Genomic DNA, 115,343 nt, shown 5'->3' on the forward strand with positions numbered 1-115,343 from the left:
TCTCGGCGTTCTTGTCGGGGATGTTTCCCTGTTTGCGTCTCGTCAGACAGTCAGTCTGACCGCTCATCTGTCCCTGTCCAACCTGTCAGGCTGGCATGGGCTGGAATCTTCCACATACCGCTGGACAGATGGCGATGCGACGTTGCCGCTGCAAAGCGGAAATAGCAGCAGGGAACCGGGTATTCTTTCCATTCAGGTCGTGTCCAGCGGACCCTATCTGATGGAGGATCGCTCTGCTCTGTCCGAACTCCGTCAGGTCGGATAACAGCCTCTGGGTACTGATGGGGAAGCCTCGGCTTCCCCATCAGTCTTGAAGAAGACCATCAAGCCCTTAATGGCTCTCAAATGATGTTCGAACGCTTCAAACGACAGGCTGATTTGTTCTTGCGTTAGAGAGTAAAGGGCACTTCGGAAAGAGACATCAATCTGTTTGAACCACTCGTGGTTGGCCGGGTTGTGTAACTTTTACGGAAGTGTTCAAGTCATACGCGGTAGGTGAGCCAGATGCTTGTCTAACGTGACGGGGTAATCACGGACACGGACCCCTGTTGCATTATACACGGCATTGGCAATCGCTGCTGCCACGCCACAAAGCCCCAGTTCCCCGACCCCTTTTGCTTTCATGGGAGAGGACAGGGGGTCGACTTCATCAAGAAAAATCACGTCCTGATGAGGAATATCAGCGTGTACGGGGACTTCGTAACCGGCCAGATCGTGATTGACGAAGAAGCCACGTCGAGTATCGACTGCCAGTTCTTCCATGAGGGCTGCGCCAGCGCCCATGGTCATGGCACCGATGACCTGGCTTCGGGCGGTTTTGGGGTTCAGAATGCGGCCTGCGGAGCAGACGGCCAGCATCCGCCGGATACGGACTTCGCCGGTAAATCCATTGACACCGACTTCGACGAAATGGCTTGCAAAGGTGGACTGCTGGTATCGTTTGTCTACGTCAGCATATTCAATGGTGTCCTCGGCAACCAGTTCACTCTCATGTGCAGCCTGTCCAAGGGGGAAAACACTGTTACCGACATGGACATTTCCGCCTGAGAACTGCGCTTCGGCTGGTGGTAATCCCAGTTTCTCCGCAACATTTTCTCGCAGTTTGACGCATGCGGCATATACGCCCGCAGCCGAATTGTTGGCCCCCCACTGGCCTCCGGATCCTGCCGATACAGGGAAATCCGAATCACCAAGAATGACCCGGACCTGATCGATGCAAACTCCCATCATTTCCGCCGCTGTCTGGGCAAGAATGGTATAGGTGCCTGTGCCAATATCGGTCATGTCGGTCTCGACCGTCACGATCCCCTGCGAATCAAGACGCACGCGTGCCCCGGATTTTGTCAGGAGATTGTTGCGGAAGCCTGCCGCGACGCCCATGCCGATGAGCCATTCTCCCTCCCGCACGGATGCGGGGCGGGGGTTCCGACGGCTCCAGCCAAATTTCTCGGCTCCATGTTCCAGGCACTCGACGAGATGCCGCTGAGAAAACGGCCGTCCTAGTTTTTCAGGATCGACCTGCGTGTCATTCAGAATTCGGAAACGCACAGGATCCATGCGCAGCCGTTCCGCCATCTCGTCCATGGCAATTTCAAGTGCCATCAGGCCTGACGCTTCGCCAGGCGCCCGCATCGCATTCCCTTCAGGCAGATCCAAAACAGCCAGTCGCATCGCCGTCAGTCGATTGGCACCCGCATACAGCAGCTTGGTTTGATCTATCGCGGCTTCCGGACGCCCGTGAGGAAGATTGCCCGACGTGCTTTCATGGGCAATAGCCGTGATCCTGCCGTCACGATCCGTACCGATTCGGATGCGCTGGATCGTCGCAGACCGATGCGTTGTATTGTTCATGATAAAGGGGCGGGTGAGCGCAACCTTGACGGGACGTCCTGCAGCTTTGGCGCCGAGAGCCGCCAGCACGGCGTCAGAGCGCAAAAATAGCTTCCCGCCGAAACCGCCCCCGATATAAGGGGAATCAACCCGGACATTTTCCTTCGACAGGCCAAGGGCGGTCGCAATATCGCGCCGGTTCCAGGCAATCATCTGGTTTGACGTCCAGAGTGTCAGTTTTTCGCCTTCCCATGCGGCAAGTGTTGCATGGGGCTCCATCATGGCATGCGTCTGATCGGGGGTGGTGTACGTCTCATCCAAGCGCGTTGCAGAAGCCGAAAACGCCCTTTCAAAGTCTCCAACACGGTCCGCACGAGATCCATTGGCACCCTGCACCGGGCGAGCGGCATGTTGCGCCTGTTTCAAATCGAACTGACCCTCATCGTGGTCATATTCTGTTTCGATCAGAGCTGCTGCCGCGCGTGCCTGTTCGAAGGTTTCGGCCACCACAATCGCAGTGGCCTGATGGTAATGTGTTATGTCGGGTCCACCAAAGAGCTTTGCCGTATTCATGGGGCCATTTTTCAAGGCGGGCATGTCAAGCGTTGTGACAATTGCCAGAACGCCCGGTGCGGCTTTTGCATGGGCGACATCCATGCGGGTGATCCGCCCTTTGGCGAAAGCGCTCCCGATAATATAGCCGTAGGCCTGATGAGGGACGACGTCATGCCGTTCATAGGCATAAGGTGCGGTGCCTGTTGTCTTTAAACGTCCGTCAATGCGATCCAGGGGATGGCCGACAACATGTAACTGATCAATGGGGTTTTGACCTGCGGCTCTATCGAACTTCATGATGCCTTGGCCTCCTGAATGACGGCTGCCAGAGTGCGCTCCACCAGCGAAACCTTGAACGCATTCTCCGCAGTGGGGGAGGCACCTGCCAGAAGCTTTGCTGCAACAGCCTCCGACCCCTTTGGTATTTCTGAATCCGCAGCCTCGATACGCCACGGTTTCGGCGCGATGCCGCCGACAGCGACCCTGCCTGTACCATCTTCCTGGATGATGGCTGCAACCGAGACGAGGGCAAAGGCATATGAAGCCCGGTCACGGACTTTGCGATAGAACTGACGTCCTCCCACTGGGGGCGGGAGGGTTACGGAGGTGATCAGTTCATCCTGGTTCAGAGACGTTTCGATATGCGGACTTTTTCCCGGCAGATGGTGAAAATCGGCAATGGGAATACGACGCGATTGCCCATGGACGTTTATGGTCTCAACAGTGGCGTCAAGAAGACGCATGGCGACGGCCATGTCACTGGGATGCGTCGCAATACAGGCCTCGCTTGTCCCGATAATACCCAGCTGTCGGGTGACGCCCCCAATGGCCGCGCATCCTGCTCCAGGCTGGCGTTTGTTACAGGGCTGGTTCGGATCATAAAAATAGGAGCACCGTGTGCGCTGTAGCAGGTTGCCGGATGTCGTTGCCTTGTTCCGTAGCTGTCCTGAAGCACCTGCAACAAGGGCACGGCTCAAGACGCCGTAATGGCGACGAACCCGCATATCCGTTGCAAGATCCGTATTCCGGACAAGCGCACCAATACGGAGCCCCCCGTCTGGGGTGTCATCAATGGTGTCCAGACCAATCCGGCCGATATCGATCAGGTGTTCCGGCGTTTCGATCTGCAGTTTCATCAGATCAACGAGGTTGGTCCCTCCTGCAATGAAACGCGCTCCCGGTGTCCGGGCGAGGGCAGTGACCGCTTCGTGAGGTGTCCGGGCACGCTCATAAGTAAATACTTTCATGGTTGCGCTCCCGCGACTTCAGCCATGGCTTCTGCGATGTTCGAATACGCACCGCAGCGGCAGATATTGCCGCTCATCCGCTCCCGCATTTCCAGACCGCTATGCTCCATCGGTCCGAGCAGATCCTTCGTCACATGACTGGGAATGCCGCTCTTGATTTCATCAAGAACGGCAACGGCGGAGCATATCTGGCCGGGCGTGCAGTATCCGCACTGATAACCATCATGCTGAATAAAGGCGGCCTGCATCGGATGAAGATGCTCCGGGTCCCCGAGACCCTCGATCGTTGTAATGCTGTCTCCCTCGTGCATGACCGCAAGGCTTAGGCAGGAATTGATGCGCTGACCGTCCACAATGACCGTGCAGGCCCCGCATTGCCCATGATCGCATCCCTTTTTGGTGCCGGTCAGAAGCAGGTGCTCGCGGAGGGCATCCAGAAGTGTGGTTCTTGGATCCAGGCGAAGGCTGTGAGCGCGTCCGTTGACTTCGAATGTAACGTCCATGCCTTCGCTCACCTGTGTTTGAGCCTCAGCAAATGGTACGCCAGAGGCCATGATGGTTGCAGTGCTGCCTGCCAGAACCGTGCGACGGGGAAAGCGCGCTCTCTTAATCGTCTGAGAGGTCATGATCGGGTTCCTCGCTCGCCATTAAAAGCAGGTGGCACCAGCGTCATTCAGTGCTGACTTGGTGATTGGGGCATTCTATCGCCTGCTAAGCTAACGTATCCAGACCGCAGAGGTTCTGTTCAGATTGTTCGTTCATTCCGCATAAGCTTATAGACTTTATCATTAATCATTCTTGATTGTGGGCATTGCCTGTGAGGCGTTTCCAATAATCGTCGGCACGTTTTTCAAACGTTGCGGCATCGCGGGCATCACTTTGATAAAATGTCCCTTTAGGTATTGGAGAATAAACTTGCTCTACCCAGCCTCTGGGATCGTCATGTGGTAGGCGATACCCGATATGGCCGAGTGCTGCGGCTCCCTTGTAATGGGCGTCGCGTAAATGCAGGGGGACTGCCGCCGGAGGCTGAGTTGCGACATACTGTAGCGCACTTGAAATGCCTCGGCATGCCGACATTGATTTCGGGGCCCGTGCGATATGTAACGCTGCATGGGCCAGAACAATCTGCGCTTCTGGATAACCGATTTTCTCAACGGCTTGCGCTGCGGCAATCGCGGTTTGCAGAGCGGTGTTATCGGCAAGTCCTACATCTTCAGAGGCATGGATCATGATCCGTCGTGCAATATAGCGTGGATCCTCGCCTCCGTCGATCAGGCATGCCAGCCAGTAAAGCGTTGCGTCCGGGTCTGAACCTCGCATGGATTTAATGAAGGCCGAGACAATGTCATAATGCGCGTCTCCCGAACGGTCATGGTTGATGGGAGCCGCGGCATAGACTTCCTCAAGCATGGCATCAGTGACAGTCACTATCGCTTGGGTATGTCCTACTGCAAGGCTTTCAAGTGTTGTCAGAGCACGTCGCGCATCGCCGCCGGAACGTCCGGCGATCAGTCGGATCTGAGGAGGGGTTAGCGCAATCTTTACACTGTTGTTTTGCAGATGGGTTATTCCGCGTTGGATAACCAGTTCCATCTCCTCAATGTTCAGAGGCTCCAGTTTCAGAATTGTTGAACGAGAGACGAGAGCAGGGGTAAGGACGTGGTAGGGGTTGCCAGTTGTTGCGCCGATAAAATCCGCCGTGCCTTCTTCACAGATGGCAAGAAGGTCATCGGTCTGGGTTGCTGAAAATCTCTGGACTTTGTCAACGAAGATCAGAAGGGGAACCATACGGGCTTCATCAGCCAGCTTGCGGATATCCGAGACCCCGGCACGTGTAGCGTTAAGGGCCCGGAAATTCTTGCCAAGCATGTTGCCGACAGTGCGTGCGATTGATGTTTCGGCTACCGCCTCGATGGCTATAACCGGGGCACCGACAGTCACGACCGGCCGGGCGCAGGCATGGTGGCTGCTCTGCGGAGAGCTATACTAAACCGAATTTTGTACCCGTAAGACCGATTTCGTCACGTAAGTATTGGAGCAGGGACGTGTCAGGATTACCGTTCAGGTGGCCAGTTAAGGTTCGGGTACCAGCTAAGGGTACCCGGGCGGGATTACCACGGTCTTTTGTGAAAAAGTGGCCTTTTTACAGGCCAGTCATTTTTAGGACGGCTTCAGGCAGCCGGTCGCCCTGCACGATGATCCTTGCGGTTGCCGCGTCGATTTCCTGAAGATCAGATGGAGTAAGCACAAGATCGACGGCGCCAAGGTTCTCTTCCAAGCGTGACAGCTTTGTCGTTCCGGGAATAGGGGCAATCCACGGTTTCTGAGCCAGAAGCCACGTCAGTGCGACCTGAGCTGACGTGGCTCCTTTACGTTTGGCCACATCTTTTACAATACTCACAAGAGCCAGGTTGGCCTTACGTGCTTCTGGAGAGAAGCGCGGCACCAGATTGCGAAAGTCACCCGGCGGGAATTTGGTGTCCATGGTGATCTGGCCCGTCAGAAAGCCTGCACCGAGTGGACTGAAGGGCACGAAACCGATCCCAAGTTCCTCAAGGGCGGGGAGGAGTTCTTTTTCTGGTGCACGCCAAAACAGGGAGTATTCGCTCTGTACAGCCGTGACGGGTTGTACGGCATGAGCCTTCCGAATTGTTTTTACACTGGCTTCAGAGAGGCCGAAATGCTTGACCTTGCCCTCCCAGATTAGTTCTTTAACCGTATCAGCGACCTCTTCGATCGGCACGTCGGGATCGACACGGTGCTGATAGAACAGATCAATCCGGTCGGTCTTCAGGCGCATTAGAGCTGCTTCCGCTACAGCTCGGATATGCTCGGGGCGACTATTAACGCCACCAGAGCGCTGACCGGTTTTCAGGTTAATATCGAAGCCAAACTTGGTGGCGATAACCACCTTGTCCCGAATAGGGACAAGGGCTTCGCCTACCAACTCCTCGTTGACAAACGGTCCATAGGCTTCGGCGGTATCAAAGAACGTGACGCCATGTTCGAACGCATTGTGGATCAGTTTGATCATAGAGGCACGGTCAGTGGCTTCGCCATAAACCCCCGTCATCCCCATGCAGCCGAGGCCAAGTGTGGAGACTTTGAGATCCTTGCCCAATGTACGATATTTCATAGTAATCTGTCTCAATTGCTACTTAGGGAATACAAAGCGTAATCACGCAAAATCCGTGCTTGTGCTGACGGCTTTCCAATCATCGATTTCCTGAAGCTCGGTTTTGATGGCTTCCATGGCCCAGGTCACGGCATCGCTTCCAAGAAGAAGACTGTCAGGTAGCTTTGCTTTCATGACGACATCCACGAGAACATGAACGGCCTTGGCCGGGTCTCCCAATTCCTTACCGCTGGTTGTATCAGCGGCTTTGCGCCGGGGACCAACAGTTTCATCATAATCGGCAATGGTGTTTGCTGAGCCCTGCAGGGAACGACCCGCAAAATTCGTACGAAAGGCTCCCGGTTGCACAACCATAACCTTGAGGCCCAGAGGTGCTATTTCCTTGCGCAGAGTTGCGGAAATCCCTTCGAGCGCCAGCTTCGTTGCGGAGTAATAACCTGATCCAGGGCTAGCGATGCGAGGTGCTACCGATGAGACGTTTACAATTATTCCGGACCGGCGTTTACGCATACCGGGGAGGGCAGCTTTTATGATGTAAACCGGCCCGAAGACATTAGTGGCAAACAGAGCCGTTACGTCCGCTTCCTCGCCTTCTTCGATCGCTGCGCGATAACCGTATCCCGCATTGTTGACCAGTACATCTATGCTGCCGAACCGCCTCTCGGCAGCCTGTACGGCTTGTGCAATCTGGTCTTGGTTTCTCACATCAAGCGCCTGAGCCAGAGCATTGTTAGGATAGGCCTCAACGAGTTCTTTCAGGCTATCCGGGTGTCGGGCGGTGATGACGGCGTTATGACCGCGTTCCAGCACAGCCTGTGCCAGATCGCGCCCTAATCCGCTGGAACATCCTGTAATGAGCCATGTGGCCATTATATTTCTCCATCGAGCTCGAGCGTATCAGGGCGCTTGTGCTCTGTTTGTTTGCTGTTAGGGCAGGACTACGAGAGCAAAAGATGCCTGTTCTTTCGTAGTGTGAGTTCATGCCCAACGGGGTATGGCAGATAGATTATCCCGCATTATGTTTTGTGATTAGGCACCATAAAGCGGATGATATTATTAGTGTGTCTAATTAATAGCGCATAAAAATTTTAATGGTCTGACTCTGCGGATAAAATCTGTGCTCGATGGCTCAGCCATGGACGATACTAATTTTGTGTCTATAAAAATCTCTTGTTCTTTCTGGGCGGAGAGAGCCGATAGTTCGGGTTTTGGTTCTTCCTGTGTCGGGAACAATCAGTGAAAGATACTTGGGCGCGCATTTTACAAATCAATTGTCGCGCCAGATAACAGGCGCTGTAGGTGTCGGTTTCGATGAGTTTACGACCGACCTTGAGATTACAATTCAGGTTGAGGTTCTTGCGAACAGGGGAGGCATAGCGGGCATCTATGCAACCCATAACTGGGCGGCTCTGGTTCAGACCGCTAACTGCGCGTTGCTTTCAAAGATGCAGCTTTTTGGGAAGGTCTCGAAGATCTAGCTCCAGACAGCCAGTAAGGTCAAAGGATCGAGACGAGACGCCCTGCTGGACGTGCGTAATCTGGTGATAGGGTAGAGTCGGTCTACGAGGGCGGGTCGGCGGGGGAAGTGATTATCAGTCATGCCAGCTTTAGCGTTTTTAAAAGAGGCGTGCTGGGTATGAATGGAAAGTTAAGGCGTGGGAGAGTACGCTTGTTTGTGCATCGTGAAGTTTCAACCTTGGGGCGCAAAGGAGATTCTTAATGAAGCGTTGTTCTCCGGGAATCGTGGAGCGCGCACGCCAGAACGGCAGTGTTACTGACAGCTTGTCGTTCACGATGCGCACAGCGTCTGAGTTCTTCGAAGTTGACTGAGAAAACCCTCGAATGGGTTATCCGTTTTTATGGCGGTTAGCAGGGCGAGGCTATGGTGTGGCGTTTGACCGAATTTTTGAGTCTGCCGCGGCTTTGGCTCATTTGCGGATCCCGATTGCCCTCGGAGTTTCTTCTTGGTCAGAAAAAGAGGATTAGCTTGGCCTTCGCACGAACTGCAGATCCGGAACTATGCTGCTTTCTTGAGCGGTGCCCTGATCGTGTGAGCGGCCTCTGCGACAGGGTTCCACCTCCTGTTCGTCCTGTTCCAGCAGGCCCCAGAGTTCTTTGTCATTTGCCTGCGTCAATCTGTTCGGAGTTTTCGACATGACATTTTCCTTGAATGATCCAGATCTTTTCCGTCAGACCGTTTTTCTCGGAGGAGACTGGAAAGCATCCACGAGCGGTAAGACCCTGACGGTCGATAACCCTTCAACAGGTGAGATCATCGGCAGTATCCCAGCCTGCACGGCTGAAGAAACCCGCGCTGCCATTGAAAGCGCGCGGATTGCGCAGGGCAAGTGGCGTCGGAGCTCAGCCGCAGATCGTGCGGGTCTGCTGATGGCATGGTACCAGCTGATGCTGGACCATGCTGATGACCTGGCCAAGATCATGACACTTGAGCAAGGCAAGCCTCTAACAGAAGCCAAAGGAGAGGTTGCTTATGCTGCATCTTTCCTCAAATGGTTCGCGGCTGAAGCCGAGCACGTACAGGGCAGTGCACTGGTGCCGACAGCCGACCGCCGGGTCATCATCCTGAAAGAGCCAGTGGGAGTGACAGCGGCTATTACGCCCTGGAATTTCCCTCTTGCCATGATTACCCGCAAATGTGCCCCGGCTCTTGCCGCAGGGTGCAGCATGGTGATCAAACCGTCCGAACTCACACCGTATTCTGCTTTGGCTCTAGCCGTTTTGGCAGAACGCGCAGGCCTTCCAAAAGGGCTTCTGTCTGTTGTGACGGGCTATGCGCAAGAGATTGGCCCGCAACTGACTTCAAGTCCCGTTGTGCGCAAGCTGTCTTTCACGGGCTCTACGAAAGTCGGGTCGTTGCTGATGCGTCAGTCCGCGGACACGATCAAAAAACTCAGTCTTGAACTAGGCGGAAACGCTCCTCTCATTGTCTTTGATGACGCCGATCTTTCTGTTGCGGTGTCCGGAACAATGCTGAGTAAATTCCGGAACGCCGGGCAGACCTGTGTCTGCGCGAACCGCGTTTACGTTCAATCCGGGATTCATGATGCGTTTCTGGAAAAACTCGCAGCAGAGGTGATGACTTTGAAGACCGGCGACGGATTTGATCCGCAAACGCAGATTGGACCGCTGATTAATGAAGCTGCCGTTGCCAAGGTAAAGGAACATGTGGAAGACGCTTTGGCCAAGGGCGCTCGTATTGTTGGTAAACCACTGGACATTAACGGTCGGTTCGCCTCTCCCGTGCTGCTGGCGGATGTGACGTCCGAGATGCGGATTGCACAGGAAGAAACGTTTGGTCCGATCCTACCCGTGTTCCGCTTCGATAACGAGCAGGATGCAGTTCAGCAGGCCAATGCTACTCCTTTCGGTCTGGCGAGCTATTTCTTCACGAATGACATCGCGAGAGGTTGGCGGGTTGGCGAGGCTCTCGATTTTGGCATGGTAGGACTGAACACCGGTTCCATCTCCCTTGTGTCAGCACCTTTCGGGGGCGTGAAGAAGTCCGGGCTCGGGCGGGAAGGGGGCGCACTGGGCCTCGAAGAATTCTTGGAAGTGAAGAGCTTTCACATTGGACTGGCGACTGCACAATGACCGTCGTTGAAGAGAAAATGGCCTGACTTATGGCAATCGCGCCCAAGCTTGATCGTATTGATCTTAAAATCCTTGCTCAGCTGCAGAAGAACGGCCGGCTGACCAATGTGGAACTGGCAAACCGCGTTGGTTCTGTCTGCCAGTCCATGTCTGATCCGCGTCAAGCGGCTGGAAGCAGCCGGTTACATTGTGGGATATGGGGCGCAGATTGCCCTGCAAAAAATCTCGAGCGTCATGACTGTCTTTACAGAGGTCACACTGTCAGATCACAGAAGGGATGATTTTTTCGCTTTGAGACTGCAATGCAGAAAGTGGAATCTCTGGTGGAGGCGCATCTTATCAGTGGTGGGTACGATTACCTTCTGAAATTCATGGTCAGAAACATTGATCATTATCATGAAACAATCGAAGCTCTTCTGGATCAGAATATCGGTATCGAGAAGTACTTTAGTTATATTGTTATAAAATCTCCCATTCTGAAGCCTGCATTTCTGATCGAAAGTCTTACCAGAAACACGGAGCGTTCGTTATGAGCCTGGAAAATGCGAATGTACGTGAACAGACGGCCATTAACCTCCGGAGTATGACCGAGGAAGATCTGGGGGCTGCATCGGGTCTTTCAAAGGTATTGGGGTGGCCACACCGTCTTGAAGACTGGTATTTCATGCTGCGTCTTGGTCATGGGTTAGTGGCGACACTGGAAAGTGGAGAAATCATTGGCACCATTATGTGGTGGTCATTTGGGGAACGTCACGCCACAGTTGGGCTGATTATCGTCAATGGTGCATGGCAAGGGCACTGCATCGGCACAAACATGCTGACAACGGTGCGCAGGCTTCTTCCTGGCCGTTCAATATCCCTTAACGCGACGCCTGCTGGGCAGCCGCTCTATGAAAAACTGGGTTTTGTTCCGACGGGGATTGTGGAGCAGCATCAGGGTAATGGTGTGTCTTCTCCCATTATCGCTCTTGAGGCGGGCCAGCGGCTGCGGCCGGTTGTTCAGTATGATCTTCAGGATCTCATAACGTTCGACAGGGCCGCTACTGGGATGGATCGATCTGCACTTGTTGAAGAACTGGTGCAGAGCGCCAAAGGTGTGGTGATCGATACGGAAGAGGGGATCCGGGGATACTCGTTCTGCCGTCGGTTCGGGTGGGGATGGTTGATTGGTCCTGTTGCAGCGGAAACGACAGAGCAGGCTAAGGCGCTCATTTCTCATTGGATTGGTACGTATGGTGGAGAATTTATCAGAATTGATACGCCGACTTCATCTGGTCTCTCAGGCTGGCTGGATGAAATGGGGCTAATCCGCGTGGACGTCGTCAACACAATGTCGACCGAGCCTGTGGTGATCTCTGACAGTGCTCCGCAATATTTTGCTCTGACCAGTCAGGCTCTTGGTTAAGGATTATTGAAGTGTCTTTTGTGCTGAAATCTACTGAAGAGCGTGCACGTCTGTGGAGGCCAATGTTCGCTAGCGAACTGCCTGAGCTTGCGTTTCATGTTTGGCCAGAACCGGAGATCCGCAGAAGGTTCGCTATCTGGCCGCGTGGCAGCCACCGGAAAATCTGGCAGAGGTTTTTCCCAATCTTGAAGTGCTCTTTTCTGTTGGTTCAGGTGTGGATCAACTGGATGATTTTCGGGCTGACACAGATGTTTTTGCGTGCCTATTCCGGCAGAGAGGGGCGGTGTCTCATATAGAATCTGAACGCTGGATGCAGGGCAACTGAGCTAGGTTCTTTTTGGATGTGGCAGCCTTTGCTCTCGACTTGAGGTACATTCTTCTATCGTATCGGACAAATTTTTTGAGATCAGCGTTGTGTTATGAGATCCGAATTAAAAAATAGCGAAAATGATCTATAAATTCCTCCGGTAGTTTCCGATTGCCATGGCGAGCGTCATGATCATCACAACTGAAGCAGCATTGGAGCGGAATCCATGGAAATCGGCTTCAGTTACTTGAATCCATACTCCTGATTTCGGTATAATCGGGCTATTTTTATTGTCAGTCATAGAAACGATAGGCACTTTTCGCTCTTCGAATTTGGTGAACAGCTCTACTGTTTTTTGGGCATACGCTGCGTAGCTGATAATAAGTGCTGCATCTGACGGTGTTGCGGAAAGAAGTGCCTCGTCTTCCATGCCACTCTCCGTGCCAATAACCTGATGGGAAATGCCCATTTTTGTCAGTAGATAAGCGAAATAGCGCGCGACTGGCATAGAGCGTCTGAGGCCAAGAATATGAATGCATCGGGCATTCGCCAGAATATCGACTGCCTTATCAAGAAGGGCTGGGTTTGTCTTTTCCTGGAGGCTGTTCAGGGACGTAACTGCTGCGCGGTGGAAGCCGGTTAACAAATTAATTGTGGAATGTGCAGTATCGTCAGGGCTCTGCAGTGCCTGCAGGCGCTCAGGGTAGGATGAAGCTAATCCGCGAAGCCTTTCCCTAAAAATTGCCTGGAAATCTGAATACCCTTGAAAACCGAAAGTCCTTGAGAAGCGGACGACCGTAGAGGGCTGAACATTGGCATGATGCGCAAGAATGCTGACGGTCCAGTGTGCAATGTCGTCAGGATTGCTGGAAACCACATCAGCAAGCTGTTTTAGGCGCGGGGGGAGCGAAGTATAGCGTTTTCCCAGTTCATCGGAGAAAGTTTGATACCGGTCAGTCATGGTCATTTAGTCAAGCCTTCCTTGCCATCTTATGTGCATTGTTAAGGCGATGGTTTTTCCGCTGGGAAATCTTAGACGAAAGCTATGAAAACGTCTGCATTTCCAAAGAGAACATATATTCCATACTTACTGAAGATTGGGCTCTCAATCTCACAAAAAGACGGAACAATGAGATATATAACATGATACGTATGACATATATCATCATAAAGTGATATATTTAACTGAGAATCAGATTGCAGGCTCATCACAGAGTGTGGGAATAGAACAAATATTCCGCATGTCGGGGAATGTTCAGACACGATGAAGGTGGATCCTGCGATGTCTACAGATCTTGATGTTATCACCATTGGTCGCGCGTCCGTGGACCTTTACGGACAGCAGATAGGTAGTCGGCTTGAAGACATGGCCAGTTTTAGCAAGGCGGTCGGGGGGTGTCCGGCCAATATTGCAATCGGAACGGCGCGTCTTGGATTGAAATCCGGCATCATTACCCGCGTCGGGAACGAGCATTTTGGACGCTTTATTCAGGAGCAGATGAAGCGTGAAGGTGTGGCGATTGAAGGAATTCATACAGATCCGGACCGGTTTACTGCTTTAGCGATTCTGGGCGTCAAAAATAGGGAAAGTTTTCCGCTACTATTCTATCGGACAGATTGCGCAGATGCTGCATTGAATGAAGACGATATTGATCCGGCCTTTATCCAGCGCGCGCGGGCAATTGTCGTAACCGGAACACATTTTGCCCAATCTGGGTCTGCCGCAGCACAACGTAAGGCAATGCGTCTGATCCGACAGGCCGGTGGTCGTATTGCTTTCGATGTGGATTATCGGCCGAACCTCTGGGGACTGGCTGGGATCGGGGACGGCGAAGCCCGCTACGTTCGTTCTGAGAATGTGACATCTCATTTGCAGGACATTCTTCCGGATTGCGATCTGATTGTTGGCACGGAAGAAGAGCTTCATATTGCGGGTGGTAGCGAAGAGACGTTGGAGGCCATCCGGAATATCCGTTCGGTGTCAGACGCCACGATTGTTTGCAAGCGTGGGCCTATGGGATGTGTCGTTTTTGACGGCGAAATACCTGGCAGTCTTGAGGAAGGTATCAGCGGCCCTGGTTTTCCTGTGGAAGTCTATAATACGCTTGGCGCGGGGGACGCATTCATGTCCGGCTTCCTACGTGGCTGGCTGAAAGATGAGCCCCTATCGGAATGCTGCCGATATGCAAATGCCTGTGGTGCTTTTGCTGTTTCGCGTCTGCTCTGCTCGTCTGAAATCCCAAGCTGGAAAGAGCTCGAATATTTCCTTTCACACGGATCGACTTACAGGGCCCTGAGATATGATAAAGCTCTGAACCATCTTCATTGGGTTACAACCCGCACAGAGCAAGCCTTTCCGGTCATGGCCTTGGCCTGTGATCATAGGGTTCAGCTTGAAGAGATGGCCACCGCAGCCGGAGCACCATCCAGTAGGATTGCCCGTTTCAAGATCCTGGCTGTCGAAGCAGCGGCGAAGGTCGCGAAGGGGCGGGAAGGTTTCGGGGTCTTCATGGACGGTCGGTATGGTCAGGATGCTTTGTTCCAAGCGGCGGAAAATGGCCTCTGGACAGCACGTCCTATTGAAAAAACCGGCTCAAGGCCGCTGGATTTTGAAGGGCAGGGCAGCTTGGGTACGTCGCTCATCGAATGGCCGAAGGATCAGATCATCAAATGTCTCTGTTTTTACCATCCGGACGACAGCGACGATCTGAAACTCCGGCAGGAACGTGAACTCCGCCGCGCTTATGAGGCATGTCGTTTGCAAGGGCGGGAGTTGTTGCTGGAAATTATTGCTGGAAGGCACGGTGAACTCAAGACGGATACTGTCTCTCGCGTGCTTGAGCGGCTCTATGACATCGGCATTCAGCCAGACTGGTGGAAACTGGAGTCACAGCCCTCCGAAGCTGCGTGGAAAAAGATCGGCGAGGTTATTGAACAGCGTGATCCGTTCTGCCGGGGCATTTTGCTTCTCGGACTGGACGCTCCGGTCTCGGAACTTGAAGAGTCATTCCACAAGACGACAGCAACACCCTGGGTCAAGGGTTTTGCAATCGGGCGGACCATTTTCAGTGACACGGCCCGGGCGTGGTTGGCTGGCCAGATGTCGGACAATGAGGCTCGTGACGAGTTGGCGCGTCGTTTCGAGCATTTTGTAGTGGCTTGGCAAAGCAGGGGGCGTCCTCTGCCTCATCAGAGTGCAGCCTGAGCGAATGCCCGGAAGGATATCCCCATGAAAACGATACGCCTGACTATGGCTCAGGCATTAGTGCGCGCCATGGCCGCACAGAAGACTGAAATAGATGGCCGAATAGAGCCGTTTTTTGCCGGAGTATGGGCAATTTTCGGGCATGGCAATGTGGCGGGCCTCGGAGAGGCATTACACGAGGCCAAGAATGACCTGGTTACCTGGCGTGCCCATAATGAGCAGGGTATGACGCATATTGCGACGGCCTTTGCCAAAGCATCTCGTCGGCGCCGTGCGATGGCCTGCACGAGTTCTATTGGGCCTGGTGCCTTGAATATGGTGACGGGGGCGGCTGTGGCTCATGTCAATCGCTTGCCGCTGCTGCTTTTACCAGGCGATGTGTTTGCCAATCGTATTCCGGATCCTGTGCTTCAGCAGATCGAGGATTTTAGCGACGGTACAGTCAGTGCAAATGATGCGTTCCGGTCAGTGTCGAGCTATTTTGACCGTATAACACGGCCAGAGCAGATCATCCCGGCGTTCAATCGTGCCATGACGGTTCTGACTGATCCTGCCGAATGCGGTCCAGTCACACTATCTCTTTGTCAGGATGTTCAGGCAGAAGCCTTCGATTATCCGGAAAGCTTCTTCGTCGAGCGTATTCACCGTATTCGTCGGGTTCAACCTGATGAACGTGAGTTGATGGAAGCGGCGGAGCTCATCCGTGCATCCAGTAAACCGCTGGTGATTGCAGGTGGGGGAACCCTTTATTCTGGCGCGGAGCAGGCGTTAGCGGAGTTCTGTACCCGACATGGGGTTCCGTCTGGCGAAACTCAGGCGGGGAAATCCTCTCTGTCTCCTGATCATCCGTTGAATATGGGAGGTCTTGGTGTGGCTGGTACATCTGCAGCCAACGACCTTGCGGAAGAAGCGGATCTTATTATTGCTGTCGGGACCCGTCTTCAGGATTTTACTACGGGGTCCTGGGGGATGTTCCGTAATCCATCCGTAAAGATCGTGACTTTAAACGTGCAGGTAGCCGATGCGACCAAGCATCTCGCAACCCCACTTGTGGCGGATGCCCGCGTAGGATTGCGGGCGCTGGAAAGTTATCTTGCAGAATGGAAAGCTGACCCTGACTGGATGCAGAAGGCCAGAAACGCTCTTGCAACATGGTCTGAGAGCTCTCTGGGCTATCAGGCCGAGCCCTCTGTCAGGCAGGAAACCCTACCCAGTGATGCACAAGTGGTGGGGGCGGTGCAGCGCATGGCCCAGCCGAGCGATATTGTTGTGTGTGCTGCCGGAGGATTGCCAGCGGAGCTCCAGAAGCACTGGCGTCCCGGGATGCCAGGTGGATACCACATGGAATACGGCTTTTCCTGCATGGGGTATGAGCTGGCAGGTGCGATTGGCGTGAAGATGGCGGAGCCTGACAGGCATGTGACTGTTATGCTCGGTGATGGTTCTTACCTCATGCTAAATTCCGAAATCGCAACTTCCGTGATGCTGGGCCAGAAGCTGACGGTCGTTCTCCTTAATAATCAGGGTTATGGCTGCATCAATAGGCTTCAGCAGGCAGTCGGCGGTGCGCCGTTCAATAACCTTCTGGAAAATTGTACACAGGTCGTGACGCCGGAAATTGATTTTATCCAGCTGGCGCAGGGGCTTGGTGCCCGCGCAGAAAAAGTCTCGGGAACTGCGGAGCTTTCGGAAGCCGTGCAGCGGGCAAGAACTGCAGATCGTACAACAGTGATCGTTATTGATACTGACCCCAAGGCAATCACTGATGACGGTGGAACATGGTGGGACGTTGCGGTCCCGGAAGTGTCATCGCGTGAATCGGTTCGGGATGCGCGTGCAACCTATGAACGCTTGCGCATGGGACAGCGCATCGGAAACTAAAACTGCACAGGATGTGTGGCCTTCAGGGAAGGCCGGGAGTCTTCAATGTCTGTTAGAATTGGTGCCAACCCGATCATCTGGAGTAACGACGACATGCCGTTTCTGGGTGGAAAAATTTCTCTGGAAACCTGTCTTTCCGAAGCGCGAGAGGCAGGTATTGAAGGAATGGAACTAGGGAACAAGTTTCCCAGAACGGCGTCTGAACTGGAGACAGTGCTCACGTCCTATGGCTTGAAGCTGGTTTCCGGATGGTATTCGACAGAGCTTCTGATCCGGAGTGCCGAAGAAGAAATTGAGCGCATGCAGCCGCATCTTCAGGTTCTTAAGGCGCTGGGTGCTCCCGTTTTTATCGCCGCGGAAACATCTAATGCCATTCACTCGGATGTCAGCATTCCGCTTTCCCGTCGGCCTGTTCTGGAAAATGAGGCGTGGCTGGAATTCGGACGCCGCATGACGCTCATGGCGGATGCTGTCGCTGCTGAAGGCCTGGATTTCGTTTATCATCATCACATGGGCACTGTTGTGCAGTCCCGGCAGGATATCGATGACTTGATGCGTTTGACAGGGCCGTCCGTAAAATTGCTTCTTGATACCGGGCACGCTCTGTGGGGAGGTTCAGATCCTGCAGAACTGGCGAAAGTTTATCGTAATCGTATCCGGCACGTGCATGTGAAGGATCTGCGACCAGAAAAGCGAGCCAAGGCGGATAGGGAAGACTGGAGTTTTCTGCAGGCAGTCATGGGAGACGTTTTTACCGTTCCCGGAGATGGTTGTATCGACTACGCCAAGGTATTTTCGGAAATCCCTGAATATTACGGCTGGGTCGTTCTTGAAGCCGAACAGTATTCGGAAGAAATCAGCCCTCTGACTTACGCTCGGATGGGCCGGAATCATCTGGTGAATATCCTCTCACAGACGGGGCACATGTCATGTCTTCGCGCCTCCTGATTCACGCTCACCCTCGCGATGAAAACTGCCGGATCATCAATCTGACGCCGGAGAAAGCGGGTTGGGACTACATTGGTTTTGAAGTGATGTCACTCAAGGCTGGTGAAACGGTTTCTGAACCTACGGATCGTACTGAGGTCTGTCTTGTTCTCGTGAGCGGTCGTGCACGTATCGAAGGTGCGGAGCAGGATTTCGGTTTGATTGGAGAACGGATGAGTCCATTTGATGGGCTTCCATGGTCCGTATATCTTCCTCCGGGGACAATCTGGCGGGCGGAAGCCGAGACGGATGTTGAATTGGCAGTTTGCCGCTCACCCGCGTCCGGCAAATACCCTGCACGGCTTATTCCTCCCGATGAGGCTGGCGAAGTTGCTCGCGGAACCGGGACAAACGAGCGGTTTATCCGGAATATCCTGCCGGATACTGCACCAGCGGAAACGCTTCTGGTCGTAGAGGTAATTACCCCTGGTGGCCACTGGTCCAGCTATCCACCACACAAGCATGATACAGACGATTTCCCCAATGAGACCTATCTTGAGGAAACGTATTATCATCGCTTGAAACGGGGAAGTGGCTTCGCTTTACAGCGTGTTTATACCAAAGACGGATCGCTGGATGAGGCCATGGCCATATCCAATCGCGATACGGTTATGGTTCCGAAAGGGTATCATCCTGTCGGGGCGCCGCATGGTTTTGACCTTTACTATCTCAATGTGATGGCCGGCCCGCGTCGGGCATGGAAATTCTCCATGGATCCAGACCAGGCACACCTTCCATATTGAACGATAAAGAAAGCCTGCAAGGCAGGTTTTCAACCAGGAACGATAAAGCCAACCAGTCACCAAGAGAGAAATGCTTCTTAGTGATGGAGTAGAAATCATGGCAAGTATCAAGGATGTCGTGTTCGTTCAGTCTGAGCGGCATGACGTGAAATATGTGCTTCGTATCTGTGCCGTTGCAGCGCTTGGGGGTATCCTCTTCGGATATGATACTTCCGTCATATCCGGCGCCATTGACTCACTTCGCGACTATTTCCATCTGTCTCCGGCAGAGACAGGGTGGGCGGTCTCGAATGTGGTTGTTGGATGCATCATCGGTGCAGCCCTGTCTGGCTGGATGGCGCACAGGCTGGGTCGGCGCGTAACGCTTTTTGTGTGCGCCATTCTGTTTACGATTTCGGCGCTGGGTGCCGCGCTCGTTGATAGCTTCATGTGGTTTGTTATTTACCGCATGATTGGTGGCATTGCAGTGGGTGTGGCTTCGGCAGTCTCTCCGATGTACATGTCGGAAGTCTCACCGAAAGACATGCGCGGTCGTGCTCTGACAATGGAGCAGTTCGCTATTGTTTTTGGGCAGGTTGTGGTCTTCATCGTGAACTATCTGATCGCGAGAAGTGCGTCGACCGAGTGGTTGAGAGACGTTGGCTGGCGCTGGATGATCGCCTCGGAAATCGTACCCTGCGTTATTTTCTGCGCTACGATTTTCCTGATCCCGGAATCTCCCCGTTGGCATGTTCTGCGTGGCCGTGACGAAGAGGCACTCAAGACCCTGAAGCGGATTTCCAATGAGCAGCATGCTCAGTCTCTGCTGGGTGAAATTCGTGAATCTGTTGCCAATATCGAAATGGATGCCCGAAATAGCGTCTCTGTATTGAAACGCGACGGAGCCAAGTGGATCATTTTCGTAGGCGCCATGATTGCTCTGCTGCAGCAGCTCACAGGCGTTAATGTCATCATGTATTATGCTCCTATGGTTTTGAAGACAACCAGCGGTGGCATTCAGGCGGCACTCTTCCAGACGATCTGGATTGGTGTGGTCTCAGTCTGCGGTGCGATACTTGGCGCGTGGATTATTGACCGAAAGGGGCGTCTACCCTTGATCCGTGTAGGATCGGTTGTCATGTGCATTGGCCTGCTGACAGTTTCCTGGGCTCTCTATACCCAGACGACAGGGTTGCTGGCGCTGGTTGGTATGCTGGTTTTCATGTTTGCTTTCGGCATGTCTTGGGGGCCGGTAACATGGGTTTTGGTCGCCGAAATTTTCCCAAATGCTATTCGCTCCATTGGTATGAGTATTGCCGTTTCATGCCAATGGACCATGAATTTTGTTGTCAGCCAGACATTTCCGATGCTGAGTGAAAACAAGTTCCTGAACGAGCATTTTCACGGAGCATTCTCCATGTGGCTCTTCGCCGGATTGTGTCTCGTATGCATGTGGTTCGTGCTTAAATTTGTTCCGGAAACCAAAGGCGTTTCTCTGGAAAAAATCGAATCTGTCATGCTTAGTCGTCGTCCGGGTGGTGCACCAGTAACTGTGCCGGTAAGTGCGCCGATTGCTCCTGCCGTATCTGGTCAGGAGTAAAGGTTGTGAATACATTGAGGATTGGCCTGATTGGCACGGGTTTCATGGGAAAAGCCCATGCCCTTGCTTATCAGGCGGCTGGAAACGTTTTTGACGACATTTCCCGGCCCGTTCTTCATAAGATCGCCGATATTGATGGAGAACGCGCACGCCTTTTCCAGCGTCAGTTCGGTTTTGCGTCCTATACCCAGGATTGGCAGGAGCTCATTGATGATCCATTGATTGACATCATCTCCATTACGACTCCGACACTTTTACATCGTCAGATGGCACTGCCTGCTATTGCTGCGGGCAAACACGTTCACTGCGAAAAGCCATTGTCTCCTACCGCGTCAGAGGCGTGGGAGATTGTTCTGGCGGCTGAAAAAGCAGGTGTGAGGACACAGAGTGGTTTTAATTATCTTAAAAACCCGCTGCTGAAATACGCACGTGATTTCATCGAGTCAGGGGAGTTGGGAGAAATTTACGCTTTTAATGGCATCCACGCAGAAGATTTCATGTCGGATCCCTTGTCCCCCTATAGCTGGCGATGCGATCCTGCGGGAGGGACGGGGGCGCTGGCAGACGTGGGAAGTCACATTATTTCCGTTGCACGGTTTCTGTTAGGACCCATAACGTCGGTCTTTGCCCAGTTGGACACGGTAGTGAAGAAACGGCCTGCCTTTGCCGGGGCGTCAGAGCTCAGAGACATTAATATTGATGACGTGGCTAGAATGATTGTCACGTTTGAGCGTGGATGTTCCGGAACTCTTCAGGCCAACTGGCTTGCGACAGGACGGAAAATGCAGCTGGAATTTGAAATTTCCGGCAGTAAGGGAGCATTGTCATTCACTCAGGAACGCATGAATGAACTGCTCTATTATAAGGCTGGTGAGGATAGCCGGACAAACGGTTTCCGGCTGATCGAAACTGGCCCACAACATCCGCCTTACGGCGCATTCTGCGTCGCGCAAGGCCACCACCTTGGCTTCAACGATATCAAGACGATCGAAATGGCAGAATTTATTCGCGCCATTGATCGTGGCGAACCCAGCACTCCAGATTTCCGGGAGGCATGGGAAATTCAGAAGATCATCGATGCTGCTGTTTGCTCACATCAGCAAAGGCAGTGGCAGACGATTTCCTGATCCGTTTCAATTAAAACTGGAGAAAATACCATGCCATTACTTCACTTTCATATGCTTGAAGGCCGCACGGATGCGGAGATCAAGACGCTTCTGGATGCTGCCCATGAAGCGATGCTGGAAGCCTTTGAGGTCCCGCGTGGAGACCGCTATCAATTGGTTTCTGAGTACAAGCCTTCACGCATGATCGTGGAAGATACGGGTCTTGGAATTCCGCGGACTGAAAAAGTTGTGGTTGTTCAGATGTTCAGCCGGCCACGCGGCGAAGAAAAGACGGCATTATTCTACAAACTGCTAACAGAACATCTTGAACGGGAGTGCGGAATTTCTTCGTCGGACGTTATGGTGTCCGTGGTTGAAAATCAGGATGCGCACTGGTCCTTTGGGCTGGGAAGAGCACAGTTTCTGACGGGGGAACTCGGAGGGAAATAGTCTTCACCTCCCATAGCTCTAACCAAACCTTGATCAGAGGACAGGCTGCATCAGTGTTGAGAAATATTCTGTGCAGTCTGTCTCTTCTGAACGTGGTTCATAGATGTGGAAAAGTGCAGTATAAGTGCCAGAGCCTTTCAAGCGTGCCGAACCTTGAGAAATTGTCCGGCTCCTGGCATGGCGACAAGCTTTCCTTCTTCCATGGCAAGAGTTCCACGTAGAAAAACTTTTGTCGGCCAACCGCGCACAGTCAGGCCCTCATAAGGGGTGTAGTCAATATTGCTCTGGAAGAGGTCATTGGTGATCGTGACTACGCGGTTCGGGTCCCATAGAACCAGATCGGCGTCAGAACCGGGGGCGATCGTGCCTTTTTCGGGATAGAGACCATAGCGTTTTGCTGGGGTCGTAGCGGTGAGGCGCACGAAGTCGGTCAGGTCCAGCTTCCCGCTGTTGATGGCGGCATCATAAAAGACTGGCAGGCGTGTGCCGAGACCGGGCATGCCATTGGGAATAAGGGAGAAATCGGCATCCCGACCATGACGACCTTTCCCGACGGCGCCATCAAATGTGTAACCACAATGATCGGACGAAATGATACTGATGACACCGCTTCGAAGGTAAGACCACATACCCTCCTGCTGTGCTTGGGTGCGCAGCGGTGGGCTACAGATGTATTTTGTACCTTCGAAATTGTCGCGTTTGAGGGCGTCTTCGGTCAGAGTAAGATAATGGGGGCAGGTTTCAGCCACAACCTTGACGCCCCGTGACTGGGCCCGGCTGATTTCCTCAGCGACTTCGGGGCAGGAAACATGGAAAATCTGAATTTCCTGGTTCACGAGTTCACTCAGTGTCATCGCGCGGTAAGTGGCCTCACGTTCTACACTGGGGGGACGCGAGGTTGCATGACCATGAGGTTCGGTCCGACCCTCATCCAGGTGACGCAGGATCAGGTGACGGATGGCATCGTAGTTCTCACAATGGACGGAAACAATGATCCTGCTTTTACGGGCGGCTTCCAGAACCTGAAGAAACTGCCCGTCGGCAAGATGAAAGTCGTCATAGGTCATGAAGACCTTCAGGCCGGCCGCTCCCCGTTCGGCTACAATGGGAATCTCGTCATGGATTGTCTGGTCATCGGTACGGGTGATGATCTGGTGAATAGCAAAATCGATCCGGGAATTTGCGCCTTTCTCACGATAAGCCTCAAATTGCTCCACGAGACCTCGTCCGGGAACATGCGAGGCAAAGCAAACCGCTGTCGTGGTGCCTCCAAGCAGGGCCGACCCGGTAGCTGAGACGAAATCGTCTTCATGAATTGTGCCGTCAGCCTCTTCCTGCTCGATATGGCAATGGCCGTCGATCCCGCCTGGCATGACCAGAAGACCGGTCGCATCGACCGTTTCATGTCCTTGGAGATTGGAACCGATCTCAACGATTTTTGAGCCGTTGATCCCGAGGTCGGCGATATATTTGTCTGTCGCGGTCACGATCATACCGTTCCGGATCACGAGGTCAAAAGTCGTCATGATGGTGTCTCCTGTAAGATGGGGCGTTTTAGCCGCCCCTGAGAATGTCCATGCAGTCGGCCGCGACATTGCGCAGATGTGTAACCATGGCTGCGCGTGCGGCCTCGCGATCGCCTGCAAGCAGGGCATCTACGATGGCCAGATGTTCAGATGTGGAAGAGGGGACGCGACCGAGGGGGTAGGTGACTTCGCACAGCCGGGTAAGGGTACGGAGTTCGTCGATCGTACGGAGAAGAACACTGTTTCCTGAAACTGTCGGGAACATGCGGTGAAGCCGGTCATCGAGCTGCCATTGGGCGGCTGTCTGGTCGGGAGTTTTTCCCAGTTCCACAATGTCGCGACGCAGTTCCTCGAGCGTGGCGCGGTCGAGTTTGTCGAACGAGAGGGCGATGGCTTCGCTCTCTAGAATTTCACGGATATGAATGGCCTGAAAAAACTCAATAGCCGAGACATTACGGACGGCAAAAGAGCGCGATCCCTGTTTGATCAGGAGGTCTTCGGCAGCAAGGCGCATCAGGGCTTCGCGCACAGGTGTGCGGGAAATTTCGAGATGGTCCGCAAGACGGCCTTCCACGACTGACATGCCGCTGGGTAGCTTTTTCTCAAGGATCATACGTTTAATCTGCGTGTAAGCCAGTTCTGCGAGATTCTGCTCGCGATCGGCCACCATGTAATCGCTCATTACGGTCCTTCCACTGTCATGGCAGTTTTCAATGCAGTTGACAGTTCCTGCCATTCTTCTGGAGCGATGATATCAGAAGCCTTGCGCGTGCGGCAGGAGGGCCATTTATCCTGCATGACCAGGCAGGCTTTCAAGCGTAGGGTGGCTCGTCCCCCTGGGGCACGGCCGTAGATCAGGTTGGCGAGGGGCTGGACAGCTTCATGGATCTTTTGCGCGGCAGGCAGATCGTTTGCACGTATGGCGCTGAACAGACCTGCCATGGCCTTTGGCAGAATAGCGGCCAGGCTGACGAGACTACCGGTGGTGCCGATAGCAAAACAGGCAAGGAGATGTTCGTCTCCCGATGCCATAACGTCTACGTGTGGCGCAATGCGTGCGGCTAGTCTGCGGTGTCGGTCATAGGCATTGGCTTCCCAACTGCCTTCCTTGACGGCAACGACCCCCGGAAGCCTTAACAAAGTTTCGAGAATTGGTAGGGAATAGGCCATACCCCCGCTGCTGATCGAGGACTGATAGAGCATGATTGGGACGTCAACCGCTTCACAGATCGCGGTGTGATGGGCGATAATGGCATCGGCGTCCTGTGAGACGGCCCAGGAAAAGGGTGGAAACACAAGGAGTGCGTCAGCGCCGGCAGCTACGGCGTCCCGTGCGTGCTCGCAGGCTTCATCAAGGTCTTCGGAAAGAACACCGGAGACAATGATCCGTGTTTTTCCGATGGTTTCCGCAGCCAGCTCCACCACCCGGCGCTTTTCGGCTCGGGTCAGAAGATGGTTTTCGCCAGCATGACCGTTGCAGAGAATACCGACGATGCCTTGGGGAGCAGTGCACTCTGCAAGATGCTGACTGAAAAGGGCTTCATCCAGCGTGCCATCAGCCAGAAAAGGCACAAGCGTGGCGGCGTAAACGCCCCGGAACGGCGTAGGAGACGCGGGAATCATAGCTGAGCTCTGGTGGCTGAAGAGGGGGAGAAACGAGAGGGATTAAAGGCGCTTAAGTCGGGATCGGCGCCGAGAATGCGCTCGGCAAGGAGACGACCCATGTAGGGGCCACTGGTAAAGCCCGAGTGGACGCAGCCAACAACAAAGGCATCATCATCAGGTGTAAGAGCGCCTATCAGCGGCATGGCATCTGGAGTTTCAGATTCCAGTCCAAGCCATACCCGGAGGATCTGTGCCTCGTTCAGACGAGGGACGACATGCTGGGCGAGGCGGACGTTACCCTGAAGATTTTCAGGAATGACGCGGGTGCCACCGTCACGAATGTTGCCTTCACCCTGCCAGCCTCCGCCAATCAGGACACTGCCATTGGCGAACTGTTTGAGTGACAGCAGACCGTTGGCGATGCTCAGTACGCTTCCCATGACAGGTGGCAGAGTTTCTGTAACGACGAGCTGGTTGATAAGGCAGCGGATTGAAATGTCATGTCCAAACCAGCCAAGCATCTTTTCCAGCCAGGCACCGGTACTAAGAACCACACGGCGTCCGTGTATGGCGCGCGCGTGACCAGTAAGGCGGATTTCATGACCTTGTCCCCTTACGGAGGAGATACTCTCGACGGGAGCATTCTCGATGAGAGTGATACCAGCTTCTTTTAATGCGCGGGCATAGGCTCCTCCGACGCGATAGGTCGGGATATGACCATCCAGCGCACAATAGGCGGCGGCACGCAGACGGGGATTTACGCCTGGTTCAATGCTGACGGCTTTTTCTGCTGAAATAATCTCAATAGGTGCACCCATATTTTGACGGACGCTCGCGCGCTGTCGAAGAAGATCTTCTTCTGCTTCGGTAAAAGCCATGGACAGCCCTGGCGTGGCTAGGGCACCGACATCCTCGCCCAGCCATTCTGCGCTGTTGAGCCACATTTCCCGCCCGCGAATGGCGTGAGGAATGAGTTGCGCACGTGTCATGTGCAAAGTCAGTGTTCCAGCGTTAACACCTGAAGCAGCACGAAACATGTCTTGCCGGTCAACTAAAGCGACTTTCAGGCCTGCGCGAGCCAGAAATAGGGCAGTAGTAGCCCCCATGACACCCGCCCCGATGATGATGGCATCATAGATCACGGGTGATTCATGAAATGCGACGGTCATAGCGGAGCCGCCTTTGGTAAAGGGATATCGGAATAACTGAAGTCTCCGGTTACGGAGGTCAGGGGCAGTGGAAAGAAAGGTATGCGGGCCGTGAAACTGCCTGCCTCTTCGGGAGTGCTGTTGCAGGCAGTCGTAAGAAGAGCACGCGCACTGTCTTCACACATACGTCCTTGACAGGGCCCCATGCCGCAGCGGGTCCATGCCTTGAGCTGGTTCAAATCTTCTGCGCCAGACTGGATGGCGGTTCGTAATGTTCCAGCTTTTACACGCTCGCAGCGACAGACGATGGTATCATCAGGCAAACGGGCGCCTATCGTACGCCCCGCGTTCATAAGCGGCAGCATTCGGCGGGAGACAGCATCAAGACGGCGAAGATGCCGGAGCGGCGTTCTGGTCAGGCTGGCATATGCTTTGGCTGGAATCAGCCCGCGATCGTGTGCGACTGCATGAGCCGTGACAAGGCCGCGTAGGCGGGCGACGGCCATGCCACGGATGCCCGCAGCGTCTCCCGTGACGTATAAATCGGGATGGCTTGTGCGACCCGCGACATCTGTGACGGGCTCGAGATAACCACCAAGTGAATCATAGCGGTGCTGAACACCAGCGGTTCGCGTAATGAGTGTCGAAGGCTTGAGACCATAGCCACATGCGGCGGCTTCGGCAGTGTAAAAGTGGTGACGCTCCGGATGGTCCATATCGCTAACCGTCAGAAGCAGGCCTGTTTCAGTTTCCTCCGCGGCCGACAGGAACGAGCGGTGATGGACTGGAATTCCAGCTTTGCGTAAGCGAAGCATCCACGCGGCAGCCTGCGTGAGGCGAGAGGAATCGAGCGTGAGCATGGCACCCAGCCGGGTCCAGTCGGCACGGTTGCCTGAATCTATAATCGCAGTGACTTTGCCGCCCATTTCAAGAACCTGATGGGCGACCGAAAAGAGAAGCGGCCCGGATCCTGCAACTACGACACTTTGGCCTGGTAATGTTCCACCATTGCGCATGAGAATACTGGCGCCAGCAAGGCCGGTAATGCGGGGTGTCGTCCAGCCTTGAAAAGGAAAGAATCGCTCAGTCGCACCATTGGCCACTACCACCGTAGACGGCGGAATCTGGTCCATTCCATCAGGGCCAAGTAGGTCGAGTGTCAGGCTGGGAGACAGGCCCCAGACGCGGGTGGAAAGGCGCACCCGGACGTTAGAGGTGGCCAGCTTCTGGCGAAGGGCGTCGCCTCCGCTGAATTCATGGTTGGGTGGAACTGTCTGACGTGCATAAGAAGAGGGAGCACGAAAGATCTGTCCACCGGCTGAGGGCTGTTCATCGATAAGCGTGACAGGAAGGCCGTGGCGGGAAAGCGCAATGGCGGCGGTGCTGCCCGCAACTCCGCCACCGATCACGGTGACTGGGGATCGATCAGGCTTGGACATAAGGCGTAACGGTCATGTTCGGGAGGACGGAGGCTTTGCAGGCGTAATCGATCGCGCCATTGATAAGAACGCGGCATTCCTGACAACTCCCCATGAAACAGAAAGCGCCCCGCGGGGTGCCGTCGATACCGGATTGTCCAAGTTCGAGAATGCCTGAGCGACGGAGCGCCGCTGTAACAGGTTCCCCCTCAATGCCATTTACCGTGCGGGTGCCCGATCGGCTTTGAAAAACAAAAGTGATCGGGGAGTTTTCGTTGCTCATCTGGATCGGTCCGGAGAAGAAAATTCTTCTAAAGGGTTTTCTATCGTATACATAACGTATATTCGAATTAGATCAGTGATCTGACAACCGCAACCCTAAAGTCGCACAGCATCAGGGAAACCTTTCTTGAGAGTGATCCGGATCAACCAGTTTCTGGGATTCTGCGCTGTCTGCAGTGTTCTTGCTTTCGGTAAAGCCGAAGCGAGGGAGAGCGCTGCCATCCGGGCGAGCGGTCATATCAATATCGGCGTGGAAGCCGGATTGCCGCCTTTGGGGCAATATGATGTCCGTAACGAGCTGGCGGGTTATGATGTCGATGTTGGGCGAGCCATTGCATTGGGGCTGGGTGTAGAACCGCGGTTTGTCACGCTGTCATCCAGTGGTCGCATTCCCTATCTGTTGGCAGGGAAGGTTGATATCGTTCTAGGCGGGCTGACGCGCACCCCGGAGAGAGCGCAGGTCATCGCGTTTTCCCATCCTCTTTATACCGAGCAGTTCGCAATCATTGCGCCAAAAGAGCGAGGTATTTCGTCGTTTACTGATCTGCTTTCAGGAATGCACCAGCTCGTGGAGGTCCGAGGATCAACGGCTGTGGCGTATCTGCGGGAGCATGCTCCAGAAGCGCCGATGCTGCTTCTGGATAGCTACGCGGATGCAATTCGGGCTCTTGCGCAGGGACGGGGAGATGCGATGGTTGATGTCATTGAATATGTTGGCCATTACTTGCCGGTGCAATCACAGGTTCAGTGGACTGTCATTCGCGGGTTTGCACCGCCTGTCGGGGAGGACTGCATTGGCCTTGCCCGTAGAGACGTGACGCTGCGAGCGGACGTGAATCATGTGCTTGAAGCAATGGAGCAGGACGGGCGGCTTGAGGCGATTTATCGCAAATGGTTCGACCCCGGTTCTGCGCAGGCAGTTCCATGAGTCAGCTAAATTTTCATCCGGTTCTGTTGCGGCTGCCTTTTTTGCTGGGTGGTGTCGGTGTCACAGTCTTGATTGCGACACTCGCTTTTGGGTTGGGGCTGTTTCTGGCTGTTCTTCTGGTCGTTTTGCGGTTTGAAAATAAGGGCTTCTGGTGCAAGGCAAGCCGCAGTTTCAGCACAGCTTTGACCAATACACCGCAGCTCTCTCAGATTTTTGCGGTTTTCTACTGTCTACCCCTGATGGGACTGATGGTGTCACCGTTTCTGTCCGTTGTCATTGGAATGACGCTGAATGCGGCTGCGTATCTGGCGGATATTCTTGGGGCTGGTATGGCAAGGGTGCCCCCAGTCTATCATGAAGTGGCTCTGACGCTGGGCCTCAACCGTCGTCAGACCTATCTGCGGGTCATATTGCCGCATGTCGGACGCACGATGTTCCCGGCACTGGCCAATCACTTTCAGATCATGATTCTGGGAAGTGCAATGGCGTCTATCTTTGGTGTCGAGGACCTCACGGGCCGTGCCTATGATATCGGATCGACAACGTTTCGCATTCTGGAAGTCATGCTCGTGACCGGCGGTTTGTACGCCGTACTGTCCTTTGCATTGACAGGTTTTTTTGTGCTGTGTCGTCGCACAATGGAGCGCATGGTATGATTGCGTTCTCGCATTATGACATGGCGCTACTGCTGCACGCGATGCTGCGGACGATCGTTCTGTCTCTTGGTGGAGGATGTCTGGGGATCGTCGGAGCGGTTCTCCTGACGGCGCTGCGGCTTTCAGCAGGGCGTGCGTTGCTCCCGCTTCGGGCTCTGGCGGTCGCATATGTGCAGACCATCCGGCGAGTTCCGTTCATTGTGACGCTTTATATTCTGTTCTTCTGTACGGGAATGGCAGGGGTAGACGTCTCAGCAACTGGAGTGGCGATCTGCTCAATCGGGTTGATCGCAGCGGGATATCTCTGCGAAATTTTGCATGGCGGGATCAATACGGTCCCGGTTGAACAGGTTGAGGCTGCACTGGCCTTGAACCTGCCAACCTGGGCGCGTTGGCGGTACGTGATCGGGCCACAGGCGATGTCGGCCGTTATTCCACCTGCTGTGGGATATCTGGTGCTCTTTATCAAGGACACAGCGTTGGCCTCGCAGATCGGCGTGGTGGAACTCAGCCAGGCCGGTGTGATCCTTTCCAGCCGCGGGCTGCCGTCAGCGCAGGTCTTCTGCGCGGTACTGCTGGTTTATTTCGTTATTTCCTATCCGCTGACCTGTCTGAGCCGTCTTCTGGAGAAACGCATTGCCGTACATTGATGTTCGGGACGTCTGTGTCCGTCATGGAAAGAACGAGACGCTCGGGGAGGCCGGGTTTGTGGCTGAACGCGGGGAGATCGTCAGCTTCATCGGGCCTTCGGGTTCAGGAAAGACCACTCTGCTGCGAACCTTGATAGGGCTGCAACCTGTCGTGCGGGGAAGCATGACGGTGGATGGTCGTGTCGTCGATATGTCGGCGGCAGGCGCTGCAAAAATCCTGCGAGACCAATCGGCGATTGTTTTCCAGCAGTTCGGCCTCTTTGGTCATATGTCAGTGTTGCGCAATCTGACCCTTGCACCGACCGTCGTGGCGAAACGAACGCGCACGGAGGCTGAGAATGAGGCGCGCGGGCTGCTCGAACGGCTGGGGCTGGGCGACAAGGCGGATGCGCTGCCTGCAGACCTTTCGGGCGGTCAGAAGCAACGTGTTGCCATCGCACGTGCCTTGATGCTTCGGCCCTCGCTGTTGCTTCTGGACGAGCCGACATCAGCGTTGGACCCGCGGAAGGTTCATGAAGTCAGCGTGCTGCTGCGCGACCTCGCGCGTGACGGCATGACCGTGGTTCAGGTTTCGCATGCGATGAGTGTCGTCTCGTCACTGTCAGATCGGATCGTCCTGCTGGAGGAGGGGCGCGTTCGGGCTGTGGGCAAAGGCCTGAGAGAGGCCGCGCAAGAGCCCGATATCGCAGCGTTCATGAATGCCCATGGCAGTGACCCCGGGGCTGGTCTGCCCGTGGGCCAGCTTGGCCCACAACAATGATGTCTCGAGTAATAAAGGAAAAATCCATGAAATTTCGTGGCACTTACACCGTCATGATCACGCCGTATGACAGCGAGGGACGTATTGACGTTCCGGGGCTTCGACGCTTCACGGATTGGCAGATTGCTCAAGGGATCGCTGGTCTTATTCCGCTCGGTTCCACAGGAGAGTTCCTGTCACTGACGGATGATGAGCGCACGCTTGTTGCACAGACAGTGATCGAACAAGCCGCAGGACGTGTTCCGGTCTTTATCGGCACGGGTGCAGAAAACACCTATGACGTGATCCGCTACAGCCAAGAGGCCGAGCGTCTGGGTGCAGATGGCGTGATGATCATTCCGCCATTCTACTCCACGCCAACAGACGATGAACTCTTTGTTCACTATCGCCGTATCTCGGATGCGATTGGTCTGCCGATCATGCTTTACAACAACCCGGCAACAGCAAATGTGGACCTTAAGCCCGAACTGGTGGCGCGTCTGTCGCATATTGATAACTGCTGCCTGATCAAGGAATCCACGATGGATGTCACCCGCGTACGGGACATCATTCGTCTGTGTGGTGATCGGCTATCAGTTTTTGGCGGGATTATGGGCTTCGAGAGTTTCCTTGAAGGAGCGATCGGCTGGGTCGCTGTCGCGTCCAACGTGGCGCCACATGTCATGAGTGAGATTTTTAATCTCTGTGATGGGTACAAGGACATTGGCAAAGCACGGGACATGTATTTCCGCCATGTGCCGCTGATCCAGTTCGTAGGCGGGCAGGGCTATGTTTCGGGGACGAAAGCTCTCCTGAAACATATGGGATTCGATGTTGGCGGGCCACGTGCCCCGCGCCTGCCGCTGCCGGCTGCGGACGATGCCCGTGCGCTTCAGATTGTTAAGGATCTGGGCCTCCGGTTCGAAGAAGGTGCCTGAAATGGCTAAGGGGGCTCTGTCACACGTGTTGCGAGGCAAAGGGCTGTTCTGTGCGGTTCTGTGTTTCGGGTGGCAGGCAGCGCAGGCCACACCATGCCCGACTGTAGTCCCTGGCTTGATTTCGCCAGGTCAGCTTGTCATGGCGACCAATCCAACGCTGCCGCCATTGCAATATGTGACGGTAGATGGGCGGATTGCCGGTATGCGGATGGAACTGGGAGACGAACTGGCTCGCAGGCTCTGTCTGAAGCCGGTCTTTCTCTCGACCTCTTTTGCGCAACTCACGCTTGGCCTTCTCGAAAAGCGCTGGGACGTTATCAACACTGGAATGTTCTATACGTCTCAGCGCGCAAAGCTGATGGAGATGATCCCCTACGAGATTCAGGCGATCAGTGTATCCCTGAATAACGATACGACCCTTCGTCCCGCCCGACTTGAGGACCTTTCCGGCAAATCAGTTGGGGTGGAAATGGGGGGGATCGAAGAGCGTCATGCACGCGAAGCAGATCAGGCGCTCCGAGCGAGCAACCGGCCAGGACTTGAAATTAAAACGTTCCAGAATGTTGGGATTGCCTTCGCTGCTTTGCGGGCAAAGCAGATTACAGCCGTACTTTCCATTGATGCTGTAGCGCAGCGCAATGCTCATCAGGGAGGCGTCCGGCCTGTTTTGGCGGGGCTGTATCCCACACCGGTAGCGTTAGCGCTCCGCGATCCGGCGCTGGCACAGCAACTGGCCTCAGTTCTGGAAGGTATGCGGCAGGATGGCACGCTGGCCCGTCTCATGGCGCCTTATGGCGTTGCTCCGTTCCCGGGGCACATCACAGTTTCCAAGCCTCATTTTTCCGACAACACACGCTAATTTTCATACGCTGAAACGGGGCATCGACATGCAGATCTGGAGTTGGCAGGGCTTCTTCACCTATCTCGGCAGCCCGTATATTTTTCGCGGAGCACTTCTCACCGTCTACATGACGGCGGTCGCGATGGTGCTAGGGTTTCTTTTGGGTCTTATTATTGCCCTTATGAAACGATCTCGCCGCCCTTTGCTGTCTTGGCCTGCGCGCTTTTATGTCTGGTTTTTCAGGGGCACGCCTTTGCTGGTACAGCTTGTGGTAATCTACGCCGGATTGCCTAAGCTGGATATCCGTTTGAGCGTAATGGCGTGCTCGATTATCGGCTTAACGCTGAATGAAGCGGCCTATCTGGCAGAAATCATACGTTCGGGACTTAATGCCGTGTCTGCAGGGCAGATTGCGGCAGCGCGCGCGCTGGGTTTGAGCGAACGACAGATCGCTTGGCGTATCGCATTTCCGCAGGCGTTTCGCCTTGTTATTCCGCCTTTGGGCAATTCAGTGAATGGCCTGCTGAAAACGACAAGCGTGACGTCCGTTATTTCCATGGAAGAACTCATGCAACGCAGCCAGATCCTTGTGCAGGATCAGTTCATGGTGCTGGAGCTGTTTTCGGTAGCGGCGTTGTATTACTTACTAATGACCACAGCGTGGGATTTTCTTCAGCGCCGGATTGAGCGTTATGCTGAGCGTCCGTATCTCCGACAGCAGCGTCTGATCCCGGAAGATATCATCAGTTTGCCTGTCAGCACACAGGATGCGCGCTAATGGCTGACACTCTGAGTTTCACGTTTGATGGCAATACGCTTTCAGCGAAGCCAGGCCAGACTCTGACGGCTGCTTTGGTGGCGGCGGGAAAGATTGTGCATCGCGTAGCACCTGATGGTTCGGCACGCGGACCGCTGTGCGGCATTGGGGCATGTCAGGAGTGTCTGCTAAACGTGGACGGGCGGATGTCCCTCCGTGGATGCATGACGCCAGTGCGAGAAGGAATGGTGGTCCATCGCAATGCACGCCTGCCGGATGTTACAATCGCGCAGGCACTGGCTGCGGATGTTATCGATGGCGAACAGAACCAGTTGGTCGAGCATACATGTGACGTTCTGGTAATTGGTGCGGGGCCAGCAGGTTTAGTCGCAGCGACAAAACTGGCTCAGGGGGGGCTGGATGTTCTGCTGCTTGACGAGCGGCATATTCCGGGTGGTCAGTATTTCAAGCAGAATGCCGTAAATCCGCAGCATCAGGATAGTCAGGCTCGCCGAGGGCGGGCGCTGATTGAAGCCATGCAGCAGAGCGGTGCGCAGTTGTGGCACGATACGCTCGTCTGGTGTGCCTATCGCGAACAAGGTGCGCTCGTCATCGGTGGTCTCAGGGATGGTGAAGCGTTTTATATTCGGCCAAAGCGGATCGTCATAGCGACTGGTGGGCAGGAAACACCCCAACCCAGACCCGGTTGGACGCTTCCGGGCGTGATGACAACCGGTGCTGCTCAGACATTACTGCGGGCCTATGAGACGGTTTCGCCCGGCCGGGTTCTTGTCGCTGGAAACGGTCCGCTCAATCTGCAGCTTGCGGCCGAACTGGTCAGGCGGGGTGCTGAGGTGGCTGCCGTCGTGGAAGCCGCGCCTGATCCTATGACGCGGGCTGTTCTAACTGGCCAGCTTTCAGTGGCTTCCCCACGGCTGGCTCTTGCTGGTGTGCAGCATCTGTTGACGCTTCGCCGGGCTGGAGTTCCCGTGCTGTGGAGCAGTGTCGTGACACGCATTGAAGGAAACGAGCGTGTCGAACGAGCCTGCGTACGAAACGTGGACGGTCAAAACCGTTGGTTGGATATACAGACGGTCTGTCTTGGTGACGGCTTTGTCCCGGCGGGAGAATTGCCCCGGCTGCTGGGGTGTCAACAGCAGGTGCGGACGTGGCCAGTCATTCATCCTGAAACCGGGCGTACTCCCGACGGGCGCACGGATCAGGACGATGTCTTCATTATCGGTGAAGCGGGACGCTTTGGCGGGGCTTTTCTTGCACAGGCTCAGGGCGAACTGTGTGCGGGACGACTTTTGGAACTGGAGCGACGGGAGGCTTCGAAGGGCTTGGAACGGGCCCTGCGGATCTATCGGCGAAGCGAACGTTTCCAATCTCTTCTATGGAAACTCTACAGTCCTGTCATCACGTTGCCCTCACCGGAAGGCCAAACGGTTCTATGTCGATGTGAATGCGTTTCAGCGGGGACCGTCCTGGGGCGGATGGCAGAAGATGGCATTAACGATCTGGCCACTCTCAAGCGCACGACGCGGGCGGGAATGGGGCGTTGTCAGGGACGTTTCTGTCAGGCGGCACTGATGGCAGTTCTGCCTTCTGCGACCAGCGAGCGCGATTTTACAGCGCCGCAAGTTCCATTGCGTCCGGTGCCAGTGTCCGCGCTAGCTCGTCAGAAGCCTGAGTGGCGCGGGCACCGTCGTGTGACCATTCCTTCGGGTCTCGGAACGCCGCTGCGGACACCCGAAATTTCTGACGAAATGGTGGATGTCGTCGTCGTTGGGGCTGGGATCGTCGGACTTTTTGCAGCCCTTTTTCTGGCTGAAGCAGGAAAGTCCGTCGTGGTGCTGGAAAAGGGGCGTGCAGGAGCCATGGCCTCGGGAGGGAATGCGGGAAGCCTGCATGCTCAACTTATGGCCTTCGACGCAAGTGCAGACAGTGATGGGCCGTCTATGCCTGCCCGGACACTGGCACTGCAGCGTGAGTCGATCAGAATGTGGGAGGCGCTTCGGGGCCGGTTTGACCGGGATCTGGAAATCAAGATCTGCGGAGGACTGGTCGTTGCGGAAACAGACGCTGACATGACGCGCCTGCGGAGCAAGGTTGCGGTCGAGCAGTCTTTGGGCGTGGATGCACGAATCTTGGATCCGGATGAATTGCGGCGGATCGAACCCAATCTGCGTGAGGGGTTTCTTGGGGGAGCGTACTGTTCCGAGGAAGGTAAGATCAATCCGATGGCTGCCACGCAGGCCGTTTTGGCGCACGCCCGCAAGGCAGGCGTGTGCATCGAGGAATTGACGCCGCTGTCCGCGATTGATCGTGAAGGCAAACGGTTTGCCGTCCGGGCAGGCGCGCGGAGATGGTCGGCTGGTGCCGTGGTGAATGCGGCGGGTGCCTATGCGGGTGAGGTCGCAGGGCTTGTGGGACGGACACTGCCTGTTTTTGGAGCTCCGTTGCAGATGATTGTCACTGAACCTGTTGCTCCGCTGGTACATTCTCTTCTTGCCCATGCGAGCCGTCACCTGACGCTTAAGCAGGCGGCGAATGGCTCGCTATTGATCGGCGGTGGCTGGAGTGCGGGCCTCGATCCTGTGCATGGTCATCCCCGTCCGCTGCGGGAAAATCTTGAAGGCAATCTGTGGGTTGCTCAGCGCCTGGTTCCGGCTCTGGCTGCTGTTAATATCGTTCGGAGTTGGGCTGCCATGAACATTGATGTCGATGGGGCGCCCATTCTTGGGGAAAGCCCGGATGTTCCGGGCTTCTTTACGGCGGTGACAGCCAACGGCGTGACGCTGGCGCCTGCCATGGGTCGTCACGTGGCCGACATGCTGTTGGGGCGCTGCGAGCGGGCTGATCTGGGGATCTTTTCTCCAATCCGTTTTTATGGAAATCCGTCATGATCACACTTGAGAAGGTGACAAAATCCTACGGTGCTTTTCAGGTGCTCAAAGGATGTTCGGCAAAGATCTCCAAAGGGGAGGTCGTAGTTGTCTGTGGGCCGTCCGGTTCTGGGAAATCCACGCTTATCAAATGCATCAATGCGCTCGAAACGTTCGAAAGCGGCCAGATCTACGTGGATGGAATGGCAGTTCGTTCAGCGCAGACCAATCACTCGGCGCTAAGGGCGAAGGCGGGGATGGTCTTCCAGAGCTTTGAACTGTTTTCACACCTGACCATTCTGGAAAACATAATGTTGGCGCCGCGCATTGTGCAGAAGCGTAACAGCGCCGAAATCCGCCCTTTGGCGGAAGCGTTGTTGCGTCGTGTTGGTCTTGAGCGTCATGCGAGCAAGTATCCAATTGCGTTGTCAGGTGGCCAGCAGCAGCGTGCAGCGATCGCACGGGCTCTTGCGATGAAGCCGGATGTCATGCTGTTCGATGAGCCAACTTCCGCACTGGATCCAGAGATGGTTCAGGAAGTCCTTCAGGTCATGACAGAATTGGCGCGCGATGGAATGACCATGATGTGCGTGACGCACGAAATGGGATTTGCACGCCAGGTAGCGACACGGATCCTGTTCGTGGACGCGGGTGAGATTGTTGATGACTGTCCGGCGGAGGATTTCTTTGCAGGAAAATGCTCGCCGCGTGCCCAGTCTTTTCTACGCTTCGAAGAGGTTTCGTAAAAAAGTTAAAAATTTTTCGCATGGGCGTAACATTCCGCTTCTTGATCGAATTCATTCGGTATACAAAGAGAATATGAATCGAGGACGGAACGAAGATCCGATGGGAGGCGCTATGCTGGGAAACGATTCCTGTTGTGAAAAGACGGTGGCCAATCGCCTCGGTGGCGTCATTGATCGTGACTTCGATGCGCGGCAGGTTCCTTTCCTGCAGGCGCTCGTCGGTGTTCCTTCGGACAATCCACCCGGCGACTGCGCGCCGCATGCTTATTTTTCGGCTGAGCGCCTGAAAGACCTTGGCTTTGAGGTCGAGTGTCATCCTGTTCCACACAGCGTTGTGGGGCAGTATGGCATGAAGAGTGCCACGAATCTGATCATTCGGGAGCGCTTTGGCGATGGATCTGGGCCGGTCGTTGCCCTCAATGCACATGGTGATGTAGTCCCGCCGGGAGACGGATGGACTCATGATCCCTATGGGGGTGTTATTGAGGATGGACGGTTGTATGGGCGCGGTGCGGCGGTTTCAAAGTCTGATTTCGCGACCTATGCTTTCGCGCTTCAGGCTTTGCGGGAAGTCTGTACCGATCTGTCAGGAACGGTTGAACTCCATCTGACCTATGATGAAGAAATAGGTGGTCACGTCGGTCCCGGATGGCTTCTTTCTGAGGGGCTGAGCAAGCCGGATTACGTCATCAGCGCTGGTTTTACCTATGATGTGATGATCGCCCACAATGGTAGCCTTCAGTTGGATATCATATTCACGGGCAGGTCTGCGCATTCTGCCTGGCCTGAAACAGGTGCGGATGCGATCGAAACGGCCTGTCGGGTGATGACAGCGCTCTATACTTATCGTGACGGTCTGTCTGAACATCGAAGTGCCATCGAGGGGATCGACTCTCCTACGCTTGTGATCGGGACAATTGAGGGAGGCATTGCCGCCAACGTTGTGCCTGCCCAGGCGCAGTTCCGTTTGGAACGCCGGATATTGCCTGACGAACAGGCTGCTGACGTTGAAGCAGAGTTGCGGCGCGTGATTGCTCAGGCGGCAGATATGCCCGGTGTGGAGTGTGTTGTGTCGCAACATCTTCTGGCTTTGCCACTGGTGCCTACAGAAGGTCAGGCACCGCTGATCAAAGCATTACAGGATGCTGCGGAAGCCGCCTTTGGCGAACGGATTGCCCAGAAAGGCATGCCGCTCTTCACCGATGCACGGATCTACAGCAATTGGGGCTGTCCGACTGTTCTGTATGGGGCAGGGCCGCGCTGTCTACAGGATGCCAATGGCCATCGCGCCAACGAACACGTGGTTCTCGAAGACATGCGACGCGCGACAAAAGTGGTTGCAGGGGCGCTCTCGCAACTCCTGCGTTCCGAAGCTGCGTGATCCTTAACGTCTTTTGAATGTTCGACGCGGAAAGAGTCTCGTTTGAGAAGACTTCCGCATCGCCTTGAAAAAACCGACTGATATCCCTGCGCGGGCAGGGCAATGGAGCCGATTATGAACATCAGGAAATTTGCGCTTTATTCCACCTTCCTTTCAGTCAGTTTCGGCACCAGCCCGCTTCTGGCTGAAACGATGAGCGTGCCAGCAGGGCAGGTGAAAGCGCCCACGCACAAGGCACCCCAAAAGACTGCAACCGTGCGTCCCGCTGCCCAGAAGGCTCTGGCCCGTGCTCATCAAGTAAAGTCCATTTCTGGTGGTGAAGAAGGTCTGATCGTCACGGGTACTCACGCCACCAACCGCCATGCTCGTCAGAGCACAAGTCCCATCACAGTTCTTTCTGGAGCTGCGTTGCGTCGGTCTGGCATGATGAATCTGGCTGAGGCCCTGACGAAAACCTATCCTTCCATCAACATGAGTACGATGGGCAATGACGCAGGTGCGTTGACGTCATTCATCCGAATGCGGGGCCTTAATCCGAATCAGGTTCTGGTTCTGGTAGATGGCAAAAGGCGTCATACTACTGCAAACATCAATGCTGATGCCGGGCCGAATTTTGGTGCCACTCCAGTTGATTTGAACATGATTCCTTCGAATATGATCGATCATATCGAAGTGCTGGAGGACGGTGCTGCGGCAATGTATGGCTCCGACGCCATTGCCGGCGTTGTGAACATCATTACCAGAAAGCAGGATCATGGGCTGAACATGAGCGCCCAGACTGGCGCGAATGCTTATAATGGGGACGGTTGGCAGTATCAGCTTAATGCTGACGGAGGTCTGAAGCTTGGGCGCGACGGTTATCTTCATATTTCCGGGCAAGTGTACCATACGGATCATTTCGTAACCAACACGGTAGATAACCGCTTGGCCGGTTATGTTCCGGCAGGGGCTGCCAACGAGCTCTACACGGGGTCGGTCAAGGTTCCCAAGAACTCCAACAAGATCATGAGCACGCCCGAGGAGACGCGGGAGAACCTCGGGATTGATTTCGGCAAGAAGCTGACGGACAACGTCGATTTTTACGGTCAGGTCACTTACGCGCACCGTCATGCCGAAGCATACGAGAACTATCGTATTCCTTCTGGGAGCAGCGCGAGTAATCCGGAACTTTTCCCATATGGCTATTCGCCATTGGAGACGATCGACGAGAATGACTATGCGGCAACCCTCGGTCTGAAGGGGCGTCATCTCTTCGGGTTCGACTGGGATCTAAGCAGCACATGGGGCGAGGATCTGGATAAGATTTCCAACCAGAATACGACCAACCCGAACATGTATGCGACAACGGGCTACTCACCGACCACTGTGCGGACATCGAACTTCCGACTAGCCCAATGGACTAATAATCTCGATTTTCGCCGGAATTTTAATATCGCTAATGTCGTGCCGATGACGCTCGCATTTGGTGGTGAGCACCGGCTTGAGCAGTATACTATCCTTGCTGGTGAACCCGCATCTTATGAATATGGGGGAACTTCGGCCCTCGCTGGCCTGACGCCGCAGGATGCGGGCAAGTGGGACCGTGATGTCTGGGCGGCATATCTGGATGGTGATTTCCACCCGCTGAAGAACTGGGATCTGGATTTCGCCGGTCGTTTTGAGCACTATACCGATGTCGGCAATACCGAGAACGGCAAGGTTTCAACCCGTTACGATATCACCCGCCGCATTGGCCTGCGTGCGACCATCAGCAATGGCTTCCGTGCGCCAACGATGGCCGAGCAGCATTACAGTGCCATTAACGTTGGCCCGACATCAGTTCTGGGGCTGCTACCAGTTTCGTCGTCCGAAGCGCGTGCGACGGGCGCCACACCCCTGAAGCCTGAACGTTCCACCAGTGCGACAGGTGGTATCGTACTAGAACCAATTGATGGATTTCATATCGAAACGGATGTTTACCAGATCAACATTCGTGACCGTGTTGTTCAGGGCGGCAACGTGACGGGAGCACCAGCCATTGCAGCTCTTGAAGGAATGGGTGTTTCGCTACCAGCCTTAACACAGATTTCTGAAAATTCCGTGCAGACCTATTACTTCACAAACGGAGCCAGCACACGGACGCAAGGGCTTGATATCAAGGCGGATTATATGTTCCGCTTGCATCGTTATGGTAATCTGACGCTGTCCATGGCACTGGATCTGAACCGCACGCGTTTGACGCATAACGGTATGTCTTCAACGGGGTCTCCGTTGCTGAACGCTCAGAACATTGCGTATCTCACTACGGCGTATCCGCGTAGCAAGATTATTCTGAACGCTCTCTGGACTGTTGGAAACTGGGATATCAATGTTCGTCAGACGCGTTACGGCGAGACGACTGGGATGATGACGTATCAGGACTGGACGCCAACAGCATCAATCTGCCCGATCGACGGAAAGCAGCTTGCCCAGTCCAGTTCCTGCTTTGCCCAGTTCAAGAATTCACCCCGGTGGTTGACGGATCTTGAGATTGGATATCGTTTTAATTCGCGCTGGCATGTCGCTGTAGGTGCGAATAACGTGTTCAATATCCGACCGCGTAAGCTGCCAGGCGAACTGAACCAGCTTGGCGCCAATCCGTATGATACTTTCTCATCGCAGGTCCCGATGACGGGTGGCTATTACTATGGACGTATCAACTTCACGCTCTGAAGAAAGAGTTATGGGGGAGTGGGTCATTACTGACCCACTTCGTTTTTTTCTTTTTTCGAAGTATACGACAGATGTGTCATTGGTGGGCCACGGCGATTTTCGCTCAGATGATGGGCGTCCTAGTTGCGAGGAAAGTAGAGCATCATGATTGATGCGACTTACCCTAAAATCGGTCAGGGCATATGACCGCTCAGTTTCTTCATGGAAAAGGGACTGATCAGTAATTATACCGGTGTCAATACCCGTCTGGAAAGTCTTGCCGCAGCACAATTGATGCCGAGAGATCGGGTTATAACGTTGACTGGTTCAGGGACGCCTTGCAGGAAAAGGGCATCAAGCCCTGCATCTCGGGCCGAAAGTCCCGGAACAAGGCTGTCAAATAACGACAGGCGCCGCTACAGACGGCACAACTGCATCGAGATCATGTTCGGACGTCTTAAGGACTGCCGCCGCGTTGTGACCCGCTACGACAGATGCCCCACAACTTTCTTCTCCGGCATTGTACTCGCTGCCATTGTCATCTTCTGGCTCTGATCAATGCGTCCTGACCTTGGAGTGTCTTCGGAAATTAATGGAATAAATTTTTTCTGATAGTTGGATTAGCCCCATCTTTTTAAGGATGGGGCAAGGATACTTGTGGATTTAGAATTAAGCCGTAATTGCGCTGGTTGTTTTTGTTGTATCATTTAACAAATAAGGGCCACTGGCCAACACTTGGATAGCCAGTATTGCAATACTGTCAGGAGACCTCTTACCCAAATCAAGAAACCCATTTCCAGTCGTCCAGCGCAAATTTTCCTGTTCCAGATTGTTCCAGCCATCCAAAATTCCGGAGGTATAGTGATCCGTAAGATTTTTGGAATGGCTGTTTTCGAAAAGGGTAATTTGGCCTACGAGGACTCCAAGTTGACGACGGTCATCAACGAAAGGGCCGATAGTGTCGCACGGGCGCGATGCACGAGACACGAGGCGTACAGTTTTGGCACTGGCCGGTATCATAAATACCATACGCCCGTTGGCTTCACGAGCCTTGCGAATAACAGTACCGTTATTAGTAACAAGATGAAGATCTGAATTGCTTGTTAAATTGGATTGCTTTGCAGATTTCGACAGTTGTGCAGTTTTGTTGGCTCGCTCTTGAAGCTGATGGAACAGGGGCTCAACAAAGGAGCGGTCAACATCCAAAGGTGCCGCTGCGTCGCCTTCCCAGCTTTTTACAGGCCCTCCAAAATTCACTACATTTCCTTCCTGCCGAAAGGTATGGCGATTGCCTGTGTCCAGATAGCTTTCCGTGAGAACACCATCTGATATGATAACAGAATGTTGGTCCGTTTCTAAATGGTAATATTCATATGACGTAATGCTTTTGTCATAAAAAATAGTCTCTCCATTTACCAGCATACGTGCAGGTACGAACTTGCCATTAAAAAAGAGGCAATGCTCTGGCGTGATCAGCATGTCTTTATAGGGAACGCCATCGCTAATCGCATTCTGTAGAATGCGTACAGGGTAACCAGCTTCATCGTCGGGCAGCCCATAGCGAATACTCGCCTGTGTTTTTCCAGCCCACACAACTGGACGAACGACGTTTTTGCCTTCTTTCCAATCGAATGCAATGACTTTGTCACCAGCCAAAATTTCTTCAACGGCGACATCGCCATCTGGCGTTTTGATCATGCTTCCTGCCAGAAAACAGGCACCAATATATGTGTTCCCATTAGAATAAGTGATTCTTAAAGGGTTGGTTGCCAAATTCTGTGAGTTTGCAGCGTTATCGAAGGTACCTGTAGGAACATTGGCGCCGTCTGCAAGAGTTACGGAATAACTGGCAATATCCTGGCCGTCGCTTCCTTGAAGCGTAATGGTACGGGACGTTCCAGATCCAGAAATCACATAGCCCGAAACTGGAGCGACTGTGTTTTCAATTTCTATCGTATTGTATTTGGGGTCATACCCGGTGATTGATGTTCCTGATAAGTTTAGGAAAACACCGCCACCATTTAAAACCAGGGTCCCGCCGCCGCTGGTAAAGTTAACTGTTGTACCCTGAAGAAGGCTGATGAGTTGCGTATTACCATTATAAGTTCCGCCATAGCCAATATTAATGGTAGAACCACTTAGGGCACCGGCAACTAAGCCGCCCGAGAAAGAAGCCGTTCCACCATATATATCTATGGTGATAGCGGTTGCTGCATTGACTACGAAATTGATATCTGTCGTGCCGCCAATTGTAAAAGTAGGGGCAGACAAGGCCGAAAGAACAATATTAATCGTCCCGCTGGATCCAGGAACGGATACCCATTGGCCACCCAGGACGCTCAGAAGGCTACCATTTGTAGCGTTGGCTCCAGTCTGGATATGTGCAGCCAAGAGACCGTCCGGGACGCCAGTAAGCGTTTGAATGGTCTGTCCCGAAGAATCCTGAACTGTTACTGTCGAGTTTCCTGTCTTGGCACCAAATAGGCCAGTCTCTTCAGTAATGGTCCAGGTTGTTTCAATCTGTTTATTGCCGTTGGTATCCAGAATAGGATTACCTTCAGCGTCAGTTACATACGTATAATAAGTTCCTGCACTACTCATGATTTTATTCCTTAAAATCTTCATTCTCGCAAACACGAACAATGGCCATGCTTGGGACGTTTGCAGAAACCAAACGCTAACGTCTAAAATTTCTTAAAGCAATAAACATCAAGCAAAAAACGATCACGATTCCTTGAACTTTTGGTTTTTTCGTTTTTATATTTAGTTTAATTTATAAAAACATAATGTTTATATTTTTAGTTATTTCAATAAAAATTATATGTTCTAGTTATATTTATATGTTTTGTTTATATTATAATGTTGTATCTATATAATTCTATAGGATTACATATTAAAAAGATATAAAATTACTTTTTTATAGATGTATATTCATTGGGTAGTTCTCTTGTTGTCGAATTGTAAAGATTGTCCTTTTCTTTTGTGAAGCCATTTTTACGATATTTCGCTTTGAGTCTGCTTGCTCGGACGGAGAGATCTTTTCCTGAGACGCATGTGTGTGTTTTGTAAGGATAATGCGGACGTTTGCTCGTTAGGCCAATGTTTGATTGCCATGTGAACATGTTGCGTGCCTGCGAGAGTGCAGAGGCAAAAATGCTACGATATTTTTTTTGTTCAGTAGTGCTGACAGCCGTGTGTCTTGTAGATTGCTGTTAGCCCTTTCTTATCGTGATCCTGAACTGACTCTGGTCATTTCCGCGTCCTCTGGGTGGAAAATGTTTGCCTGCATTCTGGTCGCCGCCGCCACACGTTACCATTAAATATCCTGGGGTAATCTCTGCACCCGACTGCGGATCACTTGTTCTTCATAGTCCAGTTCGCGCTGAATATCCCATTCAGTCTGATCATTGATGTCTCGTGCATCTACCAACGCATGAAGCGTCTGGCGTTGCAGGCGGAGAACGATGAGACGCAAAGCCAATTCGATGCGTTCCCGCCGAAGCGCCGTTGTCCGGGTTAAAACCGGGGATTGTGTCGGGCCATCAATCTGGCTGAGGCGGTTCTCGTATGTCTGGAGGAGGCGTCCCAGCACTTCCAGTCTCATATCCTCGTTACCGTGATCGTTATTCGCGTTGTCAATCGCTTCACTCCGGTCCTTCTCAGCGCGACTTTGCTCATTATGCAGAAGTTGCAGAGTGGCCTGAAGCAAACGCTGGCGTGCGAGACTCTCTTCCTGCGCGTGTTTGTTAGACATATCACGTGGGAGAAATCGAATACACAGAGGGATAGCGATTGCTGCCATGACGAGGGAGAGAACAATCACTCCTGTCGCTACAGTAATAACGAAGCTGCGCTCGGGAAAAGCCTGAGGATCAATCCCAAGTGCTGGCAAAGAGAGCACGGCAGCAAGAGTAACGGCACCGCGGACGCCGGAAAATGCCAGCAAAACGATTTCGAGAAAATGCGGAAATGCAAATGCCCGATGGGACATACGGGCAACCGCCCATCTTCGGATGACAGAAATCCAGATACCGCAAAATCGGATTACGAACATTATAGTATAGACGCTTGCGACAAGCAGCGAGAGTTGCCAGAAGTGCGCGCTATGCTCTTGAGCTAATTCGACGCCGGCATTCAAAAGCCATGGAAGCTGTAAGCCCAGCAGTAAGAAGATCAGGGCATTAAAGACATAGCTGACGGTATCGAGCACCGTGCTTGCCTGAAGCCTGGTAGAGGTGGCAGCCTCGTCTGATACGCCTGTCAGTTTAATCACCATGCACCCTGAGACAGCCGCTAGTATGCCTGATGCATGTGCTGTTTCAGCGGCCGCATAAATGCCAAAGGGCAGCAGGACAATCATCAGAACCTGCATGAGCGGATCATCAAATCCGCGTCGTAGGAGGATGCGCTCCGCGCGTACGGCAATCCATGCCAGTCCTGCGCCGATGGCCAGCCCTCCGAAGGAGACCAGCAAGAATGAGCTGAAAGCATGGCGGTATGAAAATTCGCCGGTCATTGCGGCAATCATTGCAAAATGAAAGCAGACAAGGCCAGAAGCATCATTAAACAGAGCTTCACCATTCAGGATATGGATAAGGCGTTCAGACACGCGTCGGCCTGCGATGAGGCTGGAGACTGCGACGGTATCCGTAGGTGAAAGTGCCGCCGCAAGTGTAAAACATACTGCTAGGCTGACGGCAGGTATCATCCAGTGAATGGCGTATCCACAGAGAACCGTTGAGATGACCACCAGGCCGAATGCCAGAAACAGAATTACACTTCGTAGTTCGGAGAATTCTCGCAGAGGCATACGGAAAGCGTCTGTGAAAAGGAGCGGGGGCAGGAAGACCAGCATGAATAAGCTTGGTTTCAACCCGACATGCAGGCCGCAAAGAGCCGCAACGATCCCTAAAAAGATTTGGACCAAGGGAGCAGGCACACGGTTGGAGAGCGCTCGTACCGCCAGACTGCTTATAACAATCATGGCGAGGAGAATGAGTATGGTTTCTGCTTCCGACATACTCATTCTTTTTGCCTATTTTTTGAAGGAGGCAAGTAGCTTATTTATTTGGAACTGAAAAAAGTGTAATTCTTTGTTAAATCGGTGCACTCCGTCTTATGGATTTCACAGTGCGATTTTGCCTATTGAGGAGGTCCATTTAAAATCTATGTGGCATTTTATTAAATGATAGATACTTTACGAAGTGGTCTGATAAGAATTTTTATCTGGGATATTGAGTAGAAAAAGACGGCAGGAGAAGCGGTCTTTGTGTTTTTATCTGTAGGCTGGGAAAATATCGGCCAAATCTATAGTATTACGGGCAGTCAAGGGCGCTCCCGCCAGTCGCTCAGCCATCAATGAAACCGAACAGAAAAGCAGCGCCGAGGCTCTGGGCATTTGTGCATGTCTAGCTGGCGGTCATGGTTCAGAGCACGCGATATGCCTTGAGCAAGAGATAATTATTTTGGACCGCCTACACCGGGAACATCCTCGCTTGGGACAGAGAAGTGGACCAATGATAGTCCACTTCTGATGCGCCAGACCGCCACATGAGATGTCTTTGACTGAGTTCTGTCTGGCTGAGGTATTCAGGGAAACAGAACTCAGTTTAATCAGATACTCCTGGAATACCTTAGAAAGCCGTTGAAACTGTTCCTGTAACTGTAAAGCGAGGCTCAAGAATAAATTGAGCGCCCGAACCCAGGTTTGAAAGGTTGCCGTTCATGAGGCGCACCTGACTTGCGTTTGTTCCAACGCCAACTACTCCGGTTCTTAAAATGGCCCCCGTAAGATTGGTGAAGTTTAGCCGGATGGTCGGTGATTTTGCATGCCACAGAGGCTTGAAATGATAACCTAACGAGAGCGTATTTGTGAAATAGCCAGGCATACGCTGGTCGCCTGCAAGAGTTGTTGATTGTGGGCCGGTGTAATGCAGGGCCCCATTGGCAAAAATGCCTTTGTAAGTGTACGTTAGCCCAAAGTTCGCCATAAAATGTGGAGCCAGGGGAGCCTGTTTGCCCTTGCTCGCGAAGGCTGTGAGATTTCCATAAATATCCGAGGCTGCGATATTCGTATCTGTCGTCGCGCTGAGATATTCGAGCGAAAAATAGGGGCTTAAGCCATAAATTGGTTGTGTTGATACCATCAGGTCCACGCCGCGTGCGGTTTGGTTGCCAGCATTGACGACACCGGTCTGGTTATTTCCGACATAAGTAGACAAAAGTCGGTTCGTGATATTGTAGTTAAAAAGATCAAGATCAACAATAAAATATTTATCGTTATATCGGTACCCTAATTCTTCTTTAATTGAGTACTGATTTTTCGGCAATGTTCCATCAATATTGGTATTAGCTACTGCCGAGGATGAGGGTTGCCGGAAATCACCTTCTGCATTCAGGTAGATCTGGTGATGGTCATTAAAGTGATAGCTGATGGATACGTGAGGAAGTGGCGCAGTCAGGTTTTGTCCGAGCTGTCTCCTGCTTGGATAAACGATGTACCAGACATTGGACATGACATATTTGAAGCCGGCGTTCACCAGAAGGCGGTCGTGAAAGTATTTCGCTGTGTCCTGAAAAAATATCGAATGAACTTCGAAACCCGCTGTATTGCCAGGATAGACACGGTTGCCATTCCGATAGATCTGGTAAGTAGCATCATTGGGGCTGGGATTGGCACCCTCAGCTGTTGTTACGCTGCTTGGAAAGTGCTGGGTATAATCCTGATTTTGATACCAGTAGCCCAGTTCGAAGTGGTTATGCTTATCAATATCGTAACCCAGGATTGCAGTTGCACCTACACTGAATGCCCCATCTTGCAAAAAGAAACTAGTTACTGGAGTTCCCGTGGCAACAGGCACGCCTGATTTGTGGGTGTTCCCGCTCGTCGCGCTTGAAAAGGCTCCGGCGCTTCCGCTCCATCCGCGACCCCAGTTATAGTAGGGGCGAAGGTCAAGGTGTAGACGTCGCGTTATGACAACGTGCATTGGGGCAGTAAGAAAAAGCTGCATCCAATGGTTGATGTTGTTCTTCCAGTAATCGTTATTAACCGGGTCGAACTCAGCTTTGCGCCCATAGCTGTTTCCGGTCCGCTTGAAATTATAAAACTGTGTAGCTGTGCCATATGTATCGACAACAAAGTCTTCAAGGTTCCAGCCCATGAAGGCGCGGGCATATGAGCCATTGGCCCAGTCTTTTCGGACGCCAACGTCTACATGGATCTTCTCGTTGCGGCCGCCCCCAAACCATGATCGAGCATGGGTGTGGGCAAAGGAAACAAATCCCCTGCTGCCTGTGTTACCTATGTCTCCCGACTCAAGGCGGATGAACTGGCGCGCCAGATTGTTTGTGCCATAGGAAAAGTCCATCGTTCCCCCAAATTTGTGTTGGGGATCATGAGTGGCCTGATTCAAAACACCTGCTGCTGCGGACGTCACGGGAAGGTCAATCGGAGATGATCCTGGCAGCATGCTGACGCTGTCAACGTCTTCGGATTCAACGTTTTCTGCCATATAGGCTGCGCTGGCTGCAGGGCCGCCATCAATCATCAGCGCCATATCGGCATCAGTAAGGCTTCGGCTCTGAATGCGACCACCTTGCAGGCCGGAAGTATCAGTAACGGCGATATTAACGCTTGGTAGGTTGCGAACGAGCTCCAGCGCAGTGCTTGTTGGGCTGCGCATATCAATAAATGATTTTGTAATGGTTTGTACTGCATAAGGTGCTGTTTCAACGCGCATCATTCCGCCGCCGCGGCTACGGTGCACGCTGGATACATGAACGGTTTCATCTGTGGTGGAATTGATTTCCGTACGTTTATGCTGCGGTTTGGGGTGCTCAGAAAGTGTGGGAATAGCATGTGAACGTGAGCGCGCTTCACGATGGGGCGCTGATTTTTTCGTCTCCTGCTCCGTGGTCGCAGCCTGAGCTTCCGAAAGAGAGAGAGCGTCAATGATTCCGGCTGGCACACTGGTTCCGAGGCAGGTCATGACGAGGAGGCGCTGATTCAACGCTCGGATTTTACAGGCACGAGAGCGCATCACATGGATTTCCTTTTATGTGGCACCAGGTCGTTTCCTGGAGTGATCTTTTCATGGACCTCGATTGAGTGGCATTGCCGATCAATATCCATAACGAAATCGTAACCTGTTTTATTTTTAAAAATAAAACAGTATTTTGTGTTTCAAGATTTCAAATTATTTTCTTTGGTTACGCATTAAGAAACGAAATAAAAATAATTAGTAACTTGGTTCTCTGTATTTTTTTAAGTTTCAATAATGTTTTATTCTATAATGTGGTGAGTTTCAAAAACTCTGCTTCGTTGAGATGCCAAGCGCAAGTGCCGTCACCGTTCGGACTTCCGACAGGGTGCATGCAGGGTAAATGGTTTTCGGTAGGGAGAGCGCTATTCTCGGAGAGAGGAGTGATGCGCTTCTTATGCATCACGGTTTTATTGCTGATAAGAAGCATGTGAAAACCTCGGGATAGTGCTAATAAAGCGGGAAGAGACCCAAGTGTGAACGAAAGAGAACATCCCTGACTATACTGGCATCTTATGGCTGGAATGCTGAAACGGCGTTGGCCTTCCAGCCTTATTCTGGAAGTGACCTGATCCTCGGTCGTGTCGTGGCGCAGCAGCGTGGCCTTCTTGGGGTTATTACCGAGAGCGGACTGATCCAGGCTGACACAGCAGGGAGGCTCCTGCATACTTCGGATCCATTGGATCGGCCTGCGATTGGAGATTGGGTGGTTTGCCAGCCGAGATTTTATGAGAGACGCGGCACCATTCAAGCTGTTTTGTCGCGCACATCCTGCTTTGTCCGCAAAGAAGTTGGCAAACGCACCCAGTCGCAAGTGATTGCTGCCAATATTGACGTGGCCTTTCTTGTGATGACGACGGGGGCGGACTTCAATCTTTCCCGTCTTGAACGCTATCTGGCGCTGACAAGAGAAAGTGGCGCAAAGCCCGTCATTGTTCTCACAAAAGCTGATTTGTGTGAGGATGTGGAGCTGGTTGCGGCTGAAGTGCAGGCCTGTGCGCCTGAGGTTGATCTCAGGATTGTATCTTCTGTTCAAGGGCAGGGCCTTGAGGAAATTGCTGCGTATCTTGATGGGCAGCGCACCGGTGTCATGGTGGGGAGTTCGGGTGCAGGAAAGTCGACGCTGCTGAATGCTTTGCTGAAAACTGATTATGCCGCCACGGGAGCGGTATCTGAGTATGACGGGCAGGGCAGGCACACAACGACTCATAGGGAGATGGTCAGTCTCCCGTCAGGTGGCCTTCTGATCGACACGCCTGGAATGCGTGAACTGGGGATGGTTAATGCAACGGAAGGCCTCGTTGCTGCGTTCGGAGACTTTGCTGCCGAGATTGAAGAGCTGGCGCAACAGTGCCGTTTCCGCAATTGCCAACATGAAGGCGAGCCAGGCTGTGCAGTTCGAGAGGCATGTGAAGACGGAAGGCTTGATGAGCGCCGCTGGAATAACTGGCTAAAGATGACACGTGAAATTGCAGTTCAGCAGCAGAAAAACCCGGCCGGACGGAGAGCGGAGCGGCGGGAGCAACTCCGTCTTAATCGAGAAGCGCGGAAAGCGAAGCGTCACGACTGACCTGATTGCTGGGAGATCGTAGATGCCGTTCTGATGGCATTCGTGGCACCTCGGGGCATCGATATTCCGATCTTAAAGCCGGATTGAAATCCTTTGCGTTCTAGGAAAGTAAATCAGGACTTGAGGTGTCCAAAATTAGTGTGACCACAAGACTCTGAATTGATGTAGAGCAAAAAGTAATGATTTTTTGGGGGTATTATGGAATATAGAGCTTAGATAACGAGTAGTTTACGACGGAAAACAGCAGAAATTTAGGTTTATCGTTAATTCATAGTTATTGAGTTTTTTTTATATCAACATGGGCATTGATTAAAATTAACAATATCTTCTATGTTCGATTCCGGCGCTGAGCACGGATTAACAATATATAATTCGTTAATAAATGCTTAACGCTTCTAGAGATGGAGGAATTAGGCATGGCTGGCGGAACGAGCTACACTCATAGAAGTGTCTATGTTGGTAATGGAGGAACAATATCAGGTTCCACCTCAACGGATGCTTCTGGAAATGTAACTATAAATGAATCGTATTTTCTAATAAATAATACGCTATCGGGCGCTACGGCTGCTCAATATGGCGCTATTATAGCTCAGTCTGGTGATGTCGGGACGAATTTGTCTGCGACGTCTGCTGGTGCTGTTCTTGCATCTGGCGGTATTATTAGTGGAGTAACTGTTGGAAATTCAGCTGCGGCGCTGGCTTTCAACGGTGGAACAATTAACAATTACAACATAGCCTCCGGCGGCGGGTTGCTGGTCGGAGATCAGTCCCTCAACGCCTCTGCTTCTGCGATCCTGACGTCCAAGGGGCTGACAGATCTGAGTGGAGCTGGCTTCGTCTCGGGCGGCGTCGTTCATACGGGTGCTACCGAAACCCTCACGAGCGGCGGTACGGACAAGGGATCCCTGATCCAGGGGACGCAGTACGTTTCTGCGGGTGGCCTGACGATTAGCGATACCGTCAACAGCGGTGGTGTTCAGAATCTTTATACCGGTGCTGTGACGACCGGGACGGTTGTAGGTTCCGGTGGAACGACGGTAGCCAGCAGTGGCGCGATCGTCAGCGCAACAACCGTTTCGGGTGGTAATGTCCTTCTGAATGCTGCAGCCGTTCTCCGAGGCGCTGTTGTTGCTGCTGGAGGAAAACTGACCGTTTCCAGCGGGGCAGCGGCTTCTAACGTCACTGTATCTTCCGGCGGTACCGAGAGTGTGCTGTCTGGTGGGACGGTTTCGGGCGGAACTGTTCTGCAGGGTGGCAATGAGATTGTTGCCTCTGGCGCAACATCCCTCAATGTTACTGTTTCTTCTGGTGGTTCGCTTACGGTTGCGGCTGGTGCTGTTCTTGCCGGAACGCAGGTGGTTCAGGGCGCTGTCATCGATGTTGATACGCTGTCCTATGTGTCGGGCGGCACAGTCAAACTGGATGGCAATACTCTCACGATTTCCGAAGGTGGCAGCACCTGGCAGACGACGTTTGGTGGAGCATTCAAGAGCACCGATTACTTCGTGCTGGGTCGTGACCCTGTTGATGGCAGCACCATTGCAACTTTCGTCTGCTTCTGTGCAGGTACGCTGATCCGCACAGAGAGCGGGGAGAAGGTTGTCGAAGAGCTCAAAATCGGTGATCGCGTGCTGACGTATGTTGCCGGCCGCGAAGTCGTTCAGCCTGTGACATGGGTTGGTCATCGAACGGCGCAGGTTCGGGCGGATCTGCCGGTTGATCAGGCTGGCTATCCTGTCCGTATTCTCAAGGATGCGATTTCCCCTGGGGTTCCTCATCAGGACCTTGTGGTTACACCCGAGCACTGCCTGTATTTCGAAGGGCGTTTCGTTCCAGCCCGTATGCTCGTCAATGGCCGTAGCGTCTTCTACGATCTGACAATGACGAACTACGAATACTTCCACGTTGAAACGGAAAGCCACTCCATTCTGTGGTCCAATGGTGCGCTCAGCGAAAGCTATCTGGATACAGGAAATCGTCGTGAGTTTGGCCAGCAGGGTGGTATTGTCCGTCTTGTCAGTGGTCCGACCCGCGAATGGAGTGTCGATTCAGCAGCCCCGCTGGCGGTAACGCGTGATCTGGTTGAGCCGATTTATCGCACCCTTGAAGAGCGTGCTGTTGAAATGTCTCTTCCAGACCAGCGCAAGCCTGTCGTTCTGACCGAAGACGCCAATCTTCATCTTGTAACCTCTGCAGGTCATCGGATTAATCCGGCACGTCGCGCAGAAAACGGAGATTTCGTTTTCATGCTTCCTGCCGGTATTGACGAAGTTTACATCGTTTCCCGTGCATCTCGCCCGGCTGATGTCTTCGGTCCGATGGTTGATGATCGTCGTTATCTTGGCGTTTTGGTTGGCAACATCAGTCTCTGGGCGGGCAATGGTCAGAAGAGCCTTACGGCACACGTCACGGAAGACAACCTGTCTGGTTGGAATAACCGTGAAGAAGGCGGCGTCCGCTGGACAAATGGCAATGCCCTTTTGAACCTTCCAGCCCGTCAGGATCTTTCGATCTCTGTGCTGACGATCGAAGTGAAGAATGCAGGCCCATATGTGCTTGATGATGAAAATGACGCTGTAGCCGTCGTTGCATCTTGAAAAACCACTTGGATATTTGAACGAAAAGGAAGTGACGTGCGTTTTCAAGGCGCACGTCACTTCCTTCTTTTTAGTTGCAGGGTTTTCATAGAGTTCCGAGGAATAGGTTGACGCACTATGTTTGAACGTCTGGCCCTGAAATATGCTGCCGGACAGCCGGCCTCACTTGCGATGAGCTGGTTTGAGGGGGAAGCGAGTTTCGGTCAACTTTCCCAGGATGTTAGCCGAGTGGCCTTCGCACTGTTTCAGCTTCGGGATCTTGTCCCGTCTGTTGTGGCTATTCGTTGCGAACATCCGTACAGACACTGGGTTTTCATTCTCGCTCTGTCCCGTCTCGGAATACCCTCGGCATCACTGCCGGGATATGTGGATGCAAATTTCCACCGCTCTGTGAAAATCCTGTCACCGGATATCGTGTTGCTTGATGAGCCCGTTGAAGGGCTCGACCAGCAATCTCTGGTACTGAATGAGGCATGGTTCGAACATGTCTGTCAGACAGGTTCAGACTGTGTAGAAACCATTGCGGTACAGCCTGAAGATGTTGTCCGTTACTCTGTAGCTGGTGGAACGAGCCAGGATGCACGCCGCATCGCCCTGACATCGCGATACGTCGAAACGGCCGTCTACCATCTCCTGTTTCAGGATATCCTGTCTCATAGTCACCGCCCTGAGGGATTGCGTGTCCTACCAACGCTTGGAGCAGAGACTTCAAGTGGATTCCTCATCATTCTGTCGGCTCTTGTGGCTGGAACACGTCTTCAGATGGTAACCGGTTCTGAACTGGGTCTTGTCTTCAGTCAGGATGTCCCGACTGTAGCCGTTGTGTCCCCACGACATGCCGAAGGAATACTCTCTCGGCTTCCGCCCGGTATGAAACCGCTGGACAATCTGTTTCTAACGGTTGCTGGAGGAAAACTGCCTAAAGCCCTCTGTGCATCCATTCGTCAGACGCTCACACCGCATGTGCAGGTCGTGTACGGTGCGGATGAGTGCGGCGTTGTGACCATTGCCTCTACGGATACTCAGTCCACCGATGATGAGGTGGGTCAGCCGCTGCCGTGGGTTGGTCTTGAGATTGTGGATGAGCAGCATCGGCGTGTCCCGACGGGTGTCGTGGGTTGCATTCGTGTCAGCGGAACAGGAGTTGTAGACGGGTACGATCTTGATCCAGCTGCTACTGCCGAACAATTCAGGGAAGGCTGGTTTTATCCGGGCGATAGCGGGTTTCTGGATGCAGACGGAACGTTGCATCTTAGAGGGCGTGCAGATGATCTGATAAGCTTTGGCGGTGACAAGTTTGACCTGGATAGACTGGATACGCGTCTTCTTGAGTGTCCCGGCGTGAAAGACGGTGCGATGTTTGTCGTACCTGATGCTCAAGGGCTGCCTGCTCCCTGGGTCGCTCTTGTGACCGCAGAAGATTTCAATCTCGAAGTTCTTTCAAAGTGGATGAGGAATGTTTTCCCTAATCTGCCAGATGTGACTGCCGTCTGGATCGATGCTCTTCCACGAACGGAGAGCGGGCAACCGGATAGGCTGGCGTTACAGAAGGCGGTCAAACCGTCCTGAATAACAAGATTTTATAAGTTACGTTCTACACAGAATAGAAGACGAAAAGCGGGTTTTAAATGGTCGATTACGGAAATGAAGTGGCAGTCGTTGGGATCGGATGTCGCCTTCCGGGAGGAATTGAAACAACCCAGGCTCTCTGGCGCTTTCTGTGTGAACAAGGTGATGCCACATCCGACGTTCCCGCCGATCGGTGGGGTATCAAGCGCTTTTACGATCCTGAATACGAAACCCCAAACAAGACTTACATGCGGCGCGGTTCCTTCATTGACCAGAAGATTGATGAAATGGATCCGCTGTTCTTCGGTATTTCGCCGCGTGAAGCCGCCCTCATGGACCCTCAACAAAGGCTTCTTCTGGAAGTCGTGTGGGAGGCAATGGAAAATGCTGGCATTCTTCCTTCCACCTTGGCTGGCACTCGGGCTGGTGTCTTTATTGGCACGTTCTCTCTGGACTGGCTGGTGGCCTGCGGTTCCCCCCTCAATCGGAACCTGATTACGGATCATTTCGCCGCAACTGCGGCGTCAGCCACCATGCTGGCTGCGCGAATTTCTCATAATCTTGGTCTTCAGGGGCCATGCATGTCTATTGATACGGCATGCTCATCATCATTGGTGGCCATTCATCAGGCCCGTACCAGTTTGTTGAATGGTGAGAGTGATGTTGTCGTAGCGGGTGGCGTCAACATGATGCTTGCTCCACCGGCCTCAATCACAATGTCCAAAGGGCACTTTCTGGCTGCGGACGGGCGCTGCAAAAGCTTCTCTGCGGATGCAGACGGCTACGGGCGCGGTGAGGGGGCTGGCATTGTCCTGCTCAAACGGCTTGCCGATGCAAAGCGGGATGGAGACGTTATCCACGGTGTCATCGTGGGAACGGGTGTTAATCAGGATGGTCGTACGCTGTCATTGACGATGCCCAGTGAAGATGCTCAGCGCGCGCTCATTGAGGAAGTCGCCCAGAAGGCGCATGTCGATCTTGCCGCGATTGGATATGTAGAAGCCCATGGTACCGGAACGCCTGTTGGCGATCCTATCGAAGCCCGTGCTTTGGGAACGGCGATCGGTCATAAGCGAGCCCCGGAAAGCCCCCTGATTATCGGGTCTATTAAAGCCAATCTGGGGCATCTGGAAGCTGCAGCGGGTGTTACCGGCCTTATCAAGGCACTCCTTTGCCTGAAGCATGGCTCTATTCCACCGCAGACGAACCTAACACAGGTTAATCCCACGATTCCGTTTGCGGACCTTCATCTGCAAGTCGCTCAGAATACCATGACCCCGCTGACGGCTGAGGCAGGGACAGTGTATGCGGGTGTCAACTCGTTTGGATATGGCGGAACAAACGCGGTTGCCCTGCTCAGGTCGCTGACAGTAGAGGATCAGCCGATCCACCATATGGCAGAAGTGGTCAGGCTGCCGTCCGGGCGCTTCCTGCTGCCCGTGAATGCGCTTGTAGACGCCTCGTTGAAAAATCTGGCGCGCTCCTATGCAGATCTTCTGGCGTCTTCTTCTGCTCCATCTGTCGCCGATGTCTGTTTCTCTGCTGCAACCTACAGGACGCGTTTGCCGATGCAGGCCGTCGTGTCTGGCCAAGATCGTGAAGAGCTGATTGCAGGCTTGAAAGCTTTGTCGGAGGGGCGGTCTTCCTCTGCTGTTACACTGGGCCGACGTCGAAACGGTGAGATGCAGCAACCTGTTTTTGTCTTTTCTGGCATGGGCTCCCAGTGGAAGGGGATGGGGCAGCATATCCTCAGGCAGACGCCCGAATCCATTTCCCGCACTATCCAGCAGATTGATAGCCTGTTTTCCGAACTGGCCGGCTGGTCCATTCTGGATGAAATCCTGAAACCTGCGGAACATTCCCGCATTGATGAAACAGTTGTCGCCCAGCCTGCCATTTTCATGGTTCAGGTTGTTCTTGCAGAGCTGTTCCGTTTTCATGGCGTGACACCGGCGGCTATCGTTGGGCATAGCGTGGGCGAGGTGGCTGCGAGTTACATCGCGGGTGCTTTGTCGCTGGAAGACGCTGTAACCGTGATCTTCCATCGAAGCCAGCAACAGGCTCGACTGGCGGGGCGTGGCACGATGTTGGCTGTCGGTATTTCCGGCAAAGAGGCAGCCGAAAAATTACTTCCTGGTTATGAAGACCGGGTGTCAGTCGCGGCTCTCAATAGTGCGAAGTCTTCCACACTTGCGGGTGAAGAAAATGCGCTCAGGGAGCTCGCTACGCGCTGTGATCAGGATGGAACATTCAATCGTCTTCTTAGGGTTGAGGTGCCGTATCACAGCATCCTGATGGAAGAGATCCGGCAGGATCTTCTCAGTCCGCTTGGCATGCTCTCTCCTCAAAACCCAAGCATTCCGCTCTATTCAACAGTAACAGGCACGCGCTGGGCTGAAGATGCTCTGCATGATGCGGAATACTGGTATGGCAATGCGCGCAAGCCCGTCCTGTTCCATGATGCCATTCAGAGCTTGATGGCTGATGGACATCGGGTGTTTCTCGAGATTGGGGCACACCCTGTTCTGGGCGGTTTGTTAAGGGAAACAGCGCAGCAGATTGACGGAGAAGTCTCTGTTATTGCCAGCCTGAGTCGGAAAGATCCGGAAGACACAGCCATAGCGCGCAGTATCGCCAAACTCTATATGGCGGCCGTGCCGTTGGATTGGTCTCTTCTGACGGGAGGCCATCGCACGGACCTTCCTCATTATGCTTGGTCTCGAAGCCGGTTCTGGTCTGAGACTGAAATGTCGCGCAGGGATCGACTGGACGGAACCGTTCACCCGGTTCTCGGTATTCCAGTCAGTGCGTCGCGCCCGGGTTGGCTTGCCGATATTAATCGCAACTACATGCCGTGGCTGCCGGATCATAAAGTTGACGGGATCTGCCTGTTTCCTGCTGCGGGCTACATTGAGGGCGGATTGGCTTTACACCGGCAGATCGAGCGCTCTGATGCTGCCATTCTTGAAGACTTGGAGATCGGACAGGCGCTCCTTCTGGATAGTCTGACGCCACCGGTTGTCGAGTGGGCATTTGACGAAGAAACGTGCGTTCTGACGGTATCATCGTCTCACGGGGAGGATGGCGAAGAAGAGTGGATTCAGCACGCGAAGCTACGGGTTCTGGCGAATGAACCATGGGCAGCAGACCCGGTGGCTCCTGAAAGTCTTCAGGACAATCTGCAACACGATATCCCTCCAGAGACGTTCTATGCGCGGCTTGCAGAACACGGCTTTTCATACGGCCCCGCTTTCCAAACGATCAAAGAGCTGAAGGCTGGCGAGGGTATTGCCTATGCACGCCTTGAATTGGCCGAGGCACAAAGCATCGCAGAGTATTTTCTTCATCCGGCACTGCTTGATGGTGCTTTCCAGGCATTGATCGGTGCTGGATACAGTGCTGCGGAAGAGAGAGTTTTTGTTCCGACGGGTGCGCGCCAGGTCGTCTATCGCGGCGGACAGCATAAAGTCCTTCTGGCTCATGCGGATCTGACACGCCGTTCCGAAACCGGCATTGAGGGCGATATCCGACTCTTTACGGAACAGGGTGAGCCTGTTGCTGAAATTCTCGGCTTCAAGGCGCGGGCTATCCGGAAACTGACCGCCACAAATATGGGTTCGGACAATGTCCGCCGTTTCTATCGTCCCGCCTGGGTTCAGACGGAATTGCTCCCGCATTTCGCGGAGCCTTTAACCGCACTGGCTCTGGGATGTGATAGCTCTTTATTGGAGCAATTCAGCCAAATCTCTGCTGCTCAGGGGGTCATGGTCGACACCCTGAAAATTGACGATCTGGATCAGACGGAATTGGCAGGCGCATTGTCTCAAACGACTGATGCAATCCTCTATCTGTGCTCATCCAACGAAGGAGAAACCGGACAACAGGGCATCGCAGAAATTTTGCGTCTTGTTCAGGCAGTCAAGATTTCGGAAGACAGCGAAACTGCGCCAAGATGTCTGATCGTAACGCGGGGAGCGGTATCTGTAGAAGCTCTTCAGAGCGATGATCTGGATACGGGGCAGGCAGCCATTCGGGGTTTTGCACGAGGGATCGCATCAGAGCGACCAGATCTTGCGCTTCGGATCGTCGATATCGGACGCACTGTTGATGAGGCTGTCTTGCAGCAGCTATGCGCAGAGATCGTTCAGCAGGATTCAGAAGACGATATTGTTCTGCGTGCTGGCACACGGTCTGTGGGGCGGTTAACACCTTCGGAAACCAAGCCAGACCCCGTTCCAACACTTTATCATACGAACGAAACGTTTGACGGGAAGCTTGTTGGAGTACGTCTTGTCAGCGCATCAAATGGTTCGCTGGACCGATTGCATCATGAGCGGTTTGTCTCGGAACCGCTGCAGCGTGGCCAAGTGCTATTTCGGACGCTCGCTGCAGCGCTGAATTTCAAGGATGTCCTGAAAGCAACGGGCCTGATTCCGCAAAGTGTTGTGGATGATACGTTCCATGGCGAAAGCCTTGGCATGGAAGCGTCTGCTGAAGTGCTCGCTGTCGGCGAGGGCGTAACGGACTTCATGCCGGGGGAACGTTATCTCGTCTCATGGCCAGGGTGTTTTGCGTCTCATTTCACTGCCGACGCTGAAAGCATTTTTGCGCTTCCCATTGAAGGGCTTGGGTCTCCACTTGAAGCCGCCACGCTGCCCGTCGCTTTCATCACGGCGTATTATGGTCTGTGCCGTCTGGCTCATCTTGAAAAAGGTGAAACAGTCCTGATCCATTCCGGGACTGGTGGCGTGGGTCTGGCGGCGATCCAGCTGGCAAAACGGGTCGGAGCACGGATTTTTTCGACTGCGGGTACTCCGGAGAAACGGCAGTACCTCAAGGATCTTGGATGTGAAGGCGTTTGGGACTCCCGGTCGCTTGAGTTTGCGGAAGGGATCAGAGATGTCACGCAGGGGCGGGGTGTCGATGTTGTACTCAACTCATTGCCCGGAGAAGGGCAGACACACAGTCTGTCCATCGTTGCCCCCTATGGACGTTTTGTAGAAATCGGGAAGAAAGACATCATCGAGAAGCGTGGGCTACCGCTAGCGCCTTTCAACGAAAACCTATCGTTCTTCTCGCTCGATCTGGATCGCATGATGCTGGAGCGGCCTGCGTTGATGCGTTCCCTCCTGTCAGACGTTGCAGAACTGTCCAAAATGGGCGCAGTGCAGCCTCTCCCTCTGGAGAGTTTTCCTGCGCAGGATGCTTCAGGAGCCTTCCGTCTGCTGGCTTCTGCAAAACATACGGGTAAGGTCGTTATCGATTACTCCAATCTGGATAATCTCAAAGCCTCACCATTGCCGCGGACACAGCCTCAGGTAGGGGATGGCAAGACTTACCTTGTTACAGGAGGCCTGAGTGGCTTTGGCTGGGCAACGGCTGAATGGTTGATTGAGCAGGGGGCCCGGAGTCTCGTCCTGCTAGGCCGCAGAACACCAGAGGAAACCGGGATCAGCGAGCAACTGTTGGTTCATCGTGCGGCGGGTGTGCAGGTTCATACTATCCAGGTTGATGTCTCTCATGAAGAAGCCATGAAAGATGTCTTCGATGAGTTGGCCTTCACTAGCAATCTTCCGCCGATCAAAGGCATTTTCCATTGCGCTGGCATGCTGGACGACGCCCTGATCTACAATCTGGACGAGGAGCGGATTAGTCGGGTTCTCGAGGCAAAAGCCAAGGGAGCAATCATCCTTGACCGTTTGGTCAGTGGCATGAGCCTTGACTATTTCGTGCTGTTTTCTTCCGTGACTACGCTTCTGGGAAATATTGGGCAGAGCGCTTATATCGCAGCCAATGCCGTTCTGGGCGCAATAGCGGCTAATCGCTGGAAAGATGGAGAGGCTGCTCTGGCAGTAGACTGGGGGGCTATTGCGGATGTTGGCATGCTGAGCCGGAACGAGACGGCAGCCCGCGCTCTGGAAGCGGCTGGTCTGAAGGGTATGTCGGCCCGGGACGCACTGGGACACATGCGGGAAATGCTGGCGCTAGAGCTACCCGAGGTTGCTTGTGTTGAGATTGACTGGAAAAAGTGGGCACAGATCGTTCCTGGGGCAAATGCGTTAGCGCGCGTTTCACTGGTACGCCTTGCCGATGCCAGTAACAGGGCGACCAGTGAGCGTCTAGCCACGCTCTCGGCGTTGCCGGAGGATGAGCGCCTTCCTTATGTTGTGGAGCAGGTCAAAGTTCTAATCGCCCAGACCCTGCATCTGGAGCCGACAAGCATTGACGACCGTGCACGTCTTTCTGAACTTGGGATCGACTCTCTGGCCGGCGTTGAACTTCAAACGGCCTTGCGGGTAGAATTTGGTGTTGAAGTTTCCATCCTTGTTCTCGCACGTGATGAAAGTATCCGGAAAATGTCCCAGTTTCTTTTGAACAGGGTCAAGATCGGCCAGACGGCACAACTGCCATGATACAGCCCTTCGCCACAGTCCTTGCCGCTGATGGCAAGGAAATGCTGGACTGGCAGCGGAGTACGATCGTTGATGCGCTGTTCTTTCATGCGTCAAGAACGCCGGACCTCAAAGTCTATACTCTGCTCGGAGACGGTGAGAATGAGACGGATGCTGTAACAGCGTCTCAACTTGCCGCACAGGCAACGGCGTTGGCTACATGGCTGCGACGCATGCTTTCGCCGGGCTCCCGTGTATTGCTCCTGTATGAGAGCAGTCTTGATTACATTCGTGGGCTTCTCGGGTGTTTGTGCGCAGGACTGGTGCCTGTCTCAGGAGTGTACCCAAAGGCTTTTGGAGCACGGGACCGGTTTATCGCATTGAGGGACGATGCCGAGGCTGCGGCCGTTATCGGAAACCGCAGTATTCTCACAGAATTTCAGAAGGTTTGCCCTGATAAAATCGATGGTCCACGATTTCTGTGGATACCGACAGACAAGATCCGCCCGTCTGCAAAGCCCGAGAGTGTGGCACATCCTTCACCGGAGGACGTCGCGCTTATTCAGTACACGTCTGGCTCGACCCGTACGCCGCGGGGTGTTCTGCTCACGCACCGCAATATTGCACATAATCTCTTCCGTCAGGCAGAGGCTTTTGGGTATCGGCAGGGCGATTGCGGCGTTAACTGGCTCCCTCTCTCTCATGACATGGGATTGATTGGGGGCGCCCTCATGACACTGGCAACGGGAGGGCGCTGTATTCTGTTGCCGCCAGAAGCTGTTGCTGAAAAGCCGATACGGTGGTTGCAGGCTATTAGTCATTATAGGGCAACGCTTTCCGGCGGCCCGAATTTCGCGTACGGAATGTGCGTGAGGTCTATCGCCCCCGAAGAGGTTGCATCGCTGGATCTGTCCTGCTGGGAAGTGGCGTTTAACGGGGCAGAATATATCCGCGCCGAGACGATGCAGTCGTTCACAGAACGTTTTGCGTCATCCGGGTTTGATGAACGTGCGTTCTTTGCATGTTATGGCCTCGCGGAAGCCACCTTGCTGGTCACAGCCAGCGAGCGCGGGCAGGGCGTATCATTTCGGGAGTTTTCGCGCGATGGTTTGGCGCACGGTCATGCGATGCCGCCGCACAATAATCTCGGTAGACGCCTCTTGGCAGGCTGCGGGAGGCCGCCCTCAGATATTATCGTACGAATTGCCGATGCGGACACTGAAGCGGTCCTGCCGGATGGGGCCGTCGGGGAGATCCGTATTCATAGTCCCGGGGTCGCAACCGGATATGTGAACCGCCCTGTAGAAAACAGCCAGGTTTTTCAGGGGCGTGTTGCGGGCGAAGAGGGAACCTTCCTGAGAACCGGAGACCGAGGTTTCCTGTTGGACGGAATACTTTACGTCACTGGGCGGCAGGATAATCGTATCAGGCTAGGCGACAGTGTTCTGGATCCAGAAGATATCATCGCTTGCCTGGGAGAGTTCGAAGCCGATATTCGGTTATTCTCAACTGCGGTATTTGAGGAAAGCACTGAGGATGGAACGACGCTTGTTCTAGTGACGGAACTGCCCTCAGGATCCGCCGGCGATCTGACGCAATTGGGGAAAGCTATTGGCGAGAAAATCTGTGCACATTTTCCAGCCTCTCGATGCCGTATTGTTTTCCTGCGTGCCAGTGCGATCCTGAAAACACCGAGTGGCAAAATCCGCGTAGGGGAAACAAAGAAAGAGCTTCTTCAGGGTAATATTCCGATCCTTGGCGAATATACCTACAGTCCTCTTGGATCTGGCCGGGTGCGTATTCTGAAAATCGCAGAGGGAAAAATGTGAGCATGCGCAGTCCTTCAGTGCCGCCAGTTCAACAAGCCCCCATTGTGCCAGCACTGGAAGGGCCAGGAGGTATCCGCTTCGATTTCAATGATGGCTGCCGCGTTTTTCTTCCAGCGGGGAACTGGCATGTTGTTCTGAAGGACCTGGATACGCATACGATCCTGTTTTCAGAGGATGTATCTCAAGGGATCGTGCAGAGCTCAAAGCGATATTACCTCCGCTTTCAGATCGAGATTACGAAAGACGGTGAACCTTTCTTTACGTATGAAATGAATCTGAAAGACCAGCCTGTTCTTGTTCGAATGCGGGAAGGAGGCATTGGGGATCACTTGGCCTGGTTTGGGCAGGTAGCTGACTTCGCCCGCAAACACGAGTGTCGCCTGACATGTATCGTGCGCCCGGATATCGCAAATCTGCTCATCCCGGTTTATCCCCATATTCGCCTTGTATCGACCGAAGAAGAGGCGGGATCAGACTATTACGCCTCTTATAAAGTTCTCATTTTTTACAACGACGTTGCCCGGAACCATAGTCCGGTCGATTATCGCGAAGCAGGTCTGGAAACTAATGCGGCGCTCATCCTGGGCCTTTCGCGGACATCACGTCGGCCCGATGTTGCGATTATGGAGGGAGGGAGACCTCTTGAAGAGCGATATGTCTGCATTGCTACCCAGGCAACATCCCAGAACAAATACTGGAACAATCCTTTCGGCTGGCTGGAAACGATCCGCTTCTTAAAAAAGCGAGGGTATAGGGTCATCTGTATCGACAGAAACCGGGTGAACGGGGTCGGAACAATCTGGAACCATATCCCGTATGGGGCGGAAGATTTCACAGGCGCGCTGCCTCTGGCCGAACGTGCCCGATGGTTGCGACATGCGGAGTTTTTTATTGGTCTTTCCAGTGGTTTGAGCTGGTTGGCATGGGCTGTCGGTACGCCTATCGTGCTGATCAGCGGCTTTACGAGGCCAGATAATGAGTTCGAAACACCCTACCGCGTGATTAACTGGAACGCCTGCAACAGTTGCTCCAATGATATCCGCTGTCAGCTCAATCCAGCCGATTATCTCTGGTGCCCACGACAGAGCGGTACAGACAAGCAGTTTGAATGCACCAGACTGATTTCTTCGCAACAGGTGATCGACACAATCATGCAAATTCCCGACCTTGAGGGAGTGTCAGAATGACCGTTGCCAAAGTGAATGACATTTTCCAGTCGATTATGCTTGCTGGCAGTTCGAGTGCGTCTGTTTCAGCGCCGGTCGCCGAGGACCCATCTAGCGAGACCGATAAAGCCCCGAGAGAAGTGGGGGCAGTAGCCTCGGCGTCATCAACCGAGACGACGACATTTCCCAGTCCTTCAAATGTGGCGACACAGGAGGGGCCTGCAGGCATTCGATATGACTTCAATCAAGGTATCCGTGTTGCGGTTCCAGAAGGGAGATGGCGTATTCGGCTTACCGATCTTGATACTGACATGGTTATTTTTGATGGTGAGGGAAGTGCCTCTACTTTTGAAAGTCGGAAAAAGCATTATCTGAACGCAAGGATTGAAGTCTTTAAGGCGGGCATGCTCGTTTTTTCGCATGACTACGATGCTAAGGGTAAAAAGATAGCCATTCTTATGGCCGGCAATACAATCGGCGATACGGCTGGTTGGGTGCCATATGCTGTGCGTTTTGCACGAGATCATGCATGCGAACTCACAGTGATGGTATCCGCGCAGATGAAAGAGCTGCTGTCTGCGTCATACCCATATATCAGATTTATTGAAAAGCAGGAATTCAGCGCGTTAAAAGACGAGTTTTACGCCACATATTACATCGGTTTATTCTTCGGGGATGAAGATAATATCTGGCAGCCTTCTGATTTCAGGCTCGTGGGATTACACAGAACAGCAGGCTATATTCTCGGGGTTTCTCCCAAGGAAGAACCTCTGCATCTGGATATTTCTGAAGAAAGACCGATTGAAGAACCCTATGTTGTCATAGCCAGTCAGGCCAGTGCACAGTGCAAATACTGGAATAACCCGACAGGTTGGTATGATGTCGTGGAGTTTCTCAAGAGATCAGGTTACCGCGTTATCTGCATCGATCGTGAAATAAAGTATGGTCAAGGTCTTCACTGGAACCAGATTCCTCATAATGCGGAAGATGAGACGGGGGCACGGCCCCTTCAGGAACGCCTCCAATGGCTGAAGCACGCAGAGTTTTTTGTCGGCCTTTCGAGCGGCTTATCCTGGCTTGCCTGGGCGGCTGACACGCCCGTCGTGATGATTTCCGGATTTACACATCCGATAAATGAGTTTCAGACACCATATCGGGTCTTTAATACTAATGCCTGCAACAGTTGCTGGCACGATATTCGCCATCCGTTCATCCACAGTGATTTTCTCTTTTGTCCGCGCCATGCAGGCACCAGTCGTCAGTTTGAATGCACGCGGAATATTACCTCTGGGCAGGTTATCAGCGCCATTAAGGCGGCGATGGGTAACAGGAGAGCGGACAGACAGACCTAATTTGAACTTGCTTTTAAAACTGCCCTGCTTGCGCTCTGCCTGAAGCACGCTACTGTTCAGGTTCTTACGTATCCGGAAGAACCTGAAAGCAGGAGACCAGATTGCAGTATCCATTGAGCAAAGAGCGCAGCAGTCGGCGTCAGTTTCTGATAGGAAGTGCAGCGCTGTCTTGTAGCGCTCTGGTGGGGTGTGCCTCCTCCGGTGAAGGCAAGTTCTATAAAGTGGATGCCTTGGCTCGACAGGCCGTGAAAGACAGAGAGACACCAGGCGTTGTTCTTGCTGTTGGTCATAGTGGCGAGGTTGCACATCGTTATGTGTATGGAAACCGTGCTCTGGTTCCTACTCGTGAGCCCATGACTTGGGACACGCGGTTCGATATGGCGTCGCTGACCAAGCCGACAATGACGGCTCTGGCTGTCATGCAGTTGGTGGAACATGGAAAAATCAATATTGACGATCCGGTGGTGCGTTATCTTCCAGAGTTCGCCGCAAACGGGAAATCGGCAGTTACCCTGCGGCTTCTGCTGACCCATTATTCGGGCCTTCCCCCGGATGTGCCGCTTGATAGTCCATGGAGCGGAAAAGCAGAGGCTGTCCGCCTTGCCATGACATCGCCGCTTGCCAATCCGCCGGGGGCAAAGTTCGTCTATAGCGACGTCAATTACATTACGCTGGGTCTGATCGTGGAAAAGGTTACAGGTCAGCCCCTGAACCAGTATGTCGCTGACAATATTCTGGCGCCTTTGGGGATGTCTCACTCCGGTTACCTGCCCGATGCTGCATTACAGCCAGATATTGCGCCTACGCAGTATGATGACCAACATCACATGCTGCGCGGTGTCGTGCATGATCCGACCGCCCGCCGCATGGGGGGCGTCGCAGGGCATGCGGGGCTTTTCTCCAATGCACAGGACATGTGCCTGTATGCACAGGCGTTACTGGATCGTCTTGCCGGTCGTCCCAGCGCGTTTCCGCTTCAAAGAAGTACATTGGAGTTGATGACAACCCCACAACAGCCCGCTGGGAAAACTGACCTGCGAGGACTGGGCTGGGATATCGCCACGCACTATTCCTCCCCAAGAGGGGATCTGCTTTCGGCGAGATCATTCGGCCATACCGGCTTTACGGGGACGTCGCTCTGGATTGACCCTGAGAATGACAGTTATGTGCTTATTCTGACCAATCGGGTTCATCCGTCCGGGGGCCACAGTGTCGTGAAACTCCGGCATGATATTGCCACGGACGCTGCTCGTGCACTGGGCGTAGCAGCACACGCCTGATCATGTTCTGAATGGCGGACCTGTCAAAGCTCAAAAGTTGACAGGTCCGCCATGCAGTATGGGTTAATCGTCAAGACGGAATGGTGTTAGCCATGCGTCTTGTTGATGAAGTTGACAACATTATCGTGCAGTTCAGTCAGAGCCGGTGCATGGGCATAGACCATGTGACCGGACTCATACTGATGAATTTCGATGTTTGAGGCCAGCTTGTGAGGGATCGGGAGATGCTGCATCTCGTAGATCCCTTCGAAGAAGGGCGTCCCCAGATCGTAGTATCCCTGATTGAGCATAATCTTCAGGCTCGGGTTCTGCTTCATGGCACTTGCAAGGTCCGGCAGGACATTTGGCGCGCCCTTGGCTGGCCGACCGGCGCCTGGCTGCTTATGCACAAAGGCCCATTTGCCAATTGAATGGGCGCTGACCTTGTATTCCTCATAGCCGTCATTGAAAGCCGGGTTTGTGCCGTAATGCAGTGTATTGCGCGCATAATCGTTGAAGGCGGACACATAGGCTGACTGCATCGCGGCAAACTGGGGGTCATAGTCAGGGGTCTGCGCCAATGGATCAATGGCTGGCCCGGAGAAGCGACTGTCCAGACGGCCTGTATCCATTCCGTCATCGCCAAGCAGGGTTTTGGCAAATTCGCCACCACTGACGCGAAGGTCAGCTTTCTTCAGGTAGTCGACGGGAAGCCCCGTATATTGGTGCAGCTTCTGGGCCGTTTGTTCCAGCTTTTCGTCTGAGATGGCGGTGCCGTCCTGAAGGGCGCTGGTATAGTCCGTCAGCGCAAAATTTTCGACTTCGCTCAGGAAGCTTTTCAGGTCTTTGGGTTGTGCTGGCAATTTGTGGTGATACCAGGCCGTGGCAGCGAAGCTAGGCAGGGCAAGAACATAGGGCTGATCAACACTGGGGTTTGATTTCACGTTGTCGATCGAATTGTCGTAATCCAGAATCTGCGACAACAGCATAACGCCATTCAGATCGATGCCTTTTTCAGAGGCAAGCTGGTTGGCGACGATTGCTGAGCGCGTCGTGCCGTAGCTTTCTCCGAACAGGTATTTGGGAGAGTTATATCGCCCGAAACGGGTCAGAAATTGAGCAATAAAGTCCGTGAAGGCTGCGGCGTCCGGGTCTGTACCGTAGAACGCTTTTTCCTTGTCTTTGCCGACAAGGCGCCCAAAGCCAGTACCTGGCGCATCAATGAAGACAAGATCCGTGGCATCCAGCGGACTGTCATTATTATCAATCAGTTTGTACGGGGCCGCTGCGGTGTGGCTGTCATCTGCGGTGACGATACGATGTGGGCCAAAAGCGCCCATATGCATCCAGACACTCGAAGAACCGGGACCACCATTATAAACAAACGTAATCGGGCGGTTCTCTGGATGCGCGCCCTTCTTGAAATAGGCCACATAAAAAATGGACGCGACGGCGTCCGGGCTTTTCTTTTCAGCTTTTGGATCGCTGGGGCCGGTATCGGAATCATCCCACCCTTGGGCATGGACAATCAGCGTGCCGGTGACGGCCTGATAAGGAATGTGCTGACCACGAATGGTTACAGCTCCATCTGATACAACCTTCTGGGGGGTTGTCAGAAACTGTGATGCCGTTTCAGCCTGTTTGACGTTGTCTGAGACCGGGGCCTCCGCGTGAGCTGTGAGACAGGTGGCTGCCAGCAGGCTAACAGCAAGAAAAGAACGGGTCAGGATGCCTGAACGCATGGGTAACTCCTTACAGATTGAAATGATTTTGTAAGGAATACGGAACCGTTACAAGTTCAGGATCTGGTGAGGAAAATTCGGCACCTCTGAACTGTCACGTTCTGTCTGACGAAACAGGGGCATACCGCACTCTTTTCGTTAAAAATAATATTTTCGCAATCTTCAGAACGATCGTTTTCCGTTAGCTGAATGATGATCCAGACGGATGTCCAGATCATCGTTCAGCTCTGTTTCAGGCCTCGGGCGTCAAACGCTGGATGCGCATGGCTTCCTTGCGATGAGCCCCAAGGATATCCCCCAGGTTTTTCAGCACAGGTTGCCCGTTCTCAACCAGAATTTTGCCGTTGACGATGGTGGTTCCGGCAGTCGCCGGGGCGCAGCGAAGCCATGCCTCTACGGGGTCGGTCAGAGCCCCTGCAAGGGAAATGTCCGACATCTGCCAGATAACCAGATCCGCACATGCCCCGGGACGTAGATGTCCGATCTCATCGTCCCAGCCTAGGCAGGCAGCTCCACCGCGTGTGGCCATATCCAGAGCGTCTCGGGCCGTCATGGAGTGTGGGCCATTGCGGAAGCGGCCCAGAAGGAGCGCCATGCGGGTCTCTAGCCAGAGCGATGCATGGTCTGTCGAAGCTGAACCGTCACAACCGAGCCCGACACGCATCCCACGACGCCGCATATCCATGGCATCCGCAGAGCCGCCTCCAATCATCATGTTGGAGCAGGGACATTGCGCTGTGCAGACGCCAGCATGCGCCAGACGATCGATTTCGTCAGAGGAGGGGTAAATATAGTGTGCCACCCAGGAGCGCGGGCTGGCCCAACCTACACGTTCGAAATATTCTGTTGGTGTGCAGCCATAGACTTCCGCACAATAGCGGTCCTCATCGTGATCTTCTGCCAGATGGGTGTGTAACCGGAGGTCATATCTGTCTGCCATCGCGGCAGATTCTGTCATGATCCGTTCGGAGACACTGAAAAGAGAGCAGGGCGCCAGAGCGACCCGACCCATCGCGCCTGGAGAGGCATCATGATAGGTTTTTACCAGCCTTTCACTGTCTGCCAGAATGGTCTCTTCGTCTTGCACAACAGATGCGGGTGGAAGTCCTCCATCCTCCACGGATCGCGTCATTGAGCCGCGAGTGGCATGGAAACGAAAGCCTATATCCTTGGCCGCACGAAACTGGGCGTCGATCAGAAAGGGCTTGGGATGGACATACATGTGATCCATAGATGTCGTGCAGCCCCCCATCAGGAGCTCAATCATGGCAACCGCTGTTGAGAGATAAACAGACTCTTCGTCCAGTCCGGCCCAGAGCGGATACAGTCCCTGAAGCCACTCGAACAACGTCCCATTGGTTACGGGAGCATAGGAGCGTGTGAGATTCTGATACATGTGATGGTGGGCATTGATCAGGCCCGGAGTTACCAGCTTTCCATTGGCCGATATGATTTTTTCTGCTTGTGGAGCAGCTTCTCCGGAGTGGCCTGTGGAATGAACGCGCCCGTCTTTAATGGCGATCCATCCATTTGGGATTTCCCAATTCCGATCAATGTACAGAGAAGCATTTGTGATGAGGAGGTTGACCGTCATTGCGGCATCTTTTCCCAATAACCATCAGCAAGCCATGATTACTCATGGCTTTCGCAGAAGGCCCTGTTCCGGAGATGCGAAGTCCGGATCGTCATCAAACTTGCTTTGAGCGGGCGAGGAAGGCTTATCGTAGCATCAGGTTCGTCCTGCTGTCACGAGCCATGTGCCGCCCAGAATTCTGCCTGCAATGCGGCTGCTTCCTGTTCCAGGAGGGGACCCACAACGTCCACTGGCTGTTGACCAGCAGCAAAGACGGTCCTGCAAGGGAGATCCAGTGTGGGATTTTCCGCGTGATTGCCGGTCATGTCTTTCAGGTCCTTTTCGGACTGGCCGTAAACCACGCGTCCGATCCCGGACCAGTAGATCGCACCTGAGCACATCGCGCAGGGTTCTGCAGAGCTGTAGAGCGTGCACTGGCGCAGGCGTTCTGCCCCATAAGCTTTGCTGGCCCGGCTGGCGAGGAGACGCTCGGCATGGGCTGTCATGTCGCATCCTTCTGCGCTGTAGCCATTACCCTGCTCCATCAGAACAGTGCCTGTCTCGTCCACGAGAATAGACCCGAAAGGGTGATCCCCGCCGTCACGTGCTTTCCTGGCAACATCGAACGCTATACGGAGGAAACGCAGGTCGTCTGTTTCTGTAATCATGCAATCAGTTCCTTATTTCTTGACCAGACGGCCATTGATCCAGACACGATCAATCGTCTCAGGCGAAGCATGACAGACAATTTTTTGAGCGCAGCTGGCCGCACTGTCTTGCGACGATAATCGCAGACTGCCTGACGTGCAGCGAAGCTCCAGCGCATCGAACGCCTGTCCGGGCAGGAGTTGTCCACTTGGCACCCCGAGAGCCTCCGCGCCGCCTCGTGTTGCAAGCCAGAACGCTTCCTGAAAATCTATCCTGTGGTTAGGCAGGCCGCGTTTTGCCGGAGGAATTTCTGGGTTTGTCCCGCTTTCCAGCATCCGGGACGCGAGAACGGCCTGTCGCGCATTTTCAAAGATGGACGGAGAATACCCGCCTGAAAGGTCTGTTCCCAGCCCACAGTGAACGTGCTCATCGAGAACGTCGCGAACGGGAAGGGCCGCTCCTGCAAAAAAGGCGTTGGAAATCGGGCAGTGAGCAAGTCCGGCGTTGCGCTCTTTGACCAACGTCCGGTCATTCTGGTTCAGAAATCCTGCGTGCGCCAGAATGGTATGGTCTCGCAGGAGACCAAAAGCATCCAGTGCAGACGTGTCTGTCTGGCCTGTTCTTTCCAGAACATGATGATGCTCCCAGTCGCTTTCTGACGCATGGGTCTGCACTTTGACATTCATTTCTGCAGCTAGCGCGCCAAGACCATTCAACAGTGCGTCGGAGCAGGCAGGAATGAAGCGAGGCGTAATAACAGGCTGGACCAGACCGGCCTCGTTGCCTGGCAAGGTCCGGACGGCGTGAATGAAGCGTCGGGTTGCATCGAGAGCATCCTGAGCGCTGGCCTGACGGTAGTCTGGTGGACACAGATCTGGATGATCCATTGCCACCAGCCCAACGAACCCGCGTTGCCCGTATTTGAGGCAGGTGCGGGCAAGAACAAGACTGGCTTCTTCGTGGATCGTGGCAAAATAGAGCGCAGTGGTGGTGCCATTTCGCAGAAGGGTTTGAACCAGGTCCTCATAAACCGCGGCTGCGAAGGTGGTGTCCGAGTAGCGGGCCTCTAGAGGAAAGGTATATGTGCCAAGCCACTCTTCCAGTGGACGGTCCAGAGCCGTGCCAGCTTGAGGCCATTGAGGCGCATGAATGTGTAGATCTGTCAGGCCGGGAACGAGGAGAGTGTTGTCTGGCAGTTCAATCACAGTTTCACTGCTTTGCAGGTCTTGATAGGCCTGTGTCCCGCAGGTTGCACGACGCTGAATAATCCCGTCGTCGCCAACCAGCAGAGCTACATTTTCCAGAACGGCCTGCTGCGGCGTTCGGGACGCCAGCGCCCGGCCGGTGACGACAAATGCACTCACGACAGAGCACCATATGTCACGCCTTTTCCTTTAAGCCAGCGCCGGTACGCCACGGACGAACGATCTGCCATGGTCGGAATTTCATATTTTCCGTCCAGCGGCATCAGGCGAGGGCGCTGGTTTTCAAGAATGATCCTGTCCTGAAGAAAAATGAATTGCTGGAATTCAACCAATCCGCCCAGTGAAGAACTGTCGTCGATCAGGAACATCACTGGGTGGGCGCGCGAACGGGTTGCGGTCATCGGTTGGACGAACAGAGCGATAACGTCCTGTCTTTCGGGAGAGGCCGGGCAGGTTTTATAAAGAAGCGTCGAGAACGGGGCAGCAACTCGATAGGTATAGTCAGTTAAAATCCCGCCGGACGCGGAGAGTGCCGCTTGAGGCTGGAAGAATGTACAGTCGGTTGCCCAGATTTCTGCACCGTCTTCACGCGTTTCGATCTGATATCGCCGAACTTCGGTTTCAGGCTCTGCCCCAAGAATATTGGTATGAACAAAGGGGAAGTGGGCCATATCGAGGAAGTTTTCGACGACCCTTAGGCCTGACGAATGTACGGCAATAGACCCGCAACATACCAGTCGGCGGTCTGCCTCAGCGGCCTCGGGAATCGCTGGGATATCCCGGACGGGCTCTCCAAGAGACGTCCAGAGATAACCGTAGCGTTCCTGTACGGGGAGGGGGCGATTGCCGCAGAGCGCCTGAAACGCATTGTTTTCATCGCGGGAGATCTCAATCAGCCGGTCGAGCAGTATGGTCTGGAAAGTCGCATGTGTCAGATCCCTGACCATAGCCACAGGATACCAGTGTGATAACGTCTCTGGATCGGGGCTAGTCATGGCACGGGCAACCTGCTGCTGGTGACGGATGGGAAGAGTTAATCATGCTCCCCGGCATTGATGGAATACAGAATATTGATAAACCGGAAAATTCTTATTGTGAAATGAGATAAGAAAGGCATGATCCAGTGGTTCGGGAGATTCGTTTCGAAGGGCGCTTTGATCCCGAGCTGTTCCGGGATTTTGCTATTGCCCGGGCGCGCCTTCTGGCCGTGGAGATTACAGACATGTCTGTTTCAGATCATTGTTTTTCAGTTCGGCTGGTAGGTGAAGAAGCACTTCTCGGAATGTTTGAGATGGCGTGTCTCCTCGGGCCAGCGGGCTGTATTGTGACAGGCACGGAGAGCCTCGGATGACAGGGTGGTTTCCAGTCGCTCTCAGTATGGATGTACCCGCTGGAACAGCCGCTCCGGTACGCTTGTCTGGCAAAGAAATTGCTCTTTGGCGTGGCACAGATGGTGAGATCCATGCCTGGGAAGATCGTTGCCCACATCGAGGAATGCGGCTGAGTTTCGGTTTCGTGCGGAACGGAAATCTGGCTTGCCTCTACCACGGCTGGCAGTTTGGAGCAGATTCAACGTGTCGCCACATTCCAGCTCATCCTGAACTCCGTGTGCCGGGCACCATTCGGGCGACAGCTTATCAGGTGCAGGAGCGATGCGGAATGATTTGGGTGAGCCTTGATGAGACGCCATCACTTTCGCACCTGCCGGAGGGCGAGGCGTCAGGCGTTCGGAGCTTGCTGGTTCAGGTGCCTTTGCAAACTGCGCGGACGTCTCTCAATATGGAGGCTTCGAACTGGAAGCAGCAGGATAACTGGCTTTTCGCTGTGCATGAACCAGCAGTTGGCCTGACCATGTTGCATGTCGCGTCATGGACTGTCGCCGGGCAGCGGGAGGCTGCGCGACAAGCTGTGCAGTTACGGGATCGTCTGGAAGCCATCAAGGAGACCGTTTCAGCATGAGGTTACGAGACTGGGCACTTGATGACAGATGCTATGCCGTTCGGCTGGGAGCGTCCCTGATGGGAGTGAAGCTGCCTACGGTCACGGATGATAGCGCCTTGGAAAGTGGCCCGGCCCTTGAACTCGTTGACGATGTTCTTCATGGGCCGTTAGAGATCCTGAAACGGCTCGTAACGCTTCCAGACGTCCTGCAGGAATGGAATTCCGGAACGGACGAAATGACGTGGGCAGCGAACGCCTTGGACAGCTTTTCCATCATGCGCAGGACGGTCATGCTGGCGTCTCTTCCTGTTGAAAATCCCGCCCAGCTCGCGATGCCATTGATGGGCGAGATTGAAGATCGGCTTGCAGAGAACCGCTTGGACGGTAGATGCTGGGTGTCAGGGGATCATCCAGGAGTTGCCGACATCATGCTGTTTCCAGTTGTTGCCCTGAGCCAGGACCTTGAAGTTCCTTTGGATCTTTATCCGGTAGCTCGAAACTTCATGAGGCACTTCAAGGCGCTGCCTGGGTTCATAACGATGCCAGGAGTGCCGGAATGTCACTGAAAAATCCTCTGATGCTCCCGCGGCGTTCCGTACTGGCTGCTTTGGGCAGCTCGCTTGTGATGCCGTCGGCTCTGAAGGCAGCGTCACGTCGTTTTGCGCCCATTCGGGAAGAGGATCTTCTGATTGGCTTTGGGCACACCAGCCCCATCACCGATGGCGGATGGAGCCACGCTCACGATCTGGCAGTTCAAGCCGTCAAACGTGCCTATCCAGCTGTCAAAACCCTCTTTGTCGAGAGCGTGCCTTACTCCGCAGATGCAACCCGCATCTTCCGCCAGTTCGTGGCGGAAGGAGCGCAGATGGTGATTTCCACATCCAATTACGGAGACTTCATTCGCGACGTCGCCGATCGTGCTCCGGACGTTGCGTTCATGGAGTGTGATGGCCATGCTGTCAGCAATAACCTTGGCTGGTATTACATCACGCACTGGTACGCCAGTTATGTCATTGGTATCGCCGCAGCCCGTCTGAGCAAAACTGGTAAGCTTGGCTACGTGGCCTCTTTCCCGGTTCCTTCTGTCTATGCCAGTGCGAATGCCGTGCTTTTGGGGGCGCGCTCGGTCAATCCGCAGGCGACAATGCGTGTTATCTCCATCAATTCGTGGTTTGATCCGCAGGCTGCAACGGAAGCGGGGGCTGCTCTGGTAGACAGTGGCTGTGACTTCCTGTGCGGGATTATGGATGATCCGGGCTATCTGCGTGTCGCGGAGAAACGCGGCGTCTGGGCCGCGATGTGGAATACGGACATGCGTGAGTTCGGGCCCAATGCATATGTCAGCTCTGTCGTGCTGGACTTTGCTGACTATTATATTCAGCAGGTTGGTGCGCGGATCCGGGGAGAGTGGGCGCCGGAGGGACGTTTTCTCACATTGGCCAAAGGCGTCGATCGGGATCGCTGGGGGCAGAACGTTCCTGAGGCTGTACAGAAAGAAGCCGACGCTGCGCGGGACCGGATGCTGGCTGGATGGTCGCCTTTTCAGGGGCCAATTTATGACTCTGAGGGAACGCTGCGGGTTCCAGCAGGCCATGTCATGACTGACATGGAGATGTATAACTGGTCGTGGCAGGTTCAGGGAGTGTCTGGTCTTGGCTGATGTCACTCATGCGTCCAACGCGCCTCCCGCTCATCTTGCAGCAGGAACACCGCCCATTCTGGAGCTGGTGAATATTGCGAAATACTTTCCAGGCGTCATTGCGAACGAAAATGTTTCCCTGAATGTGTTCCCCGGTGAAATTCACGCCCTGTTAGGGGAGAATGGTGCAGGGAAGTCCACATTGATGAATGTGGTAACGGGCCTGTATCAGCCCGATGCCGGGGAGATCATCATTGATGGATATGGGACTACGTTTCCGGCCCCCGACGCAGCCATCGCGGCCGGGATTGGCATGGTGCACCAGCATTTCCGTCTGGTTCCCCGTTTTACAGTCGCTGAAAACCTCCACCTGGGCTGGTCTGAAACACCTCGGCGCCTCGCGGGAAAAGACATTGAAGAGCGTGCCGCCGCACTTTCCAAGAAGTTTGGCCTCCCCATTACACCGTCGGCCGTTGTGTCTTCTTTGTCTGCGGGCGAGCAGCAGCGCGTTGAAATCCTTCGTGTTCTGTCTCGGGGCGCGCGGCTTCTTATCCTTGATGAGCCAACGGCTGTTCTCAGCCCCGTCGAAGTCGGCGAACTGTTTTCCGCTCTTCGTCGGTTTCGCTCCGAGGGAGGGGCAGTCGTGATCATCAGCCACAAGCTTGATGAGATTATGGCGCTTGCAGACCGGGTTTCCGTTCTGCGGCAAGGGCGACTGGTGGGCACGCATCAAACGTCCGATGTAACGCCTGACAGTCTCGTAACAGAGATGATCGGGCGCCCTGTTACGCTTGCAACCTCTTATCCACGGCAGTCTCCTGCTCCGGGAGGCAGTGGGGCTGAACCTCTGTCTCTGAAACAGGTGACAGTGCGGGATGCCGCAGGCGTGGTCCGTCTGGATGATGTCAGTCTTTCTCTTCGTCCGGGAGAAGTCCTGGGGATTGCAGGGGTGACGGGTAACGGCCAGCCTGAGCTGGCAGAAGTCCTTACCGGATTGAAGGCGGCTGAGAGCGGAACGGTCTATTTGAATGGCAAGGCTGCCAATCGTGCAGACCCGGCAATGTTTGCGCATGCGGGTGTGGGGCACGTACCGGAAGACCGACTGAAACGTGCCCTGATGCCGGGGCTGAGCGTTGCGGAGAACATGGCACTTCGGGAGTATGACCGTGCGCCGATTGGTGGCCGGTTCAGCTTCTCCATGGCGCAGGCCCGCAAGTTTGCCCAGATGCTCGCAGACAGGGCAGGTGTGAAGCTTCCGGGCACACAGGTGCAAATTCGCGGGTTGTCTGGCGGCAATCAGCAGAGGCTGGTTCTGGAACGCGAGATCCGGATTGCCAGTCATGTTCTGGTGGCCAGTTATCCCAGCCGGGGTCTGGACATTGGAGCTATATCTGCCATGCGGGATATGCTCGCCCGTGCGCGTGACGCAGGTGTTGCCGTGGTTCTGATGTCAGAAGATCTGGATGAAATCTTTGCCCTGAGTGATCGTATTGCTGTTCTGTATGCAGGGCGCCTCATGGGGGTCATGGATCGTGCAGATGCAGATCGGGAAAGCATAGGCGCGCTCATGAGTGGCCGTAATCTGTCGGAGGCCGCATGAGCGCCGTATCCCCTCGCACGCGTCTTACGGTTGTTCCGTCTCATCGTATTGCCGTTGGCCGCGGGCTCTCCATCCTTGCGGCTCTGGGCATTGTAGCGATTACGCTCGCCGCGATGGGACGATCTCCGATCGAACTCGCCGGGCTCGTCGTTCGATCGACCGTCGGGTCGCGCTTTGGCATTGAGGACCTCGCACTCTTCATGACGCCTCTGATGCTTACAGGGGCGGCAGTTTGGGTCGGGATCCGTGTCAATCTCTGGAATATCGGGGCGGAAGGGCAGCTTTATGCAGGTGCGACGGCAGCGACGGCTGTTGGTCTATTCACGCATTGGCCCGCGATTGTCGCTCTTCCGGCGATGGTTGTAGCAGGCGCTTTGGCGGGAGCGGCATGGATTTTTATTCCCGCTGCGGCCCGGGCCTGGCTTGGCGTCAGTGAAATTGTTACCTCTCTTCTTCTGAACTTCGTGGCCTCCCTGCTTGTCTATTATCTGGCAACCGGACCGTGGGCTGATCGCGTGACTGGTGCTCTGGCCTCAACTGAACGCCTGCATGTGGCACTTCCGGAGCTCTGGGGGGCGGTTCATCTGGGGTTCTTGCTCGCATTGGGTATTGTTGTTGGCTTGGGAGTAGGGCTCGCGAAAAGCCGGTTTGGTTATGAAACGGCTGTGTGTGGCTCCAATCCTCAGGCTGCGCATTATGCTGGGATTAAGGTCGCTCCCCGTATTCTGGCTGTGCTGTTGTTGTCAGGCGCTTTGGCGGGGTTGGCTGGTGTGTTTGAAGTCGCGGGAACTGTTCACCGGCTTCAGGGTGGCCTTGCCAATAATTATGGATATCTGGGCATTGTCGTGGCGCTTCTGGCTCGTGGGTCGTGCTTTGCCCTTATTCCAGCAGCGCTTCTGATGGCACTGATTCTGGATACGGGGATTGTTCTCCAGACAACCCAGATCAGTTCTTCCGCCGTTCTTGCCATTACCGGTCTGCTGGTCCTTGCCATTGCGGCCGGAGACGAAATGGCAGCCTATGTCCGTGTGAACAGGAACTGATCATGGCACTTCTCAGCGACCTTCTCGGTCATGCCGTTCTGTCAGGCGGTGTTCTGGCGCATGGTGCCCTCGGCGAGGTGATTGCCGAGCGTGCAGGTGTTCTGAATCTCGGGGTGGAGGGTCTGATGTCTCTCGGGGCCGTCGTTGCAGTCATGACTGTGAACGCGACGCCTCATCCATGGCTTGGCCTGCTGGCAGCAGGACTGGTTGGTGGGCTGGGAGCAAGTGTGCTTGCGCTCTCCAGCGTTGTACTTCGTGCCAATCAGGTTTTGTGTGGTGTGGCGATCACCTTCCTGGGGCTGGGTCTTAGTTCTGTAATCGGGCGGTCCGTTGCCGGTGTTCCGGTCTCTGCTGTTTTCGAACCAGTCTCCATCCCGGTTCTGTCTGCCATTCCTGTTATCGGGCCTGCCTTTTTTAGCCAGAATATTCTCGTTTACCTGATCTATCTCGTCTTTCCCTTAATGGCGCATTTCTGGCTGTTTCGGACGCGTTCGGGCCTGGATCTGAGGGCCGTGGGCGAAAATCCGGCGGCGGCAGACGCAGTCGGGGTGCCCGTCATGAAGTACAGAGCTCTGGCGGTGATTGTTGGTGGTGTTCTGGCAGGCGTGGCTGGCGCTGATCTGACGCTCGCCGTCGTGCCTGTCTGGTCAGACGGGATGATCGCCGGACGTGGCTGGATTGCCGTGGCGCTGGTAATCTTTGCGGGATACCGCCCAATTGTTGCCGTCTTGTCCGGGCTACTGTTCGGGCTTGTAACGGCAGTAGGGTTCATGGGGCAGGCCAGGGGCTGGCCGGTTGCACCCGCGATCCTGAATACGCTCCCATATCTCGGGACGGTTGCCTGCATTATTGTGCCGATGCTGGCCTTCGCAAAACTGCGCTCTGCCATGGCCGCTCCAGCCGCACTCGGGACGCCCTATTATCGAAGTGGAAGATAACCGAACCGGGTGTGGAGTGGGGCGCGAGAAGGCGTCCCAAACACTTTGGTTTGCACCTTTTCCCCATAATCGCGTACTCTGTCTCTTCATTTAGGCATAGAGGGGAGGCTGATGACAAACATTACGGCACTTATTGCAGACGCCGCAGTTTTTGTTTTTCTTCCATGGGTTGCATGGAGGATACTGAAGAAAACAATACCGATTGTGGTTCTGCCAATACTTGTCGGTATATTGATTTCTGTCTGGCATATCCCTGTAAAATCACTTGGGATTCCATCGGTTTATGGAAGCGATATTGGCTGGGTTTCCGTTCTGGTTCTGGCGTTTACTGCCGGCCTTGAAATGTGGCAGTCCCCTGGAAGCGTGGCAGACGATCATGCCCTGCCAACGCCGACATTAGGGCGTCTGCTAACGGGTGCGGCCGTCGCGTTGGGTGGTCCACTTCTGGTGGGATCAATACTGGCTTACGAATTCTTCCTGCCGCTTCCCGGATGGCACCCGCCACACGCCCAGCCTTGGGTCGCTGCGGCGTCCATTGGGCTTTGCATCGCTGTCAGTGCTTTGCCCGTTCTTATAGGCGTTGTGCGTGAGCTTGACCCTTCGCAGCGTCCGTTAGGACAGTTGGCGCTTAAGCTGGCCGTTGTCGACGATGCTGCTCTCTGGATTGGTCTGGCAATGCTTCAGGTTGCCGAGCGTGGGACGGCTGCCCTCCATGGATGGACGGGCCTCGAAGTCCTCGCGATTGCGCTGCTGGTGGGGCTGGCTGTTGCCGGAAACTGGGCTTCCCGTCATTTCAGGAATCCGCCTTCCGCTGTTATCTGGATTGCGGTGCCGATTTATCTTGCTGCCGGTTCGTGGGCCAGCATGCAACTCGGTCTGCACGAACTGATTGGCGCTTACTTTGCTGGCGCGATCATGCCGCCGTCGTGGGTTCGACGGTTGCCTGTTGAGAAGGTGGGAACGTTCTCACTCATCTGGCTCGCCCCGATGTTCTTTGGTCATAGTGGCCTGAATATTGATGGTGATGCCCTGACGTGGCCATCCGTAATCGCCTCTTTGTCACTGGTTGCAATTTCGATCGTGACGAAGATTTTGGCGGTCTATATTTACCCACCGGCGTCAGGTCTGAGCAGGCGTCAGGCGTTGAGTGTCGGTGTTCTGTTGCAGTGCAAGGGGCTCATGGAAATTGTTGCTGCAACGATTTTCCACGCCCAAGGCATGATTTCAGAGTTTGCTTTCGCATCTCTGATGGTTCTTGCTGTCATTTCCACGGTCCTGACAGGGCCCATGTTCAAGCTGGTCGCGCCCCGATCTTCTACGGCGCCTTAAGGGCTTGAAGAGGAGAGGGGAATTAATCCCCTCCCCATAATAATCCTTTAAAGCAATCAGTGATGCGTTGCCAGCCACTCGTGGATTTGTTCCTGAGTGGCTTTAATAGCGTCCTGACGGGCATTGATCGTATTGACCGCTTTTGCTGTCGCGATTTTCGCACCTGTTGTCTTCGTGGACCAAGGATCATTCTGGAGTGCCTCCAGGACCTGTGGGCTATTGGAGTGTGCGGCGATTGAGGCCAAGAAGTCATCCTGTGACCACGGAGCCAGATGCGTGCGAATATCTGCCTCATGCTCCTGCACCAGTTGCCACACCAGATCAGGATTTTCGCTCGATGCTGCAATGACGGCCAGTGACCGTGCAATCCGCCCGTTCGGAATGGCTCCGCTATAGGCGAGGGCCACGTTCTTGCGGATCAGATCCGGGTTGGTTGCGCTGGCAAGAGCTGCGAAGTAGCGCAGTTTGAGTTCCGTCGCTTGGGTGGTGCGAACTTTGTCAGCCATGAAGTCATATGTCTGGCCATCCGCCGTCTTCATGGCAATGGTCGTAACGGCACCGACAAGATCGGGACGGAGAGAGGCTGGGTTTGCCTTCCAGAGCGCAAAGCGACGCTTGGCTTCCGCAATAACCTGCGGATCGTTGAATGTTCCGAGTGCGCTGATCACTGATGGGCGCAGCATCGTGTCGAGAACGTTCTCGTGCGGCTTTTCGTCCCAGCCCAAACGCGCCAGAACCGGTGCCAGACGGCTGCGAGCATATGTCTGGAAGTCATCACGATCGGCATTGCCGATTTCGTACTGATCAATCGTTTCAATGCGGCTGATAATCTCTTCCAGAACCGCAATGTCGCTCTCATGCGCTGCGGTCAGAGTATCGACCAGATCCAGATAAGACCCAAGTTTGGCCTGTCCTGACCGGAAAAGGGCATACTGGTCCCCAAGCAGGTTGGCGCGATCAACGGGAGCAAATTTGCTGAGAGATGTTGCAAGGGCGCCGAGCGCGTTCTTGTCATAAGAAACGCGATAATAGCCGCTCTCGCCAAGATTGAGTTTGAAGGCCGTATCGCAACGGGGCGCTGTGATAGTGACGGGTTCAGTGCCGAGAACGAGGGTTTTTGTCGGAAGTCCTGGTCCGCCAGCCACAACCGGAACGCTCCATGTTAGAGGCTGAGCCTGTGGGTCATGGATTGTGAAGCGGCTCTGGGTGAGTGTGTAGGTGGCCTGATCATTCTGACAGAACGATGTGACATTAACCTGTGGGATACCTGGCTGCTCCGTAAAGCTGCGCGCTACCTTGGCAACGTCTTCGCCAGAGGTGGACGAAAGGGCATTCCACAGATCCTGACTGGTAGCATTGCCGAATGCGTGAGCTTTCATGTAGGCCCGCATGCCATCACGGAATTTGTCCTCACCCAGCCAGCCTTCCAGCATCCGGATGACCAGCTCGCCTTTGCCATAGCTGATGCTGTCAAACGCTGAATTTGCTTCACTGACGTTGTGAATGGTCTGCTGGATCGGATGGGTCGTTGAAAGGGCATCAATGCCCATCGTTTCTTCGCGGGTCTCATGCTGGCGTGGCCAGATGTCCCACTGTGGGTTCAGCTTGTCCGTGACCTTGATTTCCATCCAGGACGCAAAGCCCTCGTTGAGCCAGATGTTGTTCCACCAGCCCATCGTCACAAGATCGCCAGACCACTGATGCGCCATCTCATGCGCAACGACTTCGTGAATCAGCTCGCGTGTTTTGGGTGTGCTGTTTTTTGGGTCAAACAGAAGCACATTGTCGATGTATGTGAGAGCGCCCCAGTTCTCCATCGCACCGGCCTGATAATTCCCTGGAATGGCCAGCATATCCATTTTTGGGAGAGGATATTTCACCCCGAAATAGCTGTTGTAATACGGCAGAATGCGCTGGGCTGATTCAAGAGCATACCGACCCTGTTCCTCAAGGCCGGCCGGAGCATACACACTCATGGGCGTGCCGTCAGCCTCTCCATGAACGGCTCCCATGTCACCGGCAACAAGTGCCAGCAGGTAGCTGGACATGCGAGGTGTTGGGGCAAAGGAAACGCGCTTGGTCTTAGTGTCCTGCTGCGTGGTGCCGATAATGGGCATATTGCTGACAGCAACATCATCAAACGGCAACGTTACATTCAGCTGGAAGCTGGCCTTGAATGCGGGTTCATCCCATCCGGGGAACATGCGGCGGGCATCAGCAACTTCGAACTGCGTCACCAGCATGCGGCGTGCCTGACCGGTGGCTGACGTATAATCGTTGATGTAGAGGCCATTTGGCGTCTTGAGGATTGGGCCCGTGTAATTGATGGATAGAGTGTGGGGGCCCTTGGGAACAGGCTGTGAGAAATGCAGCGTGGCAGTTTCTGCAGCGTCATCCTGAGTGATGGTCGCATGCTGCGCCCCATCCAGAACGGCACCAGACAGCTTCAGTCCGGCCTGATTGAGAACAATGTCCTGCGTATCTGTTAGAACCGTGACGTCGATGGTTTCCTGGCCCTTGAGGGTCAGATGCTCCGGGTCTGTTTCGAGATCGATGGCATAGGAGGCCGGAACAACGGTTTTGGGAAGTTGGCCTGGTGTCTGCTGGAAGGAAAACGTTCCTTCGGCATGCGCCACCATGGCAAAGGGAAGACCGGCAAGAAGGGTGCTGAAAGCCAGAAGGCGGCGCATAACGATGCGTATCCTTAATCAGTCAGAATATTGAAGAAACAGCGTAACGCTTTGTTTCAATGGTGGCGCAAGGGTCGCACACTCGGTCCTGACATGAAAGTGGCAGGCAGGTTTGATGCGTCTGTCTCTTTAAACCAAGACCTCCCACCGCAGCCTGTATGACCACGATGGGAGTGTGTCTCGTATGAATACTAAACCGTCGCCATAAGAGCTGCATTTCCGCCAGCAGCCGTCGTATTGGTGCTGCAGGCCCGCTCCTGAACCAGCCATTCGAGTGGGTAACGTCCGTCTGCATCTGGTGTGTGCAGGCAGACTACTGGCCCGTCTTTACGTTCCAGTGCTGCCAAGACCTGCTTGCGGTCTGTTGCATCGCCATTGCACAGCGCCACATCCACCTGAACGTCTGTTGATAGTGGAAGGATAGAGGCTCCCAAGGCCGCAGGCGGTGGGGGCAAACGGCGCCAGATTTCCGCAGGGATCGCACAGGCATTCCCAGTGGACAGGGCATCTGTGATTTGCTGACACAGATCCTCAAGTGTAGGCCCTGCACACAGCACGGTGCCTCGTGCTGTCAAAGTGTAAACGTTGTCTTCTCCGACAGGACCGGGGAGGGAAAGGGTTGTTCCCAAAGGCGTTCCGGCAGGCACAACGGCTCTGAAGTCTGGTGCTATGGCCCTTAACCACTGCCCGGCAAAATTCAGGACAACTGGCAGGTCATGGTGCGCCAGAGCACTCAGTTCAGGGCATCGGGACAGAAGGCGACGCAGGTAAAGCGGGCCACCTGCCTTCGGGCCGGTTCCGGATAGGCCGTGTCCCCCAAACGGCTGAGACCCTACGACGGCGCCCACAAGGTTGCGGTTGACGTAGATATTTCCCGCATCTGAGGTGGCTTTAAGATCTTCAATCGTACTGTCGATGCGTGAGTGAACGCCGAAGGTCAGGGCATATCCGGTGTTGTTGATGGCTGCCATCAACTGCGCGCGTTCTTCACGGCGATATCTGACAACATGCAGAACCGGCCCAAAAACCTCTCGGCGCAGAGCTGACAAATTGTCGATTTCAATCAGGGTCGGCGGCACAAAGGTCCCGTTTGCGCACTCTTCAGAAATTGCAGACTGATGGATCGAAAAACCACGAGCGCGCATGTCCTCAATGTGGCTGAGAATTCCGCTCTGAGCCTCTTCTGTGATGACTGGCCCGACATCTGTCTGCGGAAGAGCTGGATTTCCCGTACGCAGTTCTGCCATCGCCCCTTTGAGCATCGTCAGAACACGATCTGCGCTATCGTTTTGCAGGCACAGTACCCTGAGTGCGCTGCATCGCTGTCCGGCACTGTCAAAGGCGGAAGACAGCACATCCCCGACGACCTGTTCGGACAGAGCTGAGCTATCCACAACAAGCGCATTCTGGCCGCCCGTCTCCGCAATCAGAGGAATAGGTGTGCTATCCGCATTCAGGCGCCCGGCAAGCTGCTTTTGGATCAGCTTTGCGACTTCCGTCGAGCCGGTGAACAGAACGCCCGTTATGCGGGGATCTGCGACGAGCGCCGCTCCGATTTCGCCTCCACCTAGCACAAGCTGTAAGGCTTCTGCTGGCACTCCGGCAGCATGGAGAATGCGGATAGCTTCTTGCGCAATGAGAGGTGTTTCTTCCGCGGGTTTGGCGAGAACGCTGTTCCCGGCTGCCAGGGAAGCAGAAACCTGCCCCAGAAAAATGGCAAGAGGGAAGTTCCAGGGGCTAATGCAGACGACGGGACCCAGTGGCGCAGCATTGTCAGCAGTAAAGTCGCGGCGGATCTGGGCAGCATAATAGCGTAGGAAGTCTACAGCCTCGCGGATTTCAGACACCGCATTGGCAAGGGTCTTTCCGGCTTCCCGGATAATCAGTCCCATCAGTCTGGGCATGTCGTCTTCGAGGCTCTGAGCGGCCGTCTCCAGACATGTAGCGCGTTCGGAGACTGGTGTGTTCTTCCAGACATCAAAACCCGTTACGGCTTTGCTGATGACAGCCCCTACGCTTTCGACAGCCGTGGGTTTGATACATCCAATGACATCTGACTTGTCGGCAGGATTGACAACATCGTCACCCGCTGTTTCACCAAATGAGGTCTCCTTATTCAGGGCAACACCAAGTGTTTTCAAAGTGTTTTCGTCTGCAAGATCCAGCCCATGCGAGTTTTCACGCTCAGGCTGGAAAAGGTCGTTTGGTAGGCTCAGGGTGCTGGGGAGGGCATTGGCGGAGAGCGTGACGGGGTCGGTGATCAGCTCTTCCACCGAAACTGCGGGATCCTGAATTCGGTTCACAAAAGACGAATTCGCGCCATTTTCCAGTAGGCGGCGTACGAGATAGGCCAAGAGCGTTTCATGCGTGCCCACAGGAGCATAGACACGGACGGGCCGATTCAGCTTTTCCGGACCAACAACTTCTTTGTACAGCGTTTCTCCCATGCCGTGCAGGCATTGAAATTCGTAGGACTCAGTCGTGAAATTCGGGCCTGCCAAGGCGTGAACGCTGGCCAGCGTCTGCGCATTATGCGTTGCAAACTGTGGAAAAATGGCGTCTGGAGCAGCCAGAAGCTTCTTGGCGCAGGCAATGTAGGAAATGTCGGTATGGATCTTCTGCGTGAAGAGCGGAAAATCCTCCATCCCATCGACCTGGGCACGTTTAATTTCACTGTCCCAATAGGCACCCTTAACCAGCCGGACCATCAGGCGGTGATTTGTGCGACGTGCCAGATCAATCACCCAGTCGAGTACGAACGGCGCACGCTTCTGATAAGCCTGAACAACGAAGCCAATGCCCTTCCAGTCTTTCAGGGCTGGGTCGAAACAAAGCGTTTCCAGCAGGTCCAGAGAGAGCTCTAGCCGGTCTGTCTCTTCAGCATCGATGTTGAAACCGATGTCATAGTGACAGGCAAGGCGCGCGAGTGCTGTCAGGCGAGGGCCCAACTCGGCGAGAACGCGTTCCCTCTGGAGGCGGCTATAGCGCGGATGCAGTGCAGATAGCTTGACTGAAATACCGGGGCCTTGATAGGTGCCAGCGCCCGCTGAGGCCTGGCCAATAGCGTGAATGGCCGTTTCATAGTCACGGTAATACCGATCAGCGTCCGCCATGGTCGTGGCAGCTTCTCCCAGCATGTCGTAGGAGTAACGGAACCCCTTTGCGACGAGGGGGTTGCTGTTTTCTAGCGCGTTCGCGATGGTTTGGCCGGTTACAAACTGCTCACCCATCATACGCATTGCCATATCGACGCCCTTGCGGATCACAGGCTCACCGCACCGCCCGATCAGGCGTTTGAGGCTTCCCGGCAGCGCTTTTGTCTCTTCCGTCGACAGGACCTTGCCGGAGACGACTAGCCCCCAGGTTGCTGCGTTTACGAACAGGGAAGACTTGCGACTGATATGCTCATGCCATTGACCGTTCCCGATCTTGTCGCGAATGAGAGCGTCACGTGTGGGAAGGTCAGGGATACGAAGCAGGGCCTCCGCCAGGCACATCAGGGCGACACCCTCCTGAGAGGAGAGATCGTATTCCTGCACCAGATCCTGAACGATGCCGCTACTGCGACCTTGACGAAGAGCTTCGACCAAACGCCTTGCTGTCTGACGGGCGAGGGCAGCCTGATCGCCCTCAAGGCGAGCTTCACGCGAAAGCTCCGTCACCCGGGGGGCTTCCGCTACACGGGTGTGGTCGGTGATGGCCTGACGTAACGGAGACCGCGGCGGAACGATGGCTGCAAGGGACGCGAAAGGTGAGGTCATGAGGATACCGCTGTTCTGATGGTCTCTCACAGATATTGAAACGTTTGCGAAACAGGTGCTGGTATTTTAAGGGAGACGACGAATTAAATTCGGTTTATCGAATTTATGGAAAATTATATTTAGCAGGTGGTGCGAAGTGGATGACATAGATCGCAGAATTCTGAGGTTTCTTCAGAAGGATGGCCGCATCACTAACATTGATCTGTCACGGCAGATTCATCTGAGCCCGGCCGCTACGCTGGAACGCGTCAAAAAGCTGGAGCAAAGCGGGGTAATCCGCGGCTATATGGCCCGCTTGGACCCTGAAACCGTCAATCTTGGGCTGCTTGTTTTTATTCAGGTTACGCTGGATCGGACCAGTCCGGATATTTTCGAGGCATTTTCTAAAGCACTCAAAACCATTCCTCAGGTCAGCGAGTGTTATATGGTTGCAGGTGGGTTCGACTATCTGGTGAAGGCACGGGTCAAGGATATGACCGCATATCGTAATTTTCTGGGGAAAACCCTGACCCGGCTCCCAGGGGTTCGGCAGACGCACACCTATACCGTCATGGAAGAGGTCAAGGCCGATCCCGAATTGCCGATCTGACGGCTGTCCTTTTCCCAAGTGGACAGGGTGACGGTATGAGGAACATTACCTTACCCGTGTTCTAACAATGGAGACGCTCCGCCAGATGATGACGCGCCTTTTCCCGATCTGGGCCATTCTGGTCTCGCTGGCAGCCATCCTGTTTCCCGCGCCGTTCCTGAAGCTGTTGCCGGTCATCACACCGCTTCTCGCGTTTATCATGTTTACAATGGGCGTTTCTCTGACAGTGCAGGATTTTTCCCGCATTGCCCGGCGCCCTTATCCTGTTCTGGCGGGGGTAGGATTGCATTATCTCGTCATGCCTTTGGCGGCATGGGGGATTGCGCATCTGCTCGGTATGCCTCCCGGTCTGGCGACGGGCATGGTTCTTGTGGGCTGTGTCTCTAGCGGCACAGCCTCCAATGTGATGATTTTTCTCTCCAAAGGGGACGTCGCGCTGTCCGTCAGTATTAGTGCGCTGTCTACTTTGGTAGGAATTTTTGCAACGCCCTTACTGACACGACTGTATGTGTCTGCGGGTGTCTCTGTTGATAGCTGGGGGTTGTTCCGAAGCATCATTACCATGGTTGCGTTACCGGTTTTTGCCGGTGTGATCGTCAATACGCTGTGGCATCGGACCATCCAGCGGATTGAGAGCGCCTTGCCGCCCGTGGCCATGGTGTCCATTTTGTTGATCATTGGTTGCGTCGTCGCTGGCGCCGGTCCCTCCTTGGCTCAAGCAGGCCCCCTTTTGATCCTGGGCGTTATTCTGCATAACGCTATTGGTTTGTTGGGGGGATACTGGGGCGGTAGACTTCTGGGCTTTGATGAGTCCGTCTGCCGAACGCTTGCTCTTGAAGTCGGGATGCAGAACTCGGCGCTCGCCGCAACCTTGGGCCGTCTTTACTTCTCACCCCTTGCGGCGCTTCCAGGGGCAGTTTTCTCTGTCTGGCACAATGTGTCCGGCTCCGTTCTGGCCGCATACTGGGCCGCGCGGCCTCTCCGTAAGGGCACGTCACGGATCAAGGCACCTTGAGATAATCCTGTATTCGCGGAACCATGAAATCAAGAAAGGCACGCACTCGCGGTGGGCTCTGATGTCCTGCAGGGAAGAGGGCATGAATGTCTTCTTCGTCCTGGATCGTGGCATCACTTAGAACTTCAACCAAGCGGCCAGTCTTCAGGTCTTCACGGACATGATATTCGCCAAGCCGTGCCAAGCCGACGCCTTGCAGGGCCATACGCCTTACCGTTTCACCATTATTTGCCAGAAGGGGGCCGTGCACGCGGCGGTCAATCAGCCGCCCTTTCTCCTGAAACGGCCAGACAGGGGTTGTGCGCTGGAAGTTGAACCCAAGGCATTGATGGCTGTCTAAATCCGCAACGGTCTGAGGCGTTCCGTGTCGTTCAAGATAGGTGGGTGAGGCTACAATCCTGCGTGGCACCGCCCCCAGGTGACGGACTGTAAGGCCTGAATCCTGCAGTCGGCCGACACGGAAGGCGACGTCTGTCCGGTCAAGGTAAAGGTCTGTTACGTCGTCAGAAAGTGAGAGATCAATCAGAATATCCGGATAGGCATTCCAGAACGCGGGGAGGAATGGCTCCAGTCCAAGGGTGCCGAACGCAACGGACGCATTGACCCGGACTGTCCCTCTGGGCTGCATGGTTCCCGTTGTGAGGCTACTTTCAATATCATCGAGATCCGCTATCAGGCTGACAGCGCGCGTATAATAGGTCTGTCCCTCCTGCGTTACGGAAAGGCGGCGGGTCGAACGTTCGATCAGGCGGACACCCAGACGGGCTTCAATTCTGGCGATGAGCTTGCTGACGGTTGACGGCGTCATGACCAGCAGCCGGGCGGCTTCCGAGAAACTGCCGCTTTCGACTACCCGTAGGAAAACCTGCATTTCGCCAACGCGATTGTCCATCTCGATCTCATCTATGAATGGGTTGCAGGGACTTTGTTCAAAGCGCGCAAACTCTCAAGCGCGCATGATGCCAAGCGTGGATTGCCACCTGCTTGAACAAGGCCGCTGGAAATGTTCTTCGCTACGAAACGGATTAAGAAATTTCCACAATATATCGTTTAAAATCAGAATTCAGGCGGCTCTTTCTCCGAGCCGCCTGAACCTGAAGTTTAGTGAGCCGAACGAACGTCGTTGCTCTTTTCACGGATGGCCCGGAACTCGGAGCCACCTTTCCACGTCGGCCAATCATGCGAGAAGGCCGCATTATATCCGACCTGGCGGACAACATCGACGTCCTGCGCCGCACCTCGGACGTCCCAGTCAGGGCTCCAGGCATCGCAGGCCTGATGATAGCAGGCCATATATGCCGTCAGCCATTTGCTGCCTGCGGCTGTTCCACCCTGAAGAAGATCGAACGGGCCAGCCATATCCATAACCGCGAGAACGGGCACGCCAGCCCGAGCGAAAGGCAGATGGTCCGCACGGTAGAAGGCTCCGCGCTCCGGCATGGCTTCCGGTTGGGTTGTACGGCCTTGCTTAAGGGCTGCGGCTGCGAAGTCGTCCTGCAGAGTGTCCTGTCCAGCGCCGATAATGAAGGCATTATGAGCCGGGCCTGCCATCTGCAGTACATCCATGGTCAGGTTGGCCGCAGTCTTGTCCAGCGGTGCCAGCGGATGGGCGACATACCAGCTCGATCCCAGAAGGCCACGCTCTTCACCGGTCCAGGATGCAAAACTGACAGTCCGTTTTGGTTTCGGCCCGTTCTTGAAAGCCCGTGCGATTTCCAGAACGGCTGCAATACCAGAGCCGTCATCAATCGCTCCACGCCGAATAACGGTCTTGCCTGCGGCATCGGTGCTTTTGCCAAACGCATCCCAGTGCGCGCCGAACATCACGGTTTCGTCGGGATAATCCGTACCCGTGATCTTGCCGATGACGTTCTGGCTCTGGAGGTGATCGACCTTGACCGGCATATCCACTGAAAGCGTCGTGTCATGAATGTTGACCGGATGGAAATCTGGCGAACGCGCCTGACGACGCAGACGGTTCAGATCCAGCCCGGCGCGCGCAAACAATGTTTTGGCTGCATTGCCTTCGATCCAGCCGATCATCGGTACGGACTTCAGGTCCTTATCGTCGTGAAGAATGTCATACTCTTCACCCTGAGGTGCGACGACGGTGCTCCATGGATAGGACGCGCCCGGAGTATCGTGAATGATCAGCGCTCCAGCTGCACCGCGACGGGCTGCTTCTTCGAACTTGTACGTCCAGCGGCCGTAATACGTCATGGTCTTGCCGCCAAAGCGGCCAGCGACTGGCTCCTCTGGTCCAGCATCGAAATCAGGATCATTCACCAGGAAAACTGCAATCTTGCCGTGTAGATCAACCTGCTTGAAGTCATTCCAGCGACGTTCCGGCGCCGTCACACCATAGCCGACGAAAACCAGAGGGACGTTTGATAGTTGAAGGCGTTCGATCGGCTGGAGCGTCGACATGACGATATCTGTCAGTTGATGAAGCGGCAGAGTAGCCTGACCCCGTGTCTTGATCGTCGCGATTGCTTTCGGATCAGGACGGGTACGGATCATGGGGACATTCTGCGTCCATCCGCCGTTTTCGCCGCCAGGTTCCAGTCCAAGCTTCTGATACTGGTCGATCAGCCACTTGACCGTGACGGCCTCACCTGGGGTGCCAGGGGCACGTCCCTCAAATGAGTCCGATGCCAGAACCCGCATTGTCTCCGACATCCGGGCCGGGTCGATGGGGCCGGAGGCGCCGGCGTCAGACGCTGCATAGGCTCCGGAAATGCCGGTCGCGAGCGGAGCTATGGCAAAAGCGGCAAGAGCGGTAGCCAATTTCAGGCGGTTTCGAAGGGAAGATTTGTGCATCATGTCCTCAGTCTTTGTCATAACGCGTGTCTGACGAGATGAGGCACACCTTACACATCGGATTGCTGATCAGGAAATGGCATAAAATCATCGGACTGGCTGGTTGACGGAAAACGCGTCGCACCCCCATCTACGATTAATGACCACTCTTACCATTCCGGTTCTCCTGTCCCGCCATCCTCCCGTTGAGGGGAGTGAAGGCCTTTGTTATGGGCGACAGGAAATGGAACTCAGAACGGGGTGGGAGACTCAGGCCGCTGGTCTGTTGACCCTCGCAAGGGGTGCCGGCTGTTCAGTTATCTACACGTCACCATCGGCCCGGTGTCTGTCTGTCGCGCGAAGACTTGAGGCGCAGACTGGTTGGCCGCTGCGCTTGGATGACCGGCTACTGGAACTAAATTTTGGCCAGTGGGAAGGGCTATCCTGGAATGTTGTGCCGCGTGTGGCTCTCGATAGCTGGGCCGAAGATCCTGAAGGGTTTTCTCCCCCCAAAGGTGAAAGTGGCCGAGCGCTACAGGAGCGTGTGCAGTCTTTCTGGGCAGACCTCATTCAGGCCGGAGAGGCTGCGTTAGTCATTTCGCACGGCGGCCCACTTCGTCTCCTTGATGGGCTTGCCAAAGGAGAGAGGGCCAACCTGCTAGCACCTTCAATGCCGCAGGGCAGCAGCAGGCTCCATTACGTCAGCGTTTGATCCACTGACGTCGGTCCGGGTTTCTTGTTTCCCAGCCCATGCGCTCCAGTTCTGGCGTCTTGGCATGGGCTGCCGGATATCCGATGCAAAGATACGCGATAAGGTTCCATCCGGGCTCGGCGTCGAGAAGGTCTGACACGTGCTCAGGTTCAAGAATGGAAACCCAGCCCAGCCCCACACCTGCTGCCGTTGCGGCCAGCCAGAACGTATGAATAGCCATCACAGCGGACCAGGTTGTTGTTTCCGGCATGGTCGCACGTCCGAGACCATGTCCTTGATCCGGGAATGTTTCGCAGAAGACGGCGACATGATGCGGGGCATCATCTAATCCGGCCAGTTTGAGCGTCGCATAGGATGCTGCTTGTTCGCCGTCATATCCCTGAAGGGCTTCCCGATTACAGGTTTCGAAGCTCCTCCGAACGGCTGCTTTTCGCGCTGGGTTTTCAACGAGCACGAAGCGCCAGGGCTCACTCAAACCAACGGAAGGCGCCAGGGTTGAGGCATGCAGGAGATCATCCAACAAGGATGCTGGCAGAGGGTCCCGCTGGAAATGCCTCGCATCCCGACGCCATGTGAAAAGGCGCTCCAGATCTTTTCTGAAATCGTCTGAAAAGGCTGGTGCCGTCATGGTTTATCCGTTGCGTGCAAAAGGTTTGCCAGCGCCCGCCGTCAGGACACGGGATGCCAGAGGCCCGAAGAGCAGTCCGATCGTAGCCCACAGAACGATCTGCATCCCCAAGGCTGCCTCGCGGAAACGCCAGAGCACTGTTGCCGGGAAATCTGTTGGAACTTCATTGATATCAGGCATACCGGCTTGTACGGCGGCCACCAAAATGATGAAGACACCGAGAGAGGCTAGCACACCGTTCCAGTGGCCCAGGCGCCGGATGAGTGGTCGGCTGACCATATAGGATGCCGCTGCCGCGCAAAGCGAGAGAGCGATCATACCGAAATAGGCGCCGGTTCTTAGGCCGATGGTGGATGGAAGGCCAACGGCAGGGGGATTGGGAGGATATTTCAGGTCCGGCACCAGCACGAACACAACGAATGCTGCGGCTGCCAGAAGTGCAGATAAGGCTCGCGGCGAAAAGCGGCCTACGCGACCGTACGCAAAAGCAAAAATAGTCGCGAAAATGCCGCCGTAAGCCGCACCATACATAATGGCAGCGGTGAGAAGCCCGAAAGACGCCTGTATGTCTCGGCTGATAATTTCCGGTTCAGGCGGCTCACCAGCAGCGAGGTCTTTCGCGCTCTCGAATGCAATCGCAAGATTAACCTGCGGCTCTCCAAAAAAACGCGCAAACACGAATGCAAGCAATGCGGCAGCAATCCCGGCAATCATGCCGCGGCTCAAAAGACGACCTGTCATAAAACTATGCTGCGTTTAGTGGCAGGGGAAGCCGAGCAGATGGCGCCCATCATGAACAAATTCATGGACCGCATGCCCTGAAATCAGAGACGTCGCGCCTTGTTCTGCACCAACAAAATAAAGCAGCAGAAGGCTGAGCACGACCGTAAAGGCAGCCCATGGAAGGAGCGCGCGGATCGGTAGCGCAACCGGTGCGGTGATGCTGGCGGGCAGGTGGGACGGGGAAAGGCTCTGGCTCATAATAGGCTCCGCTGGAAAAGCGCGTTCTGCGGTGGAAAATTGATAAAGGAGGTCTGGCTTCGCAACGTGATTTCACGAGCATTACAGTGGCGCGACCGCACCGGATTTGCACCGGCTTCTCCCTGCTTCCGCTAGGAGAGAGGATGTAGCGTTTCGTGAGAAAGTGTCAACTTTTCCATGCTGAGGCCAGCACTGTCAGGAGAACGCACTCGGCAAAACTGGCCGTTGCTCCCAGCACGTCTCCTGTATATCCGCCGAGCAGTTTTCGGGCGACGGCGCGAACTCCAAGCATTGTGCATAGTACGGCAAGAAGAGTTTGGAGGCCCAGTTGTGCGGGAAGGCAAATCACCGTCACGCAAAAGCCGGAAAACAACGTGCCCAGCAGCTGATCCCGCGTCAGACTGGAGAGCTGCTTTGCCAGCCCGTTGTCACGCGCAGGCTTTGTGATGAACGTCAGGAGTGGGAGTACTGCGCGGGAGAGCGCTCCCGTGACAGCCATTGCCGGCAAGATCATTGCATTAGGCAGCGCTGCTAATGTCGTAATGCGGATAATCAAGCTGATGCCCAGAGCCAGCGCACCATAGCTGCCGATACGACTATCGCGCATGATGGTCAGGCGCTTCTCAGGAGTATGGCCGCCACCACATCCGTCCGCCATATCCGCCAGTCCGTCTTCGTGCAGGCCTCCGGTTAAGAGAACTTGTAGGCCGACGCTCCAGGCTGCCGCTACCAGAGGGGGAACACTCAAGGCGCTCAGCAGCAAGAACATTGATGCGCTGAGAATACCGACAAGCGCCCCAATTAGGGGCCAGCACCAGACAGACCGCGCCAGAGACCAGTCCTGTCCGCTGACGCGCAGCCATCCCAAGGGAAGGCGGGTCAGCAGGCCCGCACCACAGGCGATGTCTTCTCGAATGGTGCGCCAAAGCCTCATTGAATGGAGACGTCTGATTGGGAAACGGCAGCCTCTGCGAACGTCGCCATACCGTTGTGGCAGGCCAATGCTGCTCTGAGGACGGGAATGGCAACCGCAGACCCAGATCCCTCTCCGAGGCGCAAGCCCAGGTCCAGTATTGGTTTCAGCCTGAGGGCATCTGCCAGCCTGCGGTGACCAGCTTCAGCGGAACAATGCGAGAGCTTTGTGTGGTCGAGTGCTGAGGCAGTCAGTTTGATCAATGGCAGCACGGCTGCGGTACAGACGAAGCCGTCAAGCAGAACCGGGATACGATGGTGTCTGGCGGCCAGAGCACTTCCCAATATGGCGGCCAGTTCGTAACCACCCAGACAACGTGCGGTATCCAAGGGGTCGCTAAGTGACGCCGCGTGCAGACACAGGGCCTCATCAATAACAGAAGCCTTGAGGTTAACGCCCGCCTGATCGAGACCCGTTCCACGTCCTGCCCAGTCCGCGCCAGTGCCTCCTAGAAGGGCAGCACAGAGTGCGGCGGAAGGGGTTGTGTTGCCGATGCCCATTTCGCCTGGGCAGAACAGATCCAGCATGGGGGATACAGCGGTGTATCCGACCGAGACCGCATCAAGGAACTCCTCTTCGCTCATAGCTGGGAAAGCTGTGAAATCTGCCGTGGCCGTTAAGTTTCGGACGGGAACAACAGCAAGGTCCGCACCAGCATTTCGGGCAAGCTGGTTGATTGCTGCGCCTCCACGCTGAAAATTTGACACCATCTGGGCCGTAACATCCGAAGGCCACGGAGATACGCCCCGGCGGACCACACCATGATTCCCTGCGAAAATTGTTATCTGAACGTGCTCTAGCCTTGGTTTCTGATGGCCTTGCCATTCACCGAGCCAAATGGATAGCTCTTCCAACCGCCCGAGGCTGCCGGGAGGTTTGGTCAGAGTTGCGTCTCGCTCCGCTATCAGGGCGGCGACTTTTGGGTCGGGGTCTGGAAGTGACAGGCAGGCAGTGCGAAGTTCTGCCATGCTGGCGAAAGGGGACTGACAGGACGAGGGCATGATGTGCGGTGGCATGACAGGTCTTTTGTGCTGTTATCAGGGACCATGCAAGAAGAAGGCGCAGGACACATTGTGGCACAGACCATCATGCAAACAGGACTACCGGATGTGTCACTGGTCCTCGGGGGCGCCAGGTCAGGAAAAAGCCGGATCGCTGAGGCCCTTATCACTGACCTTCCGGCGCCTTGGGTTTACCTCGCGACCGGTCGGGCTTTTGATGAGGAAATGCAGGCCAGGATAGATTTGCACCGTACCACCCGTGGGAACAAAGGGTGGCGTACAGTTGAAGAGCCATTTGATATCGCAGGTGTTTTACAGGCCGAGCAGCGCGCGCCGGTCCTGGTTGATTGCCTGACTTTATGGCTGACAAATCTCATTCTGGAAGATCGTAATATTCACACGGCGACGAAAGATCTTCTCGAGGCGTTGCAAACACGGAAAGGCCGGACCGTTCTTGTGGGCAACGAGGTAGGGCTCGGAATTGTCCCGGACAATGCCCTGGCGCGGCGTTTCCGCGATGAAGCGGGTCTTCTTCATCAGAAGATCGCCGCAGTCGCCGGAGAAGTGCTGTTCGTGGCGGCGGGTTTGTCTTTGAAAATGAAATGAGCCCATTTCCCGGACTTTGACACGCTTTCATCCCAGAGATAGGAGAGGGTTTGATGGTTCCTCTGAGAAGAGGATGAAAAGGGAAGCTGGTGCGGCCTTAGAAATAGGTCAAACCCGGCACTGCCCCCGCAACTGTGGACGGTTTTCTGTCCTGCCAGTCTTTCTTTCAGGAAAGGCAGCCACTGGATTTCGATCTGGGAAGGCCCGGTGGGAGAGGAGGTGCTAATGGCGCCTCAGCCGTGAGTCAGGAGACCTGCCATCTGAGCCAAGTGTCATGATCCGGCGGGGTGCCCGGACCGTGAGGGCGCGCCATCATGTGCGTGTCACTTTCGCGACTGCGAAGGCCTTTAATCGCGCCTTTTGTTATGCCGTTGTGCCTGCAAGAGAGACGAAACCATGGCAGATACCCTGCCTTATCCTGAAACGGGCCAATCATCCGTTTCGCCAGTTTTCCACGTCTGTGTGACGTGTCGTCGCGGTCTACCGGTTGGGAATGACCCTGTTCAGGGGCGACAGCTCTACGATGCCTTGCTTGACCAGGCTGCTGAAGGCGATTTCAGCGTCCAGCCCGTTGAATGTATGGCAGCCTGTAGCCGAGGCTGTATTGCCACGCTTTCCATGCCGGAAAAATGGACTTTTGTTCTAGGTGAACTTGGTCCGGAAAAGCTGTCTGACCTGCTGGCTTACCTTCAGCTTTACCGAGCATCGAAAACTGGAACAGTGATGCCGTCAAAGCGACCCGCATCGCTTTCTGATATGGTTATCGCCCGTCTTCCATCTTCATTGTCTGCTTCACAGGAACTTTCATGATGTCCCAGACTGTTTCAGGCTCCGGTCGCAAGATTCCGGTTACGATCATCACGGGTTTTCTGGGGGCAGGGAAAACAACCCTTCTGCGAAATCTTCTCGCACAGGCTGATGGGCGCCGTATTGCAATCGTCGTGAACGAGTTCGGTTCGCTTGGGATTGATGGTGAAATTCTGCGGTCCTGCGGGATCGAAGGTTGCGCTGACGAGGATATCGTCGAACTCACCAACGGGTGCCTCTGCTGCACGGTTGCAGACGACTTCATTCCGACCATGGAGGCTCTGATCGATCGTCCTGATCCGCCAGAGCACATCGTGATCGAGACATCTGGCCTTGCGCTACCCAAGCCTCTTCTCAAGGCATTCAGCTGGCCCGGGATCCGTACTCGCATGACCGTTGATGGTGTGATTACGCTGGTGGATGCACCCGCTGTCGCCGCGGGTCGCTTTGCGGACGATCCGGAAGCTGTTGCTGCACAGCAGGCTGCTGACCCTTCTCTGGATCATGATAATCCGTTGGCTGAAGTCTATGAAGATCAGTTGAATGCGGCGGATCTTATTGTTCTGAACAAGACTGATCTTCTGGACGAAGCCGGGATTGATGCGGTTGAAAAGGGCATTACGGAGGCTGTGCCGCGGAAAGTTATCACGCTGCGCGCAGTAGAGGGACGACTGGACCCCGCTGTTCTGCTGGGAATTGGTGCCGGTGCCGAAGACGACCTTCAAGCGCGCCCGTCCAATCATGATGGCGCAGATGACCACGAACATGATGACTTCGAGAGCTTCGTCGTGGTCCTTCCAGAGCAGAAAAGTGCTGAAGCATTACTCAAGCGCTTGAGTGAGGTTGCGGGGCAATTCGATATCCTCCGTATGAAAGGCTTTGCAGCCGTGCAGGGCAAGAAAATGCGATTGGCCGTGCAGGGTGTCGGGACCCGTTTCCGTCATGAATTTGATGTGCCTCTCGCAGATGCAGGCCGGGACGGGCGTCTCGTCGTAATTGGCCAGACAGGCCTGGATCGCGCAGCCATCGAAGCCGCATTGCTGGCGGACTGACCTGATGCATCTGCTTGTCCGGGAACGACACGGAATAGACGATCAGGACGTGGCCGAGGATCTCGGTCATGCGCCTGCTGATGTCGTGTTTCTATCATTCTCGGATAGCGATCTTCTGGCGCTTGAGCGGGCGTACTCTAATCTTAATGAGCAGACCCCAAACGGCGCAGGTTTTTCGCTGCGGTTGGTCAATCTTGCTCGCCTCCGACACCCCATGTCGGTCGATTTATACGTTGAGCAGACCATAGCATCGTCCCGATGCGTCATCGCACGGCTTCTGGGTGGTGTGGATTACTGGCGCTATGGGGCGGAAGAATTTCAGAATTTTTGTGGCAGGAACACCATCCCACTGGCTTTGTTGCCCGGAGATGCCCGCCAGGATGCACGGCTTGAAGAGTGGTCAAGCGTCGAAGCAGAAAACCATTCCAGACTCACGGGGTTTCTGAGGGAAGGTGGTCCTGAGAATGCGCGTCGTGCCCTTTTGCTCATGGCTCATCTTGCCGGACATGGAGATGACGTCTCAGGGCAGCCCGCAGCGCTTCCGCCAGCTGGAATTTATTGCCAGACGACAGCGGATTTTCCTTTAAGAGCCACAATCGTTTTCTACCGCGCTCACCTTCTGGCTGCCGATACAGCAGCGATTGACGGTCTTGCCGATGAACTGGAAAAGTCCGGGGTCGCGACAGATGTTCTATATGTCGCATCGCTGAAGAACCCGGATGTTGCCGAGTGGATTCAGAACCGCCTGATTGAAACTCCGCCAGACATTATTCTGAACGCGACTTTCTTTTCTGCGCGCGGAAAAGAAGGGGCATCTCCTCTTGATATTGCTGCTGTTCCGGTTCTTCAAATTTTGCAGCCTGGTGTGACAGCCTCGGCATGGGCTGAGAGCGGACGCGGCCTGTCGCAGTCCGACCTCGCCATGCAGGTCGTTTTGCCAGAACTTGATGGGCGGATTTCTTCGTCTCCGATCTCCTTCAAATCCGAAACAGTTCCGGGGGATGCGGCAAGGCATATGCCCTTTCAACAGGGTATTGCCGCTGCCGCAGAGCAGGCTCTCGCATGGGCAAGGCTTAAAAAAACGCCTCCGCGCGAGAAGCGTCTTGCGATCGTCCTTTCTGATTATCCCGGTGCGGATGGACAGACTGCACACGCCGTCGGGTTAGATACTTTTGCCAGCCTTGAATCCATCCTTCATGGGTTGAAACAGGCAGGCTATGACTGTGGAACTGAGAAAATTCCCGCTAGTAGGGCGTTGGTGGAGGCTTTGTGTGAAGACCTGCCACAGCCCTGTTTGCCTCTGGACGATTATAACGAACTCTTTGCGCGCTTGCCCGCTCCCTTCCGGGACGCTGTGACGCAGAGTTGGGGCACCTCTGCGGAAGACCCCGTCGTTCAGGACGGTTCATTTTGCCTTAAATTCGTGGCGCTGGGTAACATCGTAGTCGCTGTCCAGCCCGATCGCGGGAGCGCGCAGGATCGTAAAGCCCAATACCACGACCCTGATACACCCCCACGCCATGCCTATATCGCGTTCCACCTCTGGCTACGTCATGTCTGCCAGACAGATGCCATGGTTCATCTTGGAACGCATGGCACGCTCGAATGGCTGCCCGGCAAAGCTGTAGCGCTTTCCAATCAGTGCGCTCCCGCCGTTCTTCGTGGCGCTTTGCCGGTTCTTTATCCTTTTATCGTCAACAATCCGGGAGAAGCAGCCTCGGCGAAACGTCGTCTCGGCGCAGTCACCATCGGACATATGACACCGCCTGTTATGAAGGCCGGACTTGATCCGGACATGGCAGAGCTGGAACAACTGATCGACGAGTTTGCAGAGGCGGATGGTCTGGACAGGCGGCGTGGCGCCATTCTGAAGCGTAATATTCTGGACCGAGCCACGCGCATGGGGCTTTTGAGCGAAAGTGGCGTCAAAGCGGGGGAAGGCGACGAAGCAGAGGCTCTGGCGCGGCTGGATGCTTATCTATGTGATGTGAAGGACCTTCAGATCCGTGATGGTCTGCATGTTTTCGGTCAAGTAGCACCACATGCCGAAAAATTAGCCGAAATGGTGTCTTGTGTCGCACAGGTGCCGCAGCAAACGGTTGCTACTCTGATCGAAGCCAGCGCAGATGCGGAAATGAAGGCACTTCTGGCCGGGCTGGAGGGACTGTTCATTCAACCCGGTCCGTCTGGTGCGCCGACACGTGGGCGAGTAGACGTTCTGCCGACTGGCCGCAATCTTTTCACGCTTGATCCGAGAGCTGTTCCCACGGCTTCTGCTGTGGAGCTGGCCCGAACGCAGGCAAAGCAGATCCTTCTGTGTCACTTGCAGAACGAGGGCGAGCCGCTTCAAACCATCGTTATAGATCTGTGGGGTTCCTCCACCCTGCGCACGGGGGGGGAGGATCTGGCACTGGCTCTGATCCTGATGGGAGTTGACCCCACGTGGGATGCGTCGAGCGGTCGTGTATCAGGATTTGAAATTACACCGCTGGCTCTTCTCGATCGTCCGCGTGTCGACGTGACACTTCGAATTTCAGGATTGTTCCGGGACGCTTTTCCGGCACAGATTTCTCTTTTCGATCAGGTGGTTGAAGCTGTTTCCTGTTTGGAGGAAGGCGAGGAATGGAACCCGTTGTCTGCTCGTGTGAGAAATCTGGAGGGTGAGGCCCGAAAAATTGCTGGAGCGCGGATTTTTGGTGCAGCGCCCGGTACGTACGGGACAGGCATTGAAGACGCTCTCACGCGGAGTAACTGGGAAGACCGGTCTGAGCTTGGCCAGTCCTATCTGGACGGCAACGACTGGATGTATGGTGGCGGCCGTGACGGGACACGTAGCAGCGCAGCACTGGCCCAAAATCTGGCACGGGCAGACGCAATCCTGCATGTGCAGGACCACGCAGAAACGGATATTCTCGAAAGCCCGGATTTTGCTGCTCATGAAGGTGGGCTTGCAGCGGCGGCGGCTCTGCTAGGGGCCGATCCCGTCCTTTGGCATGGCGATACGTCCCATGCGGACGCGCCCCGTCTTCGGAGAGTCGAAGACGAAGTGAAGCGCATCGTTCGAGGGCGTCTGGCCAATCCCCGTTGGCTGGCAGGGATGCAGCGGCATGACTATCAGGGAGGTGCCGAAATTGCCCGGGGACTGGACGCCCTCTGCGCTTTCGCCGCGACCCTTTCTGTTCGGTTTGATCAACAGGTTGACTTGGTATTTGCCGCAACGCTTGGCGATGACACCTGTGATACTTTCCTGAAAAGCGCTAACCCTCAGGCACGTCAGGCAATGCGCACGCGGTTCCAGGATATGATCCGTCGAGGCCTCTGGCACCCACGCCTGAATAGCGTTTCTGCGGTGTTGGAGAGCGGGAGCGAATGACAGTTCCCTCCCTTGTTCGCGGCTGGTGTCCGGATATGTTCGCGCCGATGGAAGCGCGAGATGGATTGCTGGTTCGCGTCCGTTCTCCGCTCGGTGGTTTTGATGGGCCACAAGTGCTGGCTATTGCAGAACTGGCACGACGTTTCGGAAACGGCGTTGTTGAACTGACCAATCGTGGCAACGTGCAGCTACGGGGATTTTCTTCGACGAGTGCAAAGCTCGCGTTAGAAAGCGCACTGGCGGAGGGGCTTGTAGATCCTGATCCAGCGAAAGAGCGCCGAAGGGCCATTCTGGTTTCACCCCTTGCGGGCTTGGACCCTAAATGCGACCCGGGAACGTTGGACGTCGCCCAATCGCTTCAGACGGCGCTTCTTGAAGAAGACGTGTTGTCGGGGCTGAGTGGCAAGTTCGGTTGGGTCGTTGATGGCGGCGGGTATGTTCCAGAGGGCACGTTATCAGCGGATATTGCCCTTCAGTCCCGCCCGGATGGATGGTCAGTTGTCTGTGGTGCTATGGCAACCGAAGCTCTTGAGAACGATGCGGCTGTTAGCGCAGCCGTGATGTTGTCCCGGGTCTGTGCAGAAAGTTCTGACCTTGGGCGGCCATCGCGAGACACTGCGGCCGCAGCTTTCGCCCTCTCGAAGGCGAGGCTAGAGGGAATTCCGTGCAAACGGCAGGGTACTCGTCCGGTATCTCTCATAGGGCCACTGCCGGGGCAAGTCATGGGTGTTGGCCTGCCATTCGGCCGATGCCATGCTAAAGATTTTGAGGTTCTTGCCGAACTTACCGGGACATCACGGCTGCGGGTCACACCTTGGCGTAGTGTCCTCCTGCCGCAGCAGGACGGAACATGGCCCGGCTTCATCACCAGTTCGGTAGATCCATTGTTGCGAGTGGAAGCCTGTATTGGCCGTTCCGGGTGTGCGAAAGCCACCGCAGATGTTGTCGAGACAGCCTCGGCTCTGGCATCTGATGTGCCGCCCGGCTGTGTGCTGCATGTTTCAGGCTGCATAAAGGGGTGTGCGCATCCCCGTGCGGCAGATATGACGCTTGTTGCTGATGACGGGCATTATGAGGTTGTGCGCAATGGGCGCACAACAGACACGCCATCATGGCACGACATGGATATTCCGCAGATACGGACCCTGTTGCGTCATGAATTGAAGGAGACACAGGTTTGAGCGCCGGACCCTCTTCCTACGACTATATTCGGGATGGCGCGGCCATTTATGCCCGGTCCTTCGCAACGATCCGTGCAGAGGCCGATTTGTCGGGTTTTACGCCTGAACAGTCCAAGATTGCAGTGCGCATTATCCATGCATGCGGAATGGTGGAGGTCGCAGGATCAGTCGCCATGACGTCTGATCTTGTTAGCAAAGCGCGTGCAGCGTTGCAGGCGGGTAAGCCAATCCTGTGTGATTCCGAGATGGTCGCCCATGGTGTCACGCGCGCCCGGTTGCCAGCCAATAATGCCGTTATCTGCACGTTGCGCGATGAACGGACGCCAGATCTTGCCAGACAAATTGGCAATACGCGCTCTGCCGCAGCTCTTGATCTTTGGGGCGATCAGATTGAAGGGGCTGTTGTAGCGATCGGCAACGCCCCGACAGCGCTTTTTCACCTTCTCGAGCTCATTGATGCAGGTGGCCCGCGCCCCGCAGCAATTATCGGTATGCCTGTTGGTTTTGTGGGAGCCGCAGAGTCCAAGGACGCACTGGCAGCTCGCCCTGACCTTGCGCATGTCATCGTACGTGGCCGGCTGGGCGGAAGCGCCATGGCTGCCGCGGCCCTGAACGCCCTTGCCAGCGAGGCAGAATGACAGCTGCAACAGTTTACGTCGTCGGCGTAGGGCCGGGTGATCCGGAACTTATGACGCTCAAGGCAGCGCGGGTCATTTCAACAGCTCCCGTCATCGCCTATTTCTGCCGTCATGACAAAATGGGTCATGCGCGGAAAATCGCTGACACGCACATTACGCCGGGCACGAAAGAGCTGCGTTTTGCGTACCCCTTTACGACGGAGCGCCTTGTTAATGATCCGTCCTATCATCCTGATATGTCGTCATTTTACGATGAGTGTGCAACGCAGATTGCCGTCGAAATAGAGGCTGGCCGGAGCGTTGCTCTTCTTTGTGAGGGTGATCCGTTTCTGTATGGTTCCGCCATGTATGTGTTTGATCGGCTTGAGCCTGTCGGACCTTGTGAAGTCATTCCCGGAATCACAGGAATGAGTGGATGCTGGACGCAGGCGGCACTCCCCATGACGCATGGTGATGATGTCTTGTGCGTCCTGCCTGCCACTATGCCGGAAGATGATCTTGCTCAGTGGCTGGAGCAGGCTGATGCAGCCGTTGTGATGAAACTGGGACGCAATCTTCCAAAGCTGCGCACAGCGCTGGAACGTGCGGGGCGATTGCAGGATGCCGTTTATGTGGAGCGGGGAACCCAGGAAGAGGCCCGTGTTCTGCCACTGAATGACATGGACGGTGCGGCTCCTTATTTCTCTCTGGCGTTGTTGCCAGGGCGCCGGGGTGTCCGGTGAGCCGGATCTTCGTTATCGGTCTCGGGCCGGGAAAGCCCAGCCAGAGAACGCCTGAGGCTCAAGAGGCACTTGCTCAGGCAACAGATGTCATAGGATATGGCCCATACGTGGATCGTGTGGATTTGCCAGCGCATATCACTCGCCATCCATCGGATAATCGTGTCGAACTGGATCGCGCTCGCCATGCTCTTGAGCTTGCGGAGCAGGGGCGTTGTGTGGCGATCGTGTCAGGCGGGGATGCGGGCGTGTTTGGCATGGCAAGCGCCCTGTTTGAAGCCATCGGTCACGAACCGGATCGATGGAGTGATATGAATGTCACGGTCATTCCCGGTGTTTCCGCCGTTCTGGCTGCCGCAGCCCGTATTGGCGCGCCCCTCGGAGGCGATTTCTGCGTCATGTCTCTGTCTGATAATCTCAAGCCTTGGGAGACGGTCTGCCGGCGTCTGACGTTGGCCGCGCAGGCGGGCTTCGTGATTGCGCTCTACAACCCCCGTTCAAAGGCACGTCCCTGGCAATTGGGCGAGGCTTTCGAAGTGCTGCGTCAGGAATTGTCTGGAACTGTGCCTGTGGCCTTCGCAAGGGCTATTGGAAGAATCGATGAACGGCTGCATCTGACGGATCTAGACCATGTTGACCCCGAACTGGTGGATATGAGTACACTTGTCCTGATCGGGACCACTCTGACACATCGCATCGAGCGGCCGGATGGACAGGCATGGCTTTATACGTCCCGGTCTGTGCCCGCGTGATAATGGCGGTCCAACCAGTCCAGCGCTTCGTCGACGGTCGTGACACTCTCCGCTGGCGGCAGCGTCGGGCGGTTAATCATGATAACGGGCAATTTCAACGCTCTGGCGGCAATCAGCTTGGCGGCCGTCGCATCAGCTCCAGCATTCTTGGTGACGAGAACCTGCACAGCATGGTCTCTCATGAGCGCGATTTCGTTGTCCACAGTGAACGGCGGCCGGGCAAGCAGAAGCGTGACGTTAGACGGCAGGGACAAGGGATCAGGCTGGTCGATACTGCGCAGCACGTAATGATGATGCGGAGCCTTCTGGAACGGCAGCAGGTCCTTGCGCCCCGTCGTCAGAAAGACAGTGCTCGCGGCCGCCCCCAGCGCTTCTACGGCGGCGTCAATATTGGGAACGAACGTCCAGTGGTCGTCAGGTTGGGCTTCCCAGCTAGGGCGGTCTATCCGCAGCAGAGGAAGGCCCATTCGCTCGCATGCCGTCACGGCGTGTCGGCTCATCTGTGCGGCGAACGCATGGGTCGCGTCCACAACCGCACCAATGTTCTCTGCGGCCAAGAACGTTTCCAACCCCGATATGCCGCCAAAACCGCCAATGCGCACAGGGATCCCGGGAAGAACTGGATTTTTCGTTACGCCAGCAAGAGAAAAGACTGGCTCGAAATCCTTTCTTTCCGCGAGATGTTGTGCCAGCTGGTTGGCCTCTGTCGTGCCGCCAAGGATCAGAACGCGCATGGATTTGGTTCCTTTGCCGGAGCAGGCCGATGAAGACCCCATGGCTGAGCGTTATCGGAATTGGCGAGGATGGTGTCGAGGGGCTTTCGTCTCTCGCACGTCAGATCGTTCGTCAGTCCGAGTTTGTGATTGGCGGTGAAAGGCATCTTGAACTGGCTGCGAGTTTGATCTCAGGGCAAGCTGAACCTTGGGGTTCACCGTTTTCGAGTGGAGTGCGTCGTGTTCTTGAGCGGCGTGGACAGCCCGTCACCGTCCTCGCATCCGGAGACCCGTTCTGCTTTGGTGTGGGGAGCACGTTGGCACGCCATATTCCGCCAGAGGAAATGCTCTGTGTGCCCGCGCCGTCTTCAATATCCTGGGCCTGCGGACGCCTTGGATGGGCTGAACAGGACGTGCGTGTCGTGTCGCTCTGTGGACGCCCGATTGAGATACTGGTTCCGTACCTTCATCGGACTATGCGGCTGATTGTTTTGTCAGAAGACGGTAGCACGCCGAGAAAAGTCAGTCAGTTTTTGACTGGGCGAGGCTTTGGACCCTCTCGCATTCATGTCATGGAACGGGTAGGCGGCCTCAATGAGCAGTCGCGTGTAATCGTGGCTTCGGACGGGCTCGAAGATGTCGATCCTCTGAACCTTATAGGAATTGAAATCGAGGCGGCTCCAGGGGCGAAGATGGTCCCGCTTTCCAGTGGTTTAGAGGACGGGCTGTTTGAGCATGACGGGCAGATTACCAAGCGTGAAATTCGTGCTGTCACGCTTTCAACATTAGCCCCCCATCCCGGAGAACTCCTTTGGGACATTGGTGGAGGGGCCGGGTCTGTCGCCATTGAGTGGATGCTTCATCACCCTGCCAATCGGGCCATCGTCATTGAGAAAAATCCACTTCGGGCGGCGAGAATAGCGAGAAATGCCCTGAAACTGGGTGTGCCGGGACTAAAGATTGTGGAAGGCATTGCGCCTGATGCTTTGCCTGAACTTGAAAGACCAGACGTCGTGTTCATAGGCGGAGGGCTGACACATGTGGATATTTTCACGCAGGCGAGAGCCGCACTTCCCGTTGGCGGACGTCTTGTTGCCAATGCTGTAACGCTGGAAGGTGAAGCGGTTCTATCCGCTCAATATACGCGCTATGGCGGGACGCTAACGCGGATCGGCGTTGAACGGCTGGATGCTGTCGGTGGGCTGCATGCTTTCCGGCCCGCCATGCGCGTGACGCAATATGCGACAGTGATTTCTGAGGACAGGTTATGATCGTCGCGGGTATCGGCTGTCGACCAAAAGTGGACGAACAATCCCTGCTGGACCTCATCATGCAGGTGACGTCTGGCCGCAGGTTCGATCGGCTTGCTGCTCCGGAGTTTAGAAAAGCGGAGCCAGCTATTCCAGAGCTAGCAAAACGTTTGAATGTTGAGCTTGTGTGGATTGATACGGAAAGCCTGACGGAGCGTCAGGTAGAGTGCGAAACCCATTCTGCAATTGCTTTTGAGAAGACGGGATTCAGCTCTGTGGCGGAGGCTTGCGCACTAGCTGGTGCTGGGCCAAAAAGCCGTTTGATCGTTATGCGGCAGAGTGGAAAAGACGTGACCTGTGCCCTTGCGCAGTCAGTTGAGACATGAGGAAAGAGAACGGATGACGGTTCATTTTATTGGTGCAGGACCGGGCGCCGCTGATCTTCTGACGCTGCGAGGCCGGGATCTTTTGGCCTCATGTAAAGTCTGTCTATATGCGGGGTCTATCGTCCCGGTGGAAATGCTGGAGCACTGCCCGCCAGATGCCCGCAAAGTGAACACGGCGCCGTTATCGCTGGACCAGATCGAGCAGGAATACATCCGGGCACACGCTGAAGGGCAGGACATCGCGCGTCTTCATTCTGGGGATCTGTCTATCTACAGCGCGGTTGCCGAACAGACGCGCCGCCTGGATAGGCTTGGTATTCCCTGGACCATGACGCCGGGAGTGCCCGCATTTGCGGCAGCAGCATCTGTCTTGGGGCGGGAACTTACTGTCCCGGAAGTTGCGCAGACCGTCGTGCTGACCCGCGTCAGTGGCCGAGCGTCTTCCATGCCAGCGCGTGAAACACTCTCAGCCTATGCTGCGACCGGCGCTACACTGGCCATTCATCTGGCAGTGCATGCGCTGGACCATATCGTTACGGAGTTGCTGCCCCATTACGGACCAGAATGCCCTGTGGCGGTGGTGGCACGCGCAAGCTGGCCGGACCAGATGACCATTCGCGCCACGCTTGGAACTCTTCTTGAAAAAGCTGCAGCTAACCCAATGGAGCGCACTGCTCTTGTTTTGGTTGGCCCCGCGCTTGCGGTCGATGAATTTCGGGAGAGCGCACTCTATGATCCGGACTATCAGCGCCGGTTCAGGTCTGGATCATCAGCCGGATGACTGCGTCCTACGCAGTTGCCTTGTCGGTCAAAAACCATAACGTCCAGAGCAATACTGCTGTCTTCCAGAACGCTGCTGGCGAACTGGTACGCCGCCTGTGCGATGTGATTGCCCAGCGGAATATTCTGCCCGGCAGCCAGAAGAAACGCCTCTGCGACCGTAGGGGAAACTGCAATAGCATCGGCCAATTCCGCGCTCGCGCCTGCCTGCGTTGCCAAGGCCCCCAGAGCCGACATATCTGCGGCCCCTCGCTTGGAATGCAGATCCATCCGGCCCTGAGCCAGCTTGGTCATCTTGGCGATGCCTCCGCCGATTGTAAGGCGAGGGACCGGGTGTCGACGAATATATTTCAGGACGCCACCTGCAAAGTCACCCATTTCGATCAGCGCTGTTTCAGGCAACCCGTAGAGCGCCTGAACAGCGCGTTCGGAAACATCTCCTGTGGTCGCGGCCAGATGTGGCAGGCTCAGCGCCCGCGCGACGTCGATCCCGCGATGAATGCTGTCAATCCAGGCAGAGCAGGAAAAAGGCACGACAATTCCCGTTGTGCCCAGAATGGACAACCCTCCGACAATGCCCAGCCGACTATTCAGGGTTTTTCTTGCCAGTGTAACGCCATTTTCAACGCTGATTGTGACCTCAGCGGAGGCACCCTGAAGAGCTACACGGATCATCTGACGGGGGACGGGATTAATGGCCGGTTCACCGGGTGGAAGGGAGAGACCGGGGCGCGTAATTGTTCCAACACCATCGCCCGCGCGAAAAATAATATCTTGCCCCTTAGGCAATTGGCGCACATCTGCGCGGATAAGGGCGCCGTGCGTGACATCGGGGTCGTCACCGGCATCCTTGACGACCGCTGCCCAGGCGCCCGTTTTGTTCATCCCATGAGCAGCCAGTGCAAACGCCGCCTGTTTGCCTCCCGGCAGCGTGATGGACACGGGATCAGGAAATGTTCCAGTCTGGAGCGCTATCCATGCAGCTTTGGCCGCCGCGGTCGCGCAGCTTCCGGTCGTCCAGCCATATCGCAGAGGGGAGCCTTGGGCAGTCATCGAAGACAGGATACGATATTTCATGCTGAAAGCGAGACATGCCATCGGAAAGGATCGCTGATATGACCCGCGCGATCATGATTGCCGCGCCTCGCTCGGGGGGAGGTAAAACGACGGCCACGCTTGGTATTCTGTCAGCTCTGAGGGCCAGAAATATCGAAATTCAGGCCGCAAAGACAGGCCCGGATTATATTGATCCAGCGTTTCATGAGGTTGTAACCGGGCGTTCCAGCTTGAACCTCGATAGCTGGGTGATGATGCCTGAGCTTCTCGAAAGCATGTTGGCGCGTGCGGCTGAAGGTGCGGATCTTTTGGTCGTTGAATCTGCTATGGGGCTGTTCGACGGCTTGCTGGGACCCGCAGACGCGCGCGGTGCACCGTCCGATATTGCGGCTCGGTTTGGTATTCCGGTTATTCTTGTGCTGGATGTATCAGGGCAGGGTCAGTCTGCCGCGGCCATTGCTCACGGTTTCGCCACGCTCGATCCCGCTCTGCATGTTGCTGGTGTCATCCTCAACCAGGTTGCGTCCGCACGGCATCTGGCTATGGCCCGTGAGGCCATTCTGGCCGCAGGTATCCCCGTCCTGGGTGCATACATGCGGGACACCACTCTGAAACTTCCGGAGCGACATCTTGGCCTTGTGCAGGCACGGGAACAGGACACACTGAAAGATCTTCTTGCTAGCCTGCGGGAGAGGACGGAAGGTTCGCTTGACCTCGATGCCATCATGGCCGCGGCAGCACCTCTCGATATTGAGGATCATGGCTGTGTTGCCATAAGCCCTCCGGGACAAAGGATCGCGGTTGCGGATGACGCTGCATTTTCGTTCCTTTATGGGCATGTGGCGCAGAGTTGGAAAAATGCAGGAGCCGAACTTGTTCCGTTCTCTCCGCTGGCAGATCAAGGGCCTGCTGAAGACTGTGATGTCTGCTGGCTTCCCGGAGGATATCCGGAATTACATGCTGAACAACTGGCGGCATCCCGTCACTTTCAATCCCGTCTGGTGAAGTTCTCGGAGACACGACCAGTCCACGGAGAATGCGGAGGCTTCATGGCTCTGGGAGAGTTTCTGGAAGATGCAAACGGTGTGACGCATAAGATGGTGGGCCTTCTGGGGCACGGAACCAGTTTTGCGAAGCGTAAAATGAATCTGGGATATCGTGAGGCGATACTGGCAACAGACTGCGCGCTGGGGTCAAAAGGCAGTATCTTTCGGGGACATGAATTTCATTATGCCCGCGTGATCCAAGCCGGAACGGACGAGCCTCTCGCAACCTTGAGAGACGGCTACGGCAATGATCTTGGGATGGCTGGAGGTTGTCGTGGGCTGGTGTCCGGATCATTTTTTCACGTGATGGCACGTAGAGACAGGAAGTGAGCATGAACACCAACGATGATGCGGCCCGGCACCGGGAGAAAATGCAGAAACGCAAAGACGTGCAGGACAAGGAAGTCGCGTCAAAGACTGTCGAAAAGGGCGTTCTGGCGGTTAATACAGGCCCGGGGAAAGGTAAGTCTACCGCAGCCTTCGGCCTTGCGCTGCGTGCATTGGGCCATGGAAAGCGGGTTGTTGTCGTGCAGTTTATCAAGGGCGCCTGGGTGACAGGAGAGCGCGCTGCGTTGGAACGCTTTGACGATCTGGTAGAGTGGCACACGATGGGCGAGGGGTTCACCTGGGAAACGCAGGATCGCTCAAAGGATATTGCTGCCTGCGCCCGGGCGTGGGAGGTGGCGCAAGCGGCTCTGAAACGCGACGATGTCGCTCTTGTGGTTCTCGATGAACTGAATATCGCCCTGCGATACGATTATTTGCCCCTGGAGCAGGTTCTGGAAGACCTGAAAACGCGTCCTGGAATGCAGCATGTCGTCATAACTGGGCGTAATGCTAAACCAGCCCTTGTGGACGCTGCGGATCTGGTGACGGAAATGACGCTGGTAAAACATCATTTCAGTGCAGGTGTGAAAGCTCAGGCCGGGTTCGAATTCTGATGACGCAGCGGAAGGGGCCCAGGGCTCTCATGTTTCAGGGAACGGGCTCCAGCGTTGGGAAATCTGTGCTTGTTGCAGGGATTGCACGAGCCCTGACACGACGTGGCCTTACAGTGCGTCCGTTCAAGCCTCAGAACATGTCAAACAACGCCGCCGTGACCCGAGACGGAGGCGAAATTGGCCGCGCCCAGGCTCTTCAGGCTCGTGCCTGCGGGGTTCCGCCCACCGTGGACATGAATCCTGTGCTGTTGAAGCCACAGAGCGAGACAGGATCCCAGCTTGTGGTTCGAGGAAAAGTGCGAGGAACCGTGCGGGCCCGTGCTTATCAGGACGTTAAAACAATGCTTATGCCAGACGTGTTGTCCGCGTTTCGCACTTTGGCGGCAGAAGCTGATATCGTTTTGATTGAAGGGGCCGGATCGGCTTCAGAGGTCAATCTGCGGACAAACGACATTGCCAATATGGGTTTTGCCGAAGCCGCCGATGTGGACGTCGTGCTCATTGGTGATATCGACCGGGGGGGCGTGATTGCCAGCCTTGTGGGAACAAAAATGGTGCTGTCAGGGCAGGATGCAGGGCGGATCAAAGGGTTTATCGTAAACAAAATGCGTGGAGACGCTTCGCTTTTTACCGATGGCATGACCACTATTTCACGCCAGACGGGGTGGGAAAAGCTTGGTCTCGTCACACACTGTGCGCATGTTGGTGACCTTCCCGCTGAAGACGCATCTGATCTTGTGAACGAAACGCCAGTAGGCGACGGCTTACGGGTTGTCGTGCCGCAGCTACCCACGATCGCCAATTTCGATGATTTAGACCCCTTGCGATCTGATCCGGGCGTCACTCTGGAGATCGTGGCACCTGGTCGGCCCCTTCCAGTTTGTGACCTTGTGATCATACCAGGCTCGAAGGCAACTATTTCTGATCTGGCGTTTTTCAAAAAACAGGGATGGGACATTGACCTGAAGGCGCATACCCGCCGTGGCGGTCGTGTTCTTGGCATTTGCGGTGGATATCAAATGCTTGGAAAATCCATTGAGGACAAGGATGGGATCGAAGGCCCCCCGGGTCTCGTCGAGGGCTTGGGCTTGCTGGACGGGCAGACGGTTCTGACAAATGATAAGCGTTTGACAGAAGTGAGTGGATTACTGGTGCCGGAAGGGACCCCGCTCACTGGCTATGAAATTCATGTCGGGCGAACTGCTGGTCCTGATACTCAGAGGCCATTTGCAACGGTAGACGGTGAGCCTGAAGGTGCCGTTTCGCCTGACGGCCGTGTTTGGGGAACTTATCTACATGGGGTTCTGTCTGGTGGAAACGCGCGGAAAGCTCTTCTTTCACGCGTAGGGTGCGCCGGGCCTGACCTTCAGGATCATGATGAGCGGGTTGAGGCTGCGCTGGATGCCTGGGCGCACCATCTTGAAGCCTGCATTGATCTGGATGCGCTTCTTGCATTGGCCCGACCTGTCTGATCGTTCAAAGCCAGAACAGAAGGGTGAGCAGGCCCAGCACTGCTCCCTGAATGAAGCAGGCCCGACGGTAGAGGGTGAGAGCTCGCCAGAGGTCGTCAGCGGTTGCCGTGGCACGGCCGTCGCCCATCCATGAATCTTCGACCAGAATGCCGTTATAAACTCTGGGGCCAGCAAGCTTAAGGCCCAACGCACCTGCCATGGCGGCTTCCGGCCAACCGGCGTTTGGGGAGCGATGGTGGCCTGCATCTCGCCGAACTGCTCGAAATGCCTCAGTCGAGTTAGTACCGCGCATCGTGAGTGCTGCCAAAACCAGCCATAGAGCGGATAGACGGGAGGCGGGAAGGTTCACCAGATCATCCAACTTCGCAGAAGCCCACCCAAAGGCTTTGTGTCGAAGCGTGAGGTGACCGATCATGCTGTCTGCTGTGTTGATTGATTTGTAAGCGGTTGCGCCTGACAGGCCACAGAGGGCAGTCCAGAAAAGCGGCGCAACAACGCCATCGGAAAAATTCTCAGCCAGACTTTCAATAGCCGCGCGTACTACGCCCGCTTCGTCAAGTTGCTCAGGATCACGGCCAACAATCATGGAAACCGCTTTTCTGCCACCTGCCAGTCCCGCTGTCTGCAGGCCAGTGTGGACCGCTTGGACATGCTCCCACAGGGAACGTTGGGCAATCAGAGTGCTGGCCATAATTCCTTCCATCCCCCAGACAAGCAGAGGGGAAAACAGAAGGTGTATGCACTGAAGGGCCATGCAGACAACTAGGAGCGGAAAGCCAACGAGGATCGTCAGGCAGACTATTCCCCATAACCGTTGCCGGACAGCGCTATCCTGCGAGCGGTTGAGCGAACGATCCAGTCGCGCAATAAGGGCACCAATCCACATGACTGGATGGCCAATCTTGCGAAAAATCCAGTTCGGATAACCGAAAGCGGCTTCAATCGCACAGGCCAGACAGGCAACGGACAGTGTGTGGGACAGGAGGGAGAAAGTCATGGGCCTGTGTGTTTCATCCGGATGGCTTGATCTAGCATGATGCGATCGGTGCTGAAAAACATGCCGGTGCATGGGGGGCAGGTGCGGCAGGTGATGGCGCGCTTCCCGCAGGCCCCGAGGCCTTTCATAGACCTTTCCACGGGCATTAGTCCGTACGAATACCCTCTTTCTCCCGTAGAAATGTCCATGCTCACCCGGCTACCGGAAACAGCAGATGAGGCGGCGCTCCTAAAAGCAGCAGCGGCAGCTTACGGTGTGCCGACTGAAGACATGATTGTAGCGGGGCCGGGCACACAGTTGCTTATCGCCTTGTTGCCCTTGGTGCTGAAGGCAGAAAACGTCTTCATTTTCGGACCCACCTATTCTGGCCACGAACAGGCATGGAGAAACGCAGGGGTCAACGTGTCGATCGTGACGGATATTCAGGCTTTCAAAGCTGCCGCAGGGCAAGCGGGGGCTGTGTGCGTAGTCTGTAATCCGAATAATCCAGACGGTCGATGTCTGCCTGTCGAGACGCTTCTGGAACTCTCAAAGCGCTGTGCAGCCTCCGGTGGACGGTTAATCGTAGATGAGGCGTATGCGGATTTCGAGCACGAAAGTGCCGCTGCATCTTTCCCGCAAACCGGCCTTATGGTTTTGCGCTCTTTTGGGAAAACCTACGGATTGCCGGGCGTACGGCTTGGTTTCCTGATTGCGTCCAACGGAACGGCAGATCAAATGCGGAAGCTGATAGGGGATTGGGCGGTCAGCGCCCTGGCTCTGTCCGCAGGACGTCAGGCCCTGTCGGATAAGGACTGGCTGGGTAGAACGAAAGCCCGGTTGGAGCAGGACGCACAACGTCTTGCAAAAATCTTAAAACGGGCGGGTCTGACCATCAAAGGAAACACGCTTCTGTTCTGTCTGGTCAGTTCGGATGAGGCGGCTTCTCTATGGGCATTCCTCTGTGGATGCGGCATCGTAACCCGTGCTTTCCCGGAGCGCCCAACGGAACTGAGATTTGGTCTGCCGCGGGATAGTGCTGGTTGGGATCGTCTAGAACGCGCGCTTCAGGAATGGTCAAAGCACGTAAAATGAAGCTGTTCTGTTTTGCTCTCCCCCCATACCCGTCTGTGAAGCGGAGCGTTTTCCCCGAGAGCGGTGAACAACGTAACACAGAGTGCCTGGAAGGGAGTTTTTGGCCAAAGTCCCTGCCCATCCTGACAGGGTGCAACTCTGATGCAGCATGGCTTGAGGCTCATTCCGAGTGTCCTGTTACCGTGGATGAACGGCTTAGGGGCCATAACTATGGTGATTGGTGCGGACAGAGCCTTAAAACCCTATCGCCAGAAAGTCTGGCACAATGGATGATGGACCCCGATTTTTCACCGCCGGCTGGTGAGAGCCGTACCAGAATGTATGCCCGTCTTGCCGGGTGGCTATCAGACATCAGGGAGGTGCAAAATCCCGTAATTTTGGGAGTGGACGCTGAGGTCGTGCGAGCCCTGACTTTGCTGGCAATGGGCCTGAATGCAGAAGCGGTAGAGAAGCTGGATATTCTTCCGCAGAGTTGGAGCGTCCTGTCTTTTTACAGGACGTGGCGGGTCCAGGCCGTGTCCGTTCCGAACAATAGAATAACGTTTAAAGTTATTTTCGGCTCAGAAAACGATCGTTAATCCAAGCGGCTGCGCCGACGGCAACAAGAATGGGCCCGAGAATAAAAAGTACAGCCACAAGGGCCACCAGAATAATAATACCAAAAGACATTTTATTTTTCTCCTTATTCAGAACGGGAACTG

General features: G+C 54.8%; 88 protein-coding genes, 3 pseudogenes and 2 riboswitches. Of the genes and pseudogenes, 58 read left to right on the forward strand and 33 right to left on the reverse strand.

Features of this window, described 5'->3' with window-relative positions; translation table 11 throughout:
- Positions 1-265, forward strand: a pseudogene (locus KP702_RS11010) (hypothetical protein); the annotation flags it as partial.
- Positions 266-477: 212 nt separating this feature from the next.
- Here the strand turns inward: KP702_RS11010 and paoC are convergent.
- From paoC to KP702_RS11040, 6 genes are all read right to left on the reverse strand, one after another.
- Positions 478-2,682 carry an aldehyde oxidoreductase molybdenum-binding subunit PaoC gene (gene paoC / locus KP702_RS11015; RefSeq protein WP_202208006.1) on the reverse strand — a complete coding sequence of 735 codons (2,205 nt, stop codon included), beginning with the start codon at positions 2,680-2,682 and terminating at the stop codon, positions 478-480.
- Positions 2,679-3,632, reverse strand: a complete 954-nt coding sequence (locus KP702_RS11020) for a xanthine dehydrogenase family protein subunit M (RefSeq protein ID WP_202208005.1) — start codon at positions 3,630-3,632, stop codon at positions 2,679-2,681. Before KP702_RS11020 ends, paoC begins: the two co-directional genes overlap by 4 nt.
- A complete protein-coding gene (paoA, locus tag KP702_RS11025; protein WP_202208004.1) occupies positions 3,629-4,258 on the reverse strand; it encodes an aldehyde dehydrogenase iron-sulfur subunit PaoA in 630 nt (209 codons plus the stop codon). The genes KP702_RS11020 and paoA overlap by 4 nt, the downstream gene beginning before the upstream one ends.
- 166 nt (positions 4,259-4,424) lie before the next feature.
- Positions 4,425-5,576 (reverse strand): replication-associated recombination protein A, encoded by a 1,152-nt coding sequence (locus tag KP702_RS11030; RefSeq protein WP_202208003.1) that lies wholly within the window; start codon positions 5,574-5,576, stop codon positions 4,425-4,427.
- A 202-nt stretch (positions 5,577-5,778) separates the two neighbouring features.
- A complete protein-coding gene (locus KP702_RS11035; protein ID WP_202208002.1) occupies positions 5,779-6,771 on the reverse strand; it encodes an aldo/keto reductase in 993 nt (330 codons plus the stop codon).
- 42 nt (positions 6,772-6,813) lie between these two features.
- Positions 6,814-7,641, reverse strand: a complete 828-nt coding sequence (locus KP702_RS11040; RefSeq protein ID WP_202208001.1) for an oxidoreductase — start codon at positions 7,639-7,641, stop codon at positions 6,814-6,816.
- A gap of 1,284 nt (positions 7,642-8,925) precedes the next feature.
- On the opposite strand from KP702_RS11040, the gene KP702_RS11045 reads away from it, so the two are divergent.
- The 3 genes and pseudogenes from KP702_RS11045 (at position 8,926) to KP702_RS11055 (ending at position 11,788) form a co-directional block, all read left to right on the forward strand.
- Entirely contained in the window at positions 8,926-10,383 is a 1,458-nt protein-coding gene (locus KP702_RS11045; RefSeq protein WP_202208000.1) for an NAD-dependent succinate-semialdehyde dehydrogenase, read from the forward strand.
- A 29-nt stretch (positions 10,384-10,412) separates the two neighbouring features.
- Positions 10,413-10,916: pseudogene (locus tag KP702_RS11050) on the forward strand (Lrp/AsnC family transcriptional regulator).
- A complete protein-coding gene (locus KP702_RS11055) occupies positions 10,913-11,788 on the forward strand; it encodes a GNAT family N-acetyltransferase (protein ID WP_215768952.1) in 876 nt (291 codons plus the stop codon). Before KP702_RS11050 ends, KP702_RS11055 begins: the two are co-directional and overlap by 4 nt.
- 452 nt (positions 11,789-12,240) lie before the next feature.
- On the opposite strand, the gene KP702_RS11060 is transcribed toward KP702_RS11055, so the two are convergent.
- Positions 12,241-13,062 (reverse strand): MurR/RpiR family transcriptional regulator, encoded by an 822-nt coding sequence (locus KP702_RS11060; protein WP_202207998.1) that lies wholly within the window; start codon positions 13,060-13,062, stop codon positions 12,241-12,243.
- 315 nt (positions 13,063-13,377) lie between these two features.
- Between KP702_RS11060 and iolC the strand changes: the two genes are divergently transcribed.
- From iolC to KP702_RS11095, 7 genes are all read left to right on the forward strand, one after another.
- Positions 13,378-15,300: a bifunctional 5-dehydro-2-deoxygluconokinase/5-dehydro-2-deoxyphosphogluconate aldolase gene (gene iolC / locus KP702_RS11065; protein ID WP_252348679.1), complete on the forward strand. Its 1,923-nt coding sequence runs from the start codon at positions 13,378-13,380 to the stop codon at positions 15,298-15,300.
- A 24-nt stretch (positions 15,301-15,324) separates the two neighbouring features.
- Complete coding sequence (gene iolD, locus KP702_RS11070; protein ID WP_202207996.1) at positions 15,325-17,181, forward strand: 3D-(3,5/4)-trihydroxycyclohexane-1,2-dione acylhydrolase (decyclizing); 1,857 nt, start codon at positions 15,325-15,327, stop codon at positions 17,179-17,181.
- Between the two features lie 45 nt (positions 17,182-17,226).
- Positions 17,227-18,129 carry a myo-inosose-2 dehydratase gene (gene iolE / locus KP702_RS11075; protein WP_202207995.1) on the forward strand — a complete coding sequence of 301 codons (903 nt, stop codon included), beginning with the start codon at positions 17,227-17,229 and terminating at the stop codon, positions 18,127-18,129.
- Positions 18,111-18,911 carry a 5-deoxy-glucuronate isomerase gene (gene iolB / locus KP702_RS11080; protein WP_202207994.1) on the forward strand — a complete coding sequence of 267 codons (801 nt, stop codon included), beginning with the start codon at positions 18,111-18,113 and terminating at the stop codon, positions 18,909-18,911. Before iolE ends, iolB begins: the two co-directional genes overlap by 19 nt.
- A gap of 97 nt (positions 18,912-19,008) precedes the next feature.
- Positions 19,009-20,490, forward strand: coding sequence for a sugar porter family MFS transporter (locus KP702_RS11085; RefSeq protein ID WP_202207993.1), 1,482 nt, complete (start codon positions 19,009-19,011; stop codon positions 20,488-20,490).
- Positions 20,491-20,495: 5 nt separating this feature from the next.
- Complete coding sequence (locus KP702_RS11090) at positions 20,496-21,617, forward strand: Gfo/Idh/MocA family protein (RefSeq protein WP_202207992.1); 1,122 nt, start codon at positions 20,496-20,498, stop codon at positions 21,615-21,617.
- A 30-nt stretch (positions 21,618-21,647) separates the two neighbouring features.
- Positions 21,648-22,046: a tautomerase family protein gene (locus KP702_RS11095; RefSeq protein WP_202207991.1), complete on the forward strand. Its 399-nt coding sequence runs from the start codon at positions 21,648-21,650 to the stop codon at positions 22,044-22,046.
- 137 nt (positions 22,047-22,183) lie between these two features.
- On the opposite strand, the gene hydA is transcribed toward KP702_RS11095, so the two are convergent.
- The 6 genes from hydA to KP702_RS11125 are packed head-to-tail and all read right to left on the reverse strand — an operon-like array spanning position 22,184 to position 28,026.
- The gene (gene hydA / locus KP702_RS11100) at positions 22,184-23,572 is read right to left on the reverse strand and encodes a dihydropyrimidinase (protein WP_202207990.1); all 1,389 of its coding nucleotides are present in this window, start codon (positions 23,570-23,572) and stop codon (positions 22,184-22,186) included.
- 28 nt (positions 23,573-23,600) lie between these two features.
- Entirely contained in the window at positions 23,601-24,254 is a 654-nt protein-coding gene (locus KP702_RS11105) for a GntR family transcriptional regulator (protein ID WP_237390014.1), read from the reverse strand.
- Positions 24,254-25,195 (reverse strand): dihydrodipicolinate synthase family protein, encoded by a 942-nt coding sequence (locus KP702_RS11110; protein ID WP_202207989.1) that lies wholly within the window; start codon positions 25,193-25,195, stop codon positions 24,254-24,256. The genes KP702_RS11105 and KP702_RS11110 overlap by 1 nt, the downstream gene beginning before the upstream one ends.
- Positions 25,192-26,346, reverse strand: coding sequence for an FAD-binding oxidoreductase (locus tag KP702_RS11115; RefSeq protein WP_202207988.1), 1,155 nt, complete (start codon positions 26,344-26,346; stop codon positions 25,192-25,194). Before KP702_RS11115 ends, KP702_RS11110 begins: the two co-directional genes overlap by 4 nt.
- Complete coding sequence (locus KP702_RS11120; RefSeq protein WP_202207987.1) at positions 26,343-27,764, reverse strand: NAD(P)/FAD-dependent oxidoreductase; 1,422 nt, start codon at positions 27,762-27,764, stop codon at positions 26,343-26,345. The genes KP702_RS11115 and KP702_RS11120 overlap by 4 nt, the downstream gene beginning before the upstream one ends.
- Entirely contained in the window at positions 27,751-28,026 is a 276-nt protein-coding gene (locus KP702_RS11125; protein WP_202207986.1) for a 2Fe-2S iron-sulfur cluster-binding protein, read from the reverse strand. Before KP702_RS11125 ends, KP702_RS11120 begins: the two co-directional genes overlap by 14 nt.
- Before the next feature lie 132 nt (positions 28,027-28,158).
- On the opposite strand from KP702_RS11125, the gene KP702_RS11130 reads away from it, so the two are divergent.
- From KP702_RS11130 to KP702_RS11185, 12 genes and pseudogenes are all read left to right on the forward strand, one after another.
- Positions 28,159-28,953 (forward strand): transporter substrate-binding domain-containing protein, encoded by a 795-nt coding sequence (locus KP702_RS11130; protein WP_237390020.1) that lies wholly within the window; start codon positions 28,159-28,161, stop codon positions 28,951-28,953.
- Entirely contained in the window at positions 28,950-29,609 is a 660-nt protein-coding gene (locus tag KP702_RS11135) for an amino acid ABC transporter permease (protein WP_202207984.1), read from the forward strand. The genes KP702_RS11130 and KP702_RS11135 overlap by 4 nt, the downstream gene beginning before the upstream one ends.
- A complete protein-coding gene (locus KP702_RS11140; protein ID WP_202207983.1) occupies positions 29,606-30,259 on the forward strand; it encodes an amino acid ABC transporter permease in 654 nt (217 codons plus the stop codon). Before KP702_RS11135 ends, KP702_RS11140 begins: the two co-directional genes overlap by 4 nt.
- Entirely contained in the window at positions 30,246-31,019 is a 774-nt protein-coding gene (locus KP702_RS11145) for an amino acid ABC transporter ATP-binding protein (protein ID WP_202207982.1), read from the forward strand. The genes KP702_RS11140 and KP702_RS11145 overlap by 14 nt, the downstream gene beginning before the upstream one ends.
- A gap of 26 nt (positions 31,020-31,045) precedes the next feature.
- Positions 31,046-31,936, forward strand: a complete 891-nt coding sequence (locus KP702_RS11150) for a dihydrodipicolinate synthase family protein (protein ID WP_202207981.1) — start codon at positions 31,046-31,048, stop codon at positions 31,934-31,936.
- Position 31,937: 1 nt separating this feature from the next.
- Positions 31,938-32,795 carry a transporter substrate-binding domain-containing protein gene (locus tag KP702_RS11155; RefSeq protein ID WP_237390013.1) on the forward strand — a complete coding sequence of 286 codons (858 nt, stop codon included), beginning with the start codon at positions 31,938-31,940 and terminating at the stop codon, positions 32,793-32,795.
- A gap of 28 nt (positions 32,796-32,823) precedes the next feature.
- On the forward strand, positions 32,824-33,555 hold the full coding sequence (locus tag KP702_RS11160) for an amino acid ABC transporter permease (protein ID WP_215768954.1): 732 nt from the start codon (positions 32,824-32,826) through the stop codon (positions 33,553-33,555).
- Complete coding sequence (locus tag KP702_RS11165; protein WP_202207979.1) at positions 33,555-36,443, forward strand: FAD-dependent oxidoreductase; 2,889 nt, start codon at positions 33,555-33,557, stop codon at positions 36,441-36,443. Before KP702_RS11160 ends, KP702_RS11165 begins: the two co-directional genes overlap by 1 nt.
- Positions 36,440-37,168: an amino acid ABC transporter ATP-binding protein gene (locus tag KP702_RS11170; protein ID WP_202207978.1), complete on the forward strand. Its 729-nt coding sequence runs from the start codon at positions 36,440-36,442 to the stop codon at positions 37,166-37,168. Before KP702_RS11165 ends, KP702_RS11170 begins: the two co-directional genes overlap by 4 nt.
- Before the next feature lie 112 nt (positions 37,169-37,280).
- Positions 37,281-38,549 (forward strand): ArgE/DapE family deacylase, encoded by a 1,269-nt coding sequence (locus tag KP702_RS11175; protein ID WP_237390019.1) that lies wholly within the window; start codon positions 37,281-37,283, stop codon positions 38,547-38,549.
- A 114-nt stretch (positions 38,550-38,663) separates the two neighbouring features.
- A complete protein-coding gene (locus tag KP702_RS11180) occupies positions 38,664-41,240 on the forward strand; it encodes a TonB-dependent siderophore receptor (protein ID WP_202207977.1) in 2,577 nt (858 codons plus the stop codon).
- Positions 41,241-41,426: 186 nt separating this feature from the next.
- A pseudogene (locus KP702_RS11185) lies at positions 41,427-41,774 on the forward strand (transposase); the annotation flags it as partial.
- 114 nt (positions 41,775-41,888) lie between these two features.
- Here the strand turns inward: KP702_RS11185 and KP702_RS11190 are convergent.
- From KP702_RS11190 to KP702_RS11200, 3 genes are all read right to left on the reverse strand, one after another.
- Positions 41,889-43,820 carry a Hint domain-containing protein gene (locus KP702_RS11190; RefSeq protein ID WP_215768955.1) on the reverse strand — a complete coding sequence of 644 codons (1,932 nt, stop codon included), beginning with the start codon at positions 43,818-43,820 and terminating at the stop codon, positions 41,889-41,891.
- Between the two features lie 715 nt (positions 43,821-44,535).
- Positions 44,536-46,245, reverse strand: coding sequence for a Na+/H+ antiporter (locus KP702_RS11195; RefSeq protein ID WP_252348680.1), 1,710 nt, complete (start codon positions 46,243-46,245; stop codon positions 44,536-44,538).
- 607 nt (positions 46,246-46,852) lie between these two features.
- On the reverse strand, positions 46,853-48,961 hold the full coding sequence (locus KP702_RS11200) for a TonB-dependent receptor (protein WP_202208024.1): 2,109 nt from the start codon (positions 48,959-48,961) through the stop codon (positions 46,853-46,855).
- 835 nt (positions 48,962-49,796) lie between these two features.
- On the opposite strand from KP702_RS11200, the gene rsgA reads away from it, so the two are divergent.
- The 8 genes from rsgA (at position 49,797) to KP702_RS11240 (ending at position 67,013) form a co-directional block, all read left to right on the forward strand.
- Positions 49,797-50,828, forward strand: coding sequence for a ribosome small subunit-dependent GTPase A (rsgA, locus tag KP702_RS11205; RefSeq protein ID WP_215768956.1), 1,032 nt, complete (start codon positions 49,797-49,799; stop codon positions 50,826-50,828).
- A 416-nt stretch (positions 50,829-51,244) separates the two neighbouring features.
- The gene (locus KP702_RS11210) at positions 51,245-53,425 is read left to right on the forward strand and encodes a Hint domain-containing protein (protein WP_202207972.1); all 2,181 of its coding nucleotides are present in this window, start codon (positions 51,245-51,247) and stop codon (positions 53,423-53,425) included.
- Positions 53,426-53,542: 117 nt separating this feature from the next.
- Complete coding sequence (locus KP702_RS11215) at positions 53,543-54,994, forward strand: AMP-binding protein (RefSeq protein WP_202207971.1); 1,452 nt, start codon at positions 53,543-53,545, stop codon at positions 54,992-54,994.
- An 80-nt stretch (positions 54,995-55,074) separates the two neighbouring features.
- Positions 55,075-61,407, forward strand: coding sequence for an SDR family NAD(P)-dependent oxidoreductase (locus tag KP702_RS11220; RefSeq protein ID WP_373687847.1), 6,333 nt, complete (start codon positions 55,075-55,077; stop codon positions 61,405-61,407).
- Positions 61,404-63,215, forward strand: coding sequence for a fatty acyl-AMP ligase (locus KP702_RS11225; protein ID WP_215768958.1), 1,812 nt, complete (start codon positions 61,404-61,406; stop codon positions 63,213-63,215). The genes KP702_RS11220 and KP702_RS11225 overlap by 4 nt, the downstream gene beginning before the upstream one ends.
- 2 nt (positions 63,216-63,217) lie before the next feature.
- The gene (locus KP702_RS11230) at positions 63,218-64,402 is read left to right on the forward strand and encodes an autotransporter strand-loop-strand O-heptosyltransferase (protein ID WP_215768959.1); all 1,185 of its coding nucleotides are present in this window, start codon (positions 63,218-63,220) and stop codon (positions 64,400-64,402) included.
- Positions 64,399-65,733, forward strand: a complete 1,335-nt coding sequence (locus KP702_RS11235; protein WP_202207967.1) for an autotransporter strand-loop-strand O-heptosyltransferase — start codon at positions 64,399-64,401, stop codon at positions 65,731-65,733. Before KP702_RS11230 ends, KP702_RS11235 begins: the two co-directional genes overlap by 4 nt.
- 101 nt (positions 65,734-65,834) lie before the next feature.
- Positions 65,835-67,013, forward strand: coding sequence for a serine hydrolase (locus KP702_RS11240; RefSeq protein ID WP_237390010.1), 1,179 nt, complete (start codon positions 65,835-65,837; stop codon positions 67,011-67,013).
- 86 nt (positions 67,014-67,099) lie between these two features.
- Here KP702_RS11240 and KP702_RS11245 read toward each other — a convergent pair whose 3' ends face one another.
- From KP702_RS11245 to KP702_RS11265, 5 genes are all read right to left on the reverse strand, one after another.
- Positions 67,100-68,734 carry a S10 family peptidase gene (locus tag KP702_RS11245; RefSeq protein ID WP_202207966.1) on the reverse strand — a complete coding sequence of 545 codons (1,635 nt, stop codon included), beginning with the start codon at positions 68,732-68,734 and terminating at the stop codon, positions 67,100-67,102.
- 232 nt (positions 68,735-68,966) lie between these two features.
- Positions 68,967-70,328 carry an 8-oxoguanine deaminase gene (locus tag KP702_RS11250; protein ID WP_202207965.1) on the reverse strand — a complete coding sequence of 454 codons (1,362 nt, stop codon included), beginning with the start codon at positions 70,326-70,328 and terminating at the stop codon, positions 68,967-68,969.
- Between the two features lie 152 nt (positions 70,329-70,480).
- A complete protein-coding gene (locus KP702_RS11255) occupies positions 70,481-70,975 on the reverse strand; it encodes a nucleoside deaminase (RefSeq protein WP_202207964.1) in 495 nt (164 codons plus the stop codon).
- Positions 70,976-70,987: 12 nt separating this feature from the next.
- On the reverse strand, positions 70,988-72,319 hold the full coding sequence (locus tag KP702_RS11260) for an amidohydrolase family protein (RefSeq protein ID WP_202207963.1): 1,332 nt from the start codon (positions 72,317-72,319) through the stop codon (positions 70,988-70,990).
- A complete protein-coding gene (locus KP702_RS11265; protein ID WP_202207962.1) occupies positions 72,316-73,155 on the reverse strand; it encodes an aromatic ring-hydroxylating dioxygenase subunit alpha in 840 nt (279 codons plus the stop codon). Before KP702_RS11265 ends, KP702_RS11260 begins: the two co-directional genes overlap by 4 nt.
- A 128-nt stretch (positions 73,156-73,283) precedes the next feature.
- Between KP702_RS11265 and KP702_RS11270 the strand changes: the two genes are divergently transcribed.
- The 8 genes from KP702_RS11270 to KP702_RS11305 all read left to right on the forward strand — a co-directional run bounded on the left by KP702_RS11270 (position 73,284) and on the right by KP702_RS11305 (position 80,650).
- Positions 73,284-73,511, forward strand: coding sequence for a hypothetical protein (locus KP702_RS11270; RefSeq protein WP_099212816.1), 228 nt, complete (start codon positions 73,284-73,286; stop codon positions 73,509-73,511).
- Complete coding sequence (locus tag KP702_RS11275; protein ID WP_215768960.1) at positions 73,508-74,119, forward strand: Rieske (2Fe-2S) protein; 612 nt, start codon at positions 73,508-73,510, stop codon at positions 74,117-74,119. Before KP702_RS11270 ends, KP702_RS11275 begins: the two co-directional genes overlap by 4 nt.
- On the forward strand, positions 74,116-74,667 hold the full coding sequence (locus KP702_RS11280) for a glutathione S-transferase family protein (RefSeq protein WP_202207960.1): 552 nt from the start codon (positions 74,116-74,118) through the stop codon (positions 74,665-74,667). Before KP702_RS11275 ends, KP702_RS11280 begins: the two co-directional genes overlap by 4 nt.
- Positions 74,658-75,761 carry a BMP family ABC transporter substrate-binding protein gene (locus KP702_RS11285; RefSeq protein WP_086634647.1) on the forward strand — a complete coding sequence of 368 codons (1,104 nt, stop codon included), beginning with the start codon at positions 74,658-74,660 and terminating at the stop codon, positions 75,759-75,761. The genes KP702_RS11280 and KP702_RS11285 overlap by 10 nt, the downstream gene beginning before the upstream one ends.
- The gene (locus KP702_RS11290) at positions 75,754-77,340 is read left to right on the forward strand and encodes an ABC transporter ATP-binding protein (RefSeq protein WP_202207959.1); all 1,587 of its coding nucleotides are present in this window, start codon (positions 75,754-75,756) and stop codon (positions 77,338-77,340) included. The genes KP702_RS11285 and KP702_RS11290 overlap by 8 nt, the downstream gene beginning before the upstream one ends.
- A complete protein-coding gene (locus KP702_RS11295) occupies positions 77,337-78,383 on the forward strand; it encodes an ABC transporter permease (RefSeq protein WP_046901946.1) in 1,047 nt (348 codons plus the stop codon). Before KP702_RS11290 ends, KP702_RS11295 begins: the two co-directional genes overlap by 4 nt.
- Before the next feature lie 2 nt (positions 78,384-78,385).
- Positions 78,386-79,321, forward strand: a complete 936-nt coding sequence (locus KP702_RS11300; protein ID WP_215768961.1) for an ABC transporter permease — start codon at positions 78,386-78,388, stop codon at positions 79,319-79,321.
- Positions 79,322-79,432: 111 nt separating this feature from the next.
- Entirely contained in the window at positions 79,433-80,650 is a 1,218-nt protein-coding gene (locus tag KP702_RS11305; RefSeq protein WP_215768962.1) for a cation:proton antiporter, read from the forward strand.
- Positions 80,651-80,706: 56 nt separating this feature from the next.
- Here KP702_RS11305 and KP702_RS11310 read toward each other — a convergent pair whose 3' ends face one another.
- Both KP702_RS11310 and putA read right to left on the reverse strand, forming a co-directional pair.
- The gene (locus tag KP702_RS11310; RefSeq protein ID WP_215768963.1) at positions 80,707-83,340 is read right to left on the reverse strand and encodes a M1 family metallopeptidase; all 2,634 of its coding nucleotides are present in this window, start codon (positions 83,338-83,340) and stop codon (positions 80,707-80,709) included.
- Between the two features lie 191 nt (positions 83,341-83,531).
- Positions 83,532-87,101 carry a bifunctional proline dehydrogenase/L-glutamate gamma-semialdehyde dehydrogenase PutA gene (gene putA, locus KP702_RS11315; protein WP_215768964.1) on the reverse strand — a complete coding sequence of 1,190 codons (3,570 nt, stop codon included), beginning with the start codon at positions 87,099-87,101 and terminating at the stop codon, positions 83,532-83,534.
- 136 nt (positions 87,102-87,237) lie between these two features.
- Here putA and KP702_RS11320 point away from each other — a divergent pair, with 136 nt between their 5' ends.
- Positions 87,238-87,690: an Lrp/AsnC ligand binding domain-containing protein gene (locus KP702_RS11320; protein WP_046901941.1), complete on the forward strand. Its 453-nt coding sequence runs from the start codon at positions 87,238-87,240 to the stop codon at positions 87,688-87,690.
- Between the two features lie 85 nt (positions 87,691-87,775).
- Entirely contained in the window at positions 87,776-88,705 is a 930-nt protein-coding gene (locus KP702_RS11325) for a bile acid:sodium symporter family protein (RefSeq protein WP_215768965.1), read from the forward strand.
- On the opposite strand, the gene KP702_RS11330 is transcribed toward KP702_RS11325, so the two are convergent.
- Both KP702_RS11330 and KP702_RS11335 read right to left on the reverse strand, forming a co-directional pair.
- Entirely contained in the window at positions 88,692-89,597 is a 906-nt protein-coding gene (locus tag KP702_RS11330; protein WP_215768966.1) for a LysR family transcriptional regulator, read from the reverse strand. The two genes, KP702_RS11325 and KP702_RS11330, sit on opposite strands and share 14 nt — an antisense overlap.
- Before the next feature lie 209 nt (positions 89,598-89,806).
- Complete coding sequence (locus tag KP702_RS11335) at positions 89,807-91,525, reverse strand: M20/M25/M40 family metallo-hydrolase (RefSeq protein ID WP_215769003.1); 1,719 nt, start codon at positions 91,523-91,525, stop codon at positions 89,807-89,809.
- Between the two features lie 139 nt (positions 91,526-91,664).
- Between KP702_RS11335 and KP702_RS11340 the strand changes: the two genes are divergently transcribed.
- Complete coding sequence (locus KP702_RS11340; protein WP_215768967.1) at positions 91,665-92,216, forward strand: histidine phosphatase family protein; 552 nt, start codon at positions 91,665-91,667, stop codon at positions 92,214-92,216.
- On the opposite strand, the gene bluB is transcribed toward KP702_RS11340, so the two are convergent.
- The 5 genes from bluB to cobT form a co-directional block, all read right to left on the reverse strand.
- Positions 92,206-92,844 carry a 5,6-dimethylbenzimidazole synthase gene (bluB, locus tag KP702_RS11345; RefSeq protein WP_215768968.1) on the reverse strand — a complete coding sequence of 213 codons (639 nt, stop codon included), beginning with the start codon at positions 92,842-92,844 and terminating at the stop codon, positions 92,206-92,208. The two genes, KP702_RS11340 and bluB, sit on opposite strands and share 11 nt — an antisense overlap.
- A gap of 3 nt (positions 92,845-92,847) precedes the next feature.
- Positions 92,848-93,585 (reverse strand): CbtA family protein, encoded by a 738-nt coding sequence (locus KP702_RS11350; RefSeq protein ID WP_215768969.1) that lies wholly within the window; start codon positions 93,583-93,585, stop codon positions 92,848-92,850.
- Positions 93,586-93,600: 15 nt separating this feature from the next.
- A complete protein-coding gene (locus KP702_RS11355) occupies positions 93,601-93,825 on the reverse strand; it encodes a CbtB-domain containing protein (RefSeq protein WP_202207948.1) in 225 nt (74 codons plus the stop codon).
- Positions 93,826-93,851: 26 nt separating this feature from the next.
- A riboswitch (cobalamin riboswitch) is annotated at positions 93,852-93,990 on the reverse strand.
- A 1-nt stretch (position 93,991) separates the two neighbouring features.
- The gene (cobS, locus tag KP702_RS11360; protein WP_202207947.1) at positions 93,992-94,759 is read right to left on the reverse strand and encodes an adenosylcobinamide-GDP ribazoletransferase; all 768 of its coding nucleotides are present in this window, start codon (positions 94,757-94,759) and stop codon (positions 93,992-93,994) included.
- On the reverse strand, positions 94,756-95,814 hold the full coding sequence (gene cobT / locus KP702_RS11365; RefSeq protein WP_237390008.1) for a nicotinate-nucleotide--dimethylbenzimidazole phosphoribosyltransferase: 1,059 nt from the start codon (positions 95,812-95,814) through the stop codon (positions 94,756-94,758). The genes cobS and cobT overlap by 4 nt, the downstream gene beginning before the upstream one ends.
- A gap of 72 nt (positions 95,815-95,886) precedes the next feature.
- On the opposite strand from cobT, the gene cobU reads away from it, so the two are divergent.
- The 8 genes from cobU (at position 95,887) to cobJ (ending at position 104,927) form a co-directional block, all read left to right on the forward strand.
- The gene (gene cobU, locus KP702_RS11370) at positions 95,887-96,405 is read left to right on the forward strand and encodes a bifunctional adenosylcobinamide kinase/adenosylcobinamide-phosphate guanylyltransferase (protein WP_202208020.1); all 519 of its coding nucleotides are present in this window, start codon (positions 95,887-95,889) and stop codon (positions 96,403-96,405) included.
- A gap of 37 nt (positions 96,406-96,442) precedes the next feature.
- Positions 96,443-96,681: riboswitch (cobalamin riboswitch) on the forward strand.
- A gap of 120 nt (positions 96,682-96,801) precedes the next feature.
- On the forward strand, positions 96,802-97,215 hold the full coding sequence (locus tag KP702_RS11375) for a DUF1636 domain-containing protein (RefSeq protein ID WP_202207946.1): 414 nt from the start codon (positions 96,802-96,804) through the stop codon (positions 97,213-97,215).
- A complete protein-coding gene (cobW, locus tag KP702_RS11380; RefSeq protein ID WP_202207945.1) occupies positions 97,212-98,264 on the forward strand; it encodes a cobalamin biosynthesis protein CobW in 1,053 nt (350 codons plus the stop codon). Before KP702_RS11375 ends, cobW begins: the two co-directional genes overlap by 4 nt.
- A 4-nt stretch (positions 98,265-98,268) precedes the next feature.
- A complete protein-coding gene (cobN, locus tag KP702_RS11385) occupies positions 98,269-101,637 on the forward strand; it encodes a cobaltochelatase subunit CobN (protein WP_215768970.1) in 3,369 nt (1,122 codons plus the stop codon).
- Positions 101,634-102,818 (forward strand): precorrin-3B synthase, encoded by a 1,185-nt coding sequence (cobG, locus tag KP702_RS11390; RefSeq protein WP_202207943.1) that lies wholly within the window; start codon positions 101,634-101,636, stop codon positions 102,816-102,818. Before cobN ends, cobG begins: the two co-directional genes overlap by 4 nt.
- Positions 102,815-103,456, forward strand: coding sequence for a precorrin-8X methylmutase (locus tag KP702_RS11395; protein ID WP_202207942.1), 642 nt, complete (start codon positions 102,815-102,817; stop codon positions 103,454-103,456). The genes cobG and KP702_RS11395 overlap by 4 nt, the downstream gene beginning before the upstream one ends.
- Positions 103,453-104,178 (forward strand): precorrin-2 C(20)-methyltransferase, encoded by a 726-nt coding sequence (locus KP702_RS11400; RefSeq protein WP_202207941.1) that lies wholly within the window; start codon positions 103,453-103,455, stop codon positions 104,176-104,178. The genes KP702_RS11395 and KP702_RS11400 overlap by 4 nt, the downstream gene beginning before the upstream one ends.
- Entirely contained in the window at positions 104,175-104,927 is a 753-nt protein-coding gene (gene cobJ / locus KP702_RS11405) for a precorrin-3B C(17)-methyltransferase (RefSeq protein ID WP_202207940.1), read from the forward strand. Before KP702_RS11400 ends, cobJ begins: the two co-directional genes overlap by 4 nt.
- Here the strand turns inward: cobJ and KP702_RS11410 are convergent.
- The gene (locus KP702_RS11410; RefSeq protein WP_215768971.1) at positions 104,900-105,661 is read right to left on the reverse strand and encodes a cobalt-precorrin-6A reductase; all 762 of its coding nucleotides are present in this window, start codon (positions 105,659-105,661) and stop codon (positions 104,900-104,902) included. The two genes, cobJ and KP702_RS11410, sit on opposite strands and share 28 nt — an antisense overlap.
- Positions 105,662-105,690: 29 nt before the next feature.
- On the opposite strand from KP702_RS11410, the gene cbiE reads away from it, so the two are divergent.
- From cbiE to cobM, 3 genes are read left to right on the forward strand one after another with little or no spacing between them, the layout of a single operon-like run.
- A complete protein-coding gene (cbiE, locus tag KP702_RS11415) occupies positions 105,691-106,911 on the forward strand; it encodes a precorrin-6y C5,15-methyltransferase (decarboxylating) subunit CbiE (protein ID WP_202207938.1) in 1,221 nt (406 codons plus the stop codon).
- Positions 106,908-107,276, forward strand: coding sequence for a cobalamin biosynthesis protein (locus KP702_RS11420; protein WP_202207937.1), 369 nt, complete (start codon positions 106,908-106,910; stop codon positions 107,274-107,276). Before cbiE ends, KP702_RS11420 begins: the two co-directional genes overlap by 4 nt.
- 13 nt (positions 107,277-107,289) lie before the next feature.
- On the forward strand, positions 107,290-108,057 hold the full coding sequence (gene cobM / locus KP702_RS11425; protein WP_202207936.1) for a precorrin-4 C(11)-methyltransferase: 768 nt from the start codon (positions 107,290-107,292) through the stop codon (positions 108,055-108,057).
- On the opposite strand, the gene KP702_RS11430 is transcribed toward cobM, so the two are convergent.
- Positions 108,021-109,109: a cobalt-precorrin-5B (C(1))-methyltransferase gene (locus KP702_RS11430; RefSeq protein ID WP_202208019.1), complete on the reverse strand. Its 1,089-nt coding sequence runs from the start codon at positions 109,107-109,109 to the stop codon at positions 108,021-108,023. The genes cobM and KP702_RS11430 overlap by 37 nt on opposite strands.
- A gap of 62 nt (positions 109,110-109,171) precedes the next feature.
- On the opposite strand from KP702_RS11430, the gene KP702_RS11435 reads away from it, so the two are divergent.
- Genes KP702_RS11435 through KP702_RS11445 form a run of 3 tightly spaced genes read left to right on the forward strand, consistent with a single transcriptional unit; the run spans position 109,172 to position 112,571 of the window.
- On the forward strand, positions 109,172-110,488 hold the full coding sequence (locus KP702_RS11435) for a cobyrinate a,c-diamide synthase (RefSeq protein WP_215768972.1): 1,317 nt from the start codon (positions 109,172-109,174) through the stop codon (positions 110,486-110,488).
- Positions 110,489-110,490: 2 nt separating this feature from the next.
- Positions 110,491-111,099 (forward strand): cob(I)yrinic acid a,c-diamide adenosyltransferase, encoded by a 609-nt coding sequence (gene cobO, locus KP702_RS11440; RefSeq protein WP_202207934.1) that lies wholly within the window; start codon positions 110,491-110,493, stop codon positions 111,097-111,099.
- Between the two features lie 29 nt (positions 111,100-111,128).
- Positions 111,129-112,571 (forward strand): cobyric acid synthase, encoded by a 1,443-nt coding sequence (locus KP702_RS11445; protein WP_202207933.1) that lies wholly within the window; start codon positions 111,129-111,131, stop codon positions 112,569-112,571.
- 4 nt (positions 112,572-112,575) lie between these two features.
- On the opposite strand, the gene cbiB is transcribed toward KP702_RS11445, so the two are convergent.
- Positions 112,576-113,568, reverse strand: a complete 993-nt coding sequence (cbiB, locus tag KP702_RS11450) for an adenosylcobinamide-phosphate synthase CbiB (RefSeq protein ID WP_202207932.1) — start codon at positions 113,566-113,568, stop codon at positions 112,576-112,578.
- A 36-nt stretch (positions 113,569-113,604) separates the two neighbouring features.
- Here cbiB and cobD point away from each other — a divergent pair, with 36 nt between their 5' ends.
- The gene (gene cobD / locus KP702_RS11455; RefSeq protein ID WP_202207931.1) at positions 113,605-114,642 is read left to right on the forward strand and encodes a threonine-phosphate decarboxylase CobD; all 1,038 of its coding nucleotides are present in this window, start codon (positions 113,605-113,607) and stop codon (positions 114,640-114,642) included.
- Entirely contained in the window at positions 114,639-115,220 is a 582-nt protein-coding gene (locus KP702_RS11460; RefSeq protein ID WP_215768973.1) for a histidine phosphatase family protein, read from the forward strand. Before cobD ends, KP702_RS11460 begins: the two co-directional genes overlap by 4 nt.
- Positions 115,221-115,343 lie beyond the last annotated feature (123 nt).

The organism is Gluconobacter sp. P5B12, assembly GCF_018812035.1.
GTDB lineage: Bacteria > Pseudomonadota > Alphaproteobacteria > Acetobacterales > Acetobacteraceae > Gluconobacter.

Coding starts and splice junctions, on each gene's coding strand:
- KP702_RS11195 (WP_252348680.1), bottom strand. CDS start 46,245: ATGAGTATGTCGGAAGCAGAAACCATACTCATTCTCCTCGCCATGATT.
- paoA (WP_202208004.1), bottom strand. CDS start 4,258: ATGACCTCTCAGACGATTAAGAGAGCGCGCTTTCCCCGTCGCACGGTT.
- KP702_RS11420 (WP_202207937.1), top strand. CDS start 106,908: ATGATCGTCGCGGGTATCGGCTGTCGACCAAAAGTGGACGAACAATCC.
- KP702_RS11460 (WP_215768973.1), top strand. CDS start 114,639: ATGAAGCTGTTCTGTTTTGCTCTCCCCCCATACCCGTCTGTGAAGCGG.
- KP702_RS11085 (WP_202207993.1), top strand. CDS start 19,009: ATGGCAAGTATCAAGGATGTCGTGTTCGTTCAGTCTGAGCGGCATGAC.
- KP702_RS11110 (WP_202207989.1), bottom strand. CDS start 25,195: ATGATTCCCGCGTCTCCTACGCCGTTCCGGGGCGTTTACGCCGCCACG.
- KP702_RS11435 (WP_215768972.1), top strand. CDS start 109,172: ATGACCCGCGCGATCATGATTGCCGCGCCTCGCTCGGGGGGAGGTAAA.
- KP702_RS11055 (WP_215768952.1), top strand. CDS start 10,913: ATGAGCCTGGAAAATGCGAATGTACGTGAACAGACGGCCATTAACCTC.
- cobO (WP_202207934.1), top strand. CDS start 110,491: ATGAACACCAACGATGATGCGGCCCGGCACCGGGAGAAAATGCAGAAA.
- cobM (WP_202207936.1), top strand. CDS start 107,290: ATGACGGTTCATTTTATTGGTGCAGGACCGGGCGCCGCTGATCTTCTG.
- KP702_RS11245 (WP_202207966.1), bottom strand. CDS start 68,734: ATGCGTTCAGGCATCCTGACCCGTTCTTTTCTTGCTGTTAGCCTGCTG.
- KP702_RS11375 (WP_202207946.1), top strand. CDS start 96,802: ATGGCAGATACCCTGCCTTATCCTGAAACGGGCCAATCATCCGTTTCG.
- cbiE (WP_202207938.1), top strand. CDS start 105,691: ATGAAGACCCCATGGCTGAGCGTTATCGGAATTGGCGAGGATGGTGTC.
- KP702_RS11295 (WP_046901946.1), top strand. CDS start 77,337: ATGAGCGCCGTATCCCCTCGCACGCGTCTTACGGTTGTTCCGTCTCAT.
- paoC (WP_202208006.1), bottom strand. CDS start 2,682: ATGAAGTTCGATAGAGCCGCAGGTCAAAACCCCATTGATCAGTTACAT.
- KP702_RS11310 (WP_215768963.1), bottom strand. CDS start 83,340: ATGCGCCGCCTTCTGGCTTTCAGCACCCTTCTTGCCGGTCTTCCCTTT.
- KP702_RS11200 (WP_202208024.1), bottom strand. CDS start 48,961: ATGATGCGCGTTGAAACAGCACCTTATGCAGTACAAACCATTACAAAA.
- KP702_RS11230 (WP_215768959.1), top strand. CDS start 63,218: ATGCGCAGTCCTTCAGTGCCGCCAGTTCAACAAGCCCCCATTGTGCCA.
- KP702_RS11040 (WP_202208001.1), bottom strand. CDS start 7,641: ATGGCCACATGGCTCATTACAGGATGTTCCAGCGGATTAGGGCGCGAT.
- putA (WP_215768964.1), bottom strand. CDS start 87,101: ATGACCTCACCTTTCGCGTCCCTTGCAGCCATCGTTCCGCCGCGGTCT.
- KP702_RS11235 (WP_202207967.1), top strand. CDS start 64,399: ATGACCGTTGCCAAAGTGAATGACATTTTCCAGTCGATTATGCTTGCT.
- KP702_RS11045 (WP_202208000.1), top strand. CDS start 8,926: ATGACATTTTCCTTGAATGATCCAGATCTTTTCCGTCAGACCGTTTTT.
- KP702_RS11410 (WP_215768971.1), bottom strand. CDS start 105,661: ATGCGCGTTCTGATCCTTGGCGGCACGACAGAGGCCAACCAGCTGGCA.
- KP702_RS11355 (WP_202207948.1), bottom strand. CDS start 93,825: ATGAGCCAGAGCCTTTCCCCGTCCCACCTGCCCGCCAGCATCACCGCA.
- KP702_RS11445 (WP_202207933.1), top strand. CDS start 111,129: ATGTTTCAGGGAACGGGCTCCAGCGTTGGGAAATCTGTGCTTGTTGCA.
- KP702_RS11275 (WP_215768960.1), top strand. CDS start 73,508: ATGACAGGGTGGTTTCCAGTCGCTCTCAGTATGGATGTACCCGCTGGA.
- KP702_RS11120 (WP_202207987.1), bottom strand. CDS start 27,764: ATGTCCAAGCCTGATCGATCCCCAGTCACCGTGATCGGTGGCGGAGTT.
- iolB (WP_202207994.1), top strand. CDS start 18,111: ATGTCTTCGCGCCTCCTGATTCACGCTCACCCTCGCGATGAAAACTGC.
- KP702_RS11175 (WP_237390019.1), top strand. CDS start 37,281: ATGCTGGGAAACGATTCCTGTTGTGAAAAGACGGTGGCCAATCGCCTC.
- KP702_RS11300 (WP_215768961.1), top strand. CDS start 78,386: ATGGCACTTCTCAGCGACCTTCTCGGTCATGCCGTTCTGTCAGGCGGT.
- KP702_RS11430 (WP_202208019.1), bottom strand. CDS start 109,109: ATGACTGCCCAAGGCTCCCCTCTGCGATATGGCTGGACGACCGGAAGC.
- KP702_RS11330 (WP_215768966.1), bottom strand. CDS start 89,597: ATGGACAATCGCGTTGGCGAAATGCAGGTTTTCCTACGGGTAGTCGAA.
- iolD (WP_202207996.1), top strand. CDS start 15,325: ATGAAAACGATACGCCTGACTATGGCTCAGGCATTAGTGCGCGCCATG.
- KP702_RS11155 (WP_237390013.1), top strand. CDS start 31,938: ATGGCTAAGGGGGCTCTGTCACACGTGTTGCGAGGCAAAGGGCTGTTC.
- bluB (WP_215768968.1), bottom strand. CDS start 92,844: ATGACGGCACCAGCCTTTTCAGACGATTTCAGAAAAGATCTGGAGCGC.
- iolE (WP_202207995.1), top strand. CDS start 17,227: ATGTCTGTTAGAATTGGTGCCAACCCGATCATCTGGAGTAACGACGAC.
- KP702_RS11285 (WP_086634647.1), top strand. CDS start 74,658: ATGTCACTGAAAAATCCTCTGATGCTCCCGCGGCGTTCCGTACTGGCT.
- cobT (WP_237390008.1), bottom strand. CDS start 95,814: ATGCCACCGCACATCATGCCCTCGTCCTGTCAGTCCCCTTTCGCCAGC.
- KP702_RS11060 (WP_202207998.1), bottom strand. CDS start 13,062: ATGACCATGACTGACCGGTATCAAACTTTCTCCGATGAACTGGGAAAA.
- KP702_RS11095 (WP_202207991.1), top strand. CDS start 21,648: ATGCCATTACTTCACTTTCATATGCTTGAAGGCCGCACGGATGCGGAG.
- KP702_RS11140 (WP_202207983.1), top strand. CDS start 29,606: ATGATTGCGTTCTCGCATTATGACATGGCGCTACTGCTGCACGCGATG.
- KP702_RS11335 (WP_215769003.1), bottom strand. CDS start 91,525: ATGCACAAATCTTCCCTTCGAAACCGCCTGAAATTGGCTACCGCTCTT.
- cbiB (WP_202207932.1), bottom strand. CDS start 113,568: ATGACTTTCTCCCTCCTGTCCCACACACTGTCCGTTGCCTGTCTGGCC.
- cobU (WP_202208020.1), top strand. CDS start 95,887: ATGCAAACAGGACTACCGGATGTGTCACTGGTCCTCGGGGGCGCCAGG.
- KP702_RS11125 (WP_202207986.1), bottom strand. CDS start 28,026: ATGAGCAACGAAAACTCCCCGATCACTTTTGTTTTTCAAAGCCGATCG.
- KP702_RS11150 (WP_202207981.1), top strand. CDS start 31,046: ATGAAATTTCGTGGCACTTACACCGTCATGATCACGCCGTATGACAGC.
- KP702_RS11255 (WP_202207964.1), bottom strand. CDS start 70,975: ATGATTACAGAAACAGACGACCTGCGTTTCCTCCGTATAGCGTTCGAT.
- KP702_RS11280 (WP_202207960.1), top strand. CDS start 74,116: ATGAGGTTACGAGACTGGGCACTTGATGACAGATGCTATGCCGTTCGG.
- cobN (WP_215768970.1), top strand. CDS start 98,269: ATGCATCTGCTTGTCCGGGAACGACACGGAATAGACGATCAGGACGTG.
- KP702_RS11105 (WP_237390014.1), bottom strand. CDS start 24,254: ATGAGCGATTACATGGTGGCCGATCGCGAGCAGAATCTCGCAGAACTG.
- KP702_RS11210 (WP_202207972.1), top strand. CDS start 51,245: ATGGCTGGCGGAACGAGCTACACTCATAGAAGTGTCTATGTTGGTAAT.
- KP702_RS11160 (WP_215768954.1), top strand. CDS start 32,824: ATGCAGATCTGGAGTTGGCAGGGCTTCTTCACCTATCTCGGCAGCCCG.
- KP702_RS11035 (WP_202208002.1), bottom strand. CDS start 6,771: ATGAAATATCGTACATTGGGCAAGGATCTCAAAGTCTCCACACTTGGC.
- KP702_RS11265 (WP_202207962.1), bottom strand. CDS start 73,155: ATGACTAGCCCCGATCCAGAGACGTTATCACACTGGTATCCTGTGGCT.
- KP702_RS11305 (WP_215768962.1), top strand. CDS start 79,433: ATGACAAACATTACGGCACTTATTGCAGACGCCGCAGTTTTTGTTTTT.
- KP702_RS11350 (WP_215768969.1), bottom strand. CDS start 93,585: ATGACAGGTCGTCTTTTGAGCCGCGGCATGATTGCCGGGATTGCTGCC.
- KP702_RS11215 (WP_202207971.1), top strand. CDS start 53,543: ATGTTTGAACGTCTGGCCCTGAAATATGCTGCCGGACAGCCGGCCTCA.
- KP702_RS11190 (WP_215768955.1), bottom strand. CDS start 43,820: ATGAGTAGTGCAGGAACTTATTATACGTATGTAACTGACGCTGAAGGT.
- cobS (WP_202207947.1), bottom strand. CDS start 94,759: ATGAGGCTTTGGCGCACCATTCGAGAAGACATCGCCTGTGGTGCGGGC.
- cobG (WP_202207943.1), top strand. CDS start 101,634: ATGACAGTTCCCTCCCTTGTTCGCGGCTGGTGTCCGGATATGTTCGCG.
- KP702_RS11400 (WP_202207941.1), top strand. CDS start 103,453: ATGACAGCTGCAACAGTTTACGTCGTCGGCGTAGGGCCGGGTGATCCG.
- KP702_RS11170 (WP_202207978.1), top strand. CDS start 36,440: ATGATCACACTTGAGAAGGTGACAAAATCCTACGGTGCTTTTCAGGTG.
- KP702_RS11340 (WP_215768967.1), top strand. CDS start 91,665: ATGACCACTCTTACCATTCCGGTTCTCCTGTCCCGCCATCCTCCCGTT.
- iolC (WP_252348679.1), top strand. CDS start 13,378: ATGTCTACAGATCTTGATGTTATCACCATTGGTCGCGCGTCCGTGGAC.
- KP702_RS11020 (WP_202208005.1), bottom strand. CDS start 3,632: ATGAAAGTATTTACTTATGAGCGTGCCCGGACACCTCACGAAGCGGTC.
- KP702_RS11180 (WP_202207977.1), top strand. CDS start 38,664: ATGAACATCAGGAAATTTGCGCTTTATTCCACCTTCCTTTCAGTCAGT.
- KP702_RS11165 (WP_202207979.1), top strand. CDS start 33,555: ATGGCTGACACTCTGAGTTTCACGTTTGATGGCAATACGCTTTCAGCG.
- KP702_RS11325 (WP_215768965.1), top strand. CDS start 87,776: ATGATGACGCGCCTTTTCCCGATCTGGGCCATTCTGGTCTCGCTGGCA.
- KP702_RS11135 (WP_202207984.1), top strand. CDS start 28,950: ATGAGTCAGCTAAATTTTCATCCGGTTCTGTTGCGGCTGCCTTTTTTG.
- hydA (WP_202207990.1), bottom strand. CDS start 23,572: ATGACGACTTTTGACCTCGTGATCCGGAACGGTATGATCGTGACCGCG.
- cobD (WP_202207931.1), top strand. CDS start 113,605: ATGATGCGATCGGTGCTGAAAAACATGCCGGTGCATGGGGGGCAGGTG.
- cobW (WP_202207945.1), top strand. CDS start 97,212: ATGATGTCCCAGACTGTTTCAGGCTCCGGTCGCAAGATTCCGGTTACG.
- KP702_RS11225 (WP_215768958.1), top strand. CDS start 61,404: ATGATACAGCCCTTCGCCACAGTCCTTGCCGCTGATGGCAAGGAAATG.
- KP702_RS11115 (WP_202207988.1), bottom strand. CDS start 26,346: ATGACCGTCGCATTTCATGAATCACCCGTGATCTATGATGCCATCATC.
- KP702_RS11250 (WP_202207965.1), bottom strand. CDS start 70,328: ATGACGGTCAACCTCCTCATCACAAATGCTTCTCTGTACATTGATCGG.